Source organism: Parageobacillus sp. NEAU-HV-2 (assembly GCF_059115485.1).
On sequence record NZ_JBXUJJ010000011.1, the window covers coordinates 1 to 98237 of the forward strand.

Consider the following 98237-nt stretch of genomic DNA (forward strand, 5'->3'; position numbering starts at 1 on the left):
TCTCCCTTTCCAAACAGGAGACTGAATATTCAGTCTCCTGTTTGGAGGAAACTAGTTCCCTATTCATTCCAAATCCATTTCAGAGAAACCCTACCCCATTACATTACACAAAATTCTTGACGGTACCAATTATAACATCGAAATGAATTTTGTTTATAAAAAATTGGAGGTGTTATTATGAATCATTCCAAAAAATTAAAATGGATTTTGATTGGTTTAAGTGTTGTTGCTGTTATTTTTATTGCATTGCTTATTTTTCAATTGACTTCTCATTCAAATGATATTTCTTTCAAAAACACCCCTTCTTCTGAAACCAAAACTACCGATCCAGATAAACAACATCACAATACGAAGAAAAAAGAAAACAAAATTCCAACTGATTTTGACCACAAAGACACAACCAAAAACCCTTTTGAATCAAACAATAAAACAAAAACCACGATTCAAGGATTTGTCATTGAAAAACCAAAAGAAATTTCATTTACTGAAGAATATCCAATGCTTTTAGGCGCCACAAATCAACATTTATTAATTCAAGCCAACAACAACGAACTATTTTTATATGATTATAAACAAGATAAAAAAGAACTTATTGCGAATAATATCAAAAAAGCAATGATTTCTCCAGATGACCAATTTGTATTTTTTATCAAAGAACAATACGGCTCCGATTATATCCTTTGGTATGATATCCAAAACAAATTGCATCGAGACGTCATTGGAAAATCCTTTGAAGGACCGATTGAGCAAATGTTATACACCGACGGAATCTTGTTGTATAGTTATCATTCATATGAAACAGAATATGATAATCGAGGAACTATCACAGAAACAAAAGTATTGCCTCAATTTGAAAACAAATTCCCTGTTAACTATCGGGAATGGTCTTTGCCTCACACTAGTTTCGCAAGCACTATTCATAACAAAGGTTTTTATGTATATATGCCGCAGAAAAAAAGCATTGATTTATTGCAAATTGGGGTAAACACACTAACACACGCTTCCGTTTCTGAAGAGATCAAAAACCCGACTTCATTACGGCTCAATTCGAAAGGAGAATGGGTCATCTTGGATGATAAAGATGGCGAAAATACCATGTTATACACTTCTTCTGGTCCGATCAAAGATTTCAAACAAACAATTGATGTAGATTGGTTGGATGACGAGCATTTGTTGGTTTCGGATAATATATCTAAATCATTGTATTTATATAACGTAAAAACCCATCAAAAAGACGTCATCCATCCTTACGTCAGCATTTTCTATTGGAAACCACCATACCTTTTCTTCAAATATTTTGAATCGAATTTATACCAAATGAAAATTACTCCAAAAAAATAAAAAGTAGGGGTTGAATTCCCCTATTTTTTCTACTTCAATGATTTATTTTGCTCTGTTATGATAATAACCTTTTACCCATACGCCTAGAGGCGGTAAATCAAGGAATTTCCGAGGATCTTCATAATGAAGAAATGTCAAATATTAATAATGCTGTACTAAATCAAATGGATTTAAAATTATTACTCGATCTTCCAGTTAAAGCAGAAAGTCACAATGCTTCAAATGTAAAAAACGATAGCCAAACACTTGAATGGCAATTAATCCCTGGAGACAAAAATAAAACTTATATGGAAGTTGTTGTACCAAATATCACGAATATTATCTTGTCAATTGCAGGTGGGTTGATCATTCTTACTGGAATTTTATTTTTGGCACTCAAGAAAAGGAAAAAACATGATATTGTTACTAAATAACTATAAGAGGCTGACTCAAAAGGTCGCTGAATCGACTTTTTGAAGCCAGCCTCTTCTTTCTTTTTTCTCTTTTTTGGTTATTATTGGATATTTTTCGAGAAAAATCGCTTCTGCCTCTTTCTTTTTCTCACTGTTTTTTCCTTGTCGGATCGGTGGTTGCCACCCACTTTTTCAAATTGTGGGCAGCACAAACTAGACCCCATTCCAAGGTGATTTTTGGGAGGCCTCTCAATGAAAACCGATGAAATTGCTGATTATGCTTGATTTGCCCAAACAACGGCTCTGCTTCGGTTTGCCGCTTCCGGTACTTCGTGGCTCCTTCCTCTATTAATTACCAATATTTTCTTTAATGTATTTTTAATGGTTTGTCAATGAATTTATACCGTCTACTTTTCGGATGGCAGTGCACAGGCACGCAGTCCCATTTATTCTTCTTAGAAGGAAATGCTCAGACTCATCGTGATACAATTCCGTAGACTCGGAACCTATCTTTCCAGGCTGCACTTCTACACCGAACTTGCTTCTCATCATGTGTACAAACCACTCTACGAACTCTTCCATGTTCTCATCTCCTTTCAAATGTAGCCTTTTTCTTTTAACGAAACGAACTTTTTTTCACAAACGATAAGATGGTCCAACAATTCAATGCCAGCGATTCTTCCTGCTTCGACTAGCCTTTTTGTCACTTCGATGTCTTCCCTTGAATGAGTCGGGTTAGACGATGGATGGTTGTGCGCTACCACGATCGAAGCGGAGTTCGATAGAACACCTCTCTTGGATGCACGATGCTTGAATTGAGACTGCCTACGCGGCAAATGTTGATGGCAGTCGGCTAGTTTTTCGTGTCAAGACAAGCGACGACAAGCTTCTCACGGTCTGCTTCCACAAGGAACGGCTTCAGCAGCTTGTACGCATCTTCTGGGGACTTGATTTGACGCTCCTTGTAAAGGAACGCTAGATTCCCGAACGAGCTTTAGGCTGACAATGTTGGCGCGCTTCGCCGGCTACTTGGCAGGCACCTCTCTTTCTAGCTGTTGGTGGTTGATAGTTTGATACTTGCTCATCGTTTTCCCTCCTAAAACAAAATAGCCCCCATTCCCCTAAAGGAGAACAAAGGCTTTAGCGATTGATTCAAAGAAAATTCCGTTCAACACGCATTTCGAAAAAAGACAGAGAACCAATCAATGACTCTCTGTCTCTAGCAATCTTCGATAAACTTCGGGGCGTGACAGGTAATGATTCAAATGTTGTTTTACATTCAGCTGATCATTTAACGCACTATATCTCAGTTTATATTAAGATAAAAACTAGGAATTCTTTATTGCAACTTTATATCTGTCTGTATTTTTTAATCGTTTATTTCGTATACGCTCCACGTCGGTTTTTTTATTTTTGCAGACAAATCGAATATTTTCGTTTTCACCCTTTTTGCTTCTCTTCCTTCTAGCGGAGTTGGCTGATAGTTATTTCTTGTTGTGACAGATGAAATGCGGCATGGAATAATATGAATCTCTTTTCGAGCCGTTAGTTGGCCATTTTGAACATAAAAAGTTTGCTGAAAGATGAAAGTATCTTTATCGGTCGGATTTTTATTGCCTCCAAACATAAAATTCCCTAAACTATAAACAATGAATTTGCCTTTATATTCTTCGATTCCTTGGATAACGTGCGGATGGTGTCCAACAACTAAATCCGCTCCGCTATCGATCGCGAAATGTCCTAATGATTTTTGTGTTTTATTAGGAATATAACTTCCTTCCTCGCCCCAATGGAAATGAACAAGGACAATATTTGCACCTTTTTTCCGCAGTGAGCGGATATCATTGAGAATTTGCTTGCGAACCTGACTATTATCAACCCATCCTTTGTAACCAACTGCACCGATTTTGACCCCTTTTACTATTGTCAACAGCTGATGTTTGTCATCAAAATAACCGATGCCTTCCCTTTTTAAGTTTGCGATCGTGTCTTCATATCCTTTTTGCAAATAGTCATACGTATGGTTATTCGCCAAATTGACTGCCTCAATCCCTGCTAATGTTAAAATTTTTGTGTACGATGGATGACCACGAAACCGAAATTTTTTCTCCGCCTTTCGCGTAGAGGTTGTTAAGGTTGTTTCTAAGTTAACAGTGGTAAAATCGTCGTTTTTAAAAATCGGTTCTATATTTTTTGAAAAAAAGCGAATACCATTTCTTTTTGCTACATCATCAAAAGAATTTACATATCCATAATTTTCATCACGTCCAAGCGTTACATCTCCTGCGGCACTTAATGTAATACTTATCGTCTGCTGTTCACGCTTTAATTGTTCAATCATCGTTTGGGGAACCGTTTCATATTTGATAGCACTGGATTGTGGCACATAAATCCCCATGCCGAGGCCATATAATCTGCCAACCCCTTGCCGGTATCTATCAGAATAGACTCTAAATTCTTGCCCTTTCTTCGCTTTACGCACTATATAAAACTTATTGTCTTTAATATGGTAGAGGTTCGTATCTTGTAAAATAGTAATTTTTCCGATCATTCCTGGCTTTAGTTCGATTTTCCCCCAAAGTACCTTCGCTTCTGCTTCATTCGCCGTTGAGAATAAAAGAGTAAAACTTAGTGTGAGCGCAATGATACAAATGATTAGCTTTATCTTACTAAACATTTAATCTCCCCCATTTTAAAAGTTGTATTCTACAAACCATAGATGTGTTGTTTTTTAAATACATTCATATCCGCTTAAAACAATTTCCTTATTTATCCAATTTTCACTAACCGGCTTATTTCACGTTCGATTGATAACGCGATACATGATTTTGATGAATAATTTTTGTAAGTTCCGCTATTACTTTTTCTTCCTTACTATATGGAATTCCCGTGGTCATAATAGCCAATACGTAAGGTTGAACATCATAAACAATACCGACATCATTGTAAATAAGCTCCATCGGAATATAACCTACTTTATGGGCTACTTCCAAATTAGGGACTCCTGCAGGAATAGTTGTTTGGTAATCCGTATGCTTTAGATAATAAACAAGCTCCTTACCTAACTGAGGAGATTGTTTTTCAAATTGATAAACAGCCTTTGCATATGTAACTAGATCTTCAGCAGTGGTCATATTTTTCCCGTTTGGATATGTCACTTTCCCGCCTAAACTTCTCATAAAACGCACGAAATTGTTTTGTCCTACCTTTTCTTTTAACATAATAAATGCGATATTATCACTATGGACTATTGCATACTTTACTAAGTCGCGAATTGTGTATTTTGTACCTACTCTTGCTTTTTGGATAACTCCGCTGCCGCCATAATAATGGTACCGTTTATACGTTAGTTTTTCCTCTAAATTAATCTTATGTTCAGCGGCAAGCTTATAAACATATAAAGCCAACGGCAACTTAATGGTGCTAGCTGCACGATAAACTTTTGTTCCTCCATAGGCAAATTTATCCCCTGTTATTAAATTTTCATAACAATAAGAAATATTATAACCTGTGTGTTTAATATATTGTTCAGGCGAAATGCTAATCTTCCGTTGTTCACGCTTTAATTGTTCAATCATCGTTTGGGGAACCTTTTCATATTTGATAGCACTGGATTGCGGCACATAAATTCCCACGCCGAGGCCGTATAACCTGCCAACCCCTTGCTGGTATCTATCAGAATAGACTCCAAATTCTTGCCCTTTCTTCACTTTACGCACTATATAAAGCTTATTGTCTTTAATACGGTAGAGGTTCGTATCTTGTAAAATAGTAATTTTTCCGATCATTCCTGACTTTAGTTCAATTTTCCCCCAAAATACTTTCGCCTCCACTTTATTTGCAGCTGGTAATATGGTAAAAAAAACAAATGTAGCTATTAGAGCGTAGGTGATGTGCTTAAGCCGCCTTACCAAATAAATCCCCCCACGTCCTTATGACAAAGTGCACCCATTGTAAAAATGTCTTTTCAACAAACGCTACTCATTATTTTTAATCTACCAAATCGTGCATTACATTAAAAAGTATCCATTCATTCAGCCACCAGCGGAGATTTTAAGAATTGAAAACCGATTTACGATACCGCAGATTCTTCCCCACAATGGTCGACAACTTGATACCATAAGCATTCTTCCAATTTTTGTACTTCTCCCTCTTACGTTGTTGCACAAACTCTGCTTCAAAACGTTTGCTTAGGTCTACACAACACTAGTCATGAGCATACCTATAAAGCCCCGAAACTCCTTTGGAAAACGCACATATGTTACTGCAACCTCCTTTATGGGCTTCTACCTTCTTTCCTCCATATAAATGAATTTTCGATAATTCGTGGAAAAATCCTGTCTAAGCGATGTAAAAATGTTTCGAAGAGGGGCAGATCCGTTCCAATCCAAAGTTTTGTGTTTTTTATAATATTGTATAATTTTTCACACAGTTTGATGTTAGTCTAAAAAGTAGACACACCGATAGAGGCGCTATAATAAAACGAATTACATGGAGGAATTGTCCAAAACGTAGGAAAACAATTTTGATAAAGGATTTACTGGTGGTGACAGGCACGCAGTCTGATTGTAGACGCCAATGACAGAACCGTCATCGTACCAAAGCCAAAAGCCACATTAACCGTATCCACGTGCTATCCATTTCACTAAATCGGCGCGGCACCGAAGCAGTATGTTCTTGTTGCTCACTTAGTGGAGGAAAGGGATTGATGCCTGCTTATCCCTCACTCTCTATGAATTTAACTCACAAATCCTCTTACATGCCCCCCTACAGAAGTTTCTGTAGGGGGGCGATTTTTGTAACGTTTCCTCCTAAACATAAAAAGAAATCCTCGCATGATGACAAATTCTGTATCTTTGTATTACAATATGCTTATGCCTATTATGGATAAATATGGGGGATTTATTTATGGTGTATAAAAGCAATCCGCTCAAAGAAATTTTTCATCCAAAAGTCACATTTGCCCAGCTTAGAGAAGCAGAACGGGTAAAAAATGTGACAACCGTCGTCCTTCTTCTATTGTTTTTCAATGTTGTTCTTTCGTTGCTGCGGGCTTATTTTGGCATTGGCACGGAAGAACTGATAAAACATCTCAACCGATACACAGGCGAACAATTTGCTTTCTTGCAGCTTTTATTCGCGTTCGGCCATGCGTTGGGCGGTCTGTGCGTTCCGTTATTATTTTTGTTCATATCCTCTATCATCTATTATTTACTTTTTGATATGGATTTTGTGAAACTATTAACGATTCAACTGCCGATTTTGCTCATTTTCTTACTCGAAGATATGCTTCTCTTTCCATTACAACTATTTTTCGGCGTAAAGGATCTCTTCTCCCCATTTTCCCTTGGTGTGTGGGGGCCTTACATAACGAAACATGCCTTTATATGGGCGCTATTGCGAACTGTTTCACTCTTTTCCATCTGGGCTATCTCGATACAAATCATTGCTCTTCGCTCCTTGACGGAAAAATCGGTTCAACGTGTCGCGATGATTGTCATTGCCGTCTACCTCTTTTTTGGCGTTATTATCAGTAACATATACAAACTTTCCATGTAGCGGATCGTAATGAAAGGTAGGAATGCCGATGAAACGGTGGAAACGATATATATTCATCGTCATAGCGCTATGTCTATGCGCCAACTTTTACATCTTGTTTAATAATCATAGTAAAATTCCAAAATCGGTCTATGTAAACGAACGGACAAAACCAGAAAAAACAAATATGAAAGAAACCGTTCACGCTGCCGGCATGACCGTGCCAACAGAGCGAAAATTCATTTACTATAACCCGCAGCTCGGCGCCATCGATGAAATTCTTGTCACAAAGGGGCAAGAAGTGCAAGTCGGTACACCACTGATACGATACGTTGATGAAGAAGTCGACCGGGAGATTCAGCGAATCGCACGAAAAAAAGAACAATTAAACGCGCAGATCGAACAGCTTTCGAAGGATATCGATTATTATACAACCATGTCCTCTTCTGCTAAAGAAGATAGTATAGAGAAGATACAATGGGAAGAAAAAGCGAGAGAAGCGGAGCGGGAAAAAACGCTGCTCGAATGGCAAATGAAGGAATATGAGGAACAACAAAATGAACTAACGGAGAAAAAAGACGAACTGATCGTGGAAAGCAACACGGCTGGCGTGGTGGAAGAAATCAGCTATAACCAGTCAAAACCGCTGATCACCATCGCTTCCCCTTCCGCTATCGTTCAAGGAAAAGCGAAAGAAGAAACAATCGGAAAACTCGCCGTCGGACAGACAGCGACTGTCCACGTTCCGAACGAAAATGAGTCATTCGCTGGCTCGATTGCCGATATCGGCAAATTTCCAATCAAAGAAACAGGTTTTCAAGAAAAAAGCGAATATCCGTTTACCGTGCGACTGAACGAACAACCGAAACAGCTTCCTTTCGGGTATCACGTAAACATCACGGTAGTGACAAAAGAAAAGAATGGGGCAATTACCGTTCCTACCGAAGCGGTGTGGCATGAAAAAACGAAATCGTTTGTCTATGTCATTCATCATGGCAAACTCGAAAAACGAAACGTAACACTAGGAATCACCCATGGAAAGAAACAAGAAATCGAGCAAGGCCTTCGCCAAAACGAATATATTGTGTCCCATCCAACGAAACAGATGAAAAATGGAATGGACGTCATCGTCCCGCTTGAAGTGGAAAAGCCAAGAAAAGAAACGATAAAGCAATTATCCAAATGGGACATTGCCAAGCAGTTCCTCGATGGATTTTTCCGTTCCTTCTATTAATAAGAGTTTCCTAAAGAAAAACTGGTCTTTTCCTAAATACATACAGGAAAGACCAGTTTTTTTCTTCACAGGGCTTCTCATAAATCATTTGTCCGACAAATTTTTAATGATAACTGCGGATCGAGCTTTTGAAAGCAGACATGTGTTAATCGAAAAAAATGCTTGTACAGAGAATAAAAAGGATTTCTGCGAAAAGAAGAACCTATAAGAACTGAAACTCGAAACGATAAAAAGAGCTTTGTCAGAGGAGAGTGTAAAAGTCTAATTAGAATATAACGTCCTTACTTTTTCCAGCAGTTGCTTAGATGGAGTTTCATATTTTATATGAGAAGGAATATTAGTCACGTAATATCCTTCCCCTACACCGTATTGCCCGCCATATCGGTTATCATATCTATAAACGCGGTATTGCTCGCCTGGCTTTAAGATTCTGACAAACTGTAACCGATAATCTTTGTCCCGCTTCCATAAATTTATCGGCTTTTGAACTGTTATTCTTCCGATCTGTCCTTTCTTTAATTCTGCTTTTCCCCACATCACCTTAATCTTAGGCTGAATAGAAACTAATTCGGTAACTTTCTCATCTATATGTGGTGGCAAGTGAGGCTGATACTTCTTAATTAAACCAACATTTTTTGCATAGTAACGATACGTACCATCACTTTCCCGCACTTCTACGACATTTTTAAATGTCCCGGCTTTTGTTTTTATTGTTTTCGTTACAGACGTAATTTTACAAATGATGTTCTTCCCTTGTTGATTCTTATAGGACCAAGTTGTTCCTACCTTTAGCGGATATGCCAGATACATGGACGAGTAGCCATAAGTAAGATTGCCTTCTATAAGCCCGGCTTTGCTTTCTTTGTAAAATTTTGTGAATGGCTGATCAGTGTCATACGAATATACCCCGTTCCAAATGTACATGCCATCCTGAACATGACTAAACTCTTGCCTACTCGATCCTTCGTAAAAACGATATTTAAAAATTTTTGTAGGATCAGGCATGTAACTATCGTGAACACTGCCAGAAGCTGTTTCAGCAAACGGCATCATGGCGAATGTACTAACAGCAGCCAACAATAACACAAAATAAAAAAGCTTCGACCTTCCCATTTTTCTCCCCCCTATAAATAAAACTTCGTTCCATTATATAATATTCCTTCCTTAACTATGGCTTTTCACTATCAAAGTGTCTGTTTTTTAGGAATGGACCACAGGCATGCTGTCAAACGGCTTACAATCGAAAGATGAAAGACGCATGACTGAATTATTTATAAAAATGGAGGCAATCGAACTGAAAGTAGGAGGGCGTATTAAGATTGTTCAATAAATAAAAATGGAGCTGTCCCAAAAGTAGAAATTTTATTTTTGGGATTAAGCTCCTTTTCTTCTATCTTTATATTTCCATCTTCCCCGAACAGCCAACCGTCACCGTTGTAGCCTATTTGTTATCTGCTAAAGCAACTTTTTCAGGACACAGGCTTTTCTACAACGTTTTATTTAACAGTTCTTTCGGTGGTGTCTCATATTTAATGTATCCTGGGATATTTGTTACATAAAGACCGCTTCCTAAAGCATATTGTCCTCTATACGCTTGACTGTAGCCATATACGCGATACATTTCATAAGGATGAAGCACTCTAACAAACTCTAGCTGACCTGCTTCATTCCGCTTCCATAGATTAATAGGCTTTAATATCGTAAGCTTCCCGATTTGTCCTTCTTTCAATTCTATTTGCCATTTTGGCTTTGGTAAGTAACTAATTGCTTGCTTCCCCATTTGCACCCATGCTGCCTCAAAATTTTTCCGGCTTACCGCTCGATTTTTCCGATAGTAAAGAGGATCATTTACATAAATATAACGCTCGTCATAGCCCGTAATAAGAACAGAATGTTCTCTATATGTAATGGCAATTTTTCCTCTCTTTGTATTCCAAATGTGGAACTCGGATGACGGCAGTTTTTGAAATTTCGTATTTGCAATAACCCAAACAGGAGAGCCACGATCAATAAATTGATAAAGCATCTTCGCGTCTTTCCCTGATAAATTAACGGCACGATCTGGAATATACCTTTTCGCTAAATCATAAATCGGCGGATGATAAACGCCATAACCGCTTTTACTAAACGTATACATGTCCCCGACAAATCCATCGAAAGGGTTGCCGTACAATCCGTTTGTCTTAAACGGAACTTTTTTTACCTGCTTCGCCAACGTCATTTTATCAACTTGAATACCCGAATGCTGGAGAAGCATCGCTAAAGACGTTACTTCGCAGCCGCGCGGCAATTCCGGCATTTGTTGAATATGTGGGGCATTTAATATCGTTTTTGCACTCGCTTGTTCCGTATTCAGCAACGAAACAATCAATGAAGCCGCTAAAAAAATGATTGTCCTTAAACGCATGAAATCAGACCTTTCTCTATCAATCTATCTTTCTCTTAAAATATATTCGATGCAACATTGTGTAAATGTATCCGTACAACATAGAAAGGTTTTATACTTATTTAAACGATGAGGAATCGAAAGAATTTGAGAAACTGCTTGCGGATATTCATAAGTCAAAGGATATACATGAATCGATGCAGAAAAGAAGGAGAAAGGATCAAGTTCATCTATCGTGTCTTGCTTCGATACCAGAAGGAGATGGATCTATTATCAATACAAGAAAACGAAGATAGCGGCGAAAAGATAATGCAATACTTGGAAAAAGCAGTGAAAAGCGAACAAGCTAAACATGCTTACCACTCATTGGTCCGTATCTTTGGAAACGAAATAAAATGGAAAAGAGAAGAAGTTCTGATTAAGGTTTTAGCATCCATTTCAGGGTAAAACCATTGTCGCTTTGCCTTTTTTCTCTTTAAAAAAGCAGGAAAAAGAAAAGCCCCGCAGAGATTTCTCTCTACAGAGCCTTTCGACATATTTTAATGAGCTGCGAGTGGTGACAGATATCAGTCCCTATCTCTAAAAGGATTAGTTGCTAATAGAACCATTTTTTACTTTGTTTCCAGCAGCGTCAGCTAGAACAGCGTCAGAGAATTCAACTGTTACTTTATCTGTCGCTTTTAATGTTCCAGCAGCAAAGACAACTTCTAAATCACCATTTACAACATTTAAAGTCGGAGTAACTTCTACACCATTAACTTTTACTTTAATACCAGTAGTAGCACCTGCAACAGACTCAGAGAAGTCAACAACAGCTTTAGAATCGCTTACTACAGTAACTTTGCTTGCAACAGGAGCAACATTTTCTTTAAGAGTTAAAGTTACTCGAGCTTGGTTATCAGTGTCTAGAAGATCACCGTCAGCAGCAGTAACGCCAGAAACTGTTAAAACGCGAGGTCCTTCAACAGTAATATATCCTTCTGGTAAAGTAACTAAAACATTTTGTTTGTTATCAACAAAAGTTAAAGTAGTACCAGTTGGAAGAGCAACTCCACCTAAAGTATATTTAGAAGCATCTAATACACTGTTGCTCATATCTTCACTGTAAGTAACTTTAAACTGATTATTAGGTAATCCAGCGTTTGAAGCAGAGTAAGTAACTGTTTTAGCTGGAGTACCAGTACCTGCACCAACTACTACATTGAATGTAGAGGCAGCAACCTTGTTACCTGCAGCATCTTCAAGTTGATCTTTAGCAACTGTTACAGTATAAGTACCTTGTACTAGTTTACCGCTAGCATCGATGAAGTCTTTACCACCAGCTTCTGCTAATGTCACTACTACGTATTTTTCTTCTTCAGTACCAGCATCAATTCCACCATTACCATTTAAGTCATAACCATGTACAGTTGTTGCTGTGAAATCAGTAGAAGGAGTTAAAGTATGCAGAACTCCATCTTTATCAACTAATTTGATTCCTAGATCAGCTTCAGTGATGTTTGCAGCAGTAGAAGGTTTGATTGCTTCGTCATATTTCAGTACTAACTTAGCACCTTCTGCTGAAGCTGATACGAACTTAGGAGCTGTTGTATCTTTAACAAGGTTTGCAGTTACCTCTACATCTTGACCTTTGTTGCCAGCTAAGTCATAGATGTTAGTTACAGTGATTTTAGCATTATTTAAGAATGTGCTACCTGCTAATTCAGAGCTTGCGTCAACAGTATAAACAGTTGGATCATTTGCATCTCTTACAGCAGTAAGAGCACTTCCTCCATTAACTTTAACAACAAATGCATTAGCTCCAGTATCAGCTACTTTTTCAGAGAAATCTAACTTAATAGTAGCGTTAGTTACAGAAACAGCTACTGTAGGTAAAGATGAGTCTGTTGATGTAACAACACTTGTAGAAAGTGGATTTGCAACATTACCCGCAACGTCAGTAGCACCCACTACATCAATTTTATAAGTTTTACCAGCATCAAGACCAGTTAATTTCATTTCTTTAGTATATTGTGTGAAAGTTGGAGTAACTTTAGCTCCATCTACACTTACAGTACCGACAGATGATAATTGTTCATCAAATTTAACAGTAACATCTACCTTACCAGCACCAGCTTGTTCATAAGTTACTTCTTTGATTGTTGGTGCAACTGTATCTTTTACATCAATAGTAGTTTTGTACTGTGGAACATCTTTACCATCTTGAGTTTTAACAACATTATTACCTAAAGCTACATCATAACGTTTATTGAAGAATTGTCCACCAGCAGTTTCAATCGTGTAAGTTTTTCCATCAGCACTTAAAGTACCAACTAATCCAACTAATGCAGCTTGGCCATCTAATGGTGTTACTGTGAAGTCACCAATTGAAATAGTATTCTTATCAATAGCTTTATTGAATTTAACTTCTAATTTTGTACCGTTAATCGCACTTACACTCACAACTTTAGGAGCTAACTTCGCTTCATAAGCAGCTTTTACAGTTGCTTCTTTAGCAGTTAATTCTGCTTTGAATGTGTCAGTTACTTGTGGCAAGTATTTTTGTGCGTCTGCTAAAGCTTTTTCAGCTGTAGCTAAGTCGTCTTTGTTAATTGCGTCTTCAGCTGCTTTTAATTTCATAGAAACTGTAACGTCATAGATTAAGCTGTCGCGAAGTTTTTGTGCTTCTACTTTAAATTTAGTGCGAAGAAGCTCGCGAGTGGATTGACCATATACACGGTCTAAGATTACTGTACGAGATTTTAACTCATAAGAAATTTTGTGGTAAAGCTCTTCTGCTTTCGCAAGATCTTTCGCTTTAATAGCATCTGCTAATTGTTGACGCAAACCATCTAATTTCACAGCATAGTTGTAAGCGTCAATGTAAGTGACAACGCGTTTTGCAATATACTCTTTGTATGTAGCGTCCAAATCCGCTAAATAAGCGTCTTTGTTTGCGCCGCCAGATTTTTTGACCAATGCTACTGCATCATTATATGCTTTTTTCGCTTTGTTGTACTCAGCGTACACTTTGTTGATGTCTGGGAATTGGCCAGTTTCTGTTACTGTATGGCTGTAAGTGTAGTAAGCGTTTTTCATTTGTGCTTTTGCTTGGCTTACTACAGCTGCTACGTTAGTAGCCGCTTCAGAAGCGTTTGGGTTTGCAGCGACAAATGCACTTGCTGCAAGAGCACTCGCTGTTGCTAGTTTCACAGCTTTTTTCTTATCCATTGAGAAATGTATCCCCCTTTATTATAAAAATCACTTGCTTTAGAGCAATGTATTATTAATAAATTCATTGCTTAACAAGTTCTAAAAAATTTACTTTATCATCCTATGGAACCTATAATAGGATGATAATAGAAAATAGTGCGCATATTTCTATATACTGCGCACATATCCATAATTACTCCACAGTTACTATAATAATACATTTTTTTTGTAATTTCTAGTCTTATTTGCATTTTTTTTAAGAAATTTCGTCGATATTTTTCCATTTGTTCCTTGATATTTTTTCATTTACACCATATATAAAATATGCGCATTATTTCTAAATAGACCAATAGTTACGTATATTTTCCTTATTGATTCAGAAAATGAAGAATTGGTTCCATTTACGCCATTCAGTTTTCACCATAAAAAAGTAAGGGCGCCTCGGCCGCTCACTTATCGGTTTGCACAGGGTTAATCCAATTTTTTGACCTGGATGGCAAACGGTTGTCCTAATTCTGTTCTGACTACATCGTAACGATCGTCTAAGTATAAATCCATGAGGCGGAATTGCCCGCTGAATTGATCGGGGCTGTCGGTAATGGAGAATTGAAACTGCATATAATAATCGTCATTATTGACAAGCTGCTCGGCAATTTCTTCGATTTCTTCCTTAGGTACTTGATATTCCTTTAAATAAGAAATCGAATCCAAAATATGGGTAACATCATCATCAAAATATACCCGCAACGTCACGTTGTTACCAGCCATTTCTCCTTCGATCGGCAATGATCCTTCTCCATTGTAAAGATACCAGCCAAACAGGCGGTTGCCTTTTTGTTTTTCAATGACAAACGGGACGTATTGCCCATTGGCGACGATGATATATTGTCCTTTTATCGCCTGCTTCACCAGCGAGACAAATTGTTCCTTAGATAAAGGAACGTACTGGATATTGGCGGTGTTTTTCACGTAATTCCCCCCGCCGACGCCGTAAAAGACGGTTCCCTTGATGGTTTTTTTGCTGTAGACACGGTATTCGTTCCCTTTTTTTAGTTTTCCAATCACTTTTAATTTGTCTGGCGTCGTTCCGTGGTAAAGCTCGGTGTCATGGACGACGGCAATTTTTCCGATCATTCCTTTCTTCAATGCTAATTTTCCCCATAGCACCGCTGCCTGCGCATCATGCGCGCGCCATCCGAACATAACAACGGCTGCGAAAAAAAGAATAGCCGTGAAGCGATACATGTTTTTCATTGGTTTGCCTCCAAAATAGTTTTAATATTAAATTATTTTATACCCATTTCCACAACAATGGAATATTTTTCTACTATAATATAAAAAGAGCAAACATTTTTGCCGCTATCCGTACTGCCGCAAAATGGAAGATTCCATATATAATAGGGATGGCTTTTCCAATCAGGAAACCATCCCTTTTCTTTAGGAAATCGATATGACTTAGTACCGTTTTGCCCCCATATAGCGCGTTTTCCAATAAGAAGTGTCGAGGCTGCTAATGGTAACGCCAGTGGAAGAACCGCTATGAATAAATTGTCTATTGCCGATATAAATGCCCGCGTGGGACGGACCGGATTGATTTATGTCAAAGAAGACAATGTCGCCAACCGCAGGAGAGGAAACCGGCGTACCGACATTCCAAATCGTCGCTACTGTACGAGGCAAAGAGATTCCTTGTTTTTTGAACAAATAAACGATAAATCCGCTGCAGTCAAAGCCCACCTCCGGCGTTTGGCCGCCCCAGACGTACGGTGTGCCGAGAAGCTCGGACGCATCGGCGACAAGCTCGATGACATCCAACTTCCGCTGCGGCGCCTGTCCCATCAATCGATCATATGTTTCCGCATCGACAACACCAGTCGCTTTGAGGCCGACGCTATTCTGGAATCGTTTCACCGCGTCCGCCGTAATCGCCCCGTAATACCCCGTTATTTCCGGATAGGTAAAATAACCGAGCTGCTTTAGCTTCGTTTGTACTTCTTTCACTTCTGGATTCGTCGACCCAATCGTTAAATAGATAGCCGCTTTCGGTGCGGACAGCTGCGGTTTAGAGTTGGCTATCACTTCGTTAATTTTCGCCAGCGTCGTACTGTCAGCCGTACCAGTAACTGGAAGTTGATATCGTTTTTGAAATTTTCGAACAGCATCCGCTGTCATCGTTCCATAATATCCCGTTATTTCCGAATATGTAAAATAGCCAAGTTGTTTTAAGTTTTGTTGTAATTTGCTGACTTCCGTCCCTCTTGAGCCTATTTTTAATGCATTTGTTTGAGAAGCTTTGCCAGATTGCTTATTCACCGCATTTTGAATCAACTGTACAGTGCGGGCATCTGCGACCCCTGTTGCGGAAAGACCGTTATTTTGTTGAAATCGCTTGACCGCATCTTGCGTAATCGTTCCATAATAACCGGTGATCTCCGGATATTTGAAATAGCCAAGCAACTTTAAGTTTTGCTGCAGCTCTTTCACTTGCGGCGAGCTCATCCCAACTTTCCATTCTGCTGCTTTCCCGTCATCCGGCATCAAAAACAGCGCCGAAGCGAAAGCGGTCGTTAATATAACATGTCTTGGCCTTATACTCACAGCGATCTCCCTCTTTCTTTCCTGCTTTCATCCTTCGCACCTTTTCTCGAACATTCACAACATAAAACGTCAGCGTGCCGATTTCACTCAGCTTTACCTCTTTTGCTTTCACGCGGTAAGTAGAATTCGCAATTGTGATCATGTCGAAAAAAGGAATCTATGTAAAACCAGGCTCCTACATCGTACAAAAGAACGACAACTTTCGTAGCTTTACCCCCTTTTTCGACATGCATAAAGACGCAAAAATGACTATATATGTTATTAATATATAATTCTTATTCACTAGTATAACGGAAATCCCTTCCTAATAGAAGAGTTTTTTCCTTTTCAGAAAGCAACTATAACGCCATACGGGATCAAGCGACGAAATAGGGTTTGGGATGTTAGCGAAATCATCGACATACCATGGAAGATGAGTACCAGCAAGGAAAGCATTTGGGGGAAGCAAACTACAACATTTTGTTGTTTTTTCTCGCCGGGCACGTAAACAAATAGGAAATGCGCTCATGGTCAAAAATATAAATAGATTGCAAGATTTCGTAAATCAGCTGTCTTTCCATCGCTAACAATTCATTGGTGTGAACGCGGAGATATTTTTGCTGCAGCTGGTTCCACTCGTAGAGGGCGATTTCAAACTTTTGCTTTTGCAAATCTAGCTTTACAATAACCATATATAATTGATTGACACATTTAAAAACAAAATATAAATGGGCATCACTAGAACATATAATCGTACGGAATAGCGCGTCCTCTTCTAAAAAACGATCGCGGTTTTCCTCGCTTTTTAAAAACCGCAATGAATCGGTAAAATTCGTCGGTGCAATCGTTTTCAGTCGAATCGAAAACGGATTTTTCATCTCTTTAATAAATACGCGATACGTTTTCTTTTTTCGTTTCGGGCCTTTCCGTTCACTAACCATTAAATCGGACAGATAAATATTCACCCTCATCCCTCTTTTTCCTAATTATAGTAAATATTTACCCATTTTTACCCATTGTACCATGCTGCTGGTAGATACAAAAGGTGTCGAACATTGGGGTAAAGAGTTGTTTCGTTCTTTTTCAGAACAAATAAGGTAATGGTTATAAACAGAACACAAGACTTCGCCACGCTTTTCTATCTTTAAGTTATTAATCGATTTTATGGTAGCGTGGTGAATAATGATGGATTTAGGCGAAAGACTAAAATATTTGCGCAAGCAGCAGCACTGGACGCAGGAACAGTTAGCGCAATACTTGAATATATCGCGTTCACAAATTAGCAAATGGGAAAATGGCGACTTGCTTCCCGATGTACAGTCGCTAGAAAAACTAAGCAATTTGTACAACGTGAGCGTCGACTTTTTAATTGGCAAGCATACGTCCAAAAAGGAACTGTTGCGCGAGGTCAGACGATTGTATCAAACGGACGATATTAGCGAAAAAACGATTGATATTATTGATTATTTGAAACAAAACCCCGACATCGAAGAAGCCATTTACTCGCTGACACAATTGCCGAGCAAAAAGCGGAAACATGCTGAAGCGATGATCGTGACGATCGTCAAAGAATTTTCCGATGCCATCCAATAGAGAAGGGCGTTCCATATATTAGATCTTTTACTATGTCTGCAGAAAAAAAGCGCTAACATGATCGTGCTAGCGCCATCGTTGGGGACTTTTTGGGGAAAAATATATTCTTTTTCTCTTGGGGACAATGATTGGAAAGGAAAATTGGGGAATTACAGAGGAAATTCATGTGTGTTCAACCCATTGATTGACTTTGCTGGCGCTGATAAAGCGGACAGATTCTGCCACTACCTCAGTCACATAGACACGCTGTCCATCTTTGTTTTCATAGTTTCGCGTTTGGACTCGCCCCGTCACCGCAATCATCGAGCCTTTCCGACAATAATTGGCGGTGTTTTCCGCTGTCTTTCGCCAAAGGACGCACGGGACGAAATCCGTATCTACCCCTCCTTCCGCATTGCGGAAATTTCTTGTCACCGCTAACGTAATGTTAGCGACTGCTGCCCCTTCGGCGGTATAGCGAAGTTCTGGATCTTTCGTTAACCGGCCGACGAGCACCACTTGGTTAATCATGTTTCGACACATCCCTCCCTTCGTTTTCTTGCATTTTCATCATAAATGACTTCCAGTTTCGGCGTAAAATCGCGATTTTTGAATTTTTGTATGATATTTATTGGTACAATAATGACTGGCATCCTGTACAAATAAGGGAGACTGACCAGCAAAATTGAATTTTGGCATGCTTTTGTGACATTTTGCGTTCATGAAACCATTCCATGGACATAACTTATTTCGTTTTCCCGTATAAAATGGTAAATAGGGGACAGACACATGATGCGTTTTTCTTTTGCGATGAGAATATGCTATAATTTCTACAAGACAATGCTGACGAGGTGATGGAATGAAAACCTTCAAGCTTGTGGGGCTCTCCGTCGTTTACGACGATTCGCACCGGCAGGATATTCCGTTTATTGACGGCCTTATTATTAATAAAGAAGATGGAAAAAACCGCTGGCTCGTCGAAGCCTATTTAGACCAACAGTATGAACCAATTTTCGCAGACCTGCAGCACAAAGAGAGTGAATTTCGTCTGCAAGTAACAATTACCAATCGCAGCAATGATCCAGCCAATATGCTCGTCACCATTCGTTCCATCACAAGAATGAACAACCATATCAGCGTGCTGATGGAAGGACTCATCGTTCCAAGTAGAACGAACTTGGCGGAAGTCGTACTGGCGGGTCTTGTAAAAAAGGGACTGCAAGGCGAGGCGTTATTGAAAGAATTTAAACAGCAGCTAGACGAACGACGCGGGATCAAAAATAATGAAGAAACAGTAAAGGGCTAGAAAACGCTTCTAGCCCTTTTCTTTATCGTTTTTGTATCGAAACGAGCCGGGCGATCAGCACATAGCGCTGCTTTGCCTTGCCGAAAAAATGAAAGGGATAGCACGTCGTCACCGTTAGCGTTGGACGCGGTTTTTCGACGAGAACCGTCCGGTCATGTTGATCGACAATGCGGACTTTCGTTACGCGATAAATAAATTGTTTGCTTGCCGTTTTCACCATTAATTCGTCACCAATGCCGATTTGCCCTAACTGCCGAAATACGGTATCGCGATGGCCCGATAGCACCATATTGCGCGGTTCCCCAGGCAGAGCGCTTTTTGGATAGTGGCCGATGCCTTTTCGCAGCTGCTGTTCCGTCACTCCGTGGTAAATCGGGATCGATACGCCGAGCTTCGGGATAAACAGTGCACCGATTTGCTCTCCGATCTTCGGCTTTGCCGGCAGCGCCGCCTGTTGCGGCCGGGACGGCTGTTTTTTGCCTTCGGCTTCAACATTTTGTACGGCATGATATCCGATCCAGTAGCAATAACCGTTCCAAAGCGCCATCCCCAAACCGATCACGATACATACCGCTGCAACATACATCTTCGTGCGATGAAACACTCGTTTTCACTCCGCCAATTTCCTTTTCGTGCGCCAATAAACGTAAAAGCCAAACAATGTGAGGAGAACACCGGAAAGCGCATGTGTCAGATATGGAGAAGCGGTATCCGGCATTTTTTCGCCATACATCGTTTCTTTCATTTCACTTGCTAATGCTCCTGCTGCGACCCATTTTTCCCCCGCCCGCATGACGTAGCCGGAAGTAAACATTTCTTTGGACAACCGTACATCAGAAAGCAACTCCCCTGCTTCGTTATATAGCTCGACCAATAGCTCACGTCCATCATCAGGCATGTTTCCCGCTGCCAGCTCGTGGTAAGCGATTTTCTGCCTTTTCCCGTTTTCCTCTAAATAAAATGTTGCTTTCATTTGCAAAGTAGACAATGTTTCTTCCCAAATGGAAAGCAGCTGCCTGCGCTGCGTTTCGGTCAGCTGTGTCGCATCTTCTACTTGCAAAAATGGTTTCAGACGGCGATTAAGTTCGGCTAACTGCTGTCCTACCTCTGGATTTGGCAGCGAGGCAATATGGGCAAACAGACGTTTTGCCTCACTTTCGGTAAAGCCAATCACACCAAGCATATCGTTAATTTGCTGCATCTTTTTGTTATGGTGCAGGTAAAAACGGACCGCTGTATCCAAATCTTCAATAAACGTATAATCTTGCACCGTTTCCCCAAACTGCCCGAGCAGCGCCTCTAGCTCTTCTTGCGTCAGTTGGTGCTTCTTAAGCAAGCGTTGCATGTTTTCTTCCGTAATCGGCGTGCCAAGCCATTGTTTTAATTCCTCCATGTTTTGAAAATCCGCGACCGTCATGTGGTACTTGCCCAAGTAATGAAGCAGATCGTCCATCGACCAGCCGATGCTGCCTATGTACTGTTCCAGTTCTTGTTGTTGAATTTGGGCAAATGCGCGCGCCCCATTAGAAGCGATGATAACCACCGAACAAGCGATAATAGCGGACAACCACCGTTTCAATGCCATTTCCTCCCTTCCATTACATGGAGTAAGATACATTGGTAGTATTTTCTAAACAACGGCGTCTTATGTATAAAAAAGAAGCGGAAACGAATCTGTTTTGTTCGTTTCCGCTTCTTATGTATCCTACTTCTTATTTGACGCTGTTTCCGATAGGTAATTCCTGAAAATACGCCTCATACAGCGCACGCACCGCATGGGTGACGACTTCTTCTTTCACGCCAAACATCATGCTTACTTCCGATGAGCCTTGGTTAATCATTTCTAAGTTAATGTTGGCCTTTGCCAGCGCCGTTGTCGCTTTTGCCGCCATTCCAACGGTGCGCTCCATGCCTTCGCCGACGACCATAATGAGCGCGAGCCCGTATTCCACATTCACTTCATCGACTTCCAATTCCGTTTGAATGCGGTCTAAAATGCGCTTTTCTTTCTCTCCTTCTAGCTGGTTAGCACGTAAAATCACCGACATATTGTCGATGCCAGAAGGCGTATGTTCGTAGGAAATTCCTTCATCTTCCAAAATTTGCAGCACCCGGCGCCCAAATCCGATTTCCCGGTTCATTAAATATTTGCTAATGTTAATGCTGCAAAATCCCGTATCGCTGGCAATGCCGGCAATCGGCTCTTCCTGATGGTTGCGTTTGGCAACAATCCAAGTACCTGGCGCGGCCGGATTATTCGTATTTTTGACGCAAACCGGAATTCCTGCGCGGTATACCGGCTCGAGCGCTTCATCATGAAACACGGAAAACCCAGAGTAAGAAAGCTCGCGCATTTCCCGGTACGTAATTTCTTTCAATTTGCGCGGATTGGCAATAATTGAAGGGTTGACGCAATAAATCGAATCAACGTCGGTAAAGTTTTCGTACACATCCGCTTTTACGCCTGCTGCGACAATGGAGCCGCTAATATCGGAGCCACCGCGCGGAAATGTCACAATATGTCCATCAAGCGAGTAACCGAAAAACCCCGGGATGACCAACACGCCGCGCCGTTTGCGCAACTGATACAACTTTTCGTATGACTCCGGCAAAATTTGTGCATTGCCCGGTTCATCCGTAACGAAAATTCCCGCCTCCTGCGGACTGACATAGCTTGCTTCCAGCCCGGTTTCCTGTAAATACAGCGCCATCAACCGCGCGTTATGATCTTCCCCGCTCGCTTTGATCGCATCCATCAAGCGGCATGGCTCATTGCAGTACTCAGAAATTTTCCAACGCAAATCATCTTCGAGTTGAGTTAAAAATTCACTTGCTGGCAACTCGAGCTCGTTCGCGATTTCTGCATACCGCTTTATGATCTCGTCAAGCACCTCATCATATGCTTTCCCGTCGATCACCGCCTGCGCCAGCTGAATAAGCATATCGGTCACTTTCACATCGTCTTTAAACCGTTTTCCCGGTGCCGATACGATCACAATGCGCCGTTCAACATCGGAGCTGACAATATCCGCCACTTTACGAAACTGTGTGGCGCTTGCGACAGAACTTCCACCGAATTTTGCCACTTTCATGTCCATAACCCTTTCTGTTCGAGAATCTCTTTATATTTGTTTATCATACCACACTTTTTTATGGAAGGTGTCATTATTTTTGCGGAATTCTGACAAAAATATCATCCTGTTTACTTTTGCATAATATTGCCATTGCGGACATTGGCAATCCCTTCTTTACACACACCGTACGGAAGCCAAGAACAGTCGGCACAAAGATAATCTAAATGTTCCGGACGCACTTTTTGGGCGGTAAGTTTCACTAATTCCGATTTTAAATAAATACCGTTTTCTTCAATGCCTAAGTGATGGATCACTTTTTGATCCATCGAAGTAACATGTTCATTCGAATTCGGATCGGCTTGGCACGTCGTTTCTCCATGGTGCGGACATGCCATGCACGCATCATCAAGAGCAGCGACGACTTGAATCGGAAAGTCTTTCTCCTCATCGCGAATGTTCGTTACAACTTCCCACATCTTTTCCACAAACGATGGGCTGTATCCCATGCCGCGAAATCCGTGCACACATAATAAATGATGTCCCCGTAAGCGCAGCGGCTTCATCGCTTCTCTCCTCCCCTTTTTCCATTAATTCCATCTTACTTGAAGAAGTGGCGTCCTACAACATGAACATTGACGGACATGAAGAAAACATGGCATCCTTTAGATATACAAATAAACAACGTAGAAAGGAACTAACCGCCATGACGAAAGAAGAAGCAGCCCATCTCTTATCGATTTTGCTTCATGAACTAACGAGACATTGGACGAAAGAAAAAGTCCATTCCGATGTGCTTGAAATCATTATGAAATTACGCATTCAAGCGGCGGATGAGTATGAATATATGCATGGATTGCTCGCCAATGTAGCATTCGCAACAGAATCGTCGCATGCTTTACAACAAGTGTTTGGAACCATGTTGCAAGAACAATCCTTTCTTTCTGCCAGAGAGATCGAGGAAATGATGAACGAAGCGCAAGCGCGAATTCGCGAACATATATCCGAACTCATTTCCCGCTATAACGCGCATTTCGAACAAATTGATGATACAATCGAACGCAAAAAGCAGCTCGAACGCTCTTATTGTGCGCTTTTAATCGTCAATCGTGTCAAAACAGACTTTCTGTTTCAATTTATTCACGAACAAAATCAAAGCGTTGCAAAACAATTTTTTGCGGCGAATCCAAGCGATGTGCTGGAATCGTTCCATCATTTAAGCAGCGTATACGCAAGCCGCTGGCTGGAAGGGCTCGAATTGCATTACTAGGCGGCTTGTTTTTTTGCTTTGACAAAATTACCCTTCAATGTTAATCTAATCATTGGGAGGAATTTTTTCACTTTTCTAAATTGTATACGCTTGTTTGCAAGCGTATACAAAACCATATAAAGGGGGAATTGGAATGCTTTACGCTCAGCCTGGCCAGCCGGGAGCGCTTGTCACGTTTAAACAGCGCTACGAAAACTTTATCGGAGGCAAATGGGTTCCTCCAGTCGATGGCGAGTATTTTGAAAACATTTCGCCGATTACGGGAAAACCGTATTGCGAAGTGCCGCGTTCAAAAGCAGCGGACATTGAACTCGCTTTAGATGCCGCCCATGCCGCAAAAGACTCGTGGGGCCGCACTTCCGTCGCAGAGCGGGCGCGGATTTTGAACAAAATCGCCGACCGCATGGAAGAAAACTTAGAAATGCTCGCGGTCGCGGAAACGTGGGAAAACGGCAAACCGATCCGCGAAACATTGGCGGCCGATATTCCGCTGGCGATTGACCATTTCCGCTATTTCGCTGGATGCATTCGCGCCCAAGAAGGGACGCTCGCCGAAATTGACGAAAATACGGTAGCCTACCACTTTAAAGAACCTCTCGGAGTTGTCGGACAAATCATTCCATGGAACTTCCCGATTTTAATGGCCGCATGGAAACTAGCGCCGGCGCTAGCCGCTGGAAACTGTGTTGTTTTAAAACCTGCTGAACAAACACCAACTTCGATCCTCGTTTTGATGGAGCTCATTCAAGACTTACTTCCTCCAGGTGTCGTCAACATCGTCAACGGATTTGGTTTAGAAGCCGGAAAACCTCTTGCCTCCAATCCTCGTGTCGCAAAAGTGGCGTTTACCGGCGAAACAACAACGGGACGACTCATCATGCAATACGCATCGCAAAACATCGTTCCTGTCACCCTAGAGCTTGGCGGCAAATCTCCGAACATTTTCTTCGCAGATGTCATGGAACAAGATGATGAATTTCTCGATAAAGCGTTAGAAGGATTTACAATGTTTGCCTTAAACCAAGGCGAAGTGTGCACATGCCCGTCGCGCGCCTTGATTGAAGAATCGATTTACGACGCCTTTATGGAGCGGGCGCTTGAACGCGTGAAACAAATCAAGCAAGGCAACCCGCTCGATACGGAAACGATGATCGGAGCACAGGCGTCTTCGGAGCAATTGGAAAAAATCCTCTCGTACATTGATATCGGCAAACAGGAAGGCGCCGAGCTGCTCATCGGCGGCGAACGCAACTACTTAGAAGGCGACTTAAGAGACGGCTATTACGTCAAACCGACGATTTTCAAAGGCCATAATAAAATGCGCATTTTCCAAGAAGAAATTTTCGGTCCTGTCCTTGCCGTCACCACGTTTAAAGATAAGGACGAAGCGCTGGCGATTGCCAATGAAACATTGTACGGCTTAGGCGCCGGCGTCTGGACTCGTGACATTAATACCGCTTACCGCTTCGGCCGCGGCATCCAGGCGGGACGCGTGTGGACGAACTGCTACCACGTGTACCCGGCCCACGCCGCATTCGGCGGCTACAAAATGTCCGGCATCGGCCGCGAAACGCACAAAATGATGCTCGACCATTATCAGCAAACGAAAAACTTACTCGTTAGCTACTCGCCGAAAAAATTAGGACTGTTCTAATCATGTAGGCAGCGCACCGTCCGCGCTGCCTTTTCTGCCCATCGATATTCCTGCAGGGAGGGGACTATTATGAACGAGGAGCCAAAAGTAATTGCGACCGATGCCGCGCTCGCCTTGATTGAAAAATTAAAGGCAAAGTATGGGCCGCTTATGTTTCACCAATCCGGCGGCTGCTGCGACGGCAGTTCGCCGATGTGCTATCCGCAAGGAGAGCTGATTGTCGGCGATTCCGATGTGCTGCTTGGTGAAATCGGCGGCTGTCCATTTTACATTTCCAAGGCGCAATACGAATATTGGAAACACACTCAGCTTATTATCGACGTCGTACCCGGACGCGGCGGCATGTTTTCGCTTGAAGGGCCAGAAGGCGTCCGCTTTCTCACCCGCTCGCGGGTGTTTGGCAGCGAATCTTGATGGTTGGCGGACCATCCTAGAGAATCATCATGCTTTTCGAGTTCCGTTACGAACAACCACCTACTGTGCCGACTCCGCCAGCAATGTTGTGCAGCCCTCTGCCACGCATCAGCTTGGCGGAGGCAAGTCACAGGCTTGCCTCCGGCAGTCGAAAAAATTCCTATTCCTTGCCGGCCGAACGATCAAGTGGAACGTATATACTCACTGCCGTATTCCCTCGCTCGGCCGCAACAAAAAAACGCCGCAGAGAGCTAGCTCTGCGGCAGTTCTTCGTTTTTCGCCGTTTCCTGCAATTGCCGGCGGTCAGACAGTTTGATTTTCTTCAGTCCAAATACGAGCAATGTTCCACCAATGACAAAAATAAGTCCAAATAGGAAAACAGATTGAAGCGAATCCACCAGCGACTGTTTTAAAATCGGCACAAACGTTTCCCGCATTTGCGGCGGTATTTTCGCCAGCGCTTCCGGGCTAAGCAAAACGGAATAAAGCCCTTGCGGATCATCATGAATCATATGGGCAAACCGATCCACCATTCCTTTTGCTTGTGGAGGAAGCGACCGAAGCATTGGCATGAGACGATCATCGAGCAGCTGGCTTGACCGATGGTTCATAATCGCCCCTAACACCGTCATGCCAAATGTTCCGCCGATCGCGCGGAAAAATTGGCTGGAGGAGGTGACGACTCCAAGCTCCGACTTTGGAAAACTCTCTTGCAGAGCGAGCGTTAAAATCGGCATCACTAACCCCATTCCAAGCCCTAAAATGATCATATACAACGTGGCGGTCCATTTGGACGTATCCACATCCATCGTGCTTAATAAACTGAACCCCGCCGCCATCACGACCATGCCAATGAATAGCTGTGATTTTACACCAATTTTATAAACGGTTCGACCACCAATGATACTTCCGATAATCATCGTAATCATCATCGGCGTCATAATCGTGCCGGACTGGGTTGCGCTTACTCCGACAACTCCTTGCATAAAAAACGGAACAAACATAATCGCCCCAAACATGCCGACACTCATTAAAAAGCCAATTCCATTTAATACAGTAAACGTGCGGTGTTTAAATAAATGCATCGGCAAAATTGGTTCTTCCGCTTTCCTCTCTACGAATACAAACAGGGTTAAAAAGACGAGTGCCACGGCAAACAACGTGATGATTTGCCATGATGTCCATTCATACTTATCCCCGCCAAACGTTAACGCTAAAAGCAAGCTAACCACGCCGACAACCATCGTAAACATCCCGGCAAGATCAAACTTCACTGGCCCTTCCGCTTTATATTTGCTCAATCCCATCGCAATAAAAATCGTTGCCAAAATCCCGACAGGAAGATTGATATAAAACACCCAGCGCCAATTTAAATGGTCGACGATAAAACCGCCAACTTGCGGGCCTATGATGGAGGCAAGACCGTACAATCCACCAAAAACCCCTTGCCATTTCGCACGTTCTTTTCCAGTAAACACATCCCCGATGACGATCATTGCCATCGGCATCATAATTCCTCCGCCGATTCCTTGCAGCCCGCGGTAAATGATGAGCTCTGTCATATTATTCGCCATGCCGCAAAGAGCGGAGCCAATCATAAAAACGACGAGTCCTGTCACATAAATGACTCGTCTGCCTAATAAATCCGCAAGCTTTCCGGCAATCGGCACAACCGTTGTCGATGTCAACATATAAGCGGTCGTCAGCCATGTCATTAAACTTAATCCGCCAAGCTCTCCAACGATGCGCGGCATCGCCGTTCCGACGATCGTTCCGTCCAATGCTCCAAAAAGCATGGCAATGATTAAACCAGTAATTAATATATTGCGGTGCCGAATGGTGCTAGTTGGCATTTCTAATGCTTTTTCCATTTACTTCTCTCCCATCTATTATTCGTTTTCCGATATTGTTCAATATCCTTTCTTAATGCGGCCAAATCATCCGCAAGCAGCGGAAGATGCCGGTTCTCGATATATAATAAAATCCCTTGCACGACATATTCCCTCGGTGCCGACTCTTCATTCATTAACTCCGCTTCTAACGTATCCAGCGCGGCATGAAGCTCGTGCTGTATCTTTTTATCGAGCGAAAGCGATAAAATCTTTTTTTGCATATGGGCAATGCGGGCGCTAATCTTTTCTTGCAATACACACCGCTCTTTTTCTTCCATTTCGATCAACGGCTTTAACATTTCTTTGTTTAAAATCGGCGCTTCTTCATGAGAAAAGCTCGCAATAATCGCATCCAAACGCCGCACGAGAAAACGCGCCATTTCTTCGGCATGAATCCTATTTGTCTGCAAAAAGAAACAAAACATATATTGCCGAATCATACCGTTTAACATCGTCGCCACATCCAACACGTACCGCTCTACCTCTGTTCCGTATACTTCGATGAGGCGGTCGCAATACCAAGAAAAGATGTAAGCTTGCTGCTTCAATAAATAATGGTGAATATCATCGCTGATTTTTGGCAGCTGTTCGCTCATCATCATTTGCAAAAAGTGTTTATGCTCATGCATATTCGCAAAATGCGCAGCGATTTGTTGAATAAACCGCTCTTTTTCCGAACCGCTATCCTGTGAAATAGCGGTGATGTTTGCTATCATTTTTTCGAAATGATGCTGAATGATGGCAAGCATTAAGTCTTCTTTTGACGAAAAGTGATGATAAAACGCTCCTTTCGAAATTCCCCACGCATCGACAATATCTTGAATCGATGTCGAATGGTATCCTTTTTCGGCAAACAGCTTCATCGCCGTTTCGATAAATTGCAGTCTCCGGTCTGCTGTCATGCTCGTCATCTCCTATAAGGAAGAACTTTTCGAAGCAACTAGTTCAATGCATTGCCGATACGATGGCAATGAAATACGCGGTTTCGCAATTTCCGCACGCACACCCCGTTGCCGAAGCCATTGGACAATTCGCTGATAATCCGTTTCCCTTTTCATTGGACTTCGCTCCTAACGATAATATGACCAGAAGGTCAAAATTATTATAAAACAGCAGTATATATTTATCAACTTTTTTTGTAATATAATTATACATAAATTATGACCAATCAGTCACGGAAACATGAAAATAAAAAAGCCGCCTGTTGCGGACAAGCGGCCAGTAAGTCATTGTGCCAGCGCCTGCTCGGCGAGGGCAAGCGCCCCGCAGATGCCTGCGTTATCGCCGAGACCTGGAAGTACAATATATTGATGAATGTCGCGCAAAATTGCTTCTTGCTGAATGTACCCATTCAACAGCTCTTGAACATTACGACGGATGCTTGGCAACAGCTGTTTTTGTTTCATCACACCGCCGCCGATAATGACTTTTTCCGGCGATAAAATTAAAATGTAGTTGGCAATCGCCTGGGCTAAATAAAACGCTTCTAACTCCCATACTTCTGCGCGATCGGCCAACTCTGCTCCCTTTTTCCCCCAGCGCTTTTCAATCGCCGGTCCGGACGCCATTCCTTCCAAACAATCGCCGTGATACGGACAAACGCCGGCAAATGTGTCTTGCGGATGCCGGCGGACGAGAATATGCCCCATTTCCGGATGCATCAGACCATGGAGCAGGTTTCCCTCGACGATCGCCCCGACGCCAATTCCCGTTCCGACGGTAATATAAATGCAGCTTTGCAGCCCTTTCGCGGCACCCCAGCGCCGTTCGCCGAGCGCAGCCGCATTGACATCGGTATCAAAGCCAATCGGCACGGAAAAATGCCGTTTCATTTCGCCGACAAAGTTGAAATTCACCCATTTTTGTTTCGGCGTGCTCGTAATATAGCCATACGTCGCACTGCCGCGATGCAAATCAATCGGACCAAACGAACCGATGCCGATCGCTTCTAACGGGTATTGGCGGAAAAACTCAACGACATGGCGCATCGTTTCTTCCGGCGTCGTCGTTGGAAACGTCACTCTCTCCTTAATATTTCCGTCATGATCGCCGATGGCGCAGACAAATTTCGTGCCGCCGGCTTCAATCGCCCCAAGATACACGCACTTCTCCCCGCTTTCGTCTCTTTGTTTTCCGCTTTCATTGTATCATAAAGCGTTAAGTCGGTGATAAAACCCGCTGAAAATTAGCGGGTTTTCAGCTTGTCGACAAAGTCGACAAACTGAGGTCGACGACAAACCGATCGCGGCATAGCCCCGTCAGCTTCGAAAAGAAGGAAACGGATTTCCTTCCCCAAACATGTTACTCATGCCTTTGCCGCATGCATCATTACCCTTTCACCGAGCCGGCCAATAAGCCGCGAACAAAGTATTTGCCTAGAAAAATGTATACAAGCAAGGTTGGCAAAGCCGCAAGCAACGCTCCCGCCATTTGCACGTTCCATTGCACGATTTGGCTGCCGGATAAGTTTTGCAAAGCGACCATAATCGGCTGCTGGGAAGAGGTTGTGATCGTGACGGCGAATAAAAATTCATTCCATATATTCGTAAACTGCCAAATCGCTACGACAACAAACCCGGTAATCGAGAGCGGAAGCATAATGTAGCGGAAAATCCGTAAAAACCCGGCTCCGTCGATTTTCGCCGACTCAATCATTTCATCCGGGATCGCCGCGTAAAAATTGCGGAACATCAACGTCGTAATTGGAATTCCGTACACGACATGGACAAATATAAGTCCTGGAATTGTATTATACAAGCCAATTTCGCGCAAAAACTGGATGAGCGGAATTAAAATACTTTGATAAGGGATAAACATGCCGAACAAAATGAGCGTAAAAATTGTATCTGCTCCTTTGAATTTCCATTTTGACAATACGTAGCCATTCAATGCCCCTAACATCGCTGACAACAATGTCGCCGGAACAACTAAATAAACGGAATTCCAAAAGTTCGGCGCCAATTTTGCAAACGCGGTTTGATAGCTGCTCCAGTCGAAGGTGGACGGAAGCTTCCACATATCGGCGAGCGTCACTTCGTCAAGCGGTTTGACGCTTGTCACGAGCATCACATAAATCGGCATTAAGAAAAACAGGCTTATGAAGATACAAACGACATATAAAAACAGCTTCGACCATGCCCGTTGTCTCATCACGATCCCCCCTTCCGGCTGGAAATCAAGTATGGAACGATAAAAATGGCGACAGAGAGGAGCATAATCATCGCGATCGCCGCTCCGTTCGCATAATAGTTGCCGCGGAACGTCGTTTCAAACATATATACCCCCGGCACATCGGTGACAAAGTTCGCCCCAGGGCCGGTCATCGCGTAAATCAGGTCAAAAATTTTCAGCGAAATGTGGGCCATAATGATGATGACGCTGACCGTAATCGGCCGCAGCAATGGAATAATAATTTTGCGGTAAATTTGCAGTTCCGTCGCGCCGTCCATCCGCGCCGCCTCGCGCACTTCTTCCGGAATCGCCCTTAACCCGGCCAAATACATGGCAACGGCAAATCCCGTCATTTGCCATACGGCGGCAATCACCACCGCCACAATCGCCACCGGCACGCCAAATTCAATTTTCCCCCAGTGGAGACCTGCCAAAATCGTTGTATCTGTGTACCACTTCGAGTCCAATCCAAACTTTTTTAAAAATAAGTTGACACCGGTTGACGGGTTTAATAACCATTGCCAAACCACCCCTGTCACTACAAACGATAATGCCATCGGAAAAAAGAAAATGTTGCGGAAAATCGATTCGCCGCGAAGTTTTTGATCCAACAAAATCGCCAACAATTGGCCAAGCACAATCACGACGCCGATAAACAAGATCGTAAACACAAGCGTATTGCGCAAATCAGCTTGGAAGCGGAAATCATGAAATAAATAGATATAGTTTTTTAACCCGGCAAACGATAAATCAGGTACAAGTGAATTCCAGTTGCTGAGGGAAACATATCCCGTCCAGCCGATAAAGCCATAGACAAAAATGAAAATAAGCACAACCGACGGCGTGAGAAAGGCAGCCGCAAGCCAATGGTCCACCGTCCATTTTCGCTTTTTTCTTGTCTCTGGTACGACTGTAACGTTTCGTTCCGATACTGTCTTTACCGTTTCCATCTTTCTATCCCTCCTGTCGTAACACGAAAAGGGGAAGAGAATGGTTCCCGTCCCCTTTTCTTCTCTATTTCTTCAATTCTGACGAAGCCGATACAAGTGTATCAATAAACGTTTTCGTATCTTTTTGCGTCACGAAAATATTGACTGCTTGGTTGACTTTCGTCACAAATCCTTCCGGCGCCGCCGATCCGTGCGCTAAGCTTGGCGCAAGCTCTGCCTTTTTAAAATCTTCAATCGTTTGTTTTCCATACTCGTCATACTTGGATACATCCGCATCAATGCGCGCTGGAATCGAGCCTTTCAGAGGGTTGAATGTGTCTTGCCCTTCCACGGAACCAAGCACCGATAAAAATTTCTTCACATCATCCGGATTTTTCACGCCTTTTGGCAAGCCAAACGTATCGGTGATGACCATGAATTTTCCTTCTGTGTTTGGCGTCGGCACATAGCCGAAATCTTCATTCACTTTTAATTTCAAGTCATTGACAAAATAGCCTTTGACCCAATCTCCCATAATGTTCATCGCCGCTTCGCCTTTGCCAACCAACTGAGCGGCATCTTGCCAGTTGCGGGAGCTGTGGTCTTCGTTGATGTAATTCAACATTTTCTTAAACGTGTTGACCGCTTCCTTCACTTTCGGATCGTCAAACGACAATTCTCCCGTCCAAAGCTTTTTGTAATCTTCGGTACCGAGCGTACCTAATAAAACGGTTTCAAATAAATGTGTTGCTGTCCATGGCTCTTTGTCTCCCAACGCAAGCGGAGTAATGCCTTTTGCTTTTAACTTATCCGCTACTTGGAAAAATTCATCGAATGTTTTTGGCGGCTGGAGGCCGTTTTCAGCAAAGATTTTTTTGTTATACCAAAGTACGTTGCCGCGGTGAATATTCACAGGAACGGAATAAATTTTTCCATCCTTGCTGACCATGTCGATCAATGATTTTGGAAACTTATCCATCCAGCCTTCTTTTTCATACAAATCGTTGAGCGGTTCCATTTTGCCAGCGGCGACCCATCCTTCATTGAGCTCCGCGCCGCCGTGCACTTGGAATGTCGCAGGAGGGTCATTTCCTTGCATGCGGCTTGCCAGCACCGCTTTCGCGTTCGTTCCCGCTCCTCCGGCTACCGCCGCGTTTTCTACCGGAATATCTGGATATTTTTCTTGGAACAGCTTGAGCAACGCTTTTAATCCATCTTCTTCTCCAGCGCCCGTCCACCAGCTAAATATTTCTAGCTTCTCATGTCCTTTGCTTCCGCCTTGATCCCCTTTATTGTTAGATGCGGAATCGGAATTACAGCCAGATAACGTTAAACCAAACACTAACGCTAAAGACAACCATAATCCTTTTTTCTTCACGTTCTCCTCCCCCTCATTTCATCACTGAAAACCCTTTCAATACGAATGTAACATGTTTTTGCGCCGTTTCTGCGAATAAATCTCTGTACTTTTTTGCGATCTTCTTCACTTTTTTGTCCATCAGCAAAAAAAGCTCCTGGCCACGATCACGTGGCCAAATGGAGCTTTTTCCGATATTCGCTCGGGGACATGCCCGTATGCTTTTTAAAAACGCGGCTAAAATAATTCGGGTCATTATAGCCGACGAGAAAACAAATTTCTTTTAAACTTTTATTTGGATTGGCCATTTCCTTTTTCGCGCGGGCGATGCGCACATCGGTCACATAGTCAATAAACGTCATTCCGAAGCGGTCTTTAAATAGTTTGCTAAAGTAGTATGGGCTGATACCGACATATTCCGCGACTTCTTCCAGTGTCAGCGGATGATGGTAATGCTCGTCAATATAATCTTTCGCCTTGCCAAGTTTTCCGTTTGCCTGCTGGTGGCGCCACGCCTGGATATGATAAACCATGTGCCGCAGCTGTTCCGCGGCGGTTTTTTTCAGTTCTTCGAGGAAACGGCACGAATGAAAAGTGGTGGCCCGCTCATACGCAATGCCGAAATCGGCCAACATGCGGCCAAGCAAAATGAACGTTTCCTCCAGCTTCTGTTGCACGACCGAAAACGGATGATGGGCAGCGACCTCCTCGATATACGAGAGACATTGCAAAAGCGCCTGCTCCAAATCGCCTTGGCGCACGGCATCCAACAATCGTTTTTCTCTCTCCGTATGCTCAGCAACAGCGGCAAGCACCGCTTTTTTCGGCACGAACCCGCCCTTTGCCTTTTTTTGCGACGCATAATATTGCACAGCGGCAAGCGCCTCGTAATAAGAATGGCGCAGTTCCTCCAGCCGCGATGCCGGGGAGCCGAGACCGATATAAAGCGCTTGTCCATATTGCTGTTCAAACTGCTGAATCAGTTCGAGAGAGAGGGACTGGATCAACGGCTTCCAAGTGAATGATTTATCGACAATATCCGTAAAAAACAACACCGGCATTTGTCCGTCCATCATTTTGCCAATGACATACCGCACCGCTGCCTTTTCACCAAGCATCCGCTCGATCCAATGCTTCCAATTCTCTCTTTTCCCGCCGTTTGGAAACTGAATCACCATAAACATTCCCGAGTCGATCGAAAACGGAAGCAGCGCCTCCCACCGTTTCCATTCTTGCGAAGACACTTCTTCTAGCATGAGCACGGATAGCCACTCTTTTTCGACCAGCTTTTGCAATTGGTGCACCCGCTGCTGCAATTCCCGATTTTCTTTCTCTTTCCGCCGCTCTTCCATTAATTCGTCATACACCCGCCGCAGCGCGCCAATCACTTCTTCTTTTCGGCTTGGTTTTAATAAATATTCTTTTACCCCGTGCCGCATCGCTTGCTTCGCATAGTCAAACGTATCAAACGCAGAAACGATAATAAACTTGATATCCGGATGGTTTCGGCGAATCAATTCGATCGCCTCAAGCCCGTCGATTCCAGGCATTTTAATATCCATCAACATCACATCCGGTTTATATCGATCAGCAACCTCCACTGCCTCCCTTCCGTTGGCCGCTTCCGCGATCACTTCCACCGCTGGGAGATGGTCGCGAATCATTTTTTGCAATGCTTTCCGCTCCAGCGCTTCATCGTCGACGACAGCGATTTTCATTCGTCTTCACCCCCTTTTGTCTTTGGCAAAAGCAAGCGGATCGTCGTTCCTTTTCCAACCGCTGATTCTATTTCGACGACATCTTGCATCCCGTAAAACAGCTGCAGCCGGCGAATGACGTTCCGCATCCCGATGCCCGTCGAGTGGCCGCGCGTTTGTCCATGAGTAACGGAGCCCTCTTCTTCTCCCTTGATAAAGGCGGTCAGCTTTTCTTTCACTTCTTCGCTCATCCCCACTCCGTTGTCTTTTATTTCAATGACTACAAGCTCCTTCCTTTGTTCCACTTTTAACGAAATCTCCGCTCCTTTTTCATACGACTCAATGCCATGAATGAACGCATTTTCAATGAGCGGCTGCAACGTCAGCGGCGGAATCGGCAGCGATAAACATGACTCCTCTACATTCAGAGAAAATTTAATGCGGTCAAAAAAGCGCGTCTGTTGAATAAAAAAGTACTCATGCGCGATGTGCACCTCGTCGGCCAAAGTGACCGTGCGCTGCAAATCTCCCAAGTTATAGCGCAAAATGGCGGCAATCGCTTCAATGAGCCTTGATGTTTGGTTCGCCTCTTCTAAATACGCCATTTTCGAAACGGCATTTAACGTGTTAAATAAAAAGTGCGGATTAATTTGGCTTTGCAGACTTTTTAACTCCAACTCTTTGACAAGCCGGTCCAGCTCGGACTTTTGCTTCATTTCCTCAATCAGCCGCTTCAGGTTGCGGCGCATATCGTTAAACGTCTCGGTCAGCAGCTTCAATTCATCATTGGTAGTGCTGATGACATCAGGACCATCCAACTTCCCGCTGGCGATTTCCCGAGCGGCGCGGGAAAGGCGCGCGATCGGCCTCGTCAGCCCCCCGGAAAACCACACGGCTAAAAGAACGCCAAGCAAAAACGTCGTCATAAACAATCCGATCCCCATATAACGAAAATAACGATTCCGCGCTTCCACTTCATTATAAAAATGTTGATAGGTTGTTAACTCCTCGTCAATGAGGGAAAGGGTCGTCTCTTGAATAAACGAAGCGATCTTCATTGCTTCATGAAGATGGGAAGAATATAAGCTAATATTGCCTGTTTGAAAATGGTAAACCGTTAGCGCTCCTTCCTCTAGCAAACTTTCAATCATATGTTCATAGTTTTCTACTAAAAGCCGATTATTCCGGTTGGCAAGCGTTTCGCCTACTTGTCTGCGGTGCTGCTGCAGCCACCGGTATTGGCGCTCATACTCCTGAAAATAGCGCTCATCTTTTTCCGTCACATAAGCGTTCAACTGTTCTACCATCCGGTTTGTCCGCTGCGAAATTTCATTAAACAGAAGCAGCCGGCGCATACTGTAGTCATAGTCGGTCACAATATCTTCGCTGCTTTGGTAGAAAAAGAAAACCGTGCCATTTAGCAGCACAATAAAAATGCTAAAATAGAGCAATACTTTCGTGCGGATTTTAATCATGTTTCACCTCGTAGTTGCGGGATGGCCGCAGCGGCAAATCTTGCTTGCGAATCACTTTCGTTTCCGTATTCGTCACCGATGGAACATCGTTTCCTTTCATAATATCGACCATCATTTTCACCGCGTGATACCCCATTTCGTATGGCTCCTGCACCACGGTCGCATGAATCGTTCCTTTTTGCAAATAGTGAATCGTCTCCGGGAGCGTATCAAATCCGATAATATATGTTCCTTTTTCACGGTGAAACTGCTCGACGACCTTGGCGATGCCAATGGCATCAAGCGCGCTTGTCCCATAAAACGCATTGACTTCCGGATGCTTTTTTAAAATGTTGTATGCTTTTTCCGCGGCCTGCACGCGCGTTATATGCGACTCTTCGATGGCGATGATGCGAATTCCCTTCTCTTTCTTTACCGCATCTTTAAAACCTTGCACACGCAGCTGTTGGTGGGAGGCAGTAAGGCTGCCGGTAATGATCGCCACATTCGCCTTTCCGTGCATATCTTCGGCTAATGCCCGTCCGGCCATAAAACCGGCGTAATAGTTATCCGTCCCTATATACGCCGCGCGTTTGCTTGTTGGAGCATCGGTGTCGATTGTCACCACTGGAATATTTTTTTCCACTATATGATTGATGACCGGAGTAAACTCTTTTTCCGTTAATCCTTGTGTCATAATTCCATCTACTTTGGAAGCGGCCGCTTTTTCAAGAATATGAATATGTTCATCAATGTTAGCCTGCCGCGGCCCGACATATTCCAGATAGACCCCTGTTTCTTTTGCTGCTGCTTTCGCCCCTTTTTCCACTAAACGCCAATAATCGTTATCCAGCTCCTCGGGAACGAGGACAAAATGATACGCATTATTTTCCGCTTCCCCTGCTATCCCTTTACCGGGCTGATGATAGGCATACACTTTCCATGCGCAATAGATCGTAAAGGAAGCGCTTGCAACGAGCGACGCGATGCTGCCGGCATAAATGATCCACTTCCACCATGTACGATGCATAGACGACCTCCTGTATGAATGAAACCATCTCATCTAACTTTATTGTACATAAATTGCTGCATCGTTGGGATAGCGAAAAAAATGACTCAAAAGGTGAACTTCAACAACCTTTTGAGTCATCGTTCCGCAGCAATTGTTGGTTTATCCTTCAAATAGGTTGCAAATCGGGCTGATGTTTCCTTCTTATCTGGCATGCTATAATTCAATTACAATAGCCAAACCGAGGTGTCTTTATGTTTACGCCCGAACAAATTGCCCGTTTTTCCGAACTAGACTATATCATTTACAACTATGTCACAAGACACGCCAATGAAGTAGTATACATGCGCATCCGCGAACTCGCTGAAGCGGTGCACGTTTCGCCGCCAACAATTTTGCGTTTTTGCAAAAGGGTGGGCTGCGACGGCTTTTCCGAGTTTAAAACGAAACTGAAACTATACTTGCAGCAAAACGAGCGCTCCCTTATCACCAACGCCCAAGACACACTGGCCGAATTTTTTGAGCGAACCTTAAAAACCGATTACCAGCAGACGATTCGTGAAGCGGCGGCTGCGATCGCCAACGCTGACAACGTCATTTTCGTCGGCTCCGGCAGCTCCGGCATTTTGGCGGAATACGGCTCCCGCTATTTTTCCGCGTTGAAAAAGTTTTCTGTTTATATTAAAGATCCGTTTTTCCCAATTTACGGCCATTATTTCAACAACTGTGTAGTGATCGCTTTGTCCGTATCAGGCGAAACATCCTATACGTTATCGCAAGTACACCGCTTTAAAGAAAAAGGAAGCACCATCATTAGCATCACCAACCGCAAACATTGTTCCTTGGCGAAAATATCGGATTACAACTTAACGTATTACGTCAATGCCGAGTTTATTGAACAAACGAATGTCACGACGCAAATCCCTGTCATTTACTTGCTCGAAAGCTTAGCGAAAGAGATGTACCGGGTGCTGAACGAGCCGCTTACATAACTGGCAAACGCTCATAGCTCTTTGCCGTTGGAAGCAATCACCCGTTTATACCAATAAAAGCTTTTCTTTTTAATGCGCCGCAAATCTTTTTCCGATTCGTCATCACGGTTGACGTACACAAACCCGTACCGCTTTTGATAGCCGTTCAGCCAGCTGAGAAGGTCGGTAAACGACCATGTGCAATAGCCAATGACATCGACGCCGTCGGTAATCGCGCGCTGGATTTCTTGAATATGACGGCGGAGATAGTCAATACGGTAGTCGTCATTGACGATATCGCCGTCTTCGAGCTTGTCAAACTCGCCAAGGCCGTTTTCGGTAATAAGAATCGGCAAACCATACCGGTTGGCAATACGGCGCAATCCGATATGAAGGCCAACAGGGTCAATTGTCCAATCCCAGTTCGTCGTGTCCAAATACGGATTGCGAATCGTTTTAAACAGTCCTGGAACGCCGCTCTCAGTTGACGTTCCTTTTTGTCCGGTCGTGTTCATGACTCCCTCGCCGACGCCGTTTAGCGGATTGTACTCGACCGTTTTGGTTTGGTAGTAATTGACGCCCATAAAATCCGGTTTTCCTGCTTTCAACAATTCCATATCGCCGGGTTCTATCGTCGGAGCCAATCCTTGCTGTTCGAGATAGTTCCACGCGGCTTGCGGATACGTGCCCCAGGCGTATACGTCCATCCACCAATGGTTTTGAAATTCTTCGGCATTTTCAAACGCCAGCACATTTTCCGGCCGGCAATCGTATGGATACATCGGCGAATAAGCGAAGCTTGGGCCGATTTTGCCGTCTGGCACATAATGGCGGAACGCTTGAATCACCTTGGCGTTCGCCAAATTGGCAATATGGTTCGCCTCATACATGCGCTTGACGTCTTTGACCCCTGGCGGATGCAGCCCTAACCGATAGCCGAACGGAATGAAAATATTTTGTTCGTTGAGCGTCACCCAATATTTGACGCGATCGCCAAAGCGTTGAAACAACGTCACCGCATAGTTGTGAAAATCATCGATAATTTGCCGAGATTCCCATGCACCATATTCGTCCATTAACGCCTGTGGAACGTCCCAATGATACAGTGTAATAATCGGTTCAATATTATGTGCTAACAGTTCATTGATCAGATTGTCATAAAATTGCAGCCCTTTTTCATTCACTTCCCCTTTCCCATTTGGGAAAATGCGGCTCCATGCCACGGAGAAACGATATGCTTTTAACCCCATTTCCGCCATTAACGCCACATCTTCTTTATAGCGGTGATAATGATCAACCGCGACATCGCCGTTCGTTCCTTTAAACGTTCTGCCTGGCTGTTTGGCAAATACATCCCAAACCGATAAGCCTTTTCCGTCTTCATTCCATGCGCCTTCTACTTGATACGCCGCGGAAGCAGATCCCCATAAAAAATGTTCTGGGAATGGGCGTAACTGCTTGTGTTCCATCACTTTCCCCCCCTTGTTACATCTTTACTTATAAATAAACATGTTTTGTAGAAAAAAGTAAATGCATTTCACATATTCTGGAATATGTACTAAACAGAAAAAACTTGTTACATATGAGTAACATGCAGTTACAAAAAAATCCTCTACCTGCTGTATATTCGGTAGAGGAAACCTAACTCTTGACATCCTCCCCCACTTACTTCGTTGAAGTGGAGGGCTTCTCAGTTAAGATGATAAAAAAATTTTCCCCGGATTCATAATACCGTTCGGGTCAAACAGCTGCTTAATCCCTTTCATAAACGGAACGGAATCGCGATGTTCTTCGTATAAAAACTGCCGTTTGCCGATGCCGATGCCGTGCTCGCCCGTGCACGTGCCGCCATGGGATAAGGCGTAGCGGACGATGCGGGCGTTTACTTCTTCGATGCGCTTCCTTTCTTCCGCATCGTTCGGGTCAAACGCCAGCACCGTATGATAGTTGCCATCGCCAACATGACCGAAAATCGCCGCCGTCATGCCGTATTCATCGACGAGCTTGCGCGTTTCGGCGATCGCCGCTGGCAGTTTGGAAATCGGCACACATACGTCGGTGGATAACATCGCTTTCCCAGGGTAGGCCGCTTGAATGGCAAATGCCGCATGGTGGCGCGCCTCCCATAGTTTCGCCCTGGCAGCGGAATCGTCTTCGACCTCAAACGATGTCGCGTTTTCCGCCGCGCACAGCTCTTTGACCAGCGCGGTTCCGTCTTGGATGCTGGCGGCGCTGCCGCTTAGTTCGATAAATAACGTCGGCTTCACTGGATAATCCGTCTTTTTATATTGGTTGACAGCGTCGATCGTTTGCTCGTCGACCAGCTCAATTTTCCCTGGCGAAACACCTGCCTTTAAAATCGCCGCTGCCGCCTGTGCTGCTTCCGCCAACGTCGGAAAACTGACTTTTATCGCGTTTGTCGCTTCCGGAATGCCTTGCAGGCGGACAATGATGCGCGTAAACGCTCCTAGCGTTCCTTCCGAACCGACAAACAGACCTGTTAAATCATAGCCCGCTGACGATTTTACCGCCAGCCCGCCGGTATGGATGATCGTTCCGTCGGCTAATACGACTTCCAAGCCAAGCACTTGGTCGCGCATGACGCCGTATTTGACGCTATTGGTGCCGCTCGCGTTCGTCGCCGCCATTCCGCCGATCGTCGCATCGGCGCCCGGGTCGACAGGGAAAAACAAGCCGTGTTTTTTCAGCGCCTGATTCAGCTGCATCCGCGTGACTCCCGGCTCGACAATGGCAAGAAAGTCATCCGGACGAATCTCGATAATTTTGTTCATCATGGTAAAATCAAGGGTAATGCCGCCTTCAACCGGAATCACATGCCCTTCGAGACTGCTTCCCGCGCCAAACGGCGTCACCGGAATGCGCCGCTCATTGGCATAGGACAACACCGCGCTTACTTCCGCCGCCGTCTTTGGAAACACGACAACATCCGGCTTCCGCGGCGCATGATAGGCGATGCCTTTGCTGTGCTGCTCGAGAATCGTTTCGTTCACCGTCACCCGTTCGCGGTCGCCAATCCGTTCCAGCAAATCTTCATACAGTCCCATCTCGATCCCCCTTTTTGAATTAGTAGCGCATGAGCGTTTGTACCCCTTCGACGATGCGGGCGGCGTTCGGCAGCCAATCATCCTCGACCGATGGCACCGGATATGGCGTATCATAGCCGGTGACGCGCACGATCGGCGCCGACAGCGAGAATAAGGCGCGCTCACTGATAAGTGCGGCAATCTCTGCGCCGAATCCGTTCGTTTTCACCGCTTCATGGACGATCATCACCCGTCCCGTCTTTTCGACCGATTGCATAATCGTATCGATATCAAGCGGCTGCAGGCAGCGCAGATCGATCACTTCCGCGTCCACGCCTTGCGCTTTCATTTCTGCGGCGAGTTTCGCGACAAGCGGAACGGTCGCCCCCCATGAAATGATCGTCACATCTTCCCCTTCTTTGACGATGCGCGCTTTGCCGAGCGGAATTTCATACGGCTCCTCCGGCACTTCCATACGGAAGGCGCGGTACAATTTCATCGGCTCTAAAAACAAGACCGGATCTTCATCGCGAATCGCGGCAATCAACAACCCTTTCGCGTCATACGCGTTCGATGGCATGACGACTTTCAGCCCCGGCGAATGCGTAAACAGCGCCTCCAGCGCGTCGGAATGCAATTCCGGCGTGCGCACCCCACCGCCGTACGGACTACGCACGACGATCGGACACGTAAACCGCCCCGCTGAACGGAAACGAATGCGGGCCGCCTGGGCTGCCAGCTGATCCATCGCCTGATAGACAAAGCCGAGGAACTGAATTTCCGCGATTGGGCGGAAGCCGTTGACCGCCAGCCCAATCGATGTGCCGATAATGCCCGATTCGGCAAGCGGCGTATCAAACACGCGCTGATCGCCAAACTGTTCAAGCAAGCCATCGGTGGCACGGAACACGCCGCCGTTGGTGCCGACATCTTCGCCTAAGACGATTACGCGCTCGTCCCGCTCCATTTCTTGGCGCATCGCCTCATTAATTGCTTGAATCATCGTGATTTCCGCCACCTTACTTCACCTCTTTCCGCTGTTTCCGCCGCGCGACTTCTTGTTGCTGCTCTTGTAAGAGCTTGCTTGGCTTACCGTATACGTAGTCAAATATATCGACAAGCGATCCGGTTTCGTTCGCCGTCGCTTCCTCATACGCCGCCGTCACTTCCTCATTCACTTGCGCCACCCATGCTTCCTCTTGCGCTTCCGTCCACAGTCCGCGCTTCTCTAGCAACACCCGCAGGCGGTGAAGCGGATCCTTTTTCCGCTTCCATTGCTCTACTTCTTCGGCATTGCGATATTTCGTCGGATCGTCCGCTGTCGTATGCGGCCCTAAGCGATACGTCAGCGCCTCAATCAGCATCGGGCCTTCGCCGTTGCGCGCTGCCTCCACCGCTTGTTTCATCGTTTTGTACACGGCAAGCGCGTCGTTGCCGTCGACCAGCACGCCTTTCATGCCGTAGGCAAGCGCTTTTTGCGCGATCGTCCGGCTCGCTGTCTGTTTATGCACCGGAACGCTGATCGCATAGTGATTGTTTTGGCAGAAGAAAATGACCGGCACCCGATAGACAGCGGCAAAGTTCAGCGCTTCATGGAAGTCTCCTTCCGATGTCGCACCATCGCCAAAATAACAGACCGATACTTGCGTTTCCCCTTTCAGCTTCGTCGCCCAGGCGCATCCTGTCGCGTGGAGCGTCTGCGCGCCGATAATGATTTGAATCGGAAAAATATTTAAATCATCTGGCATTCTTTTGCCCATGACGCGGCCGCGGACATATTGAAAAATTTGCGCAAGCGGCAGCCCGTGCGCCAAGCAGACGGCGATTTCCCGATAGCTTGGAAAAATCCAGTCATCTTTGCGCAGCGCCATCACGCTGCCGATTTGCGCCGCTTCCTGGCCGCTAAACGGCGCGTATGTACCAATCCGCCCTTGCCGCTGCATTTTTAACATGCGCTCATCGATGACTCTCGCTTTGCGCATCCAGCGGTACAGAGTAACGAGAAACTCATCGGAAAAAGACGCCAGCTCTTGTTCATCCCCATTCCCATTTTCATCAAGCAGCTGCACCATCTCAAATTGCAATTCGTTTTGATCAAACATCGTTTCCTCCCCTTCCGTTTAACGAACATCTAATAACAGCTGTTCCGGATGTTCTAAAATGCGCGCAACCGTCCGCATAAACCGTCCGGCTGGTTCGCCGTCAATGACGCGATGGTCAAACGTCAGCGACATCCCCATCATATCGCGGATCACAATCTCATCCCCGACGACGACCGGTCTGCGCTTAATCGCGTGGACGCCTAAAATCGCTACTTCCGGATAGTTAATGATCGGCGTCGCAAACCAGCCGCCGCCCGCGCCGGTGCTTGTAATCGTAAAGGTGCTTCCTTGCAGCTCATCGATGCGTAGCGTATGGCGATGCGCTTTTTCGGAAAGCTCGGCAATCTCGATCGCCAGCTCGCGAATCGATTTTTGATCCGCATGCTTAATGACAGGAACGACAAGCCCTTCTTTCGTCGCCGTCGCAATGCCGATATGGTACTCTTTCTTTAAAACAATTTCGTTCGTTTCTTCATCCACCATGGCGTTAAAAATCGGATGCTCCTGCAGCGCCCGCGTCACCGCCTTAATGACAAACGGCAAATACGTCAGCTTGATTGATTCCGACTCGAGCTGTTTGGCAAGTACCGTGCGGATTTCCACCAGCTTCGTGACATCGACTTCGTCCATTCCGGTCACATGCGGAGCCGTATAGGCGGACTTCACCATTTTTTCGGCGATTTTTTTGCGCAATCCGCGAATTGGAATGCGTTCTTCTTTCATGGCATCGTCGTTTCGGCCGACCGCCGGCGGTTTGGCAACTTCCAGCGCCGGAGCAGCCGCGGCGGCCGCCGACTCCCGCTCTTTGACATACCGCTCCAAATCGGCGAGCGTCACCCTGCCTCCTTCTCCGCTTCCTTCTACTTCTTCAATCGGAACGCCCATCTCCCGCGCCCGCTTGCGTACGGACGGAGCGGCAATGACCCGTTTTTTCCGCTGCGGCGCAGGCTCCGCGCTCGTCACCACGCCGGCGGTCTCCTGCTGACCGGCACTGCTAGCCTCCTGTTGCTCAACGATAATGAGCGCCTCCCCTACTTTCACCGTCGCGCCTTCCGGTCCGGCGAGCGCCACCACTTTCCCGGCCACCGGCGTTGTTATTTCCACCATCGCCTTATCCGTCTGAATTTCGGCAATCGGCTGATCAGCCGCCACCTCGTCCCCCTCTTGAATCAACCAGCGGATAATCTCCGCTTCATGCAATCCTTCACCGATATCGGGCAGTTTAAATTCATAGCGCATGATTATATCCCCTTCTCCCTTTCTACTATTTCATTGGAAAATAATGTAGTATCATTCTAGAAGCAAGATGATGTGGGCGACACATGGTGCAGATATGCTTTGGGGTTTTGCTAGATGGAAGGAACTTGTTGAAGCAAACGCTTTCATCCATACAGATACTTTTTTAGTAAAATGAAATGGTGTAAATATTCTGAATTTTACTATCTATTGTTTTTATGATAATATACATTTTGTTCCATGTCAATATAGATAGAAAAGACATTTTTCGTGCCAAAGCGTGCGGACTGCGGCGAATCTATTTTTATTGTAAAATAGCTTACCGATAAGGAGGAAACCGATGCGCTTTACTCGCGTTCACCATATCGCCATTATTTGTTCCGACTATGAACGGTCGAAACATTTTTATGCGAACATTCTCGGATTCCGCGTCATTCACGAACAGTATCGAGAGGAACGCCGTTCGTACAAACTGGATTTGCAAGTCGGCGACCATACGCAAATCGAGCTGTTTTCCTTTGAGCACCCGCCGAAGCGGCCAAGCTATCCGGAAGCGTGCGGGTTGCGCCATCTCGCTTTGGAAGTCGAAAATATCAAGGAGGCAGCCGCCTATTTGCATACGCATGGCATCGAGACGGAGCCAATCCGTGTCGACCCGATTACGGGGAAGCGGTTCACGTTTTTTTGCGATCCGGATGAATTGCCGATTGAGCTGTATGAGCGGTAAAATAGGGTAGTTACGATAAACTAAGGAGGAGCCACGATGATTCGATTTGCCACCATCGGTACGAACTGGATTACAGAGGCATTTATTGAAGCAGCTAGAGAAATAGAAGATTTCGCCTTCGCCGCCGTATATTCACGGACGGAGGAGAAGGCGCGGGAATTTGCGCAAAAAACGGGGGCAGCGCGCACGTTTACCGATCTAGAGGAACTGGCGAAAAGCGAGGAGATCGACGCCGTCTATATCGCCAGCCCGAATTCCCTGCACGCCGAGCAGGCGATTTTCCTCATGAACCACGGCAAACATGTGCTGTGCGAAAAACCGCTCGCATCGAACCAGAAAGAAGTCGAGGCGATGATCGAGGCGGCACGGCGCAACGGCGTTGTGTTGATGGAAGCGATGAAAACGACGCTGCTTCCGAACTTTCAGGCGATCCGCCAGCATTTACATAAACTTGGCAAAATCCGCCGCTATTTTGCGAGCTACTGCCAATATTCGTCACGCTATGACGCGTATAAACAAGGCACCGTATTAAATGCGTTCAACCCTGCCTTTTCCAACGGCGCGTTAATGGATATCGGCGTCTATTGCATTTATCCGATGGTCGTCTTGTTTGGAAAACCAAACCGCCTGCAAGCCAGCAGCTTGAAGCTCGAATCAGGCGTGGATGGCGAAGGGACGATTATCTTTACTTATGAGGAGATGGACGCCGTCGTCATGTACTCGAAAATTACGAACTCCTATCTGCCTGCAGAAATTCAAGGAGAAGACGGAAGCATGCTCATCGATGCGATCCACACGCCGACGAAAGTGGAAATCCGCTACCGCGACGGACGTATAGAAGACATTACCGTTCCGCAAGAGAAACATCCGATGTATTATGAAGCGAAAGAATTTATCGAGCTGATCAAAAACGGAAAACACGAATCTGAAGTCAATTCGCATGAGCATTCGTTGTTGACGATTGCCTTGATGGAAGAAGCCCGCAAACAAACAGGAATCGTGTTTCCTGCTGACCAATAAAAACAGCTTCCTGCACATTCGCAGGAAGCTTTCTCATTTCTTCTGCCAATTGGCGCTCTGCTCGTCCGCCTGTTTGGCGACAAACATCATGCTCATGATCACAAGCATGACAAGCGATCCGACAAACATTCCAGCGATGAACGAAATCATTGGCGACCTCTCCCTTTTCTCGCAAACTTGCTATTCCCATTCTTCCCTTTTCGGTCGAAAAACATACTCGGGAGAGCGTTTCCTATTAAAATACGTCGTGTTTCACCGAATCATGCCTCTTTTTCGTCCAACGCGTATAAAGAAAAACGCCAATAACGGCCAAAAGCGCGCCGCACGAGTCAATCACCACGTCCTTCGGCGTAGCGGTACGCCCCGGCTCAAACGATTGATGCCATTCATCCGTCATCGCATACACTGTGGCAAACAGCCAGGCGCCGACATACGCCGTCCGCTTCGGCGCCAGCGCCCGCCAGACAAGCACCGCCAATATGCCAAATTCGGTCAAATGGGCCAGCTTCCGCACAATAAAATTCAACAAAGACGGTCCTTCCTTTTCACCACCGCCAAACGGCAAGTACGACAGGATCATATGTAAAATGCGTTTTGTATTCTCTCCAGTAAAAAAAGAAAATTCGCTAAAGCAGTAAATGGCGATGCACCAAACGATGACCGGGACCCAGCGTTGTATATTTGTCTTCATTTTTGTCACCTAACTTCTGTTTCTTATCCTTGCGCTGCACACCTTTTTATTGTACACGAATAGTTACGCTTTTTCCCGCAAAAACCGTTTCACCTCTTCCTCCGTCGGCATGCCGCCCTGGGCGCCAAGCTTCGTGACCGATAGTGCCGCCGCCGCGTTGGCAAACCGGCACGCTTCCTCCAGCTTCATTCCTTTGCTTAGCGCAACGGCGAGCGCGCCGTTAAACGTATCGCCCGCTCCTGTCGTATCGACGACCGGAACGCGGAAACCCGGAATAAGCATTGGTTTCCCATCTTTTTGAATGGTCACCCCGCGCGCCCCTTCGGTAACGATCACTTTATCGGCAAACGCTGCAGCGTCGATATGTTCGAAAATAACGTTTCGCTCATGCTCATTTGGCGTAAGAAAATCCACTTTCTCCACTAACTCCCGTGGCAGCGGCTGCGCCGGCGCCGGGTTTAAAATGACGCGGACACGATGTTTTTTCGCAAGCGAAACCGCCCTTTGGACTACAGGCATTGGAATTTCCAGCTGGAGCACACAGGCATCGCTGTTGGCAATGACCGACTCGCAGCGGTCGATATCTTCTGGAAGAAGTGAGTGGTTCGCCCCTGGAACGACAATAATGCGGTTATCCTGTTCGGAAATGGTAATAGATGCAATGCCCGTTCCATGATCGGGGACTTTTTTTATGTGATCTATATTCACTCCTTCCCGCTCTAAAGCGCGGACTAACTCGTTGCCGAACGCATCCGCCCCGACCGCGCCAATCATATGCACCTCTGCGCCAAGTCGTGCGGCCGCCACCGCTTGGTTGGCGCCTTTTCCGCCCGGGATGAGGTGGAATTCCTCACCTAAAATCGTTTCTCCTTGCGCCGGAAAGCGAGAGGCGATGGTGACAAGGTCCATATTGATGCTGCCGATGACGGTAATGACTGGGGTTGTCATATTATAATTCCTCCCTCATTTCTTATCTTCCACGTTTTCTAGTGCAATACGATGAATTCTATCTACGAACAGGTTACCATAAACAGAGACTTATATGTTTTTATGTATATTATCGGCGGCCAACTGATTCACGAAGATTAGCGCAGAAAACTCACGTCTTTAGTCGTTAGGTAGGGGACTCTCTAAACAGAAGCACGACCGGCCGCATCGACAACTACCGTTCCTTAAAAGTGGGCATCAATCGTCCAATGATTAAGCAATAAAAAGGAGACATGAACCTTCTTATGTCTCATCAAAGTTCATGTCTCCTCCATACTTTTTCACAATGCTACGGTCGACTTGTCTACATGGATGTGATGCCCGCCGAAACAACAACCGCTTTTTACAGGTTTATGTTTCGTATTAATTGATCCAAAATAGACACTACAACTGCGAAAAAAAGTTCATTCTCCCTACATCACGCTTTTTTCCGTGTCAACGCTGACAGAGCGGGTCGGAATCCAGCTTACGACCACCGTGACAACGATATTCACAATCAACGCGATAATTCCCACATTCAGATCTTGCACCACCTGTGGCAAGGAAGGGAACAACGTGCCGATGCTGCTGCCGGATAATGTAATATAGGCAACTGTCGCAACCCCAGCGATAATACCGGCAAACGCTCCTTGTTTCGTCACAAAATTGTTTTTCATCAGGCTGAGCACAAACGACGGGAACAACTGCGTCACGAGGCTATATCCCATGAGAAGTAGAGCAACGATCGTATTTCCGCCGCGGAACGTGAAATATAACGAAACTAACGCAATGACAGGGACGAGATATTTCGCTAGTTTCGCGACCTGCTCGTCGGTAGCGGAAGGAGAAAACACTTTATAGACGTTTTTCGCGAGCAGCGTCGACGCCGTCATTAAAATCATCGAACCCGGGACCATCGCCGTCAACAGCCCCGCTGCACCGATCAGCCCGACGACCCAAGGGTCAAACGTTTGAATGGACAAGCGCAATAATGCCAGATCGGCATCGGAGCCTTCCAAATGCGGAATTTGCAAAATCGCCGCAAAGCCGACAAAAAAGACAAATAGCAGCACTAACTGATAAAGAGGCAAAATCATCGCATTTTTCCGAAAAACGTTGGCGCTTTTCGCTGAATAAATCGAACCGAACGTATGCGGCCACATATAAAAACCAAGCACTGTTAACAGCACAGTGGAAATAAACCAAGACACGCTCATGCCTTTGTCCGGCAATACGAGAAACCCTGGTTTTGCTTGTTCAATCGCTTCAAACATCGGCTGAATTCCGCCGTAATAATGGAATGGAAGATAAAGACCTAAAAAGACCGCGACAACAAGAATCATAATATCTTTCACTACCGCTGTCCACGCCGAGCCGTGGATGCCCGAAATCATCACGTACACTGTAACGGAAAGAACGCCGATCCATATCGCCGCCGTCGACGAAATCGTGCCGTATGAAGCTTGAGAAACGATAATGCCCAACCCTTTTAACTGCAGCACCAAATACGGAATAAGCGCGACCACCCCGACTAGGGAAACGAGCACCCCTAACAGCGGGCTGTTGTATTTGCTAACGAAAAAGTCAGATTGGGACATAAGCTGATGCTCTTTCGCATATTTCCATACTTTTGGAAGCATCCAATATGACAGCACATACGCCAAGCAGCCATAGGCGATAATGTAAAACGTCGGCCCCCCTTTGCCGTAAGCCCAACCGCTTCCACCTAAAAAAGTAAATGTCGTATAAATTTCGCCGGCCATGAGAAGAAAGACAAAGATCGTGCCAAACCCGCGGCCGCCGACCGTCCACTGTTCCAAGTTCATATCTTTTCCTTTGCGCGCTTGCACCCCTAAATAGAGGGAAAGCAACAGGAAAGCGAAAATAATCACCAATGCCGCATTCATGCACGTTCCTCCTCCCGCACTTCCGGATCAAAGCGGTAGACAATCGCCATGATGATGGAAGTCATGATCACCCAAGCGACAAGCCAAAAAAGAATAAACGGCATGCCAAGCACATATGGAGTCACTTTATTGGCAAACGGGATGCCGCCAAGTATGCCAAGAAACGGAAGCACCATCAGCCAGCGAATTCCTTTCATCCTTATTTCCTCCCTCATGGAATAATAGGAAGCGGAAGCTTTTACGGGGCTTCCGCCAATAATTTAAATGCCGCATGGACAAACAGGCGCACGCCAATTTCTAACGCATCTTCATCGATCGTAAAGCGTGGATGGTGATGCGGATAGATGATGCCTTTTTCTTTGTTTCCCGCGCCGACATAGAAGAAACTTCCCGGCGCTTTTTGCATGAAGGCAGAAAAGTCTTCGCCACCCATATTCGGCTTTATATGGTCAATCGCTTCCTCGCCAAGCACTTCGCGCACCGTTTCTTCAATCACGCGGGTAACCTCGTCGTTGTTAATGACCGGACGGTAGCCGTATTCAAATTTAAATTCATACGTCGCGCCGTGCGCTTCGGTAATGCCTTTAATAATCCGTTCCATTAATTTCGGCACGTTTTCCCTTAGTGTTTTATCAAAACTGCGCACCGTCCCTTGAATTTCGACGCTTCCCGGAATGACGTTATGCGTCGTGCCCGCGACAAATTGCGTTACCGACACGACCAGCGGCTCGAGCGGATCGACATTGCGCGAAACGATATACTGCAAATTGGTTACCACTTGAGCACCGATCGCAATCGCGTCAATCGTTTGATGCGGCATCGCCGCGTGTCCGCCTTTGCCATGGATGCGGATGAAAAAGCGGTCTGGCGATGCCATCATCGGCCCATACACAATGCCGATTTTGCCGCGCTCAAGCGGAGACCAAAGATGGGTGCCGATCACGACATCGACGCCGTCCATGACACCGGCCTGCACCATTTCTTCAGCGCCGCCTGGATGTAATTCTTCGGCGTGTTGGAAAAGAAAACGGACTTCCCCTTTGATTTGATCGCGCAGTTTGGAAAGAATTTTCGCCGTTCCCAATAGCATTGCCGTATGTCCGTCATGTCCGCAAGCATGCATTACGCCTGGGTTTTTCGAGGCAAACTCAAACGTGTTTTCCTCTTGGATCGGAAGCGCGTCCATATCGGCGCGTATCGCTACCACTCTCCCCGGCTGATGCCCGATCAGCCGCGCCATCACGCTCGTTTTGGTCGGCCGCGAAAGTTCTAAATTGCCAAATGATTGCAACGTGTCATACACGAATTGTGCCGTTTTTTCTTCCTGAAACGACAGCTCTGGATTCGCGTGCAAATGGCGGCGCCAGGCAATCACTTCTTCTCTCACTTCATCGACAAGCCGTTTGATTTCTTCGTTCGTCATGCTTTCATCCTCCTTGCATTTTATTCATCCATCGCCAAACGAAGCACCGTATGATACAAAACGTTCGCACCTGCCGCGCAATCTTCCTTCGTGCTCCATTCATCCGGGCTATGGCTGACCCCGTCTTGCGAGCGGACGAAAATCATTCCGATCGGACAGAGCTTGGCAAGCTGCACGCCGTCGTGCGCAGCGCCGCTCGGAAGGGTAAACACATCGAACCCAAGCGTTTGACACGCCGCTTTGGCGGCGTTTTGCACCAGTTCCGAACATAATACCGGCGGCATTTCTTGCAGCCGTTCGGTCGTGACGCGGACATTCCGCTCCTTGGCGATGTGTTGCGCCCGTTCCGTCACCGATTGCAAAACGCGATCGCGCACCGCTGCGTCCAAATCCCGCAAATCGAGAACAAATTCGACCCGCTCCGGAATGATGTTAATGCCGCCCGGAAAGACGTGCAGCTGTCCAACGGTGCCGACAGTCGTTCCCGTTTTTTTCGCCTCTTGCTCGATCACTTCAATGATCTGCGCTGCCGCCACAAGCGGATCACGGCGCAGCGGCATCGGCGTCGCTCCTGCATGTTCCGCTTTTCCTTCGACCGTAAATTTGACCCAAACGAGTCCGGCAATGCCAGTGACGATGCCAACTGGAAGATTCGCTTCTTCAAGCACCCGTCCTTGTTCAATATGTAGCTCGACATAGGCTTTGACCGATCCTGGTTTTCGCGCTGCCTTACTGATGCCATGCGGATTCAGCCCCGCTTCTTGCATCGCTTCGGCGATGGACACACCATTTGCATCCTGATAATATAGCGCTTCTGCTGACAACGTCCCCGCCATAGCACGGCTGCCGATCATCCCGAAGCGAAAGCGTGCCCCTTCTTCGTCGGTAAATGCGACAACCTCAATCGGATGCTTCGTGTTCACCCCATTTTCATTCATCGTCTGCACTACTTCCACGGCGGCCAGTACGCCAAGCGGACCGTCAAATATGCCACCGTTGTACACCGAATCAAGATGAGAGCCGACAAGCACGACCGGCGCGTCTTTGTCTTTCCCTTCTTTCCGCCCGATCAAGTTTCCGGCCGCATCTTCATAGACAAAAAGCCCCGCCTCTTTCATATAAGAAGCAACCTTTTCTTTTGCCGCGCGCTCCTCTTTTGTAAACGACAAACGCGTAATCCCGCCCGTCGGCTGCCGGCCAATTTCCCCTAATTCCATGAGCCGCTGCCAAAGCCGTTCTTCCTGAATCACGGCATTCTCCTCCCTTCACCATGAGTGCTATTTACGGATGAATTTCGGTTATGTCCCTAATTATAATGCAATTATGGTAATTTTTAAATAATTTTGTTTATTAAAAATAATATTAAAAAATATCATGAACCATGATGTTTATCTTCTCCATTAAAATCAGTAAAAAAGCTGGTTCCACATCGTTCAAAAACGATATGGAACCAGCCTCACCGACATCATAAAAAAATACGATATACTTTCCGCGGCCGTCCGCGCGGATACGGATTCGTTTCGCCAATCACGTCAGCGATGCCCGCATCCTCGAGTTCCTTTAAAATCCGGCGCGCGCTGCGCGGCAAGATTTGCATATAGGCCGCCAGTTCATGTGCCTGAATCTCATTTTTCCCCAGTTTCCGTAAAATGGCGCGCAACTTGCTTAGAGTGGCGACGCTCAAATTCGTTTGTTGACTAAGCTGCTGCAGCTCCTCGCTGTCTAACGAATAACGTATCCGTTCGGCGCGCCCTAACGGACCGGCGATCGTCCCATCGTCAAAGACGACCATCCAGGAGCCCCTTCCGTATTTTTTTGCGTGCAGAAACGCTTTTCCGGCGTGAATCTCAGCCTCATATGCCGTCCTTCCGATGCCGATGCCGCACGTCACGATCTCATCATGGATGTGTTCCATTTCATCTGCGGCCGGAACAGTTTTGTAGTGGTCTGTCATCTCTTTTAACGCGCCTCTCGTCGTAAAAATGACATACCGCCCAGGCCCCGCGCTTTTTAGCGACCCTTGGATTTTTTTCGCATATTGAAGCAGTTTTTCCGTCACTTTCATTTCCATTTTGTAAATTTCATCTGTCGAGAACGCTTCCATGGTGAGCGAGGACAAAGAATCCACTTCCATCATCTGCACGGCGATTTGCGCATCTTGAATGTCGAGCATTTCACCCGTGCGAATGATCATCTGCACGACCGACTCGACGGTGGCACGAGCCGGCAGCACCCGATACACCGGAACACCAAGCTTTTCTAATTCCAGATGAGCCGTCCGCAAGCAGGTTACCGCTGCTTTTATTTTTCCTTGTTTCCACAATGTATAATGATACTCCGCCAACTCTTCAGCGGAAATCTCGCCTTGATAGTGCTTCACATACGAGACAGGCTCCCGAATCCCAACCTCTTCAAGCAGCCGTTCGATTTCCGATGGATGGTACGTATCAAAGCTTAGCTGATGAACCGGAATTTGCCGCTCGTAATAAGCCTGCAAGAGCGTCCGGTATAGGCTCGCTCCTGTATGCGGGACGTAAAACAGCGGTACATCGACCTCGCCTGATTCCTTGACAATCGAATACGGAACTTGTCCGGAAAACAGCCACATATCGACTTGCGGGATTAACGGGCGAATGAGATCCATAATTTCGCTTTCATCCCAATATACAATCGGGATGCAGTGAAGTTCCTTATACTCCCCCGCAATGGCTTGAATAATATCTAACGAATCGTCTGCCCCCAATATTCCTAGCCGGATGCGAATCGTTTGTCCCTCCCCTTGTTTGTAGCATGCTTGCCTATGATAGCAACATCGTCCCCTTTCCCGCAAACTACATTGTTTTTCCTCATGATGGCCTTTTTCTTACTCTTTTATTCTATCAAAATCATCTCGTCCCTAGCGGCAAAAAGCGAAAATAAGGCAGGCCAGCAAGGACTTTTCCCTTTACCGCTCATCTGTTTCCACCAACACAGAACTTTCCGCTGCGCCCACCTGCTTCCGCCCGATCGATTCGTAGAGGATTCCCGCCTTGCGGGCATTTTCAAGGTCATAGCAATTCCGTCCATCCAGAACAAGCGGCGTTTTCATTAACGCAGCATATTGGCGCAGGTCAAATTGCTGAATCTCTGGCCATTCCGTAAAAATGAAGCATAACTCAGCGTCCGCAATCGCTTCTTCGATCGTCGCGCAATACGTCAAATCCTCGGCAAAGACGCGCTTTACGTTGTCCATCCCAACCGGGTCCCATACCCTCACGTTAGCGCCTTCTTCGAGCAGCACCGCAATATTGGCAAGGGAAGGAGCTTCCCTTATATCATCTGTCCCCGGCTTAAACGTCAGTCCGAGCACCGCTGCTTCCCGCCCATGAAAATCGCCGACATACGTTCTCGCCTTTTCTATTAATTTAAGCTTTTGCTTTTCATTCACTTCGATCGCGGCCTGTACCGTTTTCAGCTCATAGCCGCAGCGCTTTGCAAGGTAACGCAGCGCTTTCGTATCTTTTGGAAAACACGAACCGCCGTAGCCGATCCCCGCGCGCAAAAAGCGGTGGCCAATCCGCGGATCCATCCCCATTCCTTCGGCGACCGATTCAATATCGGCGCCAACAATTTCACATAAATTGGCAATGTCATTGATATACGAGATTTTTAATGCCAAAAAGACGTTGGAAGCGTATTTAATCATTTCTGCGCTTTTCCGGTCCGTCACCACATACGGAAGCGCAAACGGGTCGTACACTTTCCTCATTACCTTCTCGGCATAGGGCGATTCGACTCCTAACACGATCCTCGACGTATATAACGTATCGTGGACCGCCGTTCCTTGCGATAAAAACTCAGGATTAGCGACAACCTCGATATGCACGGGGTGTTTGCGATGTTTATCGATCCAGTGCGCCACTTCATCGCTCGTACCGACGGGAACGGTAGATTTTACCGCCACCACACAGTCTTTTTCCGCCGCTTCGGCAATTTGCCGCGCCACTTCCCACACATAGCGCAAATTCACCGCTCCATCCGCCTCTTCCGGAGTACCAACAGCGATGATGATGACGTCTGCCTGCCGATACGCCGCCGCATAATCGGTCGTAAACAACAGCCGCCCACGATTTTTTCTTACTAACTCCTCCAAACCAGGCTCATAGATCGGAGACATTCCGCGCTGAAGCATTATCACTTTTTCAACATCGACATCCATGCATGCCACCCTGTGCCCCATTTCCGCCAGACACGCGGCTGTGACTAGTCCTACATATCCTACACCCGCTACGGCAATATCCATATTCGATCACACCTTTGATGGTTTACTCCGCTCGCAAATGCGCTTCATGGCAGAAGAAATCATGGCATACGGCCGTCCATAACCCATCATTTCTGCCAAACGCCCGCATTTGTTTACGATCGTTCTCATTTTCATATAATATTATTATAACTGATCACGCCCCTCCTTTGCATTTTCCGCGATTGTGGATGCGGGCGCCGCCGATCTTTCACATGAAATTCCATATGAGAGATCCAAGGAAATGTTCTTTTTCTAAAAAAATTCAGCCTCCCGCTGAAACTCGTTCAGCAGGAGGCTTTTCTATTTACTTTGCCCTTTCGGCCGCGCCATTTTCAAGCAGAGGCAATAGTATTCCGCTTTAAAATCAGCTCAATGATAACAAAGAGTCCACCTTCTCCATATATGTATAGATCGCCTTGGCAACCCCATTTTCATCATTCGTATCAGTGATCATATTACATACGGATTTAATTTTCTCGTTTGCATTTCCCATTGCCACACGATATTTTACTTTTTCAAACATGGATAAGTCATTGATGCTGTCACCAATTGCCATTGCATGGTCTAACGAAAGCCCACGGAATTGTGAAAACGTTTCTAAAGCAATCCCTTTGGAAGTTTGCCGGCTGTGAATCTCCAAGTTATACTCGCCGGAAGAAACAATGGTTAAATGTTGGTTAGATTGAAATTGGTGCAAAAACGTTTCTAATTTATCCCTTTCAAAAGAAAACGCCAGCACATTCAAAAATGGACGTTTTTCCAAAAACAAGTCGTTCACGTTTTCTATAAATACATAGCCTTCTTGGCCGAATTGTCTTTTAGCAATCTCCTTAAGCTCATTCGCATTCATCGCTGGATTGTGATGTTTCACCTTATCTAGCTCTTCCATCAGAAGATTTCTAGCATGTTTCGGAGTAAAAATTGCTTTATCAGTAAATACTTCATAGTAATATTGATGTTGATCAAGCCATTCAACCAGCTCTTTTACCACATTTTCCTCAATAGGTACTTGCAAAAGGCAGTTTCCTTCTTTTGTATGAATGGTCGAACCGTTCGTACCGATTACTGGTGCGGAAAGCCCAGCCTTTTTTAGAATAGATTGAACGTCAAAATAAGCTCTTCCTGTAGCGATCACCACTTCCATTCCTTTTTGTTGTGCATATTCAATCGCTTTTATGTTTTCTTCACTAATTTCGTTACGATTATTTAATACGGTTCCATCTAAATCAAGTGCAATGAGAGACATAACCAATCTCCTTTTTCTTGTATGTTCAATTTCTAATCAATGTTTATACGAAACTCTTATTCAGCAGTAATCCAAGTAATTTCTTTTAATTGCGGTATATGTTCCCATTCTTTCGGTAAAGGATGGTCACAGACAATCACATCCAAATCTTCTAATGGACACACTTTACAAAAACTATTCACTCCAAACTTTGAGTAGTCTGCGAGTAAAATCGTCTCTTTTGATACTTGAATCATCGTTTGCGTAACAAGTGTTTCATGTAAGTCATAGTCACTCACTCCGTAATGAAGCGAGACACCACCCGCTGAAATAAAAGCTTTATCAATATGGAACTGCTCAAGCATTTTTTCTGCTAAACGTCCGCTAATCGACTGTTGCTTCGGATTTACAATGCCTCCTAATAATAAAACCTCTCCTGTAAACTGATGCTGGTTAAGGGCATCTGTAAGCACATGAGCCACAGGCAGCGAATTCGTTAAAATGGTGATATTTTCTTTGTTTTTAATCGCTCTTGCCAACTCCAATGTTGTCGTCCCGACATCAATGACAATCGTATCGCCATCCGAAATTAGCTCGGCTGCCTTTTTCCCGATTTTCATTTTTGTTTCTTGATTGACACTTTTGCGTTGAATAAAAGGAGGCTCCTCCGCTTCATACGACTTTCTTATGGCTCCCCCATAAACCCGCTTTAAAAACCCTTTTTTCTCAAGGATATCCAAATCTCTTCGAATCGTTTCTGTTGATACTTGAAATCGTCTCGCTAAATCGATCACCTTTACTTTTCCAGTACGCTTTAACTCATTTAAAATTTCGTTTTTTCGCTCTTCAGACAACATTCCCATCTACTCCTCTTTTTCATAACACAATACATTCTGATTTTGGAATCGAAATATAAACATGGCTTCCAGGGTGGAATACATGACGTTGTTGGTGTAAATGGTCTACTCGCAATGTGATATCTTCTGCTTGAATATCATATCTTAATACGTTTCCGGTCATCCATATGTCTTGTATGGTTCCTTTAATGATCCAGTGATCCTCCGAGAAAAGGGAAGGATGATCGTCTTCTAAAATCTCAATCACTTCAGGACGAATCGCCACTTGACTTCCTGGAAATGGAATATTTTCTTGAATCAATCGTTGAAATTTTTCCATCGGCAGAACGTTATAGTTTCCAATAAAGTTAGCAACAAACGGACTGTTTGGAGATGTGTAGATTTCAGAAGGAATGCCCGCTTGAACGATCCGTCCTTCGTTCATAATATAAATGGTGTCCGACATCGTCATTGCTTCTTCTTGATCATGGGTGACGAAAATAGTCGTAATTTTTAGTTCTCTTTGAATTCGCTTCAATTCAGCTTGTAAGTTTTTACGAATTTTCGCATCTAACGCACTTAACGGTTCATCTAATAACAACACTTTCGGTTCCATCACTAAGCTGCGAGCCAGAGCCACCCGTTGTTGTTGCCCGCCAGATAATTGATGCGGATAGTAATCTTCTTTTCCATTCAAATTCACTAAATCAATCATTTGTTTGACTTTTGATTGAATATTGTTGTCTGTTTCTTTTTTCATTTTAAGACCAAAGGAAATATTTTCAAAAACAGTCATATTAGGAAATAAAGCGTATGATTGAAACACCATTCCTACTTCTCTTTTTCGTGGGGATAAATGAGTAATATCTTTTCCATCAAGAATGATATTTCCTGAATCGATGTCGACAAGTCCCGCAATCGCACGTAATAATGTACTTTTTCCACATCCGCTTTGTCCGAGTAATGTAGCGAATTCTCCTTTTTCTAATGACAATGAAATATCATTTAGCACGACATGATCATCATAACGTTTAAAAACGCGATCGATTGTTAAAAAACTCATGTGTTTTCCCCCTCTATACCAGCATTGTTCGTCTTTTTTTAATGTTGTTTTTTCTTCATTCGTAGAATTACCCACGTAATGAGCAAAATAAAAGAATAATAGGTAATGACCACCGCACTGGCTAGATGACCGCTTTGATTTAATTGTTGATATAAATAAATTTGGATTGTTTCATATCGTCCCCCGACAAGAAGATTGGCAAAGGCAAATTCTCCAAATAACATCGCAATAGATAATAACGTAGAAACTAAGATTCCAGACATAATATTCGGTAAAACGACTTTCCTGAAAGCTTGAAACTTCGTGGCGCCGAGCAATTCAGCCGCGTGAACGAGCTCCTTGGCGTTGACAGTGCGCATGCTGTTTCGAATGCCTTGATACATAAACGGCATCATAATCACAAAATAAGCGCCGATCAAAATCCATGGCGTTCCGGAAATAGGGACCGGACCTGAAGAGTATAGTTTGATTAAACCAACGGCACCGACAACCGGCGGAATGCCATATGGAAGCATGGCGATTCCTTGAAGCAGCCGTTCCCATTTGCCGAAATAAACCGTAACAATAAAAATCGTTGGGACCATCAATACGACACTTATTCCAACAGATCCAGCAATCAGAAAAAGGGTTCGCTCCAAGGCTAGAAAAAACCGCTCATCTTGAAATAGCTCACTATACCATTTCAATGTAAATGTTTCGGGCAACATGGTGTGATCCCACTTCCCTGCCAATGAAAAAAGGAGGGTGGCAAAGAGAGGAATGAGCAAATAAATAATCACAATTCCTACAATCCATCTATGAATAGCCATCGAAGATTTCACTTTAAATCTCTCCTTACTTGTCGCATCATCCGCTCGTTTAACCACATTGCTCCCAACATGGTTACTACCAACAACACACTGAGTGCACTGGCTAATTGAGGATTTAACGTAACATCGCTGGCAACTAATGATGCGATTTGAATCGACAGTAAGTTATAGTTGCTTCCCACTAACGAATAAGCAGTGGCGTAAGCTCCCATGGCATTGGCAAATAAAATACTAAATGTACCAACAATACTCGGCAGCAACACAGGTATGCCTATATATCTCCAAAAAGCGAATTTGGATGCCCCTAATAACGAAGCGGCTTCCAGCCACTGCTTCTGAATCCCTTTATAAGCAGGAAACAAAAGCATAATAGCCAAAGGAATTTGGAAATAAATATAGACAAGGATTAATCCCGTCCATGAATAAAGGTTAAATTTAGAAAATACATCCCAGCCAAGTTTTGCAAATAACAAAGTAAATAACCCGTTATTCCCCAACAAAATAATGTACGAAAACGACAATGGAATTCCCTCAAAGTTCGACGTCATATTCGCAATCATTAATAGGCGGTCTTGCACCTTGCGTGGGAACTTTGTAAACGAATATGCAGCTACGGTCGCTGCAATAATCGAGGCAACCGCAGAGAATAAGGAGATCATCACGCTGTTTCGAACAGCCTGTAAATAGAATTTGCTCTTAAAGACGGTTACATATTGGCTCCATGAAAAGCTTTGGCCATCATCAGAAAGAAAACTGCTTTGTATAATCCCCAATAAGGGACCAAGCTCAAAGGACAGAACAAGCACGATAAATGGAAGCAGCAAAGCCAACAAATATAATTGTTGATTTTTCTGTTTTCTCATGTTTTTCGCTCCTTCTACATGCTCCATAACAGCAGAATCGATCTGGCAAATTTGCCAGATCGACTCAAATATATATAATAATTAGGAGGGTAACGTGTTTTTGCGATCGTTGCTTCTTTAATGGGCAACGGTCGTTTTTTCTTTGAATCCCGGCAAACGATAAGAAATCATATTCTCTGAAGGCTGGATCCCAAGCAGCTGACAAACAAGCGGGGCTACTGCTAGCTGAGGGACCACCTCATCATAAATGCCTGGGGTCACTTTTGAACTGATCACGAATAATGGAACATCTCTTTCCCCGTCTGTAGTGCCGCCATGGTTTCCTGTTTCACTCATTCCGTGATCAGATGTAATGACAATATGGTAACCTTCCTTCATCCATGTTGGTAAAAGCTGCGCTAACAAACTGCCGACTTTTAAAACTTGTTCACGATATTCTTTGGATTCCGAACCGTACATTTCTCCTTTTAAATCGACTCCCATTGGGTGAATGTATAAGAAATGAGGGTCATATTTTAAACGCAACGATTCCGCATCCACCAATAAGTGTGAATCTGGATAGTCATCTTCCCAATAAAAGATTCCGTATGGAATTGGTTTTGTTTCATCCGCTTGATAACGGTCCTCGATGAAATGAAACGGAGCGCGATTATATAGTTCACTGACCCAATAATAAGCTGCCGCAGCGCTTTTTAATCCATTTTCTTTGGCAAGATGAAACACACTTTTCTGATTAGAAAGCCGAACAGTTTGATTCGTTGTAATACCATTGATCGATGAAGGTGTGCCTGTTAACAATACTTCATATAGGGGACGCGAAAGACTTGGAAGTTCGGATTTTACTTTATAAAGAGCAGCCTGGTTCGTTTCGACAAGATGCTGTAAAAAACCGAAACATTCACAAGCTTTGTCATATCGTAAGCCGTCCACCACGACTTCAATCACTTTATTTAACATAAATTTGCACCTCTTCTTGCCATTTCCGCGGCAGTTCTTTCGCTGTTTGTTCCCAGACAGAATAATCTTTAATCGGTTTTGCATTTTTGTACTGTTCTTTCGGAATCAGTTTGGCTGCCACTTCTTTAGGAAGTTTGACATCTCGGATTGGACGTGCGTACCCTTTCGCCAAGTTAATTTGTCCCTCATCGCTTAATATGTATTCTCTTGTTAACATGGCGGCATGAGGATGTTTCGCATACTTGTTGATAATTGTTGCATAACCACTCACAACGGAACCTTCTTTAGGAATGGTAATGTCAAAACGACTACGGCCGATCTTCTCCGCATAGCCAATGGCGTTAAAATCCCACAGGATCGCCACGTCTACTTCTCCTTTTTCAAGCAATGGGAGAATATCCGTGCTAGATTGCTGCAGGCGTCCTTGCTTTGCCAATTTTGCAAAGAAATCAATCCCTGGTTGAATGTTCCCTTCATCTCCGCCGTGTCCAATCGCCGCAGCCAACACAGCCATTTGACTTTGTGCAGCTCGTTGTACGTCACCAACTTGTACCTTATAATCCCCTTTTAACAAATCTTCCCATGATTTAGGAGGATTATGAACCCGCTCCTTATTCGTTAAAAATGCAATGGTTCCTTGATATCCAACTACCCAGTCACCATTATCATCTTTTGCCCAGCTTGGAATCTCATCCCAATAAGATGTTTTATACGGAAGAGTGATTCCTTTTTTCTCTGCGATTGGAGCGAAGGCAATACCTACATCCCCAATATCAGCGGTTGCATTTTCTTTTTCCGCTTCCATTTTTGCGATTTCTTCGGCACTCGACATATCGGTATCTGTATGCTTCAGTCCATACTTAGCGCTAATTTCTTCCCATGTTTCCTTCCAGTTTGCCCAGCTGTCCGGCATTCCGACACTATTTACTTCTCCTTCTTCTTTTGCTTTTTTCGTAATTTCTTCTAGTGTTAAGTTGTCCGTTTTTACTGCTTTCGATGATTCTGTTGCTGTTCCTGAAGAACCGCACGCACTTAATCCTACTAAACTAGCTCCTAAGATTGCTGCTGCAATAGACTTCTTCCATTGACGCTTCCACGCCTCACTCATCAGATAGCCTCCTTTGTTTTTTGTGACTTTATTTTGTTTTTTGTTGCATTTTCAATTTCTATTCTATTAACCATTTATTAATCCCACATCAATCCAAGGTTAAATGTTTGTAAAAGAAACATTCATCATACCCTGGAAAAATAAAGAGTGCCCTGACAAAAAAAATAAAACAAGGAGAAACATCTTCTTCCAGTTTGGAAGGTTTCTTGTTTAGGCATAACCATTCATTACTTAGAGGTAAGGAAGCGGAAAACCATTGGATGAAACGATGGAGACATAAATGAGATCAAAGTGGATAAGCTCATTATTTCAGAATTCGGCAAAAGAAAAAAGCATTACCACAAGCACATATCTCACGAAGGAAACTGCTTTGGTAATGCTGTAATCGAATGATTTCATTGCTCTAAAAGCATTTATATCTCTTATTTCGATTTTTGTTCCATGCTTTTTTCTCTGTTTTTCCTTCTTCTCTCACCATTTTTTTGAAGATCATATGAAATCTTCATGGAACAAAACTTTGGTACGCACATGCGACGGAGGCCAGCCCCCCTTTAACCTAGAATAAATCCATAAAATCGGGGAGAGCTGATTATTCGCCCCCTCTTTTCATCATCTTTTCATCAGAACTAGAAACCATTTAACGTCCCAAACGCAATAGCGGATTGGTAATATGTTTTACTAATTGCTCCGCGCTTTCTTGAAGCTGTTCGTCCGTTAAGTTTCTTACACCGTAAACAATAAATGATGGCAAGAAATGCATGCCTGTTAAATTGGCCATGGCTTGAAGAGGACGTGTAATTTCACTCATTGAATAGTGGTTATATCCGCCTGCTTGATAAGCAGTTTCAGGTCCTCCCGTTGAAATGGCAAGAACAAATTCTTTTCCATGAAGTTTATTTCCTTCTGAGCCGTATGCCCAACCATAGGTTAACACTACATCTTGCCACTGCTTTAATAACGCAGGCGTGCTGTACCAATAGAGCGGGAACTGAAAAACAATGCGATCATGCTCAAGTAATAACTGTTGCTCTTTTTCCACATCAATGTTCCAATCAGGATATGCCGCATATAAATTATGAACGGTTATATTTTCTTCTTGAGCAAGGCGATTCATCCATGTTTTGTTTACGCGAGATTGTTCCAAATTAGGATGGGCAACAATGACTAATACTTTCATTCACAGTCCTTCCTTTCATCATCTTTAATCGATTGTTTGTACATACAAATATTATCATTTGTTTGCACATACAATCAATTGGTTAAAAAAATTTTACTTTTCTAATTCATTGCACGCTTCATCTATTTCGCTAGTTAATTTCACACCACGTTCCTCGCCAAGAATTTCTGAATAACGAACATACAAATTATTCCAGCATCTTTTTATTTCTTCCTGTATCGCCAATCCCTTTTCCGTCGGATAAATGAGCGTGAGCTTCCCCTCATTTTTTCTTTGCACAAGCCCTTTCATTTCTAATTTTTCCACAAAGCGCGTACTTGTTGACGGAGCAATATGGAGAATTTCGCTTAACTCTTTTTGCGTTATTCCCGGCTTATCTTTTACTGCCATTAATAAAAACGCATATGTCGGTGAAAGCCCAAGCGGCGCAAACTCTTCTTCCGCCATTTTATTCATAATTCTTGCTAGGCGATTCGCCGTAAAATAAAGACATTGACAAAAATATTCATTCACAACCATCCACTCCAACATGTAAATAATTGTATATACAAATTACAAAAACAAAAAACATTTGTCAACCCTGCATGATATGGAGCATTTACCGTTCTGCAGAAAGGATGGAAGGCATTAACCTAAAAAATAGACATATGTCCAGTACAATAGACAAACGCGGAGCATATCATACAATTGAATGAAAAACGTCAATGATGAGAAAGGAAGTTTACCCATGCATTATTATTACCCTACTCCTTATCAAATGCCCTATTATCCACAACAGCAAATGGGGGCCTATCCACAATATCAGCAATTTCCGCAATATCAGCAATTTCCGCAATATCCACAATCCGAGATGATCGCACACCAGCAAATAAAACAACCTTTGTATCCTCAGCTAAAAGACCAAACACTCAACACGATTGCTCCTTTTGTTCAATACGGCTTGAAGGAAGCAAAGGATACCTCGTTTGCACACGCTCTGCAAGAAGTCGCGGCGATGACTTATTTAATCGGTAAAGGATTTGACCCGCAAACGGCTTATGCGATCGTTGAATCTTGGGAATTGAACGAAACATTTTATTAATGAACCAAAGCTAGAGGAAGAGATCCCGCTCTTCCTCTAGTAATATTTTATGAACAAAGAAAGCGATCCAATTCTTTTAACATTCCCTCAAGATGATCGACGAATGGCGAATGATCTGTATGAGGTAATATCACAAATTTGAAAATAGAGTAAAAAGGGGCTCCCCTTTATCGTTTTAACGTGATAGGGGAGCCCCCTTAATGAAGCAATCGTTTGAATCTGGAAAACAGCCACCATATCAAAAGCAGATGATACGCCGTACCGCCTAGCCAATAGCCCCAAAACTTTACACTATCTTCCGCCAATGCTAAGACGGATTCAGATATCCAATACGTTGGCGCCATTAAACCGAGCAAGCGCCATTTGGCTGCAAAGAAATACAATACAATCGGCGGCAGTAATATGAAATTCAACATTTTTGCAACCGCCAAGCCCTCTAAGCGATTGGAGGCAAAGGATAGCATTGCAAGCGCCATCAGCGGCGTTTCTAATACGCTGGTGATAATGAGCAGAAAAACTTCCCAACGATGAAGCGTCGGAGCAGGAAATACAATTACAAGTAAAATAGAAAAAACAAACGCCATTGATAATGGCAAGCCCATGCGAAATGCTATATATCGCCCTCTCCCCAGCGGTGTAACGGCAAAATACATAACAAGCGATTCATCCCGTTCCTCTAACATCAGGAGACCAAGCATCATTCCGACCGTGATTGGCGTTATCAATAGAAAAATGCTAAACAAATATGGAAGATGTGGTGTGATCGCAAATGGTGTTACTAATTCGAGCCAAGGCAATCCTTTGGCGATCACCAACATGAACGATAATGGCAAAATGCCTGCCATCAGCAATATCGGATCGCGAAGCAGCTGTCTACGGTCCAGCGAAAGCCAAGCATGCCACATCATCTCCCCTCCCCTACTTGCATCAAGTACCGCTCACATGCCCTGTATGCCAACTGATACGCCATTGCTAACCATAGACCCAAGTTTATTCCAATCGCTGCTCCTTCCATCCATGATAGTGATTCTAAACGGATCGATAACAGACAAAGCGCGGCGGCTGTTGGCAAAACAGAGGCGAACGGGATAGAAACCAAATGAAAATACGTCAACAATGGCAATAGCAATACGATCATGACAAACGAAGCTTGAATGAAAAATATATTGACGGTTCTCGCCCGAACAGCAAGCGCCAAGCCAAACAGCGACATAATGACCGCAATCGCATACAATCCAATACTCCCCAGCCAGGTCATCCCGCTAATCCCAAAGGAACCGGCCATCACCGCCTCACCGGATACAAACCCAAGAAATGCAAGTGTCAACGCTTTTGACCAAATGTAATGTCGCAAACGAATCGGAGTGACAAATAACGGATCAAGCACCCCCTGACTCCGTTCGAGCAACACTCCAGCGCCAATAATAAAAAATCCTACGGCTGCCGGATCCATGAGAACAATTACTGGAGCTGCATACTTTCGCACATCCAGCGGCATCCATCGCAGGATCCATATATAAAACAAGCTGACAAATACATAAACGATGTAAAAACCATGCCGCGCCTGAAAGCGAACGTCTTGCTTGATTAACTGCCACATCATGCGACTTCTCTCCCTGTAACGCGCACAAAAATGTCTTCTAGCGTCGCTTCTTTCGTATGCATCGTTACAATTTCCTTTTCCCGGAGCAGTTGGAAAAACGCTTCGTTATTCCCTAATCCCGCCTGAACAAACTCTGCCGTTTTCATTTCCCCATTATCTAAATACGTCACTTGCACGACTGGCTCCCCCATTTTCACTTTTAGCGCTTGCGGTGAATCAATCAGCACAATCTCGCCATCCACCATAAATGCGACACGATCGCAGACGCTTTCGGCAAATGCCATATCATGGGTCGTAATCAAAATGGTCTTTCCCGCTTCTTTCTGTTTGCGCAAAAAGGCTTTTATTTTTGTGATGTTTACTGGATCGAGCCCAGATGTCGGTTCGTCTAAAAACACGATCGATGGGCGATGCAAAAACGCGCGGCAAAAATTTAAACGCATCTTCATCCCCTTCGAAAAATCACCGACCCTTTGATGCATCGCCTCTTTCAATCCTACCGCCTCCAGCAAGGTTTCCATATCTTCGGATTCGCAGCGATAAAGTGAACGGAAAAACGCTAAATTCTCATAAGCCGTCATTTTTACGTAAAAATTGGGCATTTCAAAGGCAACACCAATCGTCTCTGCATATTCGCGCCCCAGTAACGCCAATTCTTTCCCATTCACTTTGATGCTGCCTTCATATCCTTTCAAAAGTCCGATCAGAATTTTTTGCGTCGTGCTTTTGCCTGCGCCCGACGGCCCAAGCAATCCGAAGATTTCACCTCGATTGACATGAAAGTCCAATCCTTTTAATGTCGGTTGCGCTTGTTTCGGATACGTATATGTTAGCTGCCTGACTTCGATCACTTTATAATCAGCCCCTTCGCCAGACATTTCGCCTGAAGCAATACCGCTTCGTCAAACTTTTCCCCAATCTCATCCCGGAACAAAAGCTGCATAAAGAAACTGCGAATCACCGCAACGATGGTACGAGGATCTTCTTTTAGCATAACGCCTTCGTCTTGCCACTGTTCAATAAGAGGTACCAGTACATTTTCGTCCTCCGTTGTATGTCGTTCGGCATATTCTGGCGGCAATTTGCGCATTAACCATTCATACTCTTTCCGGTCAATCATTAGACGTAAAATCGGTTCTTGCTCGATCGACTTTACCGCTTGCATGAGCATCTCGGCAAATCGATCTTGCGTTAACGGCCTTACCGTCCACTCAGCCAATAACACCTCTTTTAATTTTTGTTCTTCCATTCGAAATACTTCATAAAACAACGCTTCTTTGGAGGGAAAAAATAAGTAAAATGCTCCTTGTGAAATGCCAGCAGCTTCTGTCAATGCGGCAACGCTTGTTTTTTGGATGCCGTATTGACGAAACATCGTTTTTGCTGCTTCTAGCAACGCCTGACGTATCGCTTCTTTCTCATCCTCACGAAACTTACGAGGCATGGAATCATTCCCTTCTTTATGTTTATATGAATATTTTTATTTTATATTCACAAAAAACACAGAAAAAATCAAGCTGCTTTTTATAATTCTTATGAACCAAATGGTATTCTATATCGACATAAGCAAGAATGCTTACGTCGCCTGAAAGAACAAACGTCGGAGAAAAATATTTTCATAGTCAAAAAAATTGAACACAAACTATTATTCCGCAAAAAGCAGAATTTTCAAGTTTAACTTATATAGTTGCACTTCCGATTCTAGAAAAAGCCAAAAAGGAAAGCCGTTCACTTCTGACCGTGACAAGCTCTCCTTTTCTTTTCTCTCTTAACGTCAGACGCCATGCCGAAGCAGAGCGGCCGTTCCCGCCCCGTCTTCTTTTACGCTGTCCTATGCTGCTTTAAGACGATATTGTCTATCATAAAGCCGATGATTGCCCCTATGATGGCAGGAACCAACCATCCTAATCCAACCGAGAAAAATGGGGCCCAAGATAATAACGGCTCCAGCCACTTGGCCTCCATGCCAAACGCGTTCAAGCCATCGTATACGCTGAACACGGCGGTAAACAGCAAAGCCATCCCATACGTTTTCGCCGAACCTTGATAGAAGCGATGAAAAAACGACATGATGACAAGCACAATGGCTAAAGGATAAATCATCGTTAACACCGGAACGGAAATTGAAATCAGTTGATTTAATCCTAAATTCGAAACGACTAAGCTGAAAATCGTAATGATCGTCACATAGGTTTTATACGATATGTTTGGATTTATTTCATGAAAATATTGCGCGCATGCCGCGGTTAACCCGATGCAGGTCGTTAAACACGCTAAGGCGACAATGACGCCAAGCAACAGCTTCCCGCCGCTGCCAAATAAAAGCGCAGCCGCATTCGATAATAAATCCCCGCCATTTTCAAATGGACCATTTAAAGTCATTTTTGCCCCGACCAACGCGGTCGCTATGTAAACTAACGCCAAGCCTATTCCCGCAATCAGCCCTGCTTGAATAGTGGCTTTTACCATTGACGATTGCTGACGCACGCCCCGATCTTTTAACGCGTTTACAACGACAATCCCGAACGCAAGCGCCGCGATCGTATCCATTGTTAAATACCCTTCCATAAATCCTTTAAAAAACGGGGCGGAAGCATATTTTTCCGTCGGTGCTTGCAGCGGATTTTGCAGCTGGATGATCCCTGCGACGCAAAGAACGGCAATAGAAAGAAGCAAAATAGGCGTCAATATTTCCCCAATGCGATCGACCAGCTTCGACGGATTTAAGCTTAACCAATAAACGACCACGAAAAAAATAATAGTAAATATTAACAGCGATAACGTGTCGTCATTCCCGTTGAAAAACGGTTTGATTCCCATTTCATAAGTGACGTTCGCTCCTCGCGGGATCCCGAAAAACGGACCGATTGCTAAATAGACTGCAAGCGAAAAGCATGAACTAAACAGAGGATGAACATAATTCCCAATCGATTGAATCCCATCTTTGGCTAGCGCAATAGCAGCAACAGACAAAATAGGCAAACTCACCCCAGTAACGACAAACCCGAAAATCGCCGGCCAAACCGCTTTCCCCGCTTCCATGCCAAGATACGGCGGAAAAATTAAGTTCCCTGCCCCGAAAAACAAGGCAAAAAGCATTAACCCTGTAAAGAAAATGTCTTTTTTCTTCATCTAAGATGCCTCCACCTATGATCTTTATAATATTTCGAAAATAAAATCATCTTATCTCGGTTTGCGTCAGAATTTATTATTTTTGTATAATTACGACTTTTTTAATATTACATTTTTTTTGCAATTTCGTCAATCAAGACAATTAAAAAAATCTAGTATGAATGCCATTGCCAAAGGAAATGTTCCACATCTTCACGCCAATAAAATACGTGTGAAAGCGGTCTGTGTCGCGGGGAATAGTGGATAGTTGAGGATGCAATGGAGATATCAAAAAAGGCAGGATCCTCTCTTCTAAAGGAGAACGAATCCCCGCCTTTTCATCGTTTAATCAAAATAATTGCGAACCCCGTTCACAATCGCATCGGTGACTTGCTGCTGGTAGGAATCGGTGGCAATGATGCTTGCCTCGGTCGGGTTGCTTAAATATCCGAGCTCCATCAGCACCGATGGCAATTTATTTTCGCGAATGACGTAATAGTCTCCGAAGCTGATGCCGCGGAACGGAATCGCCATCATGCGCGAAAACGGCTCATGAAACGACCAGGCAAACAAGTAGTCAGAAAACAGATCGTAATAATAGATTGTCGTTCCCGCCGCATTCGGGTCTTTGGAGCTGTCGTAGTGAATGCTGATAAACGCATCGGCGTGATGGCGGTATGCCGTTTCCACCCGCTCTTGCAGGGTGAGGTAACGGTCATCGGAGCGCGTCAACACGACATTCGCCCCGTACGGTTCGAGCTTTTTCTTTAACAGCTGCACCGTTTTTAGTGTTAACGTCTTTTCCATCAATCCAGTTTTGCTGGTCGTGCCGCTGTCTTTGCCGCCGTGGCCCGCATCGATCACGATCGTTTTTCCTTCTAATGTTTTCGAGCCGCGTTGATCCTCCGTACTAGCGGAAACAAGCCAGCCGGCAATATAGCCTCGCGCCCCATTTGGCAGTTCAATTTCATACCAATTGCCGATTTTCCCGAGCACGCGGTAGCGCTCACCGGATTGCGCCATCGCCTGAATAGGGCTTTCAAGGGACGGAAGCGCACGGATGTTTACATTAGGATACAATACGGTCACAAAAGAAGACGCTGTCTTCGAAGCAGTAGAAATATATTCACTGGACACCCAGCCTACTTTGCCGTTATTCATCAAGATTTGATACCAATTTTCTTGCTTGTCCGTAATGGTTACCTGCTCCCCATAGGTTACTTTTCCAACCCGTTCTGCCGTCAGTGACGGCTGCGCCCGCACATTGAGTGAATCTGCCGTTACCCAACCAGTTTTCGCTGTCGTGTCCTGGCGATGGTATGAGGAAAGATAAGAAGAGGAGACCCAGCCAATAAGCGAAGAAGTGACGACTTTCACCCAGTCATCCTTGGTTTCTACCACGTAAACAAGCTGGCCTTGAGAAAGACGGCCAATAACATCTCCACTAAGGCTTGGGGCAGCCCGCGCCCGCAGCCCATCCTCTGCCACTACAGCCTGTTTGCGGACATAAGCTATATATGGTTTTGCGACCCATCCTGCTTGATTTGGCTTTACCTGTACTTTCACCCATCCATCTTTTTCCTCAACGACACGATACGTTTCTCCTTGATCGGCCTTCATGATAACGCGATAGGGCATCCCCGGCCCTTGGCGAACGTTCACTTCCTTTTCTGTCACGACTACCGTCTGTCTCTCATCTTTTGCCGCGAGCGCCGGCAGCGCCATCCCCGCCATCATGGCGAGGCAAAACAAAAATAATAGCAATCTTATCCGCCGTAAACGCAACAGCAATCCCCTCCAGCACGTCTATGTTTCTACTAAATAGTTCGAGGGGACAAACTGTTTTCCTGTCTATGCGTCCAGAAAACCTATCGACAGAAATAGCGCTCCCTCTTGTACAGAAGAAGCACTTCTCGCGCCGCCAAAGCCGTTTCTTTTCGCTTTAGTGGCGGCCCGAAGTTATCGCCAAAAAGCGACACGAAATGGACTTTCACACATTTTTAGGAATTTGATTGATTTCACGAACGCAGCAATACATCTTAAAAAAATAAAGGGACGCCCTTTTTTGGGATATCCCTTTTCCTTTGTTTATAATTCAGTTACAAATTTCAACAACCTTTCTAGCTGTTCCTTCCGATTTCACCTTTACAATCAATGGCCAACGCATAGCCATTCCCTTTTTCATCATAACGTCTCGGCAGCCCTTCCGTCTGCCACACTATCCTGTCAAACATCGCTTTTCCATCGTCCATGCGCTCTCGATTTCGGCCGCGGCTAGCCTTTGTGTTGCGCCCGCATCACTTCGAGCGCCAGCGCTTGCATCGCCTCACAGACTAGCTCAGCATCAGCTTCATCGATCTCCCCTGCAGCGACCCATTCGGCCACCAGGTCTTCGGTTAATTTCATCACCTTTTTCTCATCCCAGCCTTCCCGCTCGAGCAGCTCCTCCATTTTCGCCATCAGCTCGTCAAACAATAAGTCGATTTCGTCCTCTTCCCCATCGTCATCGAAGAGCCACCCGTCCTCATCGGAAAGGTCCCAATAATCGTCAGCAAAGACATCCTCCTCATCATCCAGTTCCCAGTCGTCATCATCGAGAAAATCCAAATCTTCATCGTCCCACTCTTCGTCGTCATCATCGATCATGTTGTCGAAAGAAAAGAGCATCAGATCGTCCACTTTGGCGGACATCTTGTCAAGCGGCACCTCGTATAAGAAGGCGACCTCCTCTTCCTCCAACTCCTCCTCGCCCGCTATGGCGCAGACGAAATAATGGAGGGCGGCCGCATATACTGCTGGATGGCCAATACGCGGATGCTCCTTATTGCAATACGTGCGCCAGATGGCATGCGCCTGCATCAGCGCCTCCTCCTGATCATTCGGGAAACGGCGCTCCAGCTCCTGCATCACCGCCTCGTACTCCGGCTTTTCCCATTCCATTTGCCGCACAAACTCCCAAATGAGCAGTCTCACCGCAAGACCCATCGCCTCTGGAAAAGCGTGGCGCAAAAACGCGCGGCCATCGGTTTCCCCGTGCTGCTCCTGCTCTTGGCGCAGTGCAGCGATCAACCGTCCGGCACTAGCGCGTGGAAACGCAAGCAGCGTCGTGAAATACGTATACGCTTGTCCATATGGCACTAATAAACCGATAAGGATATCCCCTTCTTCCATCTCCGGCACTTCATCGGCCTCGAAAATATGGACCTGCTTTTCTTCCCCGGTCAGCACATCCCGGACGAACAAATTCCGCTCCCCATCGCGGCCGATGAGCTCGTCGAACGACGGCACCGCGCCTTGCCACGACTCGATTTGCGTCCGTACCGCCGGACGCCAGCGCGCACTGCGCCGGTCTTGCAAATAAGAAGCGAAAATCGTTGTGTTTTCGCCCTCTAGCGGAAGGCAGAAAATCGCCCAGTTGGTGACAAACAGTTCGATTCCAATCGCCAGCTCTTCCGGCAGCCCTTCCGTCTGCCACTCTTCGAGAAACGGAACGATCTCGTCTTCATAACGGTCTGCAGCATACGCCAATACATCGAACACACATTCCTCTAACTCCCGTTCCACGATCGACTGCAATGAAACGGTTTTTGTCTTGCCGCAGCAATGCTTATACTTTTTGCCGCTCCCGCACGGGCACGGAGCATTCCGCGAAATCATTGCCAATAGTTCCACCTTCTTTACAATTTCGGCCATGCCGTTATTTTCTTGATTATACCATAAACACCAATAGTTCTGGAAAATGAAGTCGCACTGCATCAATTCTTGCGGTCTCGCTCCGGTTTGTCTTCAAACAAAAACGGGAGTGGGCACGGGCATCATGGTTTGGCTTTTCCTTTCAGTGACAGGTACCGAAAAACGTTTTGGCCACGAAGCATGAACATTCCCCTCTTTGCCTGATCATTGATTTGATTATAGCACATATGTTCGTTTTTAGGAATCAAAAACTTCCCGATTCATCTCCCTCCTTTACTCCGTTTAGAGGAAGGGAGATGAATCGGGAAAAATGTTAAAAATACGTAAGCGAATCCAAAATTTCGCTTAAACGAAGTTCGGCGCAAGCCATGGAAGTGTCCGCTACCCCATAGTACATTTTCACCATATCCCCTTCGACAATCGCCCCGCACGAAAACACGACATTGCCGAAAAATCCGTTCGTTTCATAATCTGCTTCCGGCTCTAAAATCGGCTTTTCCGAACGGGCGATCACTTTGGTCGGGTCATGCAAATCCAGTAAAACCGCTCCCATACAGTAACGGTCATCTTTCGAAGCGCCGTGATACAGCTCAAGCCAGCCGCGATCCGTTTTGATCGGAACGGCTCCGCCGCCGATGCGTCCGTTATCCCACTTATCTTCCCGCAATCCAAACAAAAACTGATGGTTTCCCCAATACAGCAAGTTATCGGACTCGGCAATCCATATTTCCGGCGAACCATTGCTCTTCGGTACCGGGCGATGCAATGCGTAGTATTTTCCATTGATTTTTTCCGGAAAAATCAGCACATCTTTATTCTCTGGCGCAAAAATCATCCCATGATGCGTGACTTGCTGAAAATCTTTTGTCGATACCATCGCTTCCCCTACCCCTTTAGGAGAAACCGCACTGAAGTAAATATAATAGGTGCCGTCAATCAATGTAATGCGCGGGTCTTCTATCCCAAATGCTTCGAGTTGATTAGACGGATACACAAACGGTTTGTCCTCCACGGTAAAATGTCTTCCATTCTTGCTGCGGGCAATGCGCAAATAAGACAAAGACGTCAAGTAAACAAACTGGCCTGTCGAGGCGTTCTTAATCACCCGCGGGTCGGAAAAATCATATCTTGGATCATCTTTGCGAAATTCGTATATTTCCACTAACCCTTTATCGGGATTAAACACAGGCGCTTTCACGATATTCTCATCATGCGACACCGGCCGTTCCGCCACGCGAAGAAGCAAAATAATCTCATCTTGAAACTTCGTCACCCCCGCGTTAAATGTTCCGATTACTTCAAATCCTTCATGATAGGGCGGAACATCTTTCGGGGTAATGAGCGGATTTTCTTCGTACCGATAAATGTGCATGTCTATTCCTGCCTTTCGTATTTAATGAATGGATCGACAATGGTAATTTTTTGCGCTTCCGCATCGCTAATTCCCGCATAGAGGTCCGCCGTTCCATCCTTTTTCCGAATTAACCCGCCGCTAAATACGACATCGACAAGATCCGGCCGCTTTGCGGGGCCTTCGAGAAAATGCGAACGCGTCGCGATCAATTCGATATTCGAAGTTTCCATCGTATCCGGGTTCAATACAAACACCATCGGATAATAATGACGGTTGCCTTCTTTATCCAAATAAGCAATGTGTCCGAGAACGCCGACCAGCCCATTCGCAAGCAAGTGTAGTTCATTGACCCCGCCCCATTCTTCATCGATGAATTGATTATCCAAGAGCGGAGCGTTTTCGATCACTTCCGCCGTCAAATCATCTAGCGATGCGATGCGGGTAAATCCAATTTTTCCGCGTCCTCCTTTTTCTCCTTGCGGGCGTGTAAACACGCCGATCGACCCGTCTTTCAGCTCGACTAAGCGAATATCTTTCATCCCATCCGGACCTTTGGCAAACTCTTTTAAACTAGCGATATTCTTCCCTCTGTAAAAAACCGTTCTCCAGCTTAAAGTGCCCTCGACGGTTGGATGAGGGAAAATTTGCACCCCGCCGAAAACTAAATGGCCATGAACTTTCGAAACAAAAGGATCCTGCAGGGCAAAAACAGGCGCTCCTTCCCTTGGCGTCCATTTCCCATCCCGCTCGACAAAGAAATAAACTTCCGAGTGTTCGCTATCTCTTGACTCCACTCGGCCGGCAATGACCAGCTCTCCCTCATCTTCAAACGGCGCGGAAATATTATACACGTCTCTTTCTCCCACGCCCGTAAACACTAGTTTTTCCGCCTTAAACGGCTGCGCCGCATATCGGAACTCTTCCAATAATGCCTCACATGTTTTGAGCGAAGGTTTCCTAAACAGCATAACACTCCTCCCAAATCTGTATAATATATGATTAATGAAATTGTGCTCTTCATTACTAAACAAATTATAATAGGAATTGTCACATTACAAAACCATTTAGTCAATACCTTCATTCAATGGCATTAATAAAAATTTCCTTATATATAACAGATTATTCTTTTATTGATCATGCGTGTTTACTCTAAAAAATTAATTTTTGTCAGTAATGCCGTAATTGACCACAAATAAAAATCATGTAATAATGAAGTTGTAAGTAACGTTACATTTTCCGTTTTATCCATATATTTCTTCGTTGGACCTTTCTGCTTTATCATCATACTGGCAATGAACCGTTTGCTTCAGGAAATCGAGAAAAATTTGAAAATCGGCAGCTGATTTTTTTGTATAATGGATAGCAGTAAATCAAGACAGTAGGTGTAGCCAATGAAAAAAACAATGAAAAAAAGAGTAACGATGCAAGACATCGCAGACCGCCTTAATATATCAAAAAACTCCGTCTCTCAAGCCTTGCGGGGAAAAGATGGAGTGAGCAAAGAAACAAGAGAGCTAGTAAAACGCGTTGCAAAAGAAATGGGGTACCAATATCCGGCATCACGGAAACAGCCTCGGGGAGGAAAAGCAGGAAGCATTGCCCTCATCGCCTCTGATCGCACGTTTTCACTCAAGTTTTTTGGCGAAATATACTTAAGCATTGAAAAAGAAGTATTATCGCGGGGGATGAAACTGCATATTCAATCAATCAACCAAAAACAAAAAGAAGAGCTGATTTTGCCTTCTTTTATTGAAGATAAATTAGTAGATGGCGTCCTGATCCTTTCGCATATCAGCACGAAATATATTAATAAAGTCATTGCGACGGGCATTCCCACCGTTCTCGTCGACCACCACCATCCGAACATCCAGGCGGACGCCGTATTAACCAACAACCGTTTTGGAGCGTATATGGCCGTTCAGCACCTGCTTGAGCTTAACCATAAAGAGATTGCGTTTGTGGGGGACATCGACTGCTCGCCAAGCTATCAGGAGCGATACGAAGGTTATTTGCTTGCCCTTAAAGATTACGGGATCGAACCGAAGGAAGAATTCATATTTCACCATGCTAAAGAAGACGAAAAGGTAATATCCCACTATATACGCCAGCTAAAGCAACAGCCAACGGCATGGTTTTGCGTCAATGATGGATTCGGCTTTTTCGTTAGTTCCAGCCTGCAGCAACAAGGAATCAAAGTTCCAGCCCAGGCGTCCGTATGCAGCTACGACAACGGACAACTTTCGCAAATTTCGATTCCGAAAATAACAACCGTGGACATCGATCTCAATTTATATGGAAAAAGAGCGGTTGAACTTCTTTTGTGGAGGCTGGAAAATAAAAACGAACCTTTTCAAGAAATTCTTCTTTCGACGAAACTGATCAAGCGGGAATCCACCGCCTTAGCTCCGAACAAGCGCGAATAATGCCAACCAGCACACCAAAAGAGCGGAGCACCAAAGAAGTTGCTCCGCTCTTTTTAAACATTGCCGTTTCTAGCGAATAATGTGATAAATTCTTCGTCAATATCAACAACGATAAATTCAATGTCTTTCACCGGCTCCAACACTTCTTTGAAGATGGCTGCGACTTTTGTTTTATCCAAATTTCCTACCCCTGTTCCTAACGCTGGAAGGGCCACCTTGTCAATGCCGTGTTGTTGACAGTAAGCGACTAAATTGTTTAAACATGTTTTAACAATGTCATAAGAGGTCGCCCCTGCCGGCTGTTTCATCGTCACAAGATGAATGATTCCTTGAAACGGAAGGGTTCCCGCATGGGTGACATAAAGATCGCCTGGCATCGGATTTTGCTCCTGACAAACCTTTATCGCTTCTGCCTCAATCTCTTTGCCGCCGGCTTTGCGAATCGCGGCCGCCACTCCTCCCCCCATCGGACCGATTCCGTTTGCCGCGTTGCAAATGTAGGAAACGCCTTGCAGTTTCGTAATGTCTCCTCGCACGGCTTTGATCACAACTATTCCCTCCCCTTCGTATGTTGTCCGTTACTATTACGATTATAACATGCAAGCTATAACGAACGAACAAGCCAACCTAGCAACAAGAATCGCCTGCCCTCCTCACCCTTTTCGACGATGCCATTTCCACACGCATCGATGATTGGTTCCAACGAATATTCCGCTTTCCAGCCAAGCTCTTTATAAATTTTTTGCAACGACGCCACAAGACACACTGGGGCATCCGGGCGGCGGTCGGTGGATTCAATGACGGATTTGCGGCCGGTTACTTTTTCATATGTTTCAATGACTTTGTTGACGGAATAGCCTTCGACAAGTGACAGAAACAGATATAAAATTTATATCTAAAAGAAATAAAAAATATCTATTGACAGAAATATATGGAATTTATTATTATATCTGTAGATTTAATTTATTTCTTTTTCGATAAAATTATATCAAGGGAGATGGTGTTTAAATTGAGTAATTTAGAAAACATTCTGTTGAGCATTGATGAATCGCTTAAACGAATTGCTAGATCATTGGAAAAGATTGCTGGTGCTAAAAACAAAGAATTCAATATTGTTGACGAAACTGACATCTATGTCCTTAAGGAAAAATTATCAAACGTTACTCATGAGCTTTCCCCTAACTTAGAAGCACAATTATTTAATAAATTAACAGATGTATACCTTCATGAAGAAATCGAACGCGTCCGGAGTAATCGAAACAAAAAGGCTCCTAGAAGGGTGTCAATCAAACTAGGGCTTGCACTGGAAGAATTCTTTTCGTCTCATTTAAACATAGCCGGTTTAAGAATCGAACGTTCAAAAATTGGCGGGCTTCTTGTCTTTTATAAAGGAGATAGCGCATTTGCGACATTAAAATATATGACAGACTTAGGTTATTGCCGTGGCGAACGTTTCTACGAAGCAATTGAAGATATTGTATCATTAAGTGAAGATGAATTTGGTGTAGAAAGCGACAACGTATTTATTTTAGTTTCATCACTGTTCAATGGGATTGAAAAAACGCATGTACAACAACTATTAAATCGATCAATTGATTCTAACTATGATTTCTTAACGAATCGTAACCTTGTAAATACCTTTTTAGATAAATATATTTCAGCAATCGAAATACTTCCTCAACCTAAAGAGCAAATATACTTTCTAGCTTCTGAACTACACCCAAATGTGATTGCCAATGACTTACTTAATGAAGAATTAGATAATGACACGATTATGAACCACATTAATAACTATCGCTGGTTATCATCTATATCAAAACTGATTGAATCAATTAAAGAAAGAAGTTAAGAAAACATATATGAACAGCCTCCCGCTGATACCCATTCAGCAGGAGGCTGTTATGTTTATCTTACTTTTTGACTATTCCATTTCCACGCGCTTTCGATAATTTGTATCCCAACGAATATTCCGCTTTCCAGCCAAGTTCTTCATAATTTTTTGCAATGAGGTAACAAGGCGCGCTAGGGCGTCCGGGCGGCGGTCGGTAGATTCAATACCGCCTTACGCCCGTTCCTTTTTCGCATGTTTCCATCACTTTTTTGGAGGAATAAGTCTAAGCATTGCCAAGCTTATTCGACAAATGACAGGCACCCATACAATGGTTGTGTCTATTCTATTTCATCCACTTTCGCACTTCCTCTTCCGCAAGGCCAGTAAGATCGGCAATGTCTTTCGCCGTCATTCCTTTCGCCGCCATATGCCAGATCATTTTCTTCCGTTCTTCCTCCCTCCCTTTCTTCAATCCTTCTTCCAAACCGGCACGCCGCTCCCCAAGAAGATTAGAAAGCTGGTCGCGCAACCATTTCAGCCGCATCTCATACGCATATCGATTTTCCGGACTGACGCTTAACTTCTCCCATTCTTCTAACGCTTCGCGAATTTCTTGTTCATTCATCGCCCACTCCTCCAATTCATCGAAAAGCGTAGGCGGCTCGCTTATCCCCGAAACGCGCTGGAGGACCCGCGAGGAGGCTGCCGCCGCCACAGCGGGGCCGAAGCGTCGCGAGGGGATAGCCGCCGAAGCTAGACATTCATAAACAAATTCTTCATCCCACACTTTTTTCAAACGTCTACCACCGACAACATCATCAACCACGGCACTTCTGCTGACTTTTTCATCTCCCGTCGATATTTCTTCCATTGTATCATAAACTGCGACAAATCAATCGCATGGAATTCAAGGCCGACAAGTAACAGGCCTCCATAAAATCTCCCGTCAGCTTCCCGGCTCGGCAGGCGTCTGCGACTTTACCTGCCGCAAAAAGAAAATGCCAAGGAGCACCATCACCAAAAGCGTCCCCATCGCCAACCGATTGGCAATGTTTCCATACGAATGAAGAAGGAGGGTAATGCTTCCGTAAATCGCCGGACCGATGATGGCTGACACTTTTCCGGAAAAAGCAAACAGTCCGAAAAATTGCCCTTGTTTGTCTTTCGGCGAAAGTTCTACAATATACGTTCTCGAAGTGACCCACATCGCTCCTAAACTGACGCCGAACAAACTTCCAGCGATCCAAAAAGAAAGCTTAGAAAAAGCAAGTGCCCCTATCGCCAGGGCGACGCACATCATGATGCCGACATACAAAACTGCTTTTTTTGCCCCTTTGCTTCTCGTAATATAGCCAAAAAGAAAGGAACCTATAATGCTAGAAACGGTGGAAACTAAATATAAAAGGATAAATTCCCCCGCCGTAAACCCGGCTATGGCCTTAGCATAAACGGACATGATGGCGATCGTTGTCGCTATAGCGTCATTTAAAAAGAAATAAGCAATCATGAAAGTAAAAATGTTTTGATACTTTTTCATTTCTTTAAACGTCGCATAAATATCCCGATAGCCCGCAAAAAATCCGGCCTTTTGCTTTAGCGCAGCGGCTTCTTCTTTGACAAAGAAAAAAAGCGGTAAAGAAAAAAGGAGAAATAAAATGGCGCTTGGAATAAAAGCCCGGTAGTAATCCTTTTCGCCAACAAACGGATACACGGCAAGCCCGACAAGCGTTCCGACATACCCGACGGCAACGCCAAAACCGGAGATGAGCGGAATTTCCTGTTTATTCCCTAAACTAGAAATCATGGCATCGTAAAAAACGAGGCTCGAATGGTAAAAAAACTTGGCCACGACAAATAAAAACACGGTTATGACAAAAGACGCCGGCAATCCAAAAATGAAATTCGCATCGTTCGAATATCCGGCAACGCCCATGAGCAAAGTCGCCGCAACCGAAAGAGCCGTAAATATCCCAAGCCATTTCTTTCTTCTCCCAGTCCGGTCAATCCATGTGCCGTATAAAGGAGAAAATACAACTAAAAAGAAAGAGGCTAACGCATTCGCATACGAAATAAATGTACTGGCGATCTGGTTCAAGCTCTCGCTTTTTCCCACCGTTTCCGAAACATAAAGCGGGAAAAAAATCGTATTCACATTCGAGGAAAAAATCGTATTCGCAAAATCATACAACGCCCACGATAAAACCGGCAAAGAAACATACAGTTTCCAGCCCGGCCGCCTCTTCGTTTCATACGAAGGCAAGGCATCTTCTATCTTCCCCACTGCTCTCTCCCCCATTCTTTCGGTTATGAAACGGGCGGTAAACCGCTTATTCTACTATATAGGTTACTTCACATATTTGGTTATTTTGTGTAATTTATGTAAATAAATCTTTATCTTTTTTACGAAAGAACGCCTCTTTGGCTTCCGAAAAACGGCGCGTTGGATTTTTGACAGAATATATATAAAATTTTAACAAATTTTCGTGCATTTGTGTATCATCGTCGTTTCCTACCGATGAATGGGTGGAGAAATTACTGTAAAGTGATAAAAAAGAGGCTGCTTTTAGATGGAAAAATCTCAACTAAAAGCAGTCTTCATTTTAGCTCAACATCGTGATGAACTGTTATGAAGAAGCGAAACGAGTTGTTCAAACGAAACAGGAGGACTAAATAAATAGCCTTGGATTTTATCGCAATGGTGTTGTTCTAAGAAACATAACTGTTCTGCTGTTTCTACTCCCTCCGCAACCACTTGCAAGTCTAAGTTATGCGCGAACGTGATCAGCGCAGATATCAAATGAGCGGTATTTGGATTGGTTGTTATATCGAAAATGAATGACTTATCAATTTTCAATGTGTCAACGGAAAAGGTTCGTAAATATCCGATTGAGGAATGGCCGATTCCAAAATCATCAATCGCGATGCGGACACCTATATCTTTTAATTTTTGAATACTATCGATGACGTGTTTTTCATCGCATAGGGCAATATTTTCTGTAATTTCTAGTTCTAAATAGTTTGCTTGTAATTTGTTTTTTTGTAATAATTGACTGATCAATGCGGTAAAGTCATGATGCCGTAATTGTCGTAAGGAAAGGTTCACGCTGACGTACAAATGATCAAATCCGATTTCGTGCAAATGTTTTAAATCTTGAAGAGCGGTTATTAATATATGCTTGCCAAGCGATACAATGAGACCGTTTTCTTCTGCAACCGCGATAAATTCATTTGCCGGAATATCCCCGATCTCTGGATGGTGCCAACGAACGAAAGCTTCTAAGCCGATAATCCGTTTGGAAACAGTGTCAACAATCGGCTGATAACATAAAGAAATCTCTTCGTTTTCTAATGCGGTACGAAGCAGCTGTTCAATTTTTGATTTTCTCGTTCTCTGTTGTTCTAGTTCGGTCGTATAGAATGAAAATTGGTTTTTTCCTTTCTTTTTCGCATTATACATTGCCATATCGGCGTGTTTAATTAAGGTCATTTCGTCATCTCCATCTTTTGGATACACGCTGATACCTATACTTGTTGTAATAAGGACTTCTTTATTTTCAAGCTTAATCGGCTGGCTTAATATTTGAATGGTTTTGCAAGCGATTTCCTCAACATTGAAATTTCCGAATAAAAGAACGGCAAATTCGTCTCCACCCAAACGGGCGATAAAGCAATCAGGATGAATCGTTGTCAAACGTTGCGCCACGTTTTTTAATAATAAATCCCCCATCACATGACCAAATGAATCATTAATGTTTTTAAAATTGTCTAAATCCAAATACAGTATAGCAATTTGGCTGTTATGTTTTTCTGCACTTTTCAGTTCGTTCTTTAGCTTCTCAATCAAGTAGCGGCGATTGGGCAAATCCGTTAATGCATCATGGTAGGCTTGATACTTAATTTTTTCATTGTATTTTTTTCGCTCAGTAATATCACGAAAGACAACGACAAAACCGATTATTTCTCCGTTATCGTCGATCATCGGCGTAGAGACATAAGCAATGGGCAACAGCGTCCCATCTTTTCGCACAAAAAAATCCTCTTCTACGCGATATGCTTTTTTTAATTCCATCGTCTGATGGATCGGACATTCACGAGGAGAAGCACATTGATTTTCACTGCCGCAATGAATTTTTTGGAACAATGCTTTTTCTAATAATTCATCTTTTTGATAACCGAGTAAACGCTCAGCTTCTTGGTTCATAAACGTTATTTTTTTGGCTTTGTCTAATACGATGACCCCCTCACCTAATGACGAGGTGATCGTTTTTAAATGTTTTTCTCGTTTTTTCAATTCTTCCTCTGCTTTTTTCCGGGCATCGTATGGTTCTTTAATCGTCGCAATGTATATTCCCTTCATAAAATAAATGTAGCTGATTCCTTTGTACAAATGGCCTAAAAAATTTTGTACGTCGTATACGTTTTTATACAATGTAAACAAAAGTTCGCTTAACACTAAAAATACAAACGCTAAGATGAGATCAAGATAAGATTTTTTTGGCTGTTTTTTGTAAGAAAGCAATATCATAAAAACGGTGGAAACATAAAAAAGGATAATAATATATTCCAAGAAATTTTTTAAATTCGTTGTGCCTTTCCCATCGATCACGAGAAGCGGAAGTGTTTGTTCATAGCGAATGATAATGTAGGAAATAACCAATATATAGAGAAGAGAAAAAATAAACACCGTCTTTTTTTGTCTGCTTTGTACTTGTTTATCTGGAACAAACATGATCAGAAACAGCATACACGCTTGCGTTAATCTAGCGGCTACCCAAAACCATGTAGCTTTTTGCGGAGAACTTTCAATAACGATTAAGCCAGGCATACCTTTATACGAAAGCGTGTGCAGTAAGTCGATGATACCGATGATTAGAAATATCCCCGAATACCATAAGCGATATCTGGATAAATGTTGCGGAAAAATCATCCACCCTTGAATCGCAATGGACAACGAGACGGTGATGCTGAGGAATTCTAAGATGGTGTGTATAGATAAATATTGTTTTGCTTGGGCGACAAAATACAGTTCATCGCGAAACAAAATGGTGACCAAAAAAAATAAGGCAGCGATGCCGGCAATCATTATCGCTTTTTTCTCTTGTTGAGTTAACATGCGAGGACTGCTCGCCATCGAAATCTCCCCTCCCCTTTTCGATATCTAACCATTACAACTTTACTAAATATAACCTTTACAATTTTACTATATATTGATGATGTTGCAAGACTAGAGTAAAAACTCGAAGTTATGCATAAGGATATAGGCATAGAAAAATAGGTTTTCAAAACGAAACGAAGCAATTTGTACAAAGTAAAAAAAGCAACTTCAGTTGGATATATTGATGAAAATCTATTCTACTGCACCACTTTTGGACTCCATGAAATCTCCCAACTTTCTCACATATAGTAAAGTAGTTTCGAGAACAAGAGTTTTCTGTCTTCCATGCTCAACTGCTAAAAGATTTAAGCGTTCGCGATCGAAAACAAGTAACAGGCACCCTCACCACAAGGAGAAGAACAATAAAAAACGGAGCCCCTACAAGCTCCGTTTTTTTAACACCTTTTCCCCATCACTTTCGAGCGATGAGTAAGCGTCCCGATTTCATCCAATACGCCGCTGCCTAAGACGACGCCGAGCACGATCAAAATAAATCCCATCATTTGTGTAAAGGAAATAGATTCTCCGAGAAATAAATAAGCTCCCAGCAAAGAAAACAAGGGATTCAAATTAATGAAAATCGCTGATTCCACCGCACCAATATGTTGAATCGCTTTGTTGTAAAACATATGGCCCAGCGCAGTGGCAAATACAGCGGAAGCAAGGAAGATCATCCATAAAGATGGCGTACCGTTTACCAAGCTGGATAAGCCGTTCGGTTCCATCCACAAACTAATGAAAAATAAAAGCAAAGACCCAAACAACAACATCCAACCTGTCATCACACGCGCATCGACCGTTGCCTTTTTAATCATGATAAAACTGATTCCTTGAGATAATACGGCCAAAAATACATAAAAATCGCCAATGGACATATGGTGAATGCCGCTTTCGCCGTTTAACACGACAAACACCACGCCGATAAACCCGAGGAAAATCCCAACCAACCGGAACACTGTAAACCGATTGCCTAAAAAGATGACCGCTAACACCGATGTCACCAGCGGAACAAGCCCTAAAATTAAACCAGCATTGGCCGCTGTCGTTTTTGTTAATCCGAGCGCAAGAAAAAGGTGATGGACAACGACACTAAACAAAGCGGCTATGCCAATATACATGGCTTCCTTCCAAGTTAACTTTCGCAACTGCCCCATAAATAGCAAAATCAGAATTACAACAATCCCTGCAGTAAAAATTCGAAACGACGTTAACGTCACCGGTGAAAAATGTTCGACTAAAATCTTGATGGCAATCACGTTTAATCCCCAGATCATCATAATTAAGACGAGGGATATATAAACGAACAGTTTCGACATGTCTGAACTCCTCTCACGTATAAACATGAAGTCATAAAAAAACTACTTTGGAAAAGTGTATTCTTCTGCCAAAAGATGCGGCATGCATTATTCTAGCAACCATTCAACGGAATGACAATCAAAGTGATATCCAACCGATGATAAAATGTTCATGCTCCATTCCTATATATGTATGTGTTTCTTCACGACATCATGTTTGTTGTTTCCATTAGAATAATGTCTGGTTCACCGAAGACAGATATTTTCCCGCTCCATCAACGCCACGATGCTTGAGAGAACATTTTTTGCATCACCGTTTTTACGAACCAACCACAGTACATATGTTCGTTTTTATAAACAAAAAACCTTCCTATCCATCTCCCACCTACACGCCGTTTAGAAGAGGGAGACTTCTCAGGAAAAATGTTAAATTATTAATGATCTGTCCCAACGCATACGACCGCTGTCGAGAAGAAAATAAAGTTTTTCTGATGGGTTAATGATATGGACACACAAAATGATTTCGCCAAGTAGCAAACACGTGTCCATTACCACTTACTTATCTCCGTATAGACAAAATCAATGATGCGACCTTTTTTTCATAATTTTTTCAAGATCCTCTTCAATAAAATCAAACTCCAACTCATTCACATTCGTCAGGCGATGACAGACGCCAACCCCTAAAACGCAACCCTTATGAAGTTCGACAAGTAACAGGTACCTCTATCGGCAATCTTCGGAGCGTGACAGTGGATCGAGCCAAGCCAGGGGCTGTCAAGTGCTCTCCTTGACAGCCTCTCGGGGTTCTGAGACACTGAGAAAAGGAAGGAATCAGAGCTTTATCACGCTGATTCCTTCGTATAAACCGAATTTATATTGTCTACTTTTCGGGTCGCAATGCACAGGCACCCATCCTATCCTAAGAGAGTAGAGAAGCATTCACTTCGCACAAACTAAAACTACTTCTTCAACTACTTTTTCCCTTTCCTTATCCCTATAATAACGGCTATATCGAACTTGTCTATCAAACGAACTTATCAAAAGGTTCTCTTTGATAATAGAAAGCTCCTTAACTAACTCGGCTTTTACCCCTGGCGATAGTAAGCCAATCATGTCTTTTACCCTTTCCTTCGAGGAATCCCATCCATATGGATTTCCCACGTTGCTCAGCCATTGAAGAAAATACTCGACAAACAATTTTTCTATTTTTTCGTCTTGGGTGATTTTCATGAATGGACAGAGCTTAACGAGTTGATGAAGTTTCTCCAATTCCTGACGTTGAAGATGCTGTACAAGCAGTTCACCATCTGTCTTTTGTAACTCTTCAACAAAAATACTAGGATGATCTTTTTCTACAAACATATAATTAATAATTAGAGCAATTCTTTTTTCAACAGGGAGTCGCTGCAATATACGAGCAATTTTCTCCGTTTCCTCTATCGTTTTCTCTTCATTCCCCTCCATTAAGTAAAACTGATAATGCTGCATAAAATGAAAGAAAGCGCCGTTTGCTTTCAGTTCATCGTCCGATGCCAGCAAAGGGATCAATTCTTCGCAAGGGAACGATAACTCTCCTCCTAACATTACACATAAAAAGATCGCATTTTGTTGGTCTTTCTCCAAAACGCGCCAAAAATCATTGCGATTGGCTTCATAAAGGAATTGGAGCAATAATAAATATCCCCTCATATCTATTTGATAATCCGGAACGTAGCCGCTGAAATGGGAAACATATTCATATTTGTTTTTGTATTCATGTGCTGTTAGTTCCGCCTCATATCTCAATGTTTTAGATTGCGATGACAAAAGCAGTTCTAATCCTCTTATCATCAAGCGATAGCTGTTTTTCTCCTTCACATATTGAACGACTTTTTTCTTATTCACGTCGTCGGATATGATAATCATAAGTGCTAAATAAAACACTAAACTGTAATGAGGACCTTTCCCTTTAGGAAACGAGGAAAGTTCAGACTCAAATTCATCAATCAACTTTTTCCACGTTTTTGCGCCTAACAATTGCTCTAACTTTGGCTTTAAGCTATACCATCCATTTCTTCTTTCATTAAAGATAGAAGCAATTTCTTCGATTTTTTCTTTCATTACGAACATCCCCAGTTCTTTTTCGCATAAATGGTTTCAAGCCGCTGTAATAATTCATGAATCTCTGAAATCTCATGTTCATGCAGTTGTGAAATTCTCATAATCGGAATAGGTTTCTCTTGTTGCTGTAGATCTACACTATTCAATGATCCGCCAAGATGGAAATGCTTCACGTATGCTTGTTCTTCCACATCATATAAAAAAAGAAACCGGTCATGGACTCGAAACGCTTGCTCACCTAAATCAAATGATTCTATGCCCAAAAGGGACATTGGCTTACATTTTTTGCTATTGTAAAACCATATTATTTTTACTGGCCGTAGAAAGTTTTGAATAAAATCTAAAAATTCCTTGACTCTGTTTTGAAGGTCAGAACCCACACCGCCGTAATATGGATCCACGATAATTGCTACATATGAGCGCTCTATCGTGAAATATTCAAGTTCACTTACAAAATAATCTTTTACATCACGCGATTTGTAAGCGATCATTATAATCCCCTTGATAAAACAATGTGATTTTGTGAAACAACATTTTCCTCTAAAATACGAAACACATGTTGTCCGTTTAAAGGATCGAGTTCAATAATTGCCGAATAACTATCTCCAAATGAATTGAAAGAAGTACCTAACATAAAAGCCCGAAATGCATCCGTATTATTTTTATTTATCAAAAACAAAAAGCGGTCATGAAATGGTTCCATCGTTCCATAAAAAGTAAAATTTAAAGCAAAACCTCTTTTGTTTAAAAAGCTAACCGTAGGTTGAATTGCTTTTTGAAACTGTCTAAACTGTTGTTCCGCATCTTCTTTCGATTTTGCTTTAAACACAATATGTTTGCTCAGTCGGTTGTTCTTTCCAAGCACCTTAATAATATCATTGATTCGTTTTTCACCACCTTCTGGGCTACAATCCATAAAATACGGATCATATATCCACATATGATCAAACCCACTAGATTCAACAATTTCCTCAAAAATTTCAAGTGCTCGTTCATATTGCCCCTTGGTGATAAATTCAAAACGCCGTCCTTTTATGAATCGGCTAGCCAAAAGTTTTTCCCTATAAAAATAAGAGTTTAGTGGTTCTGTATTTGCTTCCCCTATTACGATCGGCTCATAAACAACATCTTTTAGCACCACGGTCTTGCTGGATAGCTGCAAAGGCACTTCGATTTGCTTCGATGTGATCCCCATTGTAATATGAATTGACCTAATGAACGAAACATCATAGCAAGCATACACTAATTGATTGTTTTCATATAATTCAATATCTACCTTATTCCATTCCCGGCTTGATTCAAGCAGATGCTGATCTTGGACTGGTAATATTTTTGTATCAACGACTATATTGTTAAATTTAAACTTAGTGATGCACATCAGTTCTCCGTAGCCATTCTGTAAAACGTGGAGTTGAAAGTTACGTTTATTTTCTTTAGATAAATTTGTTTTCACTTCGATTTTTGTTGGTGTAAAAACGAGAATATTCCCTAAAGTATAAGGAGACTTATGGAGATTAAAATTAGACCACATCTTAATGAACTGGGCAATTTCATCAAATAGCCGTGGTTGTTCATCTATCATCTTTTCTACCCATTGTTTGTCCATTGTAATGAATTCTTTATAATCACAACATAATGTCACATACGGATTTTTATCGTGTTGCGACGGCAAAAATCCCTCTGCATGACATTGGTAAGAAATCTGTTCCAAATCAAGCGTATCAATCCAAGATTCTTTAAATATAATAGTTCCAGCAGATAACTTTTCTTCTTGATAAACTGTTCGATGAGTTGGATAATCGTCAAATCCATCATGATAAATTCGCATTATTTCTTGGTTATTATAAAAGAATTGTTGTTTTATCAAAAAGAAACACCTTCTTTTTTAACTATTGATTCACTGCCAAATTTATAGAATCCTCTGACATAAACCAATAATTCGCAATCCCCACCAATCTCTCCCTAACCTCTTCCTTATCCATCGACTCAAATTATTCCATAAAGTCGTGAAGAATTTTTTCGCGCACTATCGTTGCTTTCCCAATAAATATTTTTGGAAACACCTGCTTTCGATCGAGTGGTGACAGGCACCAAACCATTGTACAATCTTATAGTATAAACTTATCATTGAAGCAACAGTATCATTAAAATTTCAGCGTAACGATTTAAAAAGTCAGTTATCAGAACCCCAAAAAAGGACAATATGATTGATAAACTATTTTCTAAATATTTACTGATTCATTGATTTCTATTTTTGTTGGTTCCACATTTGTGTAATATTTTGGACGATAACCCCGGAGGCATACTTTTTTGATTACCCCATTTTCAACAACAAATGTTAAATCCTCAATTTCTTGTAGTGTCCCAGTTAAAATGAGTTGTTCCACCACTTTTCCGCGGATCTGTTCCATAGTGTATCCTTTTCCTTTCAAAATACGCAAAAGATCCGCAATTACTGGTACCCTTGCGTTAGATGGGTTCATAATCATACTTTCCAGCAATGCAACAGAAAAATCGTGGCGACTAGACTCCTCACCAAATAATATTCTCCTTAATCGTAGCAAAGCAATGTCATCTGCCGATAAACTTTTTCCCATCAGATTGATAGACATTTCAGGAAAGGTAGATGAGATAGCGTTTCCTAAACTTACTAGAGTTAGAGTAACAGTTGTATTCTCCTTTTGAGATTCAACACGAATATTTTTAACCGTAACCATATCAGCAAAATTTCGGACTGAAAAGGCATATTGACCGCTATTTTGTTGCATCGATTTTAACATTCTTTCCGTTTTACCATCAGGATTTTTCAATATTAATTCATATGTGCCTGCTTTGGGTTCGCGGTATTCGTCATATTCGCAAGTTAGCTCCCCTAACCAAAAATACGATCCTGAAGAATTTACGATTTTCATTTCAATAGTTGGACTTGTTTCGAAACTTTGGCTTTCTCTTTTCACTACTCTTTTTAATAATAACGGTTTTCCTGTAAGAGTGCTTTTCATTACAGGTGTTTGATCTTTAAATTCTTCAGTAACTTTTGTGCTTACATAGGAGTACAAATTATATACATCAATCTCACCGTTTGCATTAGCAGCTTCGCCTTCCAATCCTCTGATGAGATAATCCGTAAAGGCACCATGGCCATTTCTATCCAATGCCCATTGATTTGACGTACATGCAGCGATCAATACTTTTCCAGATCCTTCGATTTTTAAGCCCCTTACCATTTCGTGTTGTATATTTCTTGCAATAGCACCACTATGACAAGTATCAAAAAATGCTAGTACAGTACCAGCAATAGTATGATCAATCAAATCTCTTACGTCCGTCATTTTAATCATGGAATCTTCTGGATTATAAATATTGCCATCAAAAGGAACAAAATAACCTTCATTATTATGCAAAAAGCCATGACCTGCCCAAAAGAGAAATAATATATCATTTGGAGAAGCATCTTCAAAAAATGACGTTAAAGCGGAGTATAATATATTCCGCTTTGCAATGTTCCCTTGAAACACCTCTACATTTTCTTTTTTAAAAAATGATGGAGGTTCTAACAACAATCTTTTTATTTCACTGACATCATTAACTGTATTAGGAAGAGGGGAAGTATTTAAATATTGGTCTACCGCTATAAGCAAAGCTTTATAAACCATTGTCGATCACCTATCGCATTAATATCGAATTCGATTTTTGCATGGCAATCTCAATGTAGAGTGACAATAAATCGTAAAAAAATATTTACAAATGCCATAAAGATCTTCTTAGTTTTAGCTTATTTTTTACATATTTTTAATAATTGGATTAGTTCTTCTGCTTCAGAGAAAAAACCATATTGACCGCCTTTGATTTTTTGCGATTGTTTCTTAAAATGAATCGCCTTTTCTTTGACTTCACTTAACAAATTTACTTCCAAAGAAAGTGTCCTAATAAAATATAGTGATACGTCTCTACCGAAGACAATCTATAGTCAACTTGTTCATGCTTTTGATCACCAAATTTGATCATCATATCCAAAAAAGTAATCGCATTTTCAACGGCCAAACTTTCAACATTAGACAAAGGCTCTTTGTTTAACATCCTTTTGATACTATCCCTTAAAATATTTAAATCAAATCCTAATGAAAATTTCCGCTAAATATCTTTAACGTTTCCTCCCCATTATCTAACTGTATTTACATTATACCAACCTATAGCTAACTCATTGCCTCATTTAACCTTGGAGGACTAATATCTTCAAAGATTATTTTCTTTCATCTACCCACCATATTGGCTATATTGAAACCAATCCTTTTATTCGACACTCATCGACCTCAATCCTTTTCCTTTCATAAAATTTTTATGAAAATATGCCTACGATGCATGTACTACTCCCTAACTCTTTTGCCACCAACCGTCAAGCAAGAGCCAAATCGTCGTCGCTACGCACAGTATCATCAATCAAATATATACAGAATATTCAGTTATTTATGTTTACAAATAAATAAGCCGCCCTCGCAAATGAGAGCGGCCGACCTTTCTCACTGTTTACCAACGATGCCACTTCCACACGCTTCGATGATTTGTTCCAACGAATATTCCGCTTTCCAGCCAAGTTCTTCGTAAATGCGAGGACGCGACAAGGCGCGCCGGGGTGCCCAAGCGGCGATCGGTGGATTCCATGACATCTTTACGGCCGGTTACTTTTTCACATGTTTCCATGACTTCGTTGACAGAATAGCCTTCGACAAGTGCCAGGCACCCAGCCCAAAATCACCTATACTAACTCCCCCTCCATACGAAAGATATTATCCTTCTCCTCCCCCTGATGAGGAAGTCGCTGAAGCTGCTGCCAAAGTGGCAATGAAAGCGGCTTGCTGAGCTTGAATAATTGTTTCCATCGCCGTGTATATCTCTGTTTCTAGCAACTTTGAATTCTCCATTTTATCGCTCATAAAAATGTTCACTGCCATCATAATATTGATATCTTTATGCCATTTGAAAAATTTTCCGGAATGGAGCTGATCTATCATCTGCTGAATCGTCGGTATCTCTTTCTCACATTCATCAACAAAAGCCAATAGCCCAATCACAGGATAGTGCATCGCTTTTAGCTTCGTTCCTGATTGTTTGAACAAATCCAGTATCTTCACGCAACGCTGAATCAATAAATCTGTTTCTGTCTCTTTGTTTAAGGTCAGAATATGACTGAGAAACTGTAAGTCATTCCCCTTTCGAAACCCACGTGCAGACAGTTTTTCGTAAAACGACTCGATTCTATCCTGCAGCTTATTCACATCTTCTCCTGTATTCGCCAACAAGACAGCGAGAGGGTAGTCACTGCTTGAAGTTAGGAAAAAATGCTTTGCTTTCATTCCCTTATAAACGGCTAGTGACCTTTTTAGCTTTTCTTGGTAGTCGTTATGATCCTCCATAGTGGACATGAGTACCAAAGCTGCTAAATAGGTAAATGCACCTCTACCAAACCCTAACTGAATACATTTCTCATATAAGTTGAGAAATTCGTGAAATTTTTCCTCCGGCTTTTCAAAGCGAATATCAAGCATCGCTGCTGTTGGAAAACGATGATACGATTTTAATACGGAGAACATACCAACTTGTTCTTTTATGTAATTGCTGAGGCGAAGAAAGCGTTGCAGGTGAAACTCTCGGTGGTTGACTACATACATAGAGGCTACCGTCATTAATATGCGCTGATCAGGCACTTTCCATTTGAGCTCATCTTTCAACTGAGCATAAATATCTGTATATCTTTTTATTTTTTGCTGCAATCTTGCCGCTAACATCCCATCACTTCCTTAGTGTTTTATTATCATTTACGAAGAAGAAAAACGAAAAGTTTCACAAACAAAAGCGATACAGCCGTTCATTTGCAAAATATCGGTGAGGTTTCGTTTTAAGAAGACAGATCGCTTTCGAACCGTGGCAGGTACATGCCCTCAACATAAAAGCATGAACAGAAAAGGCGGAAAGAATATTAGTGAAGTGAGCCCTAGTTGGGACTTCCCCTATAGGTTGCACACACAAAAAAAGGAGAGACGGTCACTCTTACTGTGGCAAATTCTCCTTTTCTTTTATCCTTGTAACCGTCCAGTCAGGTGGTGACAGGCATGCAACGATCGAACATCACAAAAAGAAATCTTTAAGCATCTAGAGTGCAGTTATTGAGAAGTTCACCAATGGAATGGATACAGCGGGTAGAGCTAGAAGAGAAAGCAGAGGATCTCTATAACCATGATGCAAAACATAGAGGGAATTCGTCATCTTTATCACACTGAAGAACCTATTCTTCGTAAATAAATCCATACAACAAATAAAGCAATCCCCGCCCCACACGCATCAATCACTACATCCGACAAAAGCGGAGTCCGTCCCGGCTGAAACGACTGATGCCATTCATCCAAACCTGCGCAAATGACGGCAAACACCCACGCGCTAACCATCGCAAACCGCCATGGATATAACGCTCTCCATACAAGAACCGCAAGCAGGCCGAATACCGAAAGATGCGCCAATTTATGCATGATGTAATTCCATGACAAAAACCCATCATTGATATGATCGACATGCCCTAATTGCAGCTTTTGTACGATTTCACTAATCCAACTTGCCGTATTCGCACCAGTAAACATGGAAGATTCCGTAAAATAATAAATCATCCCACACCATGCGAATACAAGAATCCAAGGAATAATCTTATTTTTCATTTCATCACCTAATCTGTTTAAACGAATCATTCTTTTTTAATTCCTTCTTTCGTTTTTGAATATAATAGTGAATCGTTTTTTCTATCCGCTCCAATTTCTCCAACGACTGAACATCTTGAAGAATGTTGCGGGTCGTCTTTTTCATGGACTTTGGCAGCTGTTGAAAGGATAGCATACATACCTCCCAATACTACTTATTATTATTCCCTTTAAAAACTTGTTTTAACTGATGAGCTAGCTCTTGAACCATGTCTTTTGCGGTGATATTGGTGGACAATTCCCCACGTTGATACGCTTCGATTAATATATGTTTGAAACGCTCGGTTTCTGGTCGTAGCGGCTTTTTCTCCATAACAAAAGTCACCTCCAAATAGGACAGCCTCCCGCTGAAATCATTCAGAGGGAGGCTTTCTATTATTCTACATTTCGGCTATGCCACTTCCATGCACTTTCGATGATTTGTTCCAACGAATATTCCGCTTTCCAGCCGAGTTCTTCATAAATTTTTTGCGATGAAGCAACAAGGCGCGCTGGGTCGCCCGGACGGCGGTCGGTGTATTCAATGACGGCTTTGCGGCCGGTTACTTTTTCACATGTTTCAATCACTTCTTTGACGGAATAGCCTAAGCCGTTGCCAAGATTGTAAATGGCGGTTTTCTTTTTGCCTGACAATAATGCTTCGAGCGCTAAAATATGCGCCTTCGCTAAGTCGGTAACATGGATATAGTCACGAATACATGTCCCGTCTGGTGTATCATAGTCTGTACCGAAGACGGAAATTTTGTCACGCTGGCCTAACAAGTGCTGCAAGACAAGCGGAATTAAATGAGTTTCCGAGTTATGGTCCTCGCCAATTTCTCCCGACTCGTGCGCCCCAGCCGCATTAAAGTAGCGAAGGACGACATAGTTAAGTCCATACGCAGAAGCAAAATCCGCTAAAATTTGTTCGATCATTAACTTCGAATGACCGTATGGATTAATTGGATTTGTTGGGCAATCTTCCGTAATTAATTCGACATTCGGAATTCCATACGTCGCCGCGGTTGATGAGAAGATAAAGTTTTTCACATTATATTTCAGCATCGTTTCTAGTAACGTTAATGTAGCGGCAACGTTGTTTTGATAATATTTCAGCGGATTCACCACTGATTCGCCGACTAAGCTGTTCGCCGCAAAATGCATGACGGCTTGAATCGGGTATTTTTTAAAAATCGGTTCAAGGTCCGCTTTGTTTCCTAAATCCCCTTGAACAAACACCGCGCGATCATCAACTAAATATCGATGACCAGTCGATAAGTTATCAAGCACGATTACTTGCTCTTTTTCCACTAACTCTTTTACTAAATGACTGCCGATATAACCGGCTCCGCCGACAACGAGAATCATATACAATCCCCCAATTTTATACGTTAACTATTTGATGGACCATCGTCATTACTGCATTTTCTAATTCGGCAATAAATTCTTTGCTCTCTTGTAACGATGTTCCTCTCACGCCAAAGTAAAACTTCGCTTTCGGCTCCGTGCCTGATGGACGCAAACAGAACCATGAGCCATTCGCAAGATGATATTTCAACACGTTCGAACGAGGCAAGTCAATCGTCTCTTCTTCCCCGGTCGTGACAATGGTGCGCTTGCTTATTAAATAGTCTTCGATCGCGACAACGGCAACGCCAACGACTTCTTTCGGCGGTTCTTTGCGGAAGGTCGCTAAAATGTTCGCGATTTGCTCAGCACCGTCTTTTCCTTTTAGCGTTAGTGAACGTAATGATTCACGATAGTAACCGTATTTTTCAAAAATCTCTAATAACCCTTCATACAATGTTTTTCCCTGCGCTTTATAATAAGCCGCTACTTCTGCGGCAAAGATCGCCGATTGCACCGCATCTTTGTCGCGGACAAAGTCACCGATTAAATAGCCATAGCTTTCTTCATACCCGAATTGGAACATGTATTCTTTTGTTCGTTCAAACTCGTTAATCTTCTCACCAATAAATTTAAACCCGGTTAACGTATCGATCGTTGGCAAACCATAATGCTCGGCAATCGCGCGGCCGATTTCGGACGTCACGATCGTTTTCACAACGACACCGTTTTTCGGTAGGATTCCATTTAGGGTGTAGTTATTGAGAAGTTCACCAATGGAATGGATGTAGCGGGTATAGCTAGAAGAGAAAGCAGAGGATCTCTATAACCATGATGTAAAACATAGAGGGAATTCGTCATCTTTATCACCCTGAAGAACCTATTCTTCGTAAATAAATCCATACAACAAATAAATCAATCCCCGCCCCGCATGCGTCAATCACTACATCCGACAAAAGCGGAGTCCGTCCCGGCTGAAACGACTGATGCCATTCATCCAAACCTGCACAAATAACGTCAAACACTCACGCGCTAACCATCGCAAACCGCCGTGGATATAACGCTCTCCACACAACACCGCAAGCAGGCCGAATACCGAAAGATACGCCAATTTACGCATGATGTAATTCCAGGACAAAAACCCGTCATTAATATGATCGACATGCCCTAATTGCAGCTTTTGTACGATTTCACTAATCCAATTTGCCGTATTCGTACCAGTAAACATGGGAGATTCTGTAAAATAATAAATTATCCCACACCATACGAATACAAGCCCCCAAAGAACAAGCTTGTTTTTCATACCATCACCTAATCTGTTTGAACGAATCATTCTTTTTTAATTCCTTCTTTCGTTTTTGAATATAATAGTGAATCGTTTTTTCCATCCACTCCAGCTTTTCCAGTGAATGAACATCCTGCAGAATGTAGCGAACGGTCTTTTTTACGGACTTTGGCAGCTGTTGAAAGGATAACATACATACCTCCTAATACTACTTATTATTGTCCCCTTTAAAAACTTGTTTTAACTGATGAGCAAGCTCCCGAACCATGTCTTTCGCGGTGATATTGTCGGACAATTCCCCTCGTTGATACGCTTCTATTAATATATGTTTGAAACGCTCGGTTTCTGGTCGCATAGTCTTTTTCTTCGTCACAACAGTCACCCCTAAATCGTAAAGATTAAATAAGCCTCCCGCTGAATGAAGTGACCCCTGTCAAGTAGACAGGAATAAAAAAGCACATTTAAGCAGCCTGAGTCCTATATTCATAAGGACTCAGGTTATTTAATTTCTTTTGGAAACGTTGATGGTTATAAAAACGAATATATTTGTGTACAGCATCCTTCACCTCTTCGGCCGTGCGGAAAGAGTACAAATTAAAACACTCTGCCTTGAAATGGCTGAAGAAGTTTTCCATGCAGGCATTGTCCAAACAGTTTCCTTTCCTGGACATACTGGCCTTTATATTGTATCTTTTTAGTAGGTTGTTGTATTGACGGGATGTATACTGGAACCCCTGATCACTATGTAGGAGGAGTCCATTTACATTCCGTTTTTTTATGGCCTTTTTTAGCGTGTCGATGACCAGTTTGATGTCATTTCTTTGACTGATATGGTAGGCCACGATTTCGTTATTGTATAGGTCCTTAATGGCAGACAAATAGAGCTTTTGCCCATTAAAAATTAAATAGGTAATATCTGTCACCCACTTCTCGTTTGGCTTGGACGCATGGAAATCTCGGTTTAGATGGTTGTCTGAAATCACATAAGGCTCTTTCTTTCCGTAATAAGGCCGTTTCTTCCGAATCACCGCCCGGATTCCCATCTCCCTCATCAGCCTTTGTACTCGTTTATGGTTGATATCCAGTTTGTATTTCCGTTTCAGCCAAACGTTGACTCTCCGATACCCATAGATTCCTTTCAGTTCTTCATGGCACTCCTTGATTTTTTTCTTTAACTGCGCATCTTCCAATTGCTTCTGAGAAGGGCGTTCCTGTCGTTTTACCCACTTGTAATATCCACTTCGAGACACGCCTGCTATCTCACATAATGGTTGAATCGAACCATAACACCCAGCCATTTCTTGAATAATCGCGAACTTCTTGTGAGCTGGTACTGCTTCCATTCCCCCTTTCACATCTTTAAGAGCTTTT

General features: G+C 43.7%; 90 protein-coding genes and 7 pseudogenes. 17 read left to right on the forward strand and 80 right to left on the reverse strand.

The genetic code is table 11. The annotated features are described in order from the left end of the window. The first annotated feature begins 177 nt into the window (after positions 1 to 177). Both AC1WMD_RS15315 and AC1WMD_RS15320 read left to right on the forward strand, forming a co-directional pair. Complete coding sequence (locus tag AC1WMD_RS15315) at positions 178 to 1341, forward strand: hypothetical protein (protein ID WP_494257873.1); 1164 nt, start codon at positions 178 to 180, stop codon at positions 1339 to 1341. A gap of 131 nt (positions 1342 to 1472) precedes the next feature. After that, positions 1473 to 1754, forward strand: a complete 282-nt coding sequence (locus AC1WMD_RS15320; RefSeq protein WP_494257874.1) for an LPXTG cell wall anchor domain-containing protein — start codon at positions 1473 to 1475, stop codon at positions 1752 to 1754. 127 nt (positions 1755 to 1881) lie between these two features. On the opposite strand, the pseudogene AC1WMD_RS15325 reads toward AC1WMD_RS15320, so the two are convergent. The 4 genes and pseudogenes from AC1WMD_RS15325 to AC1WMD_RS15340 all read right to left on the reverse strand — a co-directional run. Further along, positions 1882 to 2079: pseudogene (locus AC1WMD_RS15325) on the reverse strand (transposase); the annotation flags it as partial. Positions 2080 to 2329: 250 nt separating this feature from the next. Next, positions 2330 to 2740 (reverse strand): annotated as a pseudogene (locus AC1WMD_RS15330) (JAB domain-containing protein). A 362-nt stretch (positions 2741 to 3102) separates the two neighbouring features. After that, the gene (locus tag AC1WMD_RS15335; protein ID WP_494257945.1) at positions 3103 to 4074 is read right to left on the reverse strand and encodes a CapA family protein; all 972 of its coding nucleotides are present in this window, start codon (positions 4072 to 4074) and stop codon (positions 3103 to 3105) included. 451 nt (positions 4075 to 4525) lie between these two features. Next, positions 4526 to 5647 carry a serine hydrolase gene (locus tag AC1WMD_RS15340; protein WP_494257875.1) on the reverse strand — a complete coding sequence of 374 codons (1122 nt, stop codon included), beginning with the start codon at positions 5645 to 5647 and terminating at the stop codon, positions 4526 to 4528. Positions 5648 to 6298: 651 nt separating this feature from the next. On the opposite strand from AC1WMD_RS15340, the pseudogene AC1WMD_RS15345 reads away from it, so the two are divergent. The 3 genes and pseudogenes from AC1WMD_RS15345 to AC1WMD_RS15355 form a co-directional block, all read left to right on the forward strand. Then, positions 6299 to 6382: pseudogene (locus AC1WMD_RS15345) on the forward strand (class D sortase); the annotation flags it as partial. A 259-nt stretch (positions 6383 to 6641) separates the two neighbouring features. Further along, on the forward strand, positions 6642 to 7292 hold the full coding sequence (locus AC1WMD_RS15350) for a hypothetical protein (RefSeq protein WP_494257876.1): 651 nt from the start codon (positions 6642 to 6644) through the stop codon (positions 7290 to 7292). A gap of 28 nt (positions 7293 to 7320) precedes the next feature. Beyond that, positions 7321 to 8505: an efflux RND transporter periplasmic adaptor subunit gene (locus tag AC1WMD_RS15355; RefSeq protein WP_494257877.1), complete on the forward strand. Its 1185-nt coding sequence runs from the start codon at positions 7321 to 7323 to the stop codon at positions 8503 to 8505. A gap of 261 nt (positions 8506 to 8766) precedes the next feature. On the opposite strand, the pseudogene AC1WMD_RS15360 reads toward AC1WMD_RS15355, so the two are convergent. Both AC1WMD_RS15360 and AC1WMD_RS15365 read right to left on the reverse strand, forming a co-directional pair. Then, positions 8767 to 9048 (reverse strand): annotated as a pseudogene (locus AC1WMD_RS15360) (alpha-amylase); the annotation flags it as partial. Between the two features lie 943 nt (positions 9049 to 9991). Further along, positions 9992 to 10912 carry a C39 family peptidase gene (locus AC1WMD_RS15365; protein ID WP_494257878.1) on the reverse strand — a complete coding sequence of 307 codons (921 nt, stop codon included), beginning with the start codon at positions 10910 to 10912 and terminating at the stop codon, positions 9992 to 9994. A 240-nt stretch (positions 10913 to 11152) separates the two neighbouring features. Between AC1WMD_RS15365 and AC1WMD_RS15370 the strand changes: the two genes are divergently transcribed. After that, positions 11153 to 11338, forward strand: a complete 186-nt coding sequence (locus AC1WMD_RS15370; RefSeq protein ID WP_494257879.1) for a hypothetical protein — start codon at positions 11153 to 11155, stop codon at positions 11336 to 11338. Positions 11339 to 11479: 141 nt separating this feature from the next. On the opposite strand, the gene AC1WMD_RS15375 is transcribed toward AC1WMD_RS15370, so the two are convergent. The 4 genes from AC1WMD_RS15375 to AC1WMD_RS15390 form a co-directional block, all read right to left on the reverse strand. Beyond that, positions 11480 to 14101: an S-layer protein gene (locus AC1WMD_RS15375; RefSeq protein ID WP_494257880.1), complete on the reverse strand. Its 2622-nt coding sequence runs from the start codon at positions 14099 to 14101 to the stop codon at positions 11480 to 11482. A 453-nt stretch (positions 14102 to 14554) separates the two neighbouring features. Beyond that, positions 14555 to 15337, reverse strand: a complete 783-nt coding sequence (locus tag AC1WMD_RS15380; protein WP_494257881.1) for an SLAP domain-containing protein — start codon at positions 15335 to 15337, stop codon at positions 14555 to 14557. Between the two features lie 201 nt (positions 15338 to 15538). Beyond that, positions 15539 to 16681 carry a C40 family peptidase gene (locus AC1WMD_RS15385; protein WP_494257882.1) on the reverse strand — a complete coding sequence of 381 codons (1143 nt, stop codon included), beginning with the start codon at positions 16679 to 16681 and terminating at the stop codon, positions 15539 to 15541. Between the two features lie 449 nt (positions 16682 to 17130). Beyond that, positions 17131 to 17631, reverse strand: a complete 501-nt coding sequence (locus tag AC1WMD_RS15390; RefSeq protein ID WP_494257883.1) for a hypothetical protein — start codon at positions 17629 to 17631, stop codon at positions 17131 to 17133. Positions 17632 to 17842: 211 nt separating this feature from the next. Between AC1WMD_RS15390 and relB the strand changes: the two genes are divergently transcribed. Next, complete coding sequence (gene relB / locus AC1WMD_RS15395; protein WP_494257884.1) at positions 17843 to 18253, forward strand: type II toxin-antitoxin system RelB family anti-toxin; 411 nt, start codon at positions 17843 to 17845, stop codon at positions 18251 to 18253. A gap of 162 nt (positions 18254 to 18415) precedes the next feature. Here the strand turns inward: relB and ssb are convergent, their stop codons facing one another. Beyond that, positions 18416 to 18763, reverse strand: a complete 348-nt coding sequence (gene ssb, locus AC1WMD_RS15400; RefSeq protein ID WP_494257885.1) for a single-stranded DNA-binding protein — start codon at positions 18761 to 18763, stop codon at positions 18416 to 18418. Positions 18764 to 19091: 328 nt separating this feature from the next. On the opposite strand from ssb, the gene AC1WMD_RS15405 reads away from it, so the two are divergent. Beyond that, entirely contained in the window at positions 19092 to 19538 is a 447-nt protein-coding gene (locus AC1WMD_RS15405) for a YwpF-like family protein (RefSeq protein WP_043906128.1), read from the forward strand. Between the two features lie 22 nt (positions 19539 to 19560). Here AC1WMD_RS15405 and srtD read toward each other — a convergent pair whose 3' ends face one another. The 4 genes from srtD to AC1WMD_RS15425 form a co-directional block, all read right to left on the reverse strand. Then, entirely contained in the window at positions 19561 to 20124 is a 564-nt protein-coding gene (gene srtD / locus AC1WMD_RS15410) for a class D sortase, LPxTATN-specific (protein ID WP_494257946.1), read from the reverse strand. Positions 20125 to 20148: 24 nt separating this feature from the next. Next, positions 20149 to 21117, reverse strand: coding sequence for a processed acidic surface protein (locus AC1WMD_RS15415; RefSeq protein WP_494257886.1), 969 nt, complete (start codon positions 21115 to 21117; stop codon positions 20149 to 20151). 133 nt (positions 21118 to 21250) lie between these two features. Further along, the gene (locus tag AC1WMD_RS15420; RefSeq protein WP_494257887.1) at positions 21251 to 22630 is read right to left on the reverse strand and encodes an aspartate kinase; all 1380 of its coding nucleotides are present in this window, start codon (positions 22628 to 22630) and stop codon (positions 21251 to 21253) included. 110 nt (positions 22631 to 22740) lie between these two features. After that, positions 22741 to 23175, reverse strand: coding sequence for a DUF1284 domain-containing protein (locus AC1WMD_RS15425; protein WP_043906131.1), 435 nt, complete (start codon positions 23173 to 23175; stop codon positions 22741 to 22743). A gap of 89 nt (positions 23176 to 23264) precedes the next feature. On the opposite strand from AC1WMD_RS15425, the gene AC1WMD_RS15430 reads away from it, so the two are divergent. From AC1WMD_RS15430 to AC1WMD_RS15440, 3 genes are all read left to right on the forward strand, one after another. Then, positions 23265 to 23879: a hypothetical protein gene (locus AC1WMD_RS15430; protein WP_494257947.1), complete on the forward strand. Its 615-nt coding sequence runs from the start codon at positions 23265 to 23267 to the stop codon at positions 23877 to 23879. Between the two features lie 133 nt (positions 23880 to 24012). Further along, positions 24013 to 25533: an aldehyde dehydrogenase gene (gene adh, locus AC1WMD_RS15435; protein WP_494257888.1), complete on the forward strand. Its 1521-nt coding sequence runs from the start codon at positions 24013 to 24015 to the stop codon at positions 25531 to 25533. A 69-nt stretch (positions 25534 to 25602) separates the two neighbouring features. Beyond that, on the forward strand, positions 25603 to 25947 hold the full coding sequence (locus tag AC1WMD_RS15440) for a DUF779 domain-containing protein (RefSeq protein ID WP_494257889.1): 345 nt from the start codon (positions 25603 to 25605) through the stop codon (positions 25945 to 25947). Between the two features lie 251 nt (positions 25948 to 26198). Here AC1WMD_RS15440 and AC1WMD_RS15445 read toward each other — a convergent pair whose 3' ends face one another. The 10 genes from AC1WMD_RS15445 to AC1WMD_RS15490 all read right to left on the reverse strand — a co-directional run bounded on the left by AC1WMD_RS15445 (position 26199) and on the right by AC1WMD_RS15490 (position 37477). Then, positions 26199 to 27818, reverse strand: a complete 1620-nt coding sequence (locus AC1WMD_RS15445; RefSeq protein WP_494257890.1) for an MDR family MFS transporter — start codon at positions 27816 to 27818, stop codon at positions 26199 to 26201. Next, on the reverse strand, positions 27803 to 28741 hold the full coding sequence (locus tag AC1WMD_RS15450; RefSeq protein WP_494257891.1) for a TetR/AcrR family transcriptional regulator: 939 nt from the start codon (positions 28739 to 28741) through the stop codon (positions 27803 to 27805). Before AC1WMD_RS15450 ends, AC1WMD_RS15445 begins: the two co-directional genes overlap by 16 nt. Before the next feature lie 12 nt (positions 28742 to 28753). Beyond that, complete coding sequence (locus AC1WMD_RS15455; RefSeq protein ID WP_494257892.1) at positions 28754 to 28897, reverse strand: hypothetical protein; 144 nt, start codon at positions 28895 to 28897, stop codon at positions 28754 to 28756. Between the two features lie 168 nt (positions 28898 to 29065). Further along, positions 29066 to 29941 carry an ROK family protein gene (locus AC1WMD_RS15460; protein WP_494257893.1) on the reverse strand — a complete coding sequence of 292 codons (876 nt, stop codon included), beginning with the start codon at positions 29939 to 29941 and terminating at the stop codon, positions 29066 to 29068. 226 nt (positions 29942 to 30167) lie between these two features. Continuing rightward, positions 30168 to 30989, reverse strand: a complete 822-nt coding sequence (locus AC1WMD_RS15465) for a carbohydrate ABC transporter permease (protein WP_494257894.1) — start codon at positions 30987 to 30989, stop codon at positions 30168 to 30170. Beyond that, the gene (locus AC1WMD_RS15470; protein ID WP_494257895.1) at positions 30989 to 31960 is read right to left on the reverse strand and encodes a carbohydrate ABC transporter permease; all 972 of its coding nucleotides are present in this window, start codon (positions 31958 to 31960) and stop codon (positions 30989 to 30991) included. The genes AC1WMD_RS15465 and AC1WMD_RS15470 overlap by 1 nt, the downstream gene beginning before the upstream one ends. 64 nt (positions 31961 to 32024) lie before the next feature. Beyond that, positions 32025 to 33317, reverse strand: coding sequence for an ABC transporter substrate-binding protein (locus tag AC1WMD_RS15475; RefSeq protein ID WP_494257896.1), 1293 nt, complete (start codon positions 33315 to 33317; stop codon positions 32025 to 32027). A gap of 146 nt (positions 33318 to 33463) precedes the next feature. Then, positions 33464 to 35014 (reverse strand): AraC family transcriptional regulator, encoded by a 1551-nt coding sequence (locus tag AC1WMD_RS15480; protein WP_494257897.1) that lies wholly within the window; start codon positions 35012 to 35014, stop codon positions 33464 to 33466. Next, on the reverse strand, positions 35011 to 36468 hold the full coding sequence (locus tag AC1WMD_RS15485; protein ID WP_494257898.1) for a sensor histidine kinase: 1458 nt from the start codon (positions 36466 to 36468) through the stop codon (positions 35011 to 35013). Before AC1WMD_RS15485 ends, AC1WMD_RS15480 begins: the two co-directional genes overlap by 4 nt. Continuing rightward, entirely contained in the window at positions 36461 to 37477 is a 1017-nt protein-coding gene (locus AC1WMD_RS15490) for a sugar-binding protein (RefSeq protein WP_494257899.1), read from the reverse strand. Before AC1WMD_RS15490 ends, AC1WMD_RS15485 begins: the two co-directional genes overlap by 8 nt. Positions 37478 to 37710: 233 nt before the next feature. Here AC1WMD_RS15490 and AC1WMD_RS15495 point away from each other — a divergent pair, with 233 nt between their 5' ends. Beyond that, entirely contained in the window at positions 37711 to 38448 is a 738-nt protein-coding gene (locus tag AC1WMD_RS15495; RefSeq protein ID WP_494257900.1) for a MurR/RpiR family transcriptional regulator, read from the forward strand. A gap of 11 nt (positions 38449 to 38459) precedes the next feature. Here AC1WMD_RS15495 and AC1WMD_RS15500 read toward each other — a convergent pair whose 3' ends face one another. From AC1WMD_RS15500 to AC1WMD_RS15520, 5 genes are all read right to left on the reverse strand, one after another. Continuing rightward, positions 38460 to 39896: a glycoside hydrolase family 1 protein gene (locus AC1WMD_RS15500; protein ID WP_494257901.1), complete on the reverse strand. Its 1437-nt coding sequence runs from the start codon at positions 39894 to 39896 to the stop codon at positions 38460 to 38462. 225 nt (positions 39897 to 40121) lie between these two features. Further along, entirely contained in the window at positions 40122 to 41492 is a 1371-nt protein-coding gene (locus tag AC1WMD_RS15505) for an FAD-binding oxidoreductase (protein ID WP_494257902.1), read from the reverse strand. 19 nt (positions 41493 to 41511) lie between these two features. After that, positions 41512 to 42489, reverse strand: coding sequence for an alpha-ketoacid dehydrogenase subunit beta (locus tag AC1WMD_RS15510; RefSeq protein WP_043906146.1), 978 nt, complete (start codon positions 42487 to 42489; stop codon positions 41512 to 41514). Position 42490: 1 nt separating this feature from the next. Then, entirely contained in the window at positions 42491 to 43573 is a 1083-nt protein-coding gene (gene pdhA / locus AC1WMD_RS15515) for a pyruvate dehydrogenase (acetyl-transferring) E1 component subunit alpha (protein ID WP_494257903.1), read from the reverse strand. 18 nt (positions 43574 to 43591) lie between these two features. After that, positions 43592 to 44812: a dihydrolipoamide acetyltransferase family protein gene (locus AC1WMD_RS15520; protein ID WP_494257904.1), complete on the reverse strand. Its 1221-nt coding sequence runs from the start codon at positions 44810 to 44812 to the stop codon at positions 43592 to 43594. Positions 44813 to 45149: 337 nt separating this feature from the next. Here AC1WMD_RS15520 and gloA2 point away from each other — a divergent pair, with 337 nt between their 5' ends. Both gloA2 and AC1WMD_RS15530 read left to right on the forward strand, forming a co-directional pair. Then, positions 45150 to 45536, forward strand: coding sequence for an SMU1112c/YaeR family gloxylase I-like metalloprotein (gene gloA2 / locus AC1WMD_RS15525; protein WP_494257905.1), 387 nt, complete (start codon positions 45150 to 45152; stop codon positions 45534 to 45536). 36 nt (positions 45537 to 45572) lie between these two features. Continuing rightward, the gene (locus tag AC1WMD_RS15530; protein ID WP_494257906.1) at positions 45573 to 46556 is read left to right on the forward strand and encodes a Gfo/Idh/MocA family protein; all 984 of its coding nucleotides are present in this window, start codon (positions 45573 to 45575) and stop codon (positions 46554 to 46556) included. A 33-nt stretch (positions 46557 to 46589) separates the two neighbouring features. On the opposite strand, the gene AC1WMD_RS15535 is transcribed toward AC1WMD_RS15530, so the two are convergent. The 18 genes from AC1WMD_RS15535 to AC1WMD_RS15620 form a co-directional block, all read right to left on the reverse strand. Next, entirely contained in the window at positions 46590 to 46706 is a 117-nt protein-coding gene (locus AC1WMD_RS15535; protein WP_221927913.1) for a DUF3789 domain-containing protein, read from the reverse strand. 85 nt (positions 46707 to 46791) lie between these two features. Continuing rightward, entirely contained in the window at positions 46792 to 47247 is a 456-nt protein-coding gene (locus AC1WMD_RS15540) for a VanZ family protein (RefSeq protein WP_494257907.1), read from the reverse strand. Between the two features lie 63 nt (positions 47248 to 47310). After that, complete coding sequence (gene rbsK, locus AC1WMD_RS15545; RefSeq protein ID WP_494257908.1) at positions 47311 to 48195, reverse strand: ribokinase; 885 nt, start codon at positions 48193 to 48195, stop codon at positions 47311 to 47313. 452 nt (positions 48196 to 48647) lie between these two features. Then, on the reverse strand, positions 48648 to 50120 hold the full coding sequence (locus AC1WMD_RS15550; RefSeq protein ID WP_494257909.1) for a sodium:solute symporter family protein: 1473 nt from the start codon (positions 50118 to 50120) through the stop codon (positions 48648 to 48650). Next, on the reverse strand, positions 50117 to 50317 hold the full coding sequence (locus AC1WMD_RS15555; RefSeq protein WP_494257910.1) for a DUF3311 domain-containing protein: 201 nt from the start codon (positions 50315 to 50317) through the stop codon (positions 50117 to 50119). The genes AC1WMD_RS15550 and AC1WMD_RS15555 overlap by 4 nt, the downstream gene beginning before the upstream one ends. 41 nt (positions 50318 to 50358) lie before the next feature. Continuing rightward, entirely contained in the window at positions 50359 to 51543 is a 1185-nt protein-coding gene (locus AC1WMD_RS15560) for a M20 family metallopeptidase (RefSeq protein ID WP_494257911.1), read from the reverse strand. A gap of 20 nt (positions 51544 to 51563) precedes the next feature. Beyond that, positions 51564 to 52793, reverse strand: coding sequence for a Zn-dependent hydrolase (locus AC1WMD_RS15565; protein ID WP_494257912.1), 1230 nt, complete (start codon positions 52791 to 52793; stop codon positions 51564 to 51566). A gap of 215 nt (positions 52794 to 53008) precedes the next feature. After that, complete coding sequence (locus tag AC1WMD_RS15570; protein ID WP_494257948.1) at positions 53009 to 54307, reverse strand: ArsR family transcriptional regulator; 1299 nt, start codon at positions 54305 to 54307, stop codon at positions 53009 to 53011. 180 nt (positions 54308 to 54487) lie between these two features. Continuing rightward, a complete protein-coding gene (locus AC1WMD_RS15575) occupies positions 54488 to 55825 on the reverse strand; it encodes a UDP-glucose dehydrogenase family protein (protein ID WP_494257913.1) in 1338 nt (445 codons plus the stop codon). Positions 55826 to 56189: 364 nt separating this feature from the next. Continuing rightward, positions 56190 to 57071 (reverse strand): Cof-type HAD-IIB family hydrolase, encoded by an 882-nt coding sequence (locus tag AC1WMD_RS15580; RefSeq protein WP_043906160.1) that lies wholly within the window; start codon positions 57069 to 57071, stop codon positions 56190 to 56192. A 56-nt stretch (positions 57072 to 57127) separates the two neighbouring features. Further along, positions 57128 to 57913, reverse strand: a complete 786-nt coding sequence (locus AC1WMD_RS15585) for a DeoR/GlpR family DNA-binding transcription regulator (RefSeq protein WP_043906161.1) — start codon at positions 57911 to 57913, stop codon at positions 57128 to 57130. 13 nt (positions 57914 to 57926) lie between these two features. Continuing rightward, complete coding sequence (locus tag AC1WMD_RS15590; protein WP_494257914.1) at positions 57927 to 58949, reverse strand: ABC transporter ATP-binding protein; 1023 nt, start codon at positions 58947 to 58949, stop codon at positions 57927 to 57929. Between the two features lie 38 nt (positions 58950 to 58987). Next, positions 58988 to 59770, reverse strand: a complete 783-nt coding sequence (locus AC1WMD_RS15595) for an ABC transporter permease (protein ID WP_043906163.1) — start codon at positions 59768 to 59770, stop codon at positions 58988 to 58990. Beyond that, positions 59767 to 60621 carry an ABC transporter permease gene (locus tag AC1WMD_RS15600; RefSeq protein WP_494257915.1) on the reverse strand — a complete coding sequence of 285 codons (855 nt, stop codon included), beginning with the start codon at positions 60619 to 60621 and terminating at the stop codon, positions 59767 to 59769. The genes AC1WMD_RS15595 and AC1WMD_RS15600 overlap by 4 nt, the downstream gene beginning before the upstream one ends. Positions 60622 to 60738: 117 nt before the next feature. Further along, positions 60739 to 61578, reverse strand: coding sequence for an alkaline phosphatase family protein (locus tag AC1WMD_RS15605; protein WP_043906165.1), 840 nt, complete (start codon positions 61576 to 61578; stop codon positions 60739 to 60741). Then, positions 61568 to 62686 carry an ABC transporter substrate-binding protein gene (locus AC1WMD_RS15610; protein WP_043906166.1) on the reverse strand — a complete coding sequence of 373 codons (1119 nt, stop codon included), beginning with the start codon at positions 62684 to 62686 and terminating at the stop codon, positions 61568 to 61570. The genes AC1WMD_RS15605 and AC1WMD_RS15610 overlap by 11 nt, the downstream gene beginning before the upstream one ends. A gap of 637 nt (positions 62687 to 63323) precedes the next feature. Then, on the reverse strand, positions 63324 to 63863 hold the full coding sequence (locus tag AC1WMD_RS15615; protein ID WP_494257916.1) for an NAD(P)H-dependent oxidoreductase: 540 nt from the start codon (positions 63861 to 63863) through the stop codon (positions 63324 to 63326). 93 nt (positions 63864 to 63956) lie between these two features. Further along, positions 63957 to 64382 carry a MarR family winged helix-turn-helix transcriptional regulator gene (locus AC1WMD_RS15620; protein WP_494257917.1) on the reverse strand — a complete coding sequence of 142 codons (426 nt, stop codon included), beginning with the start codon at positions 64380 to 64382 and terminating at the stop codon, positions 63957 to 63959. Between the two features lie 208 nt (positions 64383 to 64590). On the opposite strand from AC1WMD_RS15620, the gene AC1WMD_RS15625 reads away from it, so the two are divergent. Then, positions 64591 to 64944 (forward strand): hypothetical protein, encoded by a 354-nt coding sequence (locus AC1WMD_RS15625; RefSeq protein WP_494257918.1) that lies wholly within the window; start codon positions 64591 to 64593, stop codon positions 64942 to 64944. Between the two features lie 197 nt (positions 64945 to 65141). Here AC1WMD_RS15625 and AC1WMD_RS15630 read toward each other — a convergent pair whose 3' ends face one another. The 9 genes from AC1WMD_RS15630 to AC1WMD_RS15670 all read right to left on the reverse strand — a co-directional run bounded on the left by AC1WMD_RS15630 (position 65142) and on the right by AC1WMD_RS15670 (position 75673). Next, positions 65142 to 65852 carry an Rv2686c family ABC transporter permease subunit gene (locus AC1WMD_RS15630; RefSeq protein WP_494257919.1) on the reverse strand — a complete coding sequence of 237 codons (711 nt, stop codon included), beginning with the start codon at positions 65850 to 65852 and terminating at the stop codon, positions 65142 to 65144. Next, positions 65849 to 66547, reverse strand: a complete 699-nt coding sequence (locus AC1WMD_RS15635; RefSeq protein WP_494257920.1) for a fluoroquinolone export ABC transporter permease subunit — start codon at positions 66545 to 66547, stop codon at positions 65849 to 65851. Before AC1WMD_RS15635 ends, AC1WMD_RS15630 begins: the two co-directional genes overlap by 4 nt. After that, the gene (locus tag AC1WMD_RS15640) at positions 66544 to 67398 is read right to left on the reverse strand and encodes an ABC transporter ATP-binding protein (RefSeq protein WP_043906171.1); all 855 of its coding nucleotides are present in this window, start codon (positions 67396 to 67398) and stop codon (positions 66544 to 66546) included. Before AC1WMD_RS15640 ends, AC1WMD_RS15635 begins: the two co-directional genes overlap by 4 nt. Continuing rightward, positions 67395 to 67991, reverse strand: a complete 597-nt coding sequence (locus AC1WMD_RS15645; RefSeq protein WP_043906172.1) for a TetR/AcrR family transcriptional regulator — start codon at positions 67989 to 67991, stop codon at positions 67395 to 67397. The genes AC1WMD_RS15640 and AC1WMD_RS15645 overlap by 4 nt, the downstream gene beginning before the upstream one ends. A 377-nt stretch (positions 67992 to 68368) precedes the next feature. Continuing rightward, positions 68369 to 69679, reverse strand: coding sequence for a branched-chain amino acid transport system II carrier protein (gene brnQ / locus AC1WMD_RS15650; protein ID WP_494257921.1), 1311 nt, complete (start codon positions 69677 to 69679; stop codon positions 68369 to 68371). A 324-nt stretch (positions 69680 to 70003) separates the two neighbouring features. Next, positions 70004 to 71443, reverse strand: coding sequence for an N-acetylmuramoyl-L-alanine amidase family protein (locus tag AC1WMD_RS15655; protein WP_494257922.1), 1440 nt, complete (start codon positions 71441 to 71443; stop codon positions 70004 to 70006). 489 nt (positions 71444 to 71932) lie between these two features. After that, entirely contained in the window at positions 71933 to 73315 is a 1383-nt protein-coding gene (locus tag AC1WMD_RS15660; protein ID WP_494257923.1) for a YecA family protein, read from the reverse strand. A 349-nt stretch (positions 73316 to 73664) separates the two neighbouring features. Beyond that, entirely contained in the window at positions 73665 to 74723 is a 1059-nt protein-coding gene (locus tag AC1WMD_RS15665; protein WP_494257924.1) for a BtaManbiosPhlase, read from the reverse strand. A 2-nt stretch (positions 74724 to 74725) separates the two neighbouring features. After that, positions 74726 to 75673: an MTP-1 family protein gene (locus tag AC1WMD_RS15670; RefSeq protein ID WP_494257925.1), complete on the reverse strand. Its 948-nt coding sequence runs from the start codon at positions 75671 to 75673 to the stop codon at positions 74726 to 74728. 435 nt (positions 75674 to 76108) lie between these two features. Between AC1WMD_RS15670 and AC1WMD_RS15675 the strand changes: the two genes are divergently transcribed. Continuing rightward, positions 76109 to 77128, forward strand: coding sequence for a substrate-binding domain-containing protein (locus AC1WMD_RS15675; RefSeq protein ID WP_494257949.1), 1020 nt, complete (start codon positions 76109 to 76111; stop codon positions 77126 to 77128). A gap of 53 nt (positions 77129 to 77181) precedes the next feature. Here AC1WMD_RS15675 and AC1WMD_RS15680 read toward each other — a convergent pair whose 3' ends face one another. Both AC1WMD_RS15680 and AC1WMD_RS15685 read right to left on the reverse strand, forming a co-directional pair. Continuing rightward, positions 77182 to 77676 carry a macro domain-containing protein gene (locus tag AC1WMD_RS15680; RefSeq protein ID WP_494257926.1) on the reverse strand — a complete coding sequence of 165 codons (495 nt, stop codon included), beginning with the start codon at positions 77674 to 77676 and terminating at the stop codon, positions 77182 to 77184. Between the two features lie 56 nt (positions 77677 to 77732). Continuing rightward, positions 77733 to 77876 carry a hypothetical protein gene (locus tag AC1WMD_RS15685; protein WP_494257927.1) on the reverse strand — a complete coding sequence of 48 codons (144 nt, stop codon included), beginning with the start codon at positions 77874 to 77876 and terminating at the stop codon, positions 77733 to 77735. A 261-nt stretch (positions 77877 to 78137) separates the two neighbouring features. Between AC1WMD_RS15685 and AC1WMD_RS15690 the strand changes: the two genes are divergently transcribed. Continuing rightward, on the forward strand, positions 78138 to 78977 hold the full coding sequence (locus tag AC1WMD_RS15690; protein WP_494257928.1) for a hypothetical protein: 840 nt from the start codon (positions 78138 to 78140) through the stop codon (positions 78975 to 78977). A gap of 760 nt (positions 78978 to 79737) precedes the next feature. On the opposite strand, the pseudogene AC1WMD_RS15695 reads toward AC1WMD_RS15690, so the two are convergent. The 21 genes and pseudogenes from AC1WMD_RS15695 to AC1WMD_RS15795 form a co-directional block, all read right to left on the reverse strand. Next, positions 79738 to 79871: pseudogene (locus AC1WMD_RS15695) on the reverse strand (Rpn family recombination-promoting nuclease/putative transposase); the annotation flags it as partial. A gap of 34 nt (positions 79872 to 79905) precedes the next feature. After that, complete coding sequence (locus AC1WMD_RS15700; RefSeq protein WP_494257929.1) at positions 79906 to 81240, reverse strand: MFS transporter; 1335 nt, start codon at positions 81238 to 81240, stop codon at positions 79906 to 79908. A 324-nt stretch (positions 81241 to 81564) separates the two neighbouring features. Then, positions 81565 to 84090 (reverse strand): bifunctional diguanylate cyclase/phosphodiesterase, encoded by a 2526-nt coding sequence (locus tag AC1WMD_RS15705; RefSeq protein WP_494257930.1) that lies wholly within the window; start codon positions 84088 to 84090, stop codon positions 81565 to 81567. Positions 84091 to 84509: 419 nt separating this feature from the next. Next, the gene (locus AC1WMD_RS15710) at positions 84510 to 85430 is read right to left on the reverse strand and encodes a DMT family transporter (RefSeq protein ID WP_494257931.1); all 921 of its coding nucleotides are present in this window, start codon (positions 85428 to 85430) and stop codon (positions 84510 to 84512) included. A 918-nt stretch (positions 85431 to 86348) separates the two neighbouring features. Next, on the reverse strand, positions 86349 to 87509 hold the full coding sequence (locus AC1WMD_RS15715) for a hypothetical protein (RefSeq protein WP_494257932.1): 1161 nt from the start codon (positions 87507 to 87509) through the stop codon (positions 86349 to 86351). Continuing rightward, complete coding sequence (locus AC1WMD_RS15720; RefSeq protein ID WP_494257933.1) at positions 87509 to 88000, reverse strand: hypothetical protein; 492 nt, start codon at positions 87998 to 88000, stop codon at positions 87509 to 87511. The genes AC1WMD_RS15715 and AC1WMD_RS15720 overlap by 1 nt, the downstream gene beginning before the upstream one ends. Further along, positions 88000 to 89376: a VPA1262 family N-terminal domain-containing protein gene (locus AC1WMD_RS15725; RefSeq protein ID WP_494257934.1), complete on the reverse strand. Its 1377-nt coding sequence runs from the start codon at positions 89374 to 89376 to the stop codon at positions 88000 to 88002. Before AC1WMD_RS15725 ends, AC1WMD_RS15720 begins: the two co-directional genes overlap by 1 nt. A gap of 355 nt (positions 89377 to 89731) precedes the next feature. After that, positions 89732 to 91165, reverse strand: coding sequence for a caspase family protein (locus AC1WMD_RS15730; RefSeq protein ID WP_494257935.1), 1434 nt, complete (start codon positions 91163 to 91165; stop codon positions 89732 to 89734). 119 nt (positions 91166 to 91284) lie between these two features. After that, complete coding sequence (locus AC1WMD_RS15735) at positions 91285 to 91425, reverse strand: hypothetical protein (RefSeq protein WP_494257936.1); 141 nt, start codon at positions 91423 to 91425, stop codon at positions 91285 to 91287. A gap of 611 nt (positions 91426 to 92036) precedes the next feature. Continuing rightward, positions 92037 to 92231 (reverse strand): annotated as a pseudogene (locus AC1WMD_RS15740) (UDP-glucose 4-epimerase GalE); the annotation flags it as partial. A 65-nt stretch (positions 92232 to 92296) separates the two neighbouring features. Continuing rightward, positions 92297 to 93295: a DUF4003 domain-containing protein gene (locus tag AC1WMD_RS15745; RefSeq protein ID WP_494257937.1), complete on the reverse strand. Its 999-nt coding sequence runs from the start codon at positions 93293 to 93295 to the stop codon at positions 92297 to 92299. 483 nt (positions 93296 to 93778) lie between these two features. Next, positions 93779 to 94246: a VanZ family protein gene (locus AC1WMD_RS15750; RefSeq protein ID WP_494257938.1), complete on the reverse strand. Its 468-nt coding sequence runs from the start codon at positions 94244 to 94246 to the stop codon at positions 93779 to 93781. Beyond that, positions 94221 to 94391: a LytR family transcriptional regulator gene (locus AC1WMD_RS15755; RefSeq protein ID WP_494257939.1), complete on the reverse strand. Its 171-nt coding sequence runs from the start codon at positions 94389 to 94391 to the stop codon at positions 94221 to 94223. Before AC1WMD_RS15755 ends, AC1WMD_RS15750 begins: the two co-directional genes overlap by 26 nt. 15 nt (positions 94392 to 94406) lie before the next feature. Continuing rightward, complete coding sequence (locus AC1WMD_RS15760) at positions 94407 to 94568, reverse strand: YwzD family small protein (protein ID WP_494257940.1); 162 nt, start codon at positions 94566 to 94568, stop codon at positions 94407 to 94409. Between the two features lie 62 nt (positions 94569 to 94630). After that, positions 94631 to 95602, reverse strand: coding sequence for a UDP-glucose 4-epimerase GalE (gene galE, locus AC1WMD_RS15765; RefSeq protein WP_494257941.1), 972 nt, complete (start codon positions 95600 to 95602; stop codon positions 94631 to 94633). Positions 95603 to 95618: 16 nt separating this feature from the next. After that, positions 95619 to 96329, reverse strand: a pseudogene (locus AC1WMD_RS15770) (phosphohexomutase domain-containing protein); the annotation flags it as partial. Between the two features lie 118 nt (positions 96330 to 96447). Continuing rightward, the gene (locus AC1WMD_RS15775; protein ID WP_494257950.1) at positions 96448 to 96582 is read right to left on the reverse strand and encodes a VanZ family protein; all 135 of its coding nucleotides are present in this window, start codon (positions 96580 to 96582) and stop codon (positions 96448 to 96450) included. After that, positions 96525 to 96884, reverse strand: a complete 360-nt coding sequence (locus tag AC1WMD_RS15780) for a VanZ family protein (RefSeq protein WP_494257951.1) — start codon at positions 96882 to 96884, stop codon at positions 96525 to 96527. The genes AC1WMD_RS15775 and AC1WMD_RS15780 overlap by 58 nt, the downstream gene beginning before the upstream one ends. Positions 96885 to 96888: 4 nt before the next feature. Beyond that, entirely contained in the window at positions 96889 to 97059 is a 171-nt protein-coding gene (locus AC1WMD_RS15785) for a LytR family transcriptional regulator (RefSeq protein ID WP_494257942.1), read from the reverse strand. Positions 97060 to 97074: 15 nt separating this feature from the next. Continuing rightward, positions 97075 to 97239, reverse strand: coding sequence for a YwzD family small protein (locus AC1WMD_RS15790; protein ID WP_494257943.1), 165 nt, complete (start codon positions 97237 to 97239; stop codon positions 97075 to 97077). An 88-nt stretch (positions 97240 to 97327) separates the two neighbouring features. Next, positions 97328 to 98237, reverse strand: a 910-nt coding sequence (locus AC1WMD_RS15795) for an IS3 family transposase (protein ID WP_494257944.1), incomplete at its 5' end; no start/stop codon positions are given.

Coding starts and splice junctions, on each gene's coding strand:
- AC1WMD_RS15315 (WP_494257873.1), top strand. CDS start 178: ATGAATCATTCCAAAAAATTAAAATGGATTTTGATTGGTTTAAGTGTT.
- AC1WMD_RS15320 (WP_494257874.1), top strand. CDS start 1,473: ATGTCAAATATTAATAATGCTGTACTAAATCAAATGGATTTAAAATTA.
- AC1WMD_RS15335 (WP_494257945.1), bottom strand. CDS start 4,074: ATGATTGAACAATTAAAGCGTGAACAGCAGACGATAAGTATTACATTA.
- AC1WMD_RS15350 (WP_494257876.1), top strand. CDS start 6,642: ATGGTGTATAAAAGCAATCCGCTCAAAGAAATTTTTCATCCAAAAGTC.
- AC1WMD_RS15355 (WP_494257877.1), top strand. CDS start 7,321: ATGAAACGGTGGAAACGATATATATTCATCGTCATAGCGCTATGTCTA.
- AC1WMD_RS15365 (WP_494257878.1), bottom strand. CDS start 10,912: ATGCGTTTAAGGACAATCATTTTTTTAGCGGCTTCATTGATTGTTTCG.
- AC1WMD_RS15370 (WP_494257879.1), top strand. CDS start 11,153: ATGGATCTATTATCAATACAAGAAAACGAAGATAGCGGCGAAAAGATA.
- AC1WMD_RS15375 (WP_494257880.1), bottom strand. CDS start 14,101: ATGGATAAGAAAAAAGCTGTGAAACTAGCAACAGCGAGTGCTCTTGCA.
- AC1WMD_RS15380 (WP_494257881.1), bottom strand. CDS start 15,337: ATGAAAAACATGTATCGCTTCACGGCTATTCTTTTTTTCGCAGCCGTT.
- AC1WMD_RS15390 (WP_494257883.1), bottom strand. CDS start 17,631: ATGAGGGTGAATATTTATCTGTCCGATTTAATGGTTAGTGAACGGAAA.
- relB (WP_494257884.1), top strand. CDS start 17,843: ATGATGGATTTAGGCGAAAGACTAAAATATTTGCGCAAGCAGCAGCAC.
- ssb (WP_494257885.1), bottom strand. CDS start 18,763: ATGATTAACCAAGTGGTGCTCGTCGGCCGGTTAACGAAAGATCCAGAA.
- AC1WMD_RS15405 (WP_043906128.1), top strand. CDS start 19,092: ATGAAAACCTTCAAGCTTGTGGGGCTCTCCGTCGTTTACGACGATTCG.
- srtD (WP_494257946.1), bottom strand. CDS start 20,124: ATGTATGTTGCAGCGGTATGTATCGTGATCGGTTTGGGGATGGCGCTT.
- AC1WMD_RS15420 (WP_494257887.1), bottom strand. CDS start 22,630: ATGAAAGTGGCAAAATTCGGTGGAAGTTCTGTCGCAAGCGCCACACAG.
- AC1WMD_RS15425 (WP_043906131.1), bottom strand. CDS start 23,175: ATGAAGCCGCTGCGCTTACGGGGACATCATTTATTATGTGTGCACGGA.
- AC1WMD_RS15430 (WP_494257947.1), top strand. CDS start 23,265: ATGGCATCCTTTAGATATACAAATAAACAACGTAGAAAGGAACTAACC.
- adh (WP_494257888.1), top strand. CDS start 24,013: ATGCTTTACGCTCAGCCTGGCCAGCCGGGAGCGCTTGTCACGTTTAAA.
- AC1WMD_RS15440 (WP_494257889.1), top strand. CDS start 25,603: ATGAACGAGGAGCCAAAAGTAATTGCGACCGATGCCGCGCTCGCCTTG.
- AC1WMD_RS15445 (WP_494257890.1), bottom strand. CDS start 27,818: ATGGAAAAAGCATTAGAAATGCCAACTAGCACCATTCGGCACCGCAAT.
- AC1WMD_RS15450 (WP_494257891.1), bottom strand. CDS start 28,741: ATGACAGCAGACCGGAGACTGCAATTTATCGAAACGGCGATGAAGCTG.
- AC1WMD_RS15455 (WP_494257892.1), bottom strand. CDS start 28,897: ATGAAAAGGGAAACGGATTATCAGCGAATTGTCCAATGGCTTCGGCAA.
- AC1WMD_RS15465 (WP_494257894.1), bottom strand. CDS start 30,989: ATGAGACAACGGGCATGGTCGAAGCTGTTTTTATATGTCGTTTGTATC.
- AC1WMD_RS15470 (WP_494257895.1), bottom strand. CDS start 31,960: ATGGAAACGGTAAAGACAGTATCGGAACGAAACGTTACAGTCGTACCA.
- AC1WMD_RS15480 (WP_494257897.1), bottom strand. CDS start 35,014: ATGAAAATCGCTGTCGTCGACGATGAAGCGCTGGAGCGGAAAGCATTG.
- AC1WMD_RS15485 (WP_494257898.1), bottom strand. CDS start 36,468: ATGATTAAAATCCGCACGAAAGTATTGCTCTATTTTAGCATTTTTATT.
- AC1WMD_RS15490 (WP_494257899.1), bottom strand. CDS start 37,477: ATGCATCGTACATGGTGGAAGTGGATCATTTATGCCGGCAGCATCGCG.
- AC1WMD_RS15495 (WP_494257900.1), top strand. CDS start 37,711: ATGTTTACGCCCGAACAAATTGCCCGTTTTTCCGAACTAGACTATATC.
- AC1WMD_RS15500 (WP_494257901.1), bottom strand. CDS start 39,896: ATGGAACACAAGCAGTTACGCCCATTCCCAGAACATTTTTTATGGGGA.
- AC1WMD_RS15505 (WP_494257902.1), bottom strand. CDS start 41,492: ATGGGACTGTATGAAGATTTGCTGGAACGGATTGGCGACCGCGAACGG.
- pdhA (WP_494257903.1), bottom strand. CDS start 43,573: ATGTTTGATCAAAACGAATTGCAATTTGAGATGGTGCAGCTGCTTGAT.
- AC1WMD_RS15520 (WP_494257904.1), bottom strand. CDS start 44,812: ATGCGCTATGAATTTAAACTGCCCGATATCGGTGAAGGATTGCATGAA.
- gloA2 (WP_494257905.1), top strand. CDS start 45,150: ATGCGCTTTACTCGCGTTCACCATATCGCCATTATTTGTTCCGACTAT.
- AC1WMD_RS15530 (WP_494257906.1), top strand. CDS start 45,573: ATGATTCGATTTGCCACCATCGGTACGAACTGGATTACAGAGGCATTT.
- AC1WMD_RS15535 (WP_221927913.1), bottom strand. CDS start 46,706: ATGATTTCGTTCATCGCTGGAATGTTTGTCGGATCGCTTGTCATGCTT.
- AC1WMD_RS15540 (WP_494257907.1), bottom strand. CDS start 47,247: ATGAAGACAAATATACAACGCTGGGTCCCGGTCATCGTTTGGTGCATC.
- rbsK (WP_494257908.1), bottom strand. CDS start 48,195: ATGACAACCCCAGTCATTACCGTCATCGGCAGCATCAATATGGACCTT.
- AC1WMD_RS15550 (WP_494257909.1), bottom strand. CDS start 50,120: ATGAATGCGGCATTGGTGATTATTTTCGCTTTCCTGTTGCTTTCCCTC.
- AC1WMD_RS15555 (WP_494257910.1), bottom strand. CDS start 50,317: ATGAAAGGAATTCGCTGGCTGATGGTGCTTCCGTTTCTTGGCATACTT.
- AC1WMD_RS15560 (WP_494257911.1), bottom strand. CDS start 51,543: ATGACGAACGAAGAAATCAAACGGCTTGTCGATGAAGTGAGAGAAGAA.
- AC1WMD_RS15575 (WP_494257913.1), bottom strand. CDS start 55,825: ATGGATATTGCCGTAGCGGGTGTAGGATATGTAGGACTAGTCACAGCC.
- AC1WMD_RS15580 (WP_043906160.1), bottom strand. CDS start 57,071: ATGTCTCTCATTGCACTTGATTTAGATGGAACCGTATTAAATAATCGT.
- AC1WMD_RS15585 (WP_043906161.1), bottom strand. CDS start 57,913: ATGGGAATGTTGTCTGAAGAGCGAAAAAACGAAATTTTAAATGAGTTA.
- AC1WMD_RS15590 (WP_494257914.1), bottom strand. CDS start 58,949: ATGAGTTTTTTAACAATCGATCGCGTTTTTAAACGTTATGATGATCAT.
- AC1WMD_RS15600 (WP_494257915.1), bottom strand. CDS start 60,621: ATGAGAAAACAGAAAAATCAACAATTATATTTGTTGGCTTTGCTGCTT.
- AC1WMD_RS15605 (WP_043906165.1), bottom strand. CDS start 61,578: ATGTTAAATAAAGTGATTGAAGTCGTGGTGGACGGCTTACGATATGAC.
- AC1WMD_RS15610 (WP_043906166.1), bottom strand. CDS start 62,686: ATGAGTGAGGCGTGGAAGCGTCAATGGAAGAAGTCTATTGCAGCAGCA.
- AC1WMD_RS15615 (WP_494257916.1), bottom strand. CDS start 63,863: ATGAAAGTATTAGTCATTGTTGCCCATCCTAATTTGGAACAATCTCGC.
- AC1WMD_RS15620 (WP_494257917.1), bottom strand. CDS start 64,382: ATGGTTGTGAATGAATATTTTTGTCAATGTCTTTATTTTACGGCGAAT.
- AC1WMD_RS15625 (WP_494257918.1), top strand. CDS start 64,591: ATGCATTATTATTACCCTACTCCTTATCAAATGCCCTATTATCCACAA.
- AC1WMD_RS15630 (WP_494257919.1), bottom strand. CDS start 65,852: ATGATGTGGCATGCTTGGCTTTCGCTGGACCGTAGACAGCTGCTTCGC.
- AC1WMD_RS15635 (WP_494257920.1), bottom strand. CDS start 66,547: ATGATGTGGCAGTTAATCAAGCAAGACGTTCGCTTTCAGGCGCGGCAT.
- AC1WMD_RS15645 (WP_043906172.1), bottom strand. CDS start 67,991: ATGCCTCGTAAGTTTCGTGAGGATGAGAAAGAAGCGATACGTCAGGCG.
- brnQ (WP_494257921.1), bottom strand. CDS start 69,679: ATGAAGAAAAAAGACATTTTCTTTACAGGGTTAATGCTTTTTGCCTTG.
- AC1WMD_RS15660 (WP_494257923.1), bottom strand. CDS start 73,315: ATGATTTCGCGGAATGCTCCGTGCCCGTGCGGGAGCGGCAAAAAGTAT.
- AC1WMD_RS15665 (WP_494257924.1), bottom strand. CDS start 74,723: ATGCACATTTATCGGTACGAAGAAAATCCGCTCATTACCCCGAAAGAT.
- AC1WMD_RS15670 (WP_494257925.1), bottom strand. CDS start 75,673: ATGCTGTTTAGGAAACCTTCGCTCAAAACATGTGAGGCATTATTGGAA.
- AC1WMD_RS15675 (WP_494257949.1), top strand. CDS start 76,109: ATGAAAAAAAGAGTAACGATGCAAGACATCGCAGACCGCCTTAATATA.
- AC1WMD_RS15705 (WP_494257930.1), bottom strand. CDS start 84,090: ATGGCGAGCAGTCCTCGCATGTTAACTCAACAAGAGAAAAAAGCGATA.
- AC1WMD_RS15710 (WP_494257931.1), bottom strand. CDS start 85,430: ATGTCGAAACTGTTCGTTTATATATCCCTCGTCTTAATTATGATGATC.
- AC1WMD_RS15715 (WP_494257932.1), bottom strand. CDS start 87,509: ATGAAAGAAAAAATCGAAGAAATTGCTTCTATCTTTAATGAAAGAAGA.
- AC1WMD_RS15720 (WP_494257933.1), bottom strand. CDS start 88,000: ATGATCGCTTACAAATCGCGTGATGTAAAAGATTATTTTGTAAGTGAA.
- AC1WMD_RS15730 (WP_494257935.1), bottom strand. CDS start 91,165: ATGGTTTATAAAGCTTTGCTTATAGCGGTAGACCAATATTTAAATACT.
- AC1WMD_RS15745 (WP_494257937.1), bottom strand. CDS start 93,295: ATGTTAGCGGCAAGATTGCAGCAAAAAATAAAAAGATATACAGATATT.
- AC1WMD_RS15750 (WP_494257938.1), bottom strand. CDS start 94,246: ATGATTCGTTTAAACAGATTAGGTGATGAAATGAAAAATAAGATTATT.
- AC1WMD_RS15755 (WP_494257939.1), bottom strand. CDS start 94,391: ATGCTATCCTTTCAACAGCTGCCAAAGTCCATGAAAAAGACGACCCGC.
- AC1WMD_RS15760 (WP_494257940.1), bottom strand. CDS start 94,568: ATGGAGAAAAAGCCGCTACGACCAGAAACCGAGCGTTTCAAACATATA.
- galE (WP_494257941.1), bottom strand. CDS start 95,602: ATGATTCTCGTTGTCGGCGGAGCCGGTTATATCGGCAGTCATTTAGTA.
- AC1WMD_RS15780 (WP_494257951.1), bottom strand. CDS start 96,884: ATGAAAAACAAGCTTGTTCTTTGGGGGCTTGTATTCGTATGGTGTGGG.
- AC1WMD_RS15785 (WP_494257942.1), bottom strand. CDS start 97,059: ATGTTATCCTTTCAACAGCTGCCAAAGTCCGTAAAAAAGACCGTTCGC.